The following is a 114474-nucleotide window of genomic DNA, read 5'->3' as shown; positions in this document are numbered from 1 at the left end:
GTCGCGGCGGCTAAGGAGGAGAAGCGCCCGCCACATGACCAAGTAACCGTACGTGATGCGGCGAGGAGCGGGAAGGTAGGTCCGGATTATGGGACCGGGGTCATGACCTGCTCGGGGGCCACGGCACTCAGTCGCGGCGTCCGTTCGGCCCAGCCCACCACGGGTACGATCGCCAGCCCGACCAGCGCGAAGATCGCTGCCGCCGGTATCCAGCCCCACCCGCCGGTCGTCACCCCGAGCGCGGTCAACCCCGCCGGCGCGATCAGGTACTGCACCTGCGTGCCGAGCCGGAACGCCCCCACGTACGCGCCGCGCTGTGCGGCCGGCGGCAGGGTGGCGGTGAGCCCCCAGGTGCCCGCCGACTCGATCAGCTCGGCCAGGATCAGTAGCGTCGCGGCCGACACCAATACGACCAGGGTGAGCGCGCCCCGGGTCACCCCGGAGATCGGCAGGACCAGACAGAACAGGGCTATCAGTAGGGCACCCCGGCGGGAGGCCCGGGCCGCGCCCGGCGCAGTGTCGGCGTCCCGGCTGGCGCGTACCTGGAGCAGCACGATCAGGACCGTGTTGAGCAGGACCAGCCCGGCGATCACCGTCTTCGGGGCGTCGGTGTGGGTGAGGATCCAGAGCGGCAGCACCGTCAGGTAGAGCGTCTGGTGCGCGGTGAGCAGCCCGGAGAGCAGGGACACCGCCATGAACGGGCGGTCCCGGAGCACGGCGAGCCGGCCCATCGGCTCCACCGGCCGAGTCGTCTGGGGCAGCCGGGGCAGTCGCCGTACGAAGAGAGCTGTCACCAGGAACACCGCCGCGATGAACCAGACCATCCCCCGGTACGTCGCCATCGTGTCCACCGCCAGCACCAGGCCGCTGATCACCGCACCCAGCCCGAATCCGACGTTCAGCGACGAGCGCTGGTACGCCATCGCGGTGACCCGTTCGGCCGGGGGGAGTGCGTTGATCGAGTAAACCTGCCGGGCCACCCCGGTCGCGGCGTCCACGGCGGCCAGCGCCATCACCACGGCGAGAAAACCGGCGAAGCCGCCCACGAACGGGTAGGTCGCGAAGAGCGCCGCGTCCAGCACCAGCCCGAAAATCCAGACCCGCTGCGGTCCGTACCTGTCGGTGAGTCCGCCCAGCGGCACCGTACCCAGCAGCGACACCCCCGCCGCGATGGACAGCCCCAGCCCGACCTGGGCGGCGCTGAGCCCGAGCGCCCGGGTGAAGAAGACGGCGCTGCCGGCCTGGAACAGGCCGCCGCCGACGGCGCCGACCATGGCCTGCACCGCCAGGGCGCGGGTCAGCCCAGCCGGCGGTACGACGTTTCGGACGGCGGTGCGGATGGTGTCTCTGGCCCCCATGACCGGTGAGTGAAGCGTGCCCCCACGGGCCCGGTCGAGTCTTTTAGGCTGGACCGAATCCTGAGCCCGGGGGTGCGTGTGTCCGAGTTGCGGTTCAGCCTGGCCGACGTCGCGGGAGTGCGGCTCGCCGTGTCGCCGGCCAACGAGACGGTCATGAGCATGTGGGCACTGGCCAGCCCGGTCCGCTACGCGGTGCACCTGCCCTGGATCGACCGGGCCCGGGTGACGTTGCGTCGTCCAGAGGTGGCCCGCCGGGTCCGACCGCTGGTGGAGCTGACCCGGCCGCGTTGCTGGCTGCCCGACTTCCTCACCCCGGCGGCCCGGCCGAACATGGAGATGGCCGAGCAACTCGACCAGATCGCGGCGACGCCGCCGGACGTGGTGGTCCGGGATCTGCTGGCGACCACCCCGAGCCGACCGTTGAGCCCGTTCGGGCGGGCGCTGCTCGCCGATCCTCGTGGGCTGCTGCCGCAGCTCATCGGCGCGGTGCGGGTCTGGTACGACGAGGCGATCGCCCCGGACTGGCTGCGGATGCGCGCGCTGCTCGACGCCGACGTGGCGTACCGCGCCGCTCAGCTCGCCGAAGGCGGTGCCGGTCGGCTGTTCGAGCAGCTCCACCCGAGCCTGCGCTGGCTCGGCGACCGGGTGGTCACCGACGACCCGTTCAAGCGGGACTTCGACCTCCGCGATCGCGGGCTGGCGCTGAATCCGGGCGTGTTCACCGACCGGAGGGTGCTGTGGAACCTGCTGGAGGACTCGGTGCCGGCCGGGGCGTACCCGGTCCGGGCGGTCGGGACGCTCTGGGAGGCGACCGCGACGCCGCCCGGTGACCCGCTGGCACGCGTGGTCGGCCCCGGCCGGGCCGCGCTGCTGCACCTGCTCGACATGGCGACGACCACCACCGACCTGGCCCGACTCACCGGGATGTCCGCCGGAAACGTCTCCCAGCACCTGGCCGCCCTGCACGCCGCCGGCCTGGTCTCCCGGTCCCGACAGGGTCGGCACGTCCTCTATCGCCACACTGATGCCGCGAAGGTCCTGCTCCGGGCCAGCCGCGGCGGGTGACCCGATCAGGCGAGTAACAGGTCGACGACCGGGCGGCGGTGACGCAGGCCGGTCTCCCGCGCGCGCAGGTCGGCCGGGAGAGCGAACGGGTCCCCGAGCCGGCCGACAGCGGCGACCACCAGCGGGCGGACGCCGCCGGGCAGGTCGAGTTCGGTGGCGAGGCCGGTCTTGTCGAAGCGGGTGAGCTGGCGCACGTGCAGGCCGAGGGCGGTTGCCTGCAAAGTCAGGTGGGCCATCGCCTGACCGAGGTCGTATGCCGCCCGCTCGGCGTCGCCGCCGATGTGCGCGCCGACCACCAGGGTCGCGGCGTGCCGGACCCAGCCCTGGTCGCTGTCCGGGAGGTTGATCAGGATCCGTTTCCAGTTGTCGTCGTCCCGGTGGCCGAGGGCGAACCGCCAGGGCTGCCCGTTGTCCGCCGACGGCGCCCAGCGCGCCGCCTCCAGCAGCGAGGCCGCCTCGTCCGGAGTCAGGTCGGCACTCGGGTCGAAGGCCCGAGGGCTCCAGCGGAAAGCGAGCAGCGGGGTCAGGTCAGCCATGTCAAAAATCGTCCTTTACGGGTGATTCGCCACTCAGGGCGGCCTCTCGAAATGTGGTTAAACGCACCCGTAACGGAACGAAGATCAGAGCGTTCCCGCGCCCGGGCTGTCGGACGGGTCGGGCGTTGGCGGAGCCGCGGTGCCGAGCGGCTCCTCGTCCGCCACCGGACCGGCGAGCTGCACGGTGGCCGGAGCCGGACCGGGCGGAGCGGCGAGCTTCAGCGTCCCGGTCGCCGTCCGGACGCCGGTCGGCGTGCCGTCCCGGTCGTAGCAGTAGATGCCGACGTCCAACGGGGCGTTGAGCGAGGCGGAGGTGGAGTCCACCGAGTAGCAGGTGCCGGTGAGGCCCTCGGGCGTGTCGGCCGGGGCGACCGCGAGCGGCGCGCGCCGGTCGGTGAGCACGTCCAGCCAGTCGGTGAGCGGGTGCTGGACCTGCGGGTCCAGCCGACGCGGAAGCGCGTCGTCACGCTCGCCGAGGCGTACGCAGCGCGCCGGCTCCGGCCACCCCGTTGACGGCAGGGCGCACTGGAACAGCCCGTCGGCGGTGGCCGCCAGCGAGACGTCGGCGGTGCCCCCCAGCGCGCCACCCGGCACGTCCACCCGCCAACTGCCGTCATTCGCGCTGGTGAACACGATGGTGCGGTCCGGTTGACCGGCCCGGCTGAATGCGTACCGCGCCACCAGGTGGCGGTCCTGGGCGGCAGCTGCGAGCGCGGCCAATTCGTCCCGGGCCGCGTCCACCTCCACCGGCCCGGGATCGATGGGCGGCGGGGGCGAGGGCTGCTCGCTGGTGCAGGCGACCAGGAGCGCCGGCAGGGCGAACAGGAGCGGCCCGAGCACGCGGCCGGCCGAGCGGGTGAGGACGGGCACCGGCCCATTCTGGTGGGTCCCGGCGGCCGGTGGGGGCCGTCGCGTACGCGGCTCGCCCCGGCGTGTCGGGCCGGACCGCGCCCGCGTACCGCCCGAGCCCGCGGACCGGGCCGCCCGCGCCGCCCCCGGCCCGGTCGGGCCGGATGGTGGGATCACCCGACCCGGCGTGGCGGCCCGCCCGATACCCTCAAGGGGTCTGACACGCGCCGCCGGCCCCGGTTCCGGCGGCGTCGGCACGCTCAGGGTCACTGGGAGGGAGTGCACCGTCGTGGCACTCGTGGTGCAGAAGTACGGCGGGTCCTCCGTCGGCAACGCCGAGCGGATCAAGCGGGTGGCCGAGCGCATCGTCGCCGCCCGCAAGGCCGGCGACGACGTGGTGGTGGTGGTCTCCGCGATGGGTGACACCACCGACGAGCTCCTCGATCTGGCCAACCAGGTCAGCCCGCTGCCACCGGGCCGCGAGCTGGACATGCTGCTCACCGCCGGGGAACGGATCTCCATGGCGCTGCTGGCCATGGCCATCCACAACCTGGGGTACGAGGCACGCTCGTTCACCGGCTCGCAGGCTGGCGTGATCACCACTTCGGTGCACGGCCGCGCGCGGATCATCGACGTCACCCCCGGGCGGCTCAAGGGCGCGCTCGACGAGGGCGCGGTGGTCATCGTGGCCGGCTTCCAGGGCGTCTCGCAGGACACCAAGGACGTCACGACGCTGGGCCGAGGCGGTTCCGACACCACGGCCGTCGCGCTCGCCGCCGCGCTGCGCGCCGATGTCTGCGAGATCTACACCGACGTCGACGGCATCTTCACCGCCGACCCGCGGATCGTGCCCAACGCCCGGCACATCCGCCACATCACGTACGAGGAAATGCTGGAACTGGCCGCGTGCGGCGCGAAGGTTCTGCACCTGCGTAGCGTGGAGTACGCCCGGCGGGCGGGGTTGCCGATCCACGTCCGTTCGTCATACTCGACCAACACCGGCACGATGGTCACCGGATCGATGGAGGACCTTTCCGTGGAGCAGGCACTGATCACAGGGGTCGCGCACGACCGCAGCGAGGCCAAGATCACAATCGTCGGGGTGCCCGACGAGCCGGGTGCCGCCGCGCGGATCTTCGACACCGTCGCCGGCGCCGAGATCAACATCGACATGATCGTGCAGAACGTCTCCACCGAGGGCACCGGCCGGACGGACATCTCGTTCACCCTGCCCAAGACCGACGGTCCGACCGCGATGGCCGCGCTCAGCAAGATCCAGGAGCCGGTCAAGTTCAAGGGCCTGCTCTACGACGACCACGTCGGCAAGGTCTCGCTGATCGGCGCCGGCATGCGCTCGCACCCCGGTGTGGCCGCCGGCTTCTTCGCGGCCCTCGGCGCGGCCGGGGTCAACATCGAGATGATCTCCACTTCCGAGATCCGGGTCTCCGTGGTCTGCCGGGACACCGACCTCGACGCCGCCGTCCGCGCCATTCACGACGCGTTCGAGCTGGGCGGCGACACCGAAGCCGTGGTCTACGCGGGGACGGGTAGGTAGCGCCGATGACGGCGCTGCCCACCCTCGCCGTGGTCGGAGCGACCGGTGCCGTCGGCACCGTGATGTGTGAGCTGCTCACCGGGCGTCGCAACGTCTGGGGCGAGATCCGGCTGCTCGCCTCGGAGCGTTCGGTCGGGCGGCGGGTGCGCTGCCGGGGCGAGGAGCTCGTCGTCCAGGCGCTGACCCCGGAGGCGTTCGACGGCGTCGACGTGGCGATGTTCGACGTACCCGACGAGGTCTCCACCGAATGGGCGCCGGTCGCCGTCGCCCGTGGCGCGGTCGTGGTCGACAACTCCGGTGCCTTCCGGATGGACCGGGACGTTCCGCTGGTGGTTCCGGAGATCAACCCGGAGCAGGTCCGCAACCGGCCCCGGGGCATCATCGCGAACGCCAACTGCACCACCCTCGCGATGATCGTCGCGGTCGCCCCGCTGCACCGCGAGTACGGCCTGCGGGAGTTGGTGCTCGCCTCCTACCAGGCGGTGTCCGGGTCCGGTCAGGCCGGCGTGGACATCCTCCACGACCAGCTCGTCAAGGTCGCCGGGGATCGCTCGCTCGGATCCCGCACCGGCGACGTACGGCAGGCGGTCGGCGACGACGTGGGTCCGTTCCCGGCGCCACTGGCGCTCAACGTGGTGCCCTGGGCCGGCTCACCGGCCGACGGCGGCTGGTCGTCCGAGGAGATGAAGATGCGCAACGAGTCGCGCAAGATCCTCGGGCTGCCCGACCTGAAGGTCTCCGCCACCTGCGTCCGGGTGCCGGTGGTGACCGGCCACTCGGTGGCCGTGCACGCGGTCTTCGCCACCGAGGTGGACGCCGAAGGTGCCCGCGAGGCGCTGCGCAACGCCCCCGGGGTGATCCTGGTCGACGACCCCGCCGCCGGTGAGTTCCCGATGCCGATCGACGCCGTCGGCACCGACCCGTCCTGGGTCGGCCGGATCCGCCGCGCCCTCGACGACCCGCGCGCCCTCGACCTCTTCATCACCGGCGACAACCTGCGCAAGGGTTCGGCCCTGAACACCGCCCAGATCGCCGAACTCCTGGCCAAGGAACTGACCGCCTGAGCCGGCCCGTCCGGCCCTCCCGCCCGGACGAGCCGGGAGCCGGGTCAGGCGGCGGCCAGGTGGACGCCGTCTCTTCCCTGGCGCTTGACGGCGTAGAGGGCCTGGTCGGCGCGGCGGAGGGTGAGATCGGGCGACTCGCCGGGGCGGGGTAGTGCCACGCCCACGCTGATCGTGCGGCCGGTCCGCCGAGCCGCCTCGGTCAGCCGCTCGGCGATCCGGACTGCCTCCTCCGGGCGGCTCACCTCGATCACCGCGACGAACTCGTCACCGCCGATCCGGTACAGCTCGTCGCCGTGCCGCAGCGCCCCCTCCAGCGCCCGGGCCAGGCCGACCAGCACCCGGTCGCCGGCCTGGTGGCCGTACGTGTCGTTGACCGTCTTGAAACCGTCCACGTCGATCGCGAGCAGGGCCGTACGGCCAGGGGTGGCGGCCGCGATCCGCTGCCCGAACGGGCCGGTGTGCCGCAGCCCGGTCAGCGGGTCGGAGCTGGCCTGTTCCAGTAGCCGGGCCAGCGTGCGCAGCCGGTCCAGGCTGGTCCAGGCCTGCCGGGCGAGCAGCTCCATCAGACTGACCGTGGTCGGGTCGGGGCGCAGCAACCGCTCGTCGGCGACCAGCAGTAGCCCGCCCGCGTCCGTCGGCCCGACGGGAACGGCGACCAGCGTGCGCACCCCGGCCCGGGTCAACGGCCGGTAGTCCTCGGTCGGTGGCTGACCCGCCTCGCCCAGCGTGTACCCGGCGCCGTACCGGTGCGCCCGGTCGACCATCCGACCGAGCGCGGCCGGACCCGCCTCGGTCAGCTCGGCCCGGATCCGGGTCTCCAACTCGCCCGGGACCAGCGGCGACGGCCGCAGGAGGGCACCCTCCGGCCCGGCGATCAGCAGCACCGCGGTGGAGAGGGTGGAGACCTCCCGGGCGGCGCAGCTCGCCGCGCCCATCAGCTCCCGTTCGGTCGGCGCGGACGAGAGCGCGGCGGCGTGCCGGAGCAGCTTCTCGCTGCGGCTCTCCGCTGGCGGGCCGCCGAGCGCGACGATGCGCGCACCGAGCCGGGCGGCCAGCCGCTGCGCGGTCTCCCGCCACGGCTCCAGGTCGACCGGCCCGCTCCACTGCAGGTCGAGCACGCCGATCGCCCGGCCGGACGGATCAAGCAACGGCACGCACAGCTCCGCGGTCACGTCCGGGCGTACCGGCAGGTAGTCCGGGTCGGCGGTGACGTCCGGGACGACGGCCGCGACGCCGGTCGCGTACACCCGGCCGACGATCCCGGTCCCCGGCGGCACGGTGGCGAAGACCTGCCAGGCGCCGGTCGCCGCGACGCAGCGCAGCCGGTCGTGGACCTGGAGCAGCACGGAGATGGTCGCCGGGGTGTAGCGGGACAGCGCGGTGACCGTCCACCGGCAGGCCTCTTGCGCGCTCGACGCCATCGGCAGGCGGACGGTGACGTCACGGATGACTCGCTGATGATCCACTCGCACGTCGTTCCAGGTCGGGGAGGGGCCGGCCGGCGCCAAGCCACACGATCAAGCGTACCCACGGTCGCCCGGAGCCGGCCGAGCTTCGTACACATGTGCCATCCACAGGCTGTGGACGCAGCCTGTGGGCGGCGCGGGCCCCCGGACGGCGCCGGGCGGCGATAGCGTGGAGCCTCCGGCACCCAGGAGGCGGGCCATGCTCATCGCCCAGCTCAGTGACCCCCATCTGACCACCGGCGTGCTCGCCGCCGAGCGGGCCGCCGGGCTGCACAGCGCGCTCGGGCGGGTGCTCGCGCTGCGGCCTCGACCGGACTGCGTGGTGATCACCGGCGACCTGGTCGACCACGGCCGACCCGACGAGTACGCGGTGCTCCGCGAGCTGATCGGCCGGTTCCCGCTGCCGGTGCACCTGGTCGCCGGCAATCACGACGATCGGGAGTCCCTGCTCGACGCCTTCGGCGGCACGCCCTGGCTCGGCGGCGGATTCTCCGCCTACTACCACGTCGACCATGCGGCGGCGACCGTCGTGGTGCTCGACTCGCTCATCCCCGGCAGCGACGGCGGCCAGCTCGGCGAGGAGCAGCTCGGCTGGCTCGACGGCGTGCTGGCCGGCCGGCCCGAGGTGCCCGCGGTGGTCTGCCTGCACCACCCGCCGGTCGCGGTCGGCATTCCGGCGGCCGACGCCGTCCGGCTCGCCGACGGGGACGCGTTGGCCGAGGTGATCGGCCGGCACCGGCACGTCGTGCGGGTCGCCGCCGGGCACCTGCACCGCCCGGTCACCACGGGGTACGCCGGCACCGTGCTCACCGTGGCGCCCAGCACCTGGCGGCAGAGCACGCTCACCATGAGCGCCGACGAGCTGATCGGCTGGGTCGCGAGCCGACCGCCTTCCTGCTGCACGCGGTAGAGCCGGGCGGCTGCGTGACGCACACTGTGCAGGTGAGCCACTCCGCCGGCCAGACGTGCGGCTTCTGAGCGCGCCCGTCGTGGTCGACGCCGAAGAGCGGCTGGTCTGGTACGTCGCCTACGGCTCGAACATGCGCGCCGCCCGGCTGGCGTGGTACATCGACGGTGGCTGCCCACCCGGTGGGCGCCGGACCTACCCGGGCTGCCGGGACCGCCGTCCACCGAGCCGGTCGGTGCCGGTGTCGCTGCCCGGCGGGATCTACTTCGCCGGGGAGTCCGGCGCCTGGACCGGCGGGATGGCGTTCTACGACCCGCAGCTGCCGGGCGTGGCCGCCGCCCGCGCCTACCTGGTCACCCTCAATCAGTTCACCGACATCGCGGCGCAGGAGATGTACCGGCCAGCAGGTGACACCGCCGACCTGACCCCGGCGACCGGTGCGGCGATCGACGCGGCCGTCGCCGACGGGCGAGCCACGCTCGGCCCGGGGCGCTACGAGACGCTGGTCTGCCCGGGCCACCGCGCTGGGGCCCCGATGCTCACCTTCACCGCGCCGGAGCCGGCGTCCGCCGTGCGCTGCCGTCCACCGGCGCCGGTCTACCTCGGCATGATCGCCCGTGGGCTGCACGAGTCGCACGGCTGGCCGGCCGAGCGGATCGTCGGCTACCTGGCACGGCGCCCCGGGGTCGCGGACGGCTGGCCGCCCGACGCCGTGGCGGCGCTGGTAACCGAGGCACTCGCCGTCGGGTGACCGCCGCGCGTCGTGGACCGCGTCCTTTCTGGATTGCGGCGTCGTCAACGGACGCTCAGGTCGATCCCGTCGGCCGCCCCTCCGGGCCGTCCGGTGTATTCGCAGCTCCGATGTGCTCGCCGGGTCGACCGGTGGGCTTCTGGATGAGAGGCTGTCCGGGCGGGCGGCGATCCCCACCGCCGGCATCCGCGATCGACCCTTCCGACGGCGTCGGTCGGCGGCCCGGTCGACCCACAGTCCGGGCACCGTACGCGCCGATTCTCACGAGGAGTTCCATGTCCATCCCCGGGATGCGTCGGGCCGCCGTCGGCCTGACCGCGCTCGCGCTGGCCGCGTTCGGCGCGGTCGCCACAACCCCCGAGCAGGCGGACGCGAGGCCGAAGCCGGTCGACGTCACCCTGCTGGCCCTCAACGACTTCCACGGCAACCTCGAACCGCCGAGCGGCTCCAGCGGCACCATCGCCGGGCAGGCCGCGGGCGGCGTCGAGTTCCTGGCCACCCACCTGGCCGAGCTGCGCGCCGCCGCCGAGAAGAAGAACACCATCACGGTCGCCGCCGGTGACCTGATCGGCGCGTCCCCGCTGCTCTCCGCGGCGTTCCACGACGAGCCGACCATCGAGGCGCTGAGCATGGCCGGCCTGGACTACGCCAGCGTCGGCAACCACGAGTTCGACGAGGGCGCGGCCGAGCTGCTGCGGATCCAGAACGGCGGCTGCCACCCGGTGGACGGCTGCGCCGACGGCACCCCGTACCGGGGCGCCAGCTTCAAGTACCTGTCCGCGAACGCCTTCAAGACCGCGACCGGCAAGCCGCTGATGGCGCCGTACGCGATCCACAAGGTGCAGGGCGTCAAGGTCGGCTTCATCGGGATGACCCTGGAGGGCACCCCGGAGATCGTCAGCCAGCAGGGCGTCGCCGGCCTCACGTTCGCCGACGAGGCGGTCACCGCCAACCGGTACGCCCGCGAGCTGCGCCGCAAGGGCGTGGAGACGATCGTCGTCCTGCTGCACGAGGGTGGCACCCAGGCCGCGACCGGCGGTATCAACGACTGCGTCGGCATGACCGGCCCCATCGTGGACATCGCCAACCGGATGGACCCGTCGATCGACGTGGTGGTCAGCGGGCACACCCACCAGGCGTACAACTGCGACATCAACGGCAAGCTGGTCACCAGTGCCAGCTCGTTCGGCCGCCTGGTCACCGACATCGACCTCAAGATCGACCGTCGAAGCGGGGACGTGATCTCCGCCGCGGCGAACAACGTCGTGGTCAGCCGGGACGTCGCCAAGGACCCGAAGCAGACCGCTCTGATCGACCGGTACAAGACGGTGCTCGGCCCGGTCGCCGACCGTCAGGTCGGCGAGACCACCCAGGCGATCACCCGCGCCCAGGAGACCCTCTTCGGTACGACCATGGGCGAGTCCGCGCTGGGCAACGTGATCGCCGACGCGCAGCTCGCCGCCACCGACGACGAGCAGAGCGCGGTCGCCGCGTTCATGAACCCGGGCGGGGTGCGAGCCGACCTCGACGCCGGACCGGTCACCTATGAGGAGGCGTTCACGGTGCAGCCGTTCGCCAACAACCTGGTGACGCTCGACCTGACCGGCGCACAGCTCTACTGCGTACTCGAGCAGCAGTTCGTCACCGGCCGCACGCTGTACCCGTCCGCGACGGTCGGCTACGTGGTCGACCCGAACGGCACCACCGGCACCGCCGCCGACCCGTGCGTCGGCACCCGCGTCGTCCGGGGCAGCCTCACCTTCGGTGGCACCGCGGTCGACGCCGCCGCCACCTACCGGGTGACGGTGAACAACTTCCTGGCCGGCGGTGGCGACGGGTTCAGCGCCCTCACCGGCGGCACGAATCTGGTCACCGGGCAGATCGACCTGGACGCGTTCGTGGCGTACCTGACCGCGCGGTCGCCGGTCTCCGCTCCGACGCTGGACCGGATCCGCACCACCGCCGAGGTTCCCGCCGCCTGACGGGCGACCCCGCGACGATCGGGCCCCGGAGCATCCGCTCCGGGGCCCGACCCGTTCCGGAGTACGACGCCACGGTCGCGGGCGTGGTCAGGCGGTGGCGGGTGTCGGCTCGGGGGAGGTTGCGCCGGTCGTGACGCGGCCGTCCTGCTCGGGGGTGAGCAGCCGGCGCAGCGAGAGCGCCACCAGGGAGGCCACCAGGCAGCCGCCGACCACCACCGCCACCCAGACCATGCCGTTCGCGGCACCGATGAGCGGGCCGGCGGTCACTGGACCGATCACGCCGCTGACTCCGAAGATCATCGAGCTCATGGCGTTGTACCGGCCGCGCAGCTCATCGGTGGCCAGCGCGTTGGTCAGCGCCGGCATCACCGGCGACAGCATCGTCTCGCCGAAGCCGAAGATCGCCGAGCAGGCCACCACGCACAGGGCGGCCACCAGGGCGTTTCCGGTGCTGACCAGGCCGGCCGCGCCGAGAACCAACCAGGCGGTGGCGAACACCGCGCCGACCACCGCGAGCGCGGCGGTGCGGCTGCGCCCCTCGATCCGGCGGATCACCAGCAGCTGGGCGAGCACGATCATCACGGTGTTGGCCGCGAGCGCCCAGGCCACCACCCGGGGGCTGACCTCGGCGACCCGCACGGCGTACGCGGCGAAGCCCACCTCGATCTGGGCGTACCCGCATGTGGTGAGGACCAGTCCGAAGATCACCAGCCGGCGGAACGGGCGGTCGCGGAGCACGGTCAGGTAGCCGCCGGCCGACGGCTCGCCGCCCGTCCGACGTTTGCCGAGGCGGTGGCCGACGCCCGGCAGGGTGAGCAGGATCAGCGCCGGCATCAGGTAGCTCACCGCGTCCAGCAGGTAGATCACCTGGAAGGTGCCCGGCCGGGCGGTGTCGATGATCGCGCCGGAGGTCATGCCGCCGATACCGATGCCGAGGTTGAGCAGGGCGAAGTTCAGACCGAAGACCCGCTGCCGCTCGCCGTCGTCGGTCAGCGAGGCGAGGATCGTGTTCTGCCCGGACCAGATCGCCGAGCTGCCGATCGCGATCACCGTCATCACCAGCAGGGCCGAGCCGGTCGAGTGGACCAGCGCCAGTGAGCCGGTGCCCACCGCCTCGACCAGCAGGCACGGCACCACCACCCGGCGGGCGCCGAACCGGTCGATCAGTGTCCCGCCCAGCGGCGACAGGGCCAGGGTGACCGCGCCGTACCAGCCGATCACCAGGCCGGCGCGGGTGTCGGTGAGCCCGCGCACGTCGGTCAGGTAGATGAACAGGAACGGCAGGGTCAGCCCGCGCCCGATCGCCGACAGCAGGGTGCCGAGGAGGATCCGGCGAGCTTCCGAACGGCGGGGCAGGGAGCGACGCAGCATGTCCGGCATTCTGTTCGCCGGGTGTGACGGTTGGCGAACCGATTACGGCGCTTCCCGCGCACGAGGCGGTGGGTCCGTGACGGAGCCCACGCCCCGGTCCGTCCAGCCCGGCGGCACGCACGGTCGGTGCGGATGCCAGCCGTCGGTGTGCTCTGCCATGCTGGCGCCGTGAGTGTGACCTGGCGACATCTGCCCGCACCGGCCCGTGAGATCGCCGTCGCCGCCGGCGAGGCCGTCGCCGCCGCACAACAGCGCGACCCCACGGCGTACGAGGCGGCCGTGCAGCGGCTCACCGGTGCCGACCGGTCCGGCCTGGTGCTCGGCGCGGCGGTCCGGCTGCTGTTGGAGGAGACACATCCGGACGGGCTGGACGGCGACGACGTCCGCCAGGTGCTGGAGGCCTGCGTTCGCTCGGCCGCCGGCTGGCTACCGGAGGTCGACCCGCACGTGGTGCTGGTGCTGCTCGCCGGGGCGCTCGGCGTGTACGACCCGGGCGACGACGACAACCCGCCGGGCCCGATGGCGGTCGCCCGGCACGCCCCGCTGCTCGTCGCCGACCTGCTGTCGACCGCCGGCCGGCCGCTCGACGGCTACCTGGCCACCGCGTTCGCCGAGATCGAGCGCACCGAGCGGCAGGACTGACGCCACGCCCGATCCGGCTACCCCCGGGTCATGCCGGCTCGGGTGCCCGCTGCGCCACCACCTCCAGGTACTCCGCCGGGATCCGTACCGTGCCGTCGCTGGCGCGGTTGTGCGTCCGGGCAAGTTCCACCAGGTCGGCGTGCAGTTGCGGGCGCCGCTCCTCGGGCAGCGCCTCGAACGCCTTCAGCGTCGGCCCGTAGTTGGCCCGGAAGAAGTCCGCGAACTCCTCCGGGGTGCCGAAGCGGAAGACGAACTCATGGCGTACCGCCCGCAGTTCGCCCACGGACCCGCCCAGCAGCTCGCGGACCCGGCCCTCGTCGCCCCACTGGACCGGCGGGCGTAGCCCGGCCGGCGGCGGCACGTGCCGCCCGACCGTGCGGAACAGTTCGCCGATGAATCCCTGGGGCGTCCACGACGCCAACGCCACCGTGCCGCCGGGTCGGCAGACCCGGAGCAGCTCCGCCGCTGCCCGCTCCTGGTCCGGCGCGAACATCACGCCGACGACGGAGAGCACCGCGTCGAAGGAACCGTCGGGGTACGCCAGCCGCTCCGCGTCGCCGGTCACGAAGGTGACCGGCAGCCGCTCCGCCGCCGCCCGGGCGTGGCCACGCTCCAGCAGTTCGGGTACGTAGTCGACGCCGGTCACCACGCAGCCGCAGCGGGCGGCGGCGATGGCGGCGTTGCCGGTGCCGGTCGCCACGTCCAGCACCCGGGCGCCGGCCGGCAGGTCGGCTGCCGCCACCAGCCACTCGGCGATCGGGTGGATGAGCGCGGCGACCGCGCCGTAGTCGCCGCTGGCCCAGGTCACCTGCTGGCGTGCCTTCACAGCGCTGAGATCGAGTGCGGTGGTCATGTGGTCCCCCCTCGGACGGATCGTTGTGCCACCGACGCTAGGTGGGGCGCTGCCCTGGGGGATCGGCAGAAACACCTATTTTGGCGGCACCAGGCCCTGCCGGCGGGCCGCCGCGGCCGCCTGACCGCGGCTGAGCACGGCGAGCTTGTCCAACACCGCCGACACGTGGTGACCGACGGTCCGGGTGGAGAGCGACAGCCGGGCCGCGATCTCGGCGTTGCTCAGCCCCTCGGCGAGCAGCGCGAGCACCTCCCGCTGCCGGGCGGTCAGGCCCGTCGGGTGTGCGGCCGTCGCCGGGCGCGGCCCCCGTGGCACCCGAGCCATCCCGCGTCCGCGCAGCTCGGCCCGGAACCGCCGGGCCACGGCGACCGCACCAAGCCCGTCCAGGATCCGCAGCGCCTCGCCGGCCGCCAGGTCGTCGCCACAGGCCAGCGCCTCGGCCCTGGAGTACGGGCAGCCGAGCTGGTGCCACTCCTCGGCCGCACCGGCCCAGTCGCCCTCGATCAGCCGCCGGTACGGGGACGCCAGCGCCCCGGTGTCCCCGACCGGCTCCCCGGCCCGCCACAGCCAGTACGCCAGCTCCCCGGCGAACCACGGTTGCCCGGCCTCGACCGCCAGCCCGTGGACCCGGAGCAGCTCGGCGGCTGCCCGTGTCGGCTCGCCGGCCAGCCAGTGCCGTTCCGCCAGCGCCGCGGCCACCGGCACGACGAACTGGAGTTCGCGGCTCTGCGCGGCCCAGCGGGTCGCGCCGTCCAAGTGGTGTGGCCCGGCCCGGCCGCCGCACCGGGCGTCCAGCCGGCTCAGCGTGACCAGTGCCGGGGCCAGACTCGCGCCGGGCTGCTCGGTGCCGCTCAACGCCTGCTCGGCGTCGGCGCGGGCGCCGGACCAGTCTCCGGTGGCCAGCCGCAGCCGGGCGCGGTAGCCGAGCAGATGGCGGGAATACCCGTCGAGGTCCCGGGTGGTGGTGAAGCGCAGCGCGCGATCGAGCGCCTCGGCAGCCGGCGTCAGCCGGTGCCAGTCCACCGACACGGTCGCGAGATTGACCAGCGCGCGGGCCGCGTGGTCGTCGAGGTGGTGGGCGGCGGCCAGCGTGTGCCCGCGTTCCAGCTCGATGACCCCGGCGACGTCGCCGCGTTGAAGGCGCGCCGAGCCGACGTTGACCAGCGCGTGGGCCTCGGTCTCCACGTCGCCGAGCCGCCGGGCCAGCTCCCGGGCCCGGCCACCCCAGTCGATGGCCCGGTCGATGTCGTCACCGAGCATGAGCAGCTGCGACATGTTGCTGTACGCCATGGCCAACTGCACGCCGGGGGGCGTGGACTCCAGCACCTGGACGGCGCGGGTGCCCGCCGCCCGGGCTGCCGTGCTGTCCCCGGTCCACCAGGAGAGCCGGGACACCCAGCGCAGGTTCTCACCGATCCGCAGCGGCTCGCCCTCGGCCTCCCGCAGGGCCAGCGCGTCCCGCCGTGCGGCGAGCGCCTGCGCGCCCAGCCCGGCCAGATATGCCGCGGTCCCGTACGCCTCCAGCAACGCGGCACGACGTGGCGGCGGCAGACCCGCGGCGTGCGGGAGCGCGACGGTGTAGTGGTCCGCCGCCTGCCGGTGCGCCCCCGCCCGGCTCGCCCGCTGCGCCGCCACGGGCGCCCAGCGCAGAACCGCCGTGGGATCGTCAGCGTGGTGCGCGTGGTGCACCAGCCGGGCGGCGTCGACGTCGGCCCGTGGCGTGAGCCGGGCCAGCACGGCCGCGTGCAGCGCGGCCCGGCGCACCGGGGACAGTGACTCGCGCACCGCCCGGCCCAGCAGCTCGTGCCGGAACGCCACCCCGTTGCCCGCCGGCACCAGCACGCCCCGGTCCAGGCTCTCCTGCACGGCAGCCGGCGGATGATCGACCAGCAGGTACGGCTCGGCCCGGGACGGGACCACCGAGACCAGGGCGGCGACCTCCCGCGCTGGCGGCGACAGCGCGGCCAGCCGGGCCAGCACCAGATCGCGTACGGTCGGCGGCACACCCGGACCGGTCGCGGCCAGCACCTCGGTGACCAGCAGCGGGTTGCCCCCGGTGGCCTGGTACAACCCGGCCGGGGCGCGGCCGGCGCGGCGGGCCAACGCCGCGACGGCGTCCGTGGACAGGGCGGGCAGCGGCAGCCGGTGGACCAGCGGCCGGGGCAGGCCGGCGAGCACGCCGTGCAGCGGATGCTCCGCTCCGACCTCGTCGTCGCGCAGGGTGAGTACGAGTAGCGCCGGGTGGCGTGCCAACCGTCGCCCCAGGTACGCGATCAGGTCCAGAGTGGCCCCGTCCGCCCAGTGCGCGTCCTCCACCACCATCACCGCCCGGCGCCCGGGCCGGGGACCGGTCAGCTCGTCGAGGAGCGCGTCGAACACCGTGCCGCGGCGTTCGGCCTCCGCCGCCGCGTGCAGCGCGGTCAGTCGCTCCGCGAGTACGCCGCCGACCTGACGGGCGATGTCGTGCAGTGGGCCGAGTGCCCGGGGCGTCAGCAGCGGGTCGCAGCTGCCCCAGAGCACCCGGGCACGTGGCTCGGCCGTCGCCGCGAACGCGTTGACCAGGGCGGACTTGCCGGCACCCGCCTCGCCGGCGACGAGCGCGATCGCGCCGCCGGGGGAGGCCAGCAGCCTGTCCAGGGTGGCGAGCGCGTTCGCGCGCTCCAGCAGCTCCATCAGGGTCGATGCTAGTCAGCAGGGCGCCCGGCCGGTGTGCGGCGGAGACGCTCGACGTGCTCAACCGACACCTCGGCGCAGGCCTGCTCGACGACGGTTGGCTCCGGACGGGGGCTGAACCCCTCGTCCGGCAGCGGCTCACTGCTGCCGCGCGCCTGCGGGGGAGCCGAGCGCCTGGGGCGCGTTCGAAGATGTAGTAGACGGGGACGGCGGCGATGATGACCAGCGCCACCAGCGGACTGATGATCCGCGACCTGATGCACCCGGACGGGCCGTGGGCGTTCAACACGGGTCACAACGGCTGTCCCCGCTCAGTCGGCCAACCGCATGTCGCCGTGACGTCGTCAGCCGAGCACGTCCGTGTAACCCCGTTCCAGGTACACGGTCGACCATGACATACCGCCCGCTGCGGAGTTGGCACCGTAGCCCCTGGCCAGCAACTCCCCGGTCTGCGGGTCGAAAAGCAGATATTCCCTGCCCCAATCGCCGGGGCTCGGCTGGGGGCCTCGGCCGAGGTCGGCTGACACCACGATCCCGGTCCGTCCTGCCGGGTCAGTCTGCTCATCGCGACAGGTCACCCCCTCCGTTCCGGCAAGGAACCGCAGCAGCGCAACCCGATGGGCAAAGTCCACGACCCGCTCGTTGTTCAGCTCCGCGACGCTGACAAGCACGTGCGATGGCCCGTTCTCCCGCGCCTGGTACAGCGCCTGACCCATTGCCGCGGGTTCCGCCGCCGGCAGTGGCAGGACGCTGAAGTCTCCCGGGCGCAGGTCGTCCGTTTCGGAACCCTCCTTCGGGATCATTTCTGGGTGCTCAGCGTAGAAGTTCCGCGATGCGTCGTCCGGATAGGTCGGTGCTCCTCGCACGGTGCGCAGGCGTCCCGAGCCGTCGGCCGCGAGCCACCGCGACGTCTCCTCGCTGAACAGCACACTCACCGACTGAGTGCGGCTACCCGGTCGCAGTCCCGAGCTGCCGCTCTGCCCCCTCCGGTGCAGGTATTCATACCGTCCGGCCTTTCCGTCGTACGACGTGGCCCGCATCCGGTCCGCGATCGTGCTCAGGCAGTGGGCCGGGACGCCAGCGGCACCCGGAACAGTCGAAGGCTGGGATGATCCGAAGGGTCCGGCGGTGGGGCGGAGGACCGTGACCGTCATTGCCGCAACGGCGACCACGGCGAAGGCCGCCCCGACGGCAACGAGTCGCCGCGCCCGCCGAGCAGGTACCACCTGGTCGTAGGACGTGACGTCATTGCTGGCGAGCCGCAACACTTCCTCGACGTCACCGGCCCCCACCTCGATTCCACGTGCCGGGTCAGCGGCCTCCAGCAGCTCCCGCACTCGCTTGTTCATCGCGCTCCTCCCAGCTGGCCGTCGAGTAAGGGGGTCTGTTCGGGCTGCTCCCGGAGCATCTCGGTCAGTCGCCGTCGAGCCCGGTGCAGCCGCACTTTGGCCGTGGCCGCACCGCAGCCCAGGACCAGCGCCGCCTCGCTCAACGACGACTGCTCCCAGCCGACCAGCCGCAGGATCTCCTGGTCGTCGTCCGACAGCCGGCTGAGCGCCGCGCGCACATCGACCAGCCGCAGGACGCCGTCATGACGGTCCAACGCGGCAGCTTCGGTCAGCTCCACGGGCGGCGGTACGGCCCGGTGGGCACGCCAATGGTTGGCCAACAGCCGACGAGCGACCCCATACAGCCAGGGCAACGTCCGCGACGGCAGTTCCGACCGGCGCCGCCAGGCCACCAGGAACACCTCCTGGGCAAGTTCCTCCGCCGCCGTCAGACCGCCGAGTCGCCGCAGTCCGTAGCGCACGACGTCCGGATAGTGCCGTGCGTAGATCCCGCGGAACCAGTCGGCTCCCCGGGCGTCGACTTCCCTCATACCCCTACTTGTGTCGGTCGGCGGCCGGGGGTTACAGGACCGGACCGTATCCGCTTGCCCGCGTCGCTTGCTGCCTTCTGGCTGCTTCCGGCAGGACAGTGAGCGCCGGAAACGAATCAAGGCCCCTCGGTGGAGGGGCCTTGACCTTTACCTCTGGTCGGGGTGGCCGGATTCGAACCGACGACCTCTTCGTCCCGAACGAAGCGCGCTACCAAGCTGCGCCACACCCCGAGGCGTGCCGACAAATAGTAGCCCACCCGCCCCGATGGTCAAACTCGGTACCCCCGGGGGTCGGACCCCGCCCGGAGCACCCAAGATCCGCGCAACTTCAGGGATGTTGCGGCCTCGCGGCGCAATGAGGCAGCAGTTTCCCTGAAGTTGCGCGGATCTTGACGCCGGGACGCCGGGACGGCGCGGGCGCGCGGGTCAGCGGGGGATCAGGGTGAGGATGGTCGCCTCTGGGGGGCAGGCGAAGCGGACCGGAGCGGTCGGGTGGGTGCCCAGGCCCGCGGAGACGTGCAGCCAGGAGTCCGAGCCCGGCCACCGGTGCAGCCCGCGCGCCATCGAGCGGGGCAGCCCGCAGTTGGTCACCAACGCCCCGACGCCCGGTACGCAGACCTGCCCGCCGTGGGTGTGCCCGGCCAGCAGCAGCCCGAAGCCGTCCGCGGCCATCCGGTCCAGCACCCGTGGTTCGGGGGAGTGCGCCAGCGCGATGGACAGGTCCGCCGAGGATGAGACCCGGCCGTCCACGGCGCCGTAGTCGTCCCGCTCGATGTGCGGGTCGTCCACGCCCACCAGGTCGATCTGCCGGCCGCCGGCCTTGAGCATGGTGCGGGCGTTGTTCAGGTCCAACCAGCCGGCGCCGGTGAACACCTGGCGCAGCTCCTCGTAGGGCAGGTCGACGCCGTCGGTGTACTCCCGGTCGGGCAGGAAGTAGGTGAACGGGTTCTTCCACACCGGCCCGGTGTAGTCGTTGGAGCCGAACACGAAGGCGCCCGGGTAGTCCAGCAGCGGTTGCAGCGCCCGCAGCACCCCGGGCACCGCGCCCGGGTGCGCCATGTTGTCGCCGGTCACCACGACCAGGTCCGGGTCGAGGGCGGCCAGCGACGCCACCCAGCGCTGCTTGCGCGCCTGGTCGGGCATCATGTGCAGGTCCGACAGGTGCAGCACGCGCAGCGGCTCCGCGTCGGCCGGCAGCATCGGTACGTCGTACCGCCGCAGGGTGAACATGTTGCGCTCGACGAGTGACGCGTACGCGAGGGTGGCCGCTCCAACCGCGGCGGTTCCGGCGGCGAGCCGGAATAGTGTGCGCTTTCGCATGCCGTTCAGGGTAGTTTGACCGTCCATGAGCACGCTGAAGGACCGCCTCACCGCCGACATGCGTTCCGCGCTCAAGGCGCGCGACGAGCTGACCACCTCCACGCTACGGATGGCCCTGGCCGCCGTCGGCACCGCCGAGGTCGCCGGCAAGGCCAAGCGCGAGCTCACCGACGACGAGGTGCTCGTGGTGCTGACCAAGGAGGCGAAGAAGCGCCGGGAGGCGGCCACCGCCTTCGCCGACGCGGGCCGCGCCGAGCAGGCGGCGAAGGAGACCGCCGAGGGTGAGGTGCTGGACCGTTACCTGCCCAAGCAGCTCTCGGACGCCGAGTTGACCGAGCTGGTGTCTGGGGCGCTCGCCGCGGGCGGCATCACCGGGAAGGCCCAGATGGGCCCGGCGATGAAGGCGGCCCAGGCCGCGGTGGCCGGCCAGGCCGAGGGTGGTCGGGTGGCCGCTGAGGTACGCCGCCAGCTCGGCCTCTGACCGGCGGCACCCAGACCAACGGGGTTCCGACACCGCGCGGTCCGGACACCGCGCGGTCCGGACACCGCGCGGTCCGGACAGGCGGTCCGGACACTGCACGGCCCTGAAACCCGCCGACGCAGTCCGGGCAGACGAAACGGGCGGGCACTCGAAGGTGCCCGCCCGTTTCGTGCGTCCTGCTCGTCGGCTCAGCCGCCCGGGCGGCCCGTGCCGGGTCGACCCGGGGTGCCGGGCTGGTTCGGCTTGTTCGGCGTGGTGTTGCCCGGCGGGGGAGCGCCGCCGCCGCTGCTGACCTGGATGGTGACCACGCCGCCCTTGATGGTGCGCCCGTCCGGGCTGGTGCCGGCGGCGGTGCCAGCCGGGCACGTCGAAGTCACCTTCGTGTCGGAGACGACCGGGTCGAAGTCGGCGTCCTTGAGCCGGGACTTCGCGCTGTCCAACGACGCGCACTTCACATTGGGGATGCTGCGCTGGTCACCCTGGGAGATCTTCTGGCCCGGCGGCTCGAACGGGATATCCGGTTTGCCCTTCATCGCGTCCCGCAGCGTCTCCCACACCGGCGGGTTGATGCCGTCCTTCTCGCCGTGCTTCATCTTGACGTTGGTCTGCGGCCAGTCCGGGTCGGCCATGATGCCGGCCACCGCGTACTGCTTGGTCATCGCGACCAGGGCTGCGGTCTTCTCCGAGTCGGTGGTGCCGGACTTGCCGGCCACCGGCGCACCGACGTCCCTCCGCACGTTGCCGGCGGTGGCTCCCGTGCACCTGGAGGTCGTCGACCGGTCACCGACCGGGCAACGGGCCGCGTCCACAGCGGCGCGGGCCACCTCGGTGCTGAACCGCTTCTCGCAGCGCGGGTTGGCGATGTCCAGCTTTTTGCCCTCCGGGTCCCGAATCTCCTGCACCGGGATCGGCTCGCAGAATTTGCCGTCCGCGGCCAGGGTGGCGTAGGCATTGGCAAGGTCCAGCGGGGTGGTCTGCGAGACGCCCAGGGTGAACGCGCCCCACTGGTGCGCCCCCCGTTCCAGGTCCAGGTCCTCCTGGGCTCGGAAGTTGATGCCCAGCCTCTTCGCGGCCTTGACCACGTTCTCCGCGCCGACCTGCTGCTGGAGTGGCACGAAGTAGGTGTTCACCGACCGGCCGAACGCGCCCCACATGGTGTGCACGCCGGCCATGCTGTCGGTCGAGTTGGTGGGGCAGTAGAAGTGGGTCCCGGCGCAGGCTGCTGGGCCTGGTCGGATGATGTACTCCGACTTGAACTGCTTCGGCGCGTTGATGGTGTAGCTGAGGGGGATGCCCTTCTCCAGCGCCGCCACGACGGTGAACATCTTGAACGTCGAGCCGGCCTGGTAGCCGGTGATGCCGTCGCCGCCGGTGAGCAGCGGGTTGACCGTCGCCGGGTAGTTGCCCCGGATGCCCTTCCTCTTCTTCGCGGGATCGCTGGAGATCCTGTTCTTCGGGTTCTTCGGGTCGTCCAGCTTGAACTGGCGGTTGACCGCGAGCGCCCGAACCCGCCCGCTGCCCGGTTCCACCACGGCGACCATGGCGGCCTCCTTGGAGGTCTCCTTCTTGGCCCTGCGAACCGCGGCGTCGGCGCCCTTCTGGGCCTGCACGTCGAGCGAGGTGATGATGGTGTAGCCGCCGCTCTTCAGCCGCCGCTCACGGTCGTACGACGTCGAGCCGAACGTCTCCTGCTGCATCCACCAGCGGTAGAAGTAGTCGCAGAAGAAGCCCCAGCTGTTGACGTTGGCGGCGACGCAGCCGTTGGGGGTGCGCTTGTCCTTCACCACCAGCTTGGTCGCCTTGGCGGCGTCGGCCTCCTGCTGGGTGATGGCCTTGATGTCGACCATGTTCTGGATGACGTAGTTGCGTCGGTCCAGTGCGAGCGGGAAGCCGGCCTTGGTGGTCGGGTCGTTGGTGGTCGGCGCCTTCACCATGCCGGCCAGCAGCGCCGCTTCCTCGATCTTGAGCTTGCTCGGCGGCTTGCCGAAGTAGACCTGGCTGGCGGCGTACACGCCGTACGCGCCGTTGCCGAACGAGGCGAGGTTGAGGTAGCGGGTGAGGATCTCGTCCTTGGAGAACTCCTTGTCGACCTGCAGGGCCAGCCGCATCTCGCGGAGCTTGCGGGCGCTGGTGTCCTCGGTCGCCGCGACCACGTCGGCCGGGTGGGTGGCCGAGTACGCGATGGCCAGCCGGACGTACTGCATGGTCAGCGTCGAGGCGCCCTGCCGGCCGGCGCTCTCGTTCTGGTTGTTGACGAACGCGCGGGCGACACCGTTGATGTCGACGCCGTTGTGCTTGTAGAAGTCGTGGTCTTCGGCCGCGATGATGGCCTTCTGCATGTCCGGCGAGATGTCGGCGAGCTTCACGTCCCGCCGGTTCTCGTCGTACATGATCGCCAGCGGTGTCTTGCCGTCCGAGGCGTACAGGTAGCCGAGCTGTGGCGCGCGGGCCACCGTCAGCTCCGTGGGCAGGGCGCCGAATGTCTCGGCGCCGGCCTTTGCGGCCAAGCCGGACATCGCCACTGCGGGGAAGGCCGCCGCGGCGACCACCACGCCGGCCAGCAGGCCACATACGAGCAGCGATGCGGCGTTGGTCAGCACATTGTGGTCACGTTTCCGCATCCAGGTCACCTCAGCAGGGTACGCGAGTAGGGAACGAGGGGGCGCTGGGGCGTTCTTCCCCATTTCCTGCGCGCGCTGCCCTCGTTGTGCTAAACGCACGACCCCCGGTGCGTGGTTGCGTCTGACCTGGCGTGAGTCTCCTCCGATCGAAGGAAGCGGCGCAGCGTTTTCGCCGACCTCGACGGGGTAACCGGCGGTCGAGCGCCCGGGAAGCCGGGAGTGTCCGGAATGATGGATTTCGCCGACAACGTTGCGTAATCAGTCGACTACAGAGCATGATGGGGGGCGGCGACAGCGCCACATGTCGTTCGCGCCGCCTTGGGGAAGGCGAGCCGGGCGATCGGGGGGAATTGCCGGCTGACGTGCAACGAGGTCGGTAGGTACTGCAAGGGGGGACGTGTACACATGGGCATGATCACTGACTGGCCGTCGCTGGCGGCGTGTCAGAACGGGGACCCGGACGCGTTGTTCGTACAGGGCGCCGAACAGAACGTGGCGAAGCGGATCTGCCGGAGCTGCCCAGTTCGGTACGAGTGCCTGGCCGACGCGCTGGACAACCGGATCGAGTTCGGTGTGTGGGGTGGCATGACCGAACGCGAACGCCGAGCGCTGCTGCGTCGTCACCCGCAGGTGACGAGCTGGCGCAAGATGTTCGAGGCCGCGATGAAGAAGAACAGCAAGGACAAGGCCGGCAAGGACAAGATTCTCGTCAGCGCGGCCACCTGACGCCGGTCACGGCCGGCTGATCGCCGCGCCGATCGTCCGCAGCCCGTCGACGTCGTGCACGTCGGCGGGTTGCGCCGTCACCGACACCGCGGGCACCGCCGGGAACGCCTCGGTGAACCGCGCGGCCACCTGCTGCTCGCGTACCGCTTGGCGGGCCAGCGCGGCGTGCGCCCGCAGCACGTCGGCGGTGGCCTCGTGCCCACCCAGCTCGGCCAGCCGCTCCGCGGCGGCCCGGCTCCGCTCGGCGTCCAGCTCCGGAACCGCAGGCCGGTGCACCCGGTTGAGCACCAGACCGGCCAGCGGCATGTTCTCCTCCCGCAGTCGGCCGGCGAAGTAGGCGGCCTCCCGGACAGCGTCCGGCTCCGGCGCCGCGACCAGCACGAAGGCCGTCTCCCGTGCCTGGAGGATGCGGTACGTCTGCTCGGCCCGCTGCCGGAAACCGCCGAACATCGAATCCAGCCCGGCCACGAAGCCGGACAGGTCGGTGAGCAGCTGCGCGCCGAGCACCTTCTGCACCACCTTCGAGAACATCCCGAACGAGGCGGTGACCAGGCTGAACATGCTCCGCCCACCGCTGCGGGCCGGTGCCAGCAGCAGTCGCAGCATGCGGCCGTCGAGGAAGCGGGAGAGCCGGGCCGGCGCGTCCAGGAAGTCGAGCGCCGAGCGGGACGGCGGGGTGTCCACGACGATCAGGTCCCACTCGCCCCGGGCGTGCAACTGGCCGAGCTTCTCCATCGCCATGTATTCCTGCGTGCCGGCGAAGGTCGAGCTCATCGCCTGGTAGAAGGGGTTGGCGAAGATCTCCGCCGCCTTCGCCGGATCGGTGTGCTGCAGCACCACGTCGTCGAAGGTGCGTTTCATGTCCAGCATCATGGCGTGCAGCTCGCCGCCGCTGGCCTCGACGTCGATCCCCTTGACCTGCCGGGGCGTGTTGTCCAGCTCGGTCAGGCCCAGCGACTGGGCCAACCGGCGGGCCGGGTCGATGGTGAGCACCACCGTGCGGCGGCCGTGGTGCTCGGCGGCCCGCAGCGCCAGCGCGGCGGCCGTGGTCGTCTTTCCCACCCCGCCGGCACCGCAACACACGACGATCCGCACGCCCGGGTCGGCGAGGATCTTGTCGACGTCCAGCTGCGGCGCCGCGTCTTCGGAAGGCACCAATCGAGCGTATCGGGCCGGGTGGGTCCGTGCGCCCGTGCCGACCTCAGGTGTGAGTCAATCCGCCCGGAGGAGGGCCTGAGCCAGCGTCGCGAGCCCCGCCCGGTCCACCCCGTCGGCCAGCAACGGCAGCTCGGTCATCGGCAGCCCCAGCTCCACCAGCTCGGCCCGCAGTGAATCCTCCAACTCGCGCCGGATGAGCTGGTCACGCGCCTCGTCGTGCAGGCCGGCGACGGTTTCCCGGTCGGCCGGCAGCCCGGCGGCGACCAGCCCACGCTTCAGCTCGGCCGCGGTGACCGCCCGACCGGAGGGCACCGGTGGCCGCGTGCCGTTGACGATCACCCGCCCGATCCCGAAGCCGAGCGAGGTCAGGTCGGCGATGGCGTCCACCGTCTCCTGCACCGGCATCTCCTCCAGCAGCGTGACCACGTGCACCGCGGTTATCGGGGACCGCAGCAGTGCCGCGACCCCCTCGCTCTGAGTCTTGATCGGGCCCACCTTGGCCAGCCGGGCCGTCTCGGCCGTGACGTTGAGGAACCGGCCGATCCGCCCGGTCGGCGGGCCGTCCAGCACCACCGCGTCGTACACGCGCCGCTGCCCGGACGTGCGGGTGGTGGCCTCCTTCGCCTTACCGGTGAGCAGCACGTCACGCAGGCCCGGGGCGATGGTGGTGGCGAAGTCGATGGCGCCGAGCTTGCGCAGCGCCCGGCCGGCGGCACCCAACTTGTAGAACATGTCGAGGTATTCGAGCAACGCCTCCTCGGCGTCCACGGCCAGCGCGCGCACCTCACCGCCGCCCGGGGCGTCAGCGAGGTGCCGCTCCTCGTACGGCAGCGGGTCGATGCCGAAGAGCTGGGCGATGCCCTGCCGCCCCTCGACCTCCACCAGCAGGGTGCGCCGGCCGCCGGCGGCCAGCGCCAGGGCCAGCGCCGCCGCCACGCTGGTCTTGCCGGTGCCGCCCTTGCCGGTCACCACGTGGAGACGGGCCGACCATCCGGTACCGGCCGGGTCGGTCGGCCGCTCAGCTGCACGCACCCGTCGAGCCTATCCAGGCCTGCCGGTCACGCGACCTCGCAGACCCACCAACCCGACTTCTGCACCACCGTGAAGCGCAGGTCCTGGTCGGCCACCTTCTCGTCGGAGGTGGTCATGGTGACCCGGGTGGAGACGGTCGCCCGTGCCCCGGTCTGGTTGTCCACCTTCGGGCTGGTCCACCGGAAGCGGGGGTTCTTGTACTCGGCGGCGTACTTTTGCACCTCTGCGACCTTCGCGGCGATCTTCTCGTCGTCCCGGGCGGCCGCGCAGACGCGGCTGGCCGCCTTGGTCGCGTCGCGGTCCTTGTAGACCGCGGTGAGAAACTCGTCGACGGCGACCGCGGGTTCCTTGGCGCCCTCGCCGGTCTCGGCGTTGCGCAGGGTCAGGAACGCCACCACGCCGCCGCCCACGCAGAGCACCATGATCACGACGAGCGCGATCGCCGCGATCAGCAGGCCGCGCTTCTTCTTGGGTTCGGCGGCGCCCTGGTACGGGGGGTAGCCGGGCGGGGGTGACGGGATCGCCGACGGGTCCTGGGCACCCGATGCCGGTGCCGAGCCGCCGGGACCCTCGGGCGGGGCGGGCAGGGCGAGCGGCCCGGGCTGCGCCGCGGGGGCCGGCTGGTCGGGAACAGCCGGACCGGCGCGATCCCGGTGGGCCGGCGGGAGTGCGGGCGGCCCGGCCTGGTCGCCGCTGGGCGGTTGGGTCATGTCTTTCCCCCGGGGGGTGCGGGCGCCCGCCGCCACCCCTGGCGCCGAGCGTGATCGAGCGGGTGGCCGGCGCTGCGCGACCGTCCGACCGGAAGGGTAGCGGTCAATCATCGAACCGGTGTCGCCCCTGCCGGGCCGGGCGGGCGACGGATCCGGCCGACGGGATCTCCGACGCGGTGCCCCCTCCGGCCTCCCACCTGCGATGTGTCGCATATGTGACTAGGGGTTACCGGCCGTGCGCGTCCTGTTGGCGGGACTGCGACCACGGACCTACCTTCGATCCCGGGTGCGGGGGCCGGGACGGATGGATGGTCCGACCGGAGGCGTGATCCGACAGGTACGACCGGAGGCAGTGCATGCGCGACGTGGACAACATCCCTCGCACCCAGTTCCCGACCAACGACCGGCTGCGCCGGTCCGGGTCCCGGGGCGAGGCTGACGGGCCGATCGGCAGCCTGCCGGTCAACGAGCGGTCGTACCGCCGGGTGCCGGAGCCGACGGAGGTGGTCCTCGCGTCGGGTCGCCCCGCCGAGCGGGGCCGGGGCGACGAGGAGCCGGGCTTCGTCATCCACCTGCCGATCCGGGTGCCCGACCTGGCGGCGGCGACCGCGCTGGCCTGTCGGGTCGCGGTGTCCCTGGGTTTCCTGCCGGAGCTGGACGCCGGTGAGACCACCGTTTCCAACGCCGACGACCGGAACAACCGGCATCGGGTCTTCTGCGACCTGCTGCTGCCCGACCGCTCCCGCTGCCCCCAGGGGTACGAGCACGAGGGGCCCTGCGGTGAGCTGCCGGCCGCGCCGGAGCAGCGTCCCGCACCTCGCCCCGCCAGCGGACCGTAGGCTGTGCCTCGAATACGTCCGCACCGAGAGGGAGCCCTCCAGCGATGCAGAAGTGGGAATACTCCACGGTCCCGCTGCTGGTCCATGCGACCAAGCAGATCCTCGACAACTGGGGCGAGGACGGGTGGGAACTCGTCGCCGTGGTCCCCGGGCCGAACCCGGACCAGCTGGTCGCGTACCTGAAGCGGCCCAAGGCATGAGCAACGGTCCACACGCGAAGCTCGCCGAGCTGGGTCTCGAACTGCCCGAGGTGGTGCCGCCGGTGGCCAGCTACGTACCGGCCGTGCAGTCCGGCCAGCACGTGTACGTCTCCGGGCAGCTGCCGATGGCCGAGGGCAAGCTGCTGGCCACCGGCAAGGTCGGCGCCGGTATCTCCGGCGAGCAGGCGAAGGATCTGGCCCAGCGGTGCGCGCTCAACGCGCTGGCGGCGGTCGACTCGCTGGTCGGTCTGGAGAACGTGGTCAAGGTGGTCAAGCTGACCGGGTTCGTGGCCTCCGCGCCCGGCTTCACCGGCCAGCCCGCGGTGATCAACGGCGCCTCCGATCTGCTGGGCACCGTCTTCGGTGAGGCCGGCCGCCACGCCCGCAGCGCCGTCGGGGTGGCCGAGCTTCCCCTGGACGCGCCGGTGGAGGTCGAGCTGATCCTCGAGGTCGCCTGACGCGTCGCCGGCCCCGCGGTCGTGCGCTTCCTGGCCGATGAAAGCCCCGAACGGGGACGAATCAGGGACCGCAAGTGCAAGATCGCGGGGTGTGGCGCGCGGGGCCGTACGATCGCAGCCATGAGCGGGCACGTGACGGCGCCGGCGGCGGCGCTCGCCGACGAGCTGCCGAGCTGGGTGACGCTGCTGCGTGCGCCGAACCCGGGTCCGATGACCCTCGACGGCACCAACACCTGGGTGCTGCGCGCCCCGACGGCGGAGTACGGCGTCGTGGTCGACCCGGGGCCGGCGGACGAGGGGCACCTGGCCCGGATCGCCGAACACGGCCCGATCGGGCTGATCCTGATCACCCACGGCCATCCCGACCACACCGAGGGTTCCGCCCGCCTGAGTGAGCTCCTCGGCGGCGTGCACGTCCTCGCCGTCGACGCGGCGCACACCATCGGCGGTGAGCCGTTGACCGATTCGGGCGAGCACTTGGGCGGCTTCGGCCTGGAGATTCGCCTGCTGGGCACCCCGGGGCACACCGGCGACTCGGTCTGCTTCCTGGTCGAGTGCGGCGACGAGCGGGTGGTGCTCACCGGTGACACCATCCTCGGCCGGGGCACCACCGTGGTGGCGCACCCCGACGGGCACCTCGGCGACTACCTGACCAGCCTGGAGTTGCTCTCCGCGTACCGCGGGGTCCCGGCGCTGCCCGGGCACGGCCCGGCGCTGGCTGACTGCGCCGCCGCCGCTGAGTTCTACCTCGCCCACCGCCGGGCCCGTCTCGACCAGGTCCGGGCGGCCGTCGCCGCGGGCGCCCACACCCCCGGTGAGGTGGTCGCCGCGGTCTACGCGGACGTGGACCGCTCCCTCTGGTGGGCCGCCGAGTGGTCGGTCCGCGCCCAGCTTGAGTACCTGGGGGTCGGCACCGGGGAATCCGAGCCCCGGGTCAGTGGGTTGGAGCAGACGTGACCTGCCCCGTGTGCGGAACCGTCGCCGTCCCCGGCGCGCGGTTCTGCCACAACTGCGGGGCGGCGCTGCCGGCCGCCGCGACGTTGCCGGCGGCCGAGCGCCGGGTGGTCACCGTGCTCTTCGGCGACCTCTCCGAATTCACCTCCTGGTCGGAGGACCTCGACCCGGAACGCGTCGGGGCGGTCACCGACCGGGTGCTCGCCGCCCTCGCCGGCGCGGTGAAGACCTTCGGCGGGCACGTCGACAAGCTGACCGGTGACGGGATCATGGCAGTCTTCGGTGCTCCGGTGGCGCACGAGGACGACGCGGAACGTGCCGTCCGGGCCGCCCTTTCGATGCAGCGGGCTGTCCGCCGGGTGCTCGACGACGAGCGGGGCGGCGGCGCGCCGCTCGGGCTGCGGGTCGGGCTGAACACCGGCGACGTCATCGCGGGCATCCAGGCCGCCATCGAGTACACGGTCATCGGGGACACGGTGAACACCGCCGCCCGGCTGGCTGACGCCGCGGCGGTCGGCGCGGTCTACGCCGGTGGAAGGACCTCCGCCGCCACCCGGCACGTGGCCTCATGGCGTGCCCTGCGCCCGCTGCGGCTCAAGGGCAAGCGCGAACCGGTCGAGGCGTACGAGCTGCTGGGTCTGCTGGACGCGCCGGGCACCCGGTCGGGGCTCGGCGACGAGGCGCCCTACGTGGGCCGGGAGACCGAGATCGGCCGGCTCGCCGGCCGGCTCGCCGAGGTGATCGACCAGGGTGACCCGCGGGTGCTGCTGATGACCGCCGAGGCGGGCATCGGCAAGTCCCGCTTCGCCGCCGAGGTGGAACGGCTCGCCGCCGGATACGACGTCGGCGCCGGCCGGTACGCTGCGCACACCGGCGCCCGGGTGCTCTCGGTGCGCTGCGCCGCCTTCGGTGAGCGGCGCCGGCTCGCGCCGCTGGCCGATCTGGTCCGCGCCGCGGTCGGTTTGCCCAGTGACGCGGCCACCGCGCTGACCCGGCCGGCGGTCGAGGAACGGTTTCGCCGGCTCAGCCAGCGGCTCGCCCGCGCCGGTGGAGAGACCGCACCGATCGCCACCGACCAGCTGCTCGCGTTGCTTGGCTACGCCGAACTTCCCGCGCACGGCGGCACCGACAACGGCGAGTGGGGCGCGGGCGCGCCAGCGGCCGACGCCGAGGCGGTGCCGAACGCGGTCGCCGACCTGCTCAGCGGGCTCGCCGCCGAGGCGCCGCTGGTGATCGTGGTGGACGACCTGCACGACGCCACCGCCGAGACGATCCGCGCCCTCGGGCTGACCCTGTCCCGGCTCACCGGCCCGGTGCTGGTGCTGCTGCTCGGCCGCCCCGAGCTGGTCCGTACCGCCGGCGCGCTGACCCGGGTCGCGGATGCCGAGGTGCACTCCCTGCCGCCGCTGCGCGGTGCCGACGCGGCCCGGCTGCTCACCAGCTACCTCGGTGGTGGCAAGCTGCCGCCGGCCGACACGGACCGGCTGCTCGCCACCGCCCAGGGCAACCCGTTCTACCTGGCCGAGCTGGTCACCCTGCTGATCGAGCGCGGGGCGCTGACCACGGTGGAGCCGGCCCGCGGTGTCCGCGCCGGGTCCGGCGAGCGGGACCAGGGCTCGACGGCCGGCTGGCGGCTGGTGCCCGGCTCGCTGGGCAGCCGGCTGCTCTCCCGGGACCTCGCCGCGGTGCTCGCCGCCCGGATCGACGCGCTGCCACCGGACGCCCGCTCGGTGCTGCGCGACGCCGCGGTCATCGGTGACGCGGTGCCCACCGGTGCGTTGGAGGCGCTGCGTGAGCAGCACGGCGGCCGCGATGGCCGGCCCTCGGCCGTGGCCGCGGTGGAACTCGACCGGGCCGTCGATGAGCTGCTGCAACGCCGGATGCTGCACCGCACCCGCCTCGGCTACGCGTTCGCCACTCCGCTGATGCGGGAAGCCGCGTACGCCGGGGTGAGCAAGGCGGAGCTGGCCGAGCGGCACGCCGCGCTGGCCCGCTGGGCGGCGCCGCGGGACGAGGTCGCCGTCGGCACGCCGGGCGGGTTCACCGACGAGGCCCGGGACGACTTCGTGGCCACCCATGTGGAGCGGGCCGCCAGGCTCGCGGACGCGGTGAAGCTGCGCCCGGACGCGCCGGCCCGCGCCGTGGCCCCGCTCGGGGTCGCCGCGCTGGGCCGGGCCGCCCGCCGGTCGTTGTCGGCCGGCGAGCCGGCGCTGGCCGTGGAGTACGCCGAGCGCGCCACCGAACTGGCCCGCGACGGGGTGCCGGCGGCGGACCGGGTGGTGCACGCTCGGGCGCTGCTTCAGATCGGCCGGGTCGTCGACGCGCTCGCCTACGCCGAGAAGATCGCCGCGAACGCGGGGGACGAAGCCGTTCGGGCCAGCGCCCTGCTGCTCGCCGGGCAGGCCCAGCAGACCCTCGGCGACCAGGGCCGGGCGGTGGCCGCCTGGCAGGAGGCGTTGCAGGTGGCCACGGACGGCGGCCTGCCCACCCTGCGCGCCTCGGCGATGCGGCGGCTCGGCATGGCCGACTTCGTGACCGGGCGGCTGAGCCAGGCGAGCAGCCGGTTGGCCGCCGCGTACCAGGTGAGCCTCGGCGCACAGGACCGGCGCGGGCAGGCCTGGTCGTTGCAGAACCTGGCCTGGGTGACCACCACCCGGGGCGACTTCGCCGGCACCGACGCGGTGCTCGGCCGGGCCGCACGGCTCTTCGCCGAGTTGAAGGATCCGTACGGGCGGGCCTGGCTGCGGGGCACGGCGGCGTTCGCCCGGCTGCTGGCGGGCCGGCTGCGCGAGGCGGGCCGGCTGGCGCGGGTCTTCCTGCCCTTCGGCGAGCGGGTCGGCGAGGCGTGGGCGGTGGGCACCCTGCGGGCGGTGGCGGCGTTCGCCACCGCCGAGCTGGGCGACCTGGCCGAGGCGGACCGGGAGGCCCGGCGCGCCTACCGGGAGTTCGTCGCTGCCTCCGACGACTGGGGGCGCGGGTTCGCGCTGGTGGTCCGGGCCGTGGTGGCGCGCGGGCTGGGGGAGCCGGAACACGCGGCCGACCTGCTCACCGACGCCCTGGCGTACGCCGACCGGACCTCGCACCCGCTGCTCACCGGGATGGCCGGCACGCTGCGGGGCTTCGTGGCGCTGGACATGGGTGACTGCGAGACCGCCGAGCAGGCCGCCCGCGCGGTGCTGACCGCTGTGGAGCCGCACAACCCGCAGGCCCCGGCGCAGGTCGCGCCCCGGGTGCTGCTGGCGACCGCCCGGCTGGCGGCTGGCGACTCGGCGACCGCGGTCGGGCTGCTCGCCCCGGTGGCCACCGCCGCCGCGAACGCGCCATCGCTGCTCTTCTCCCGCCGCCAGACGATGGCCCGGTACGCGTCGGCGCTGCTCGCCCACGGTCAGCGGGACCAGGCGCTGGACTGGGCACGGCGGGCGGTCACCGCACCGGCCGAGGACGTACGCAGCCAGGTGATCGCGGCCAGCGTGCTGGCCGAGGCGCTGGCCGCCTGCGGTCGCCCGGCGGAGGCCCTGTCCTGTGCGGACGAGGCGGTGCGCCTGGCGTACGCCACCGAGCAGCGCAGCGAACGCGCCGAGGCGGATGCCCTGCGCGCCCGCCTCACCGCCACCCCCTGACCCGGCGCTCTCCCCGCGGCCCGCGCCGATCGGGGGGCTGGCGTGGTGGGGGTGGGTTATTGACGGTTTCGGGGATGTGGTGGTCGGGGTGAGCGGCTAGCGTGTCAACACCGTGCGGGGTCCACAGTGGTGACCGTCGCCGTGCCTGGGGAGGCTCTCCATGAAGCTGCCGCGTTCCGTCGCGGGCTGGACCATCGCGGTCTTCGGTGTGCTGGCGCTGCTGATGGGTGCGCTCGGGCTGCTCTGGCCGGAGGAGCTGCTGCGCATGCTCGGGTTCGACGTGCCGGCCAGCCGTGCCGTCGGTGACCACACCGGCACCTTCCTGCTGGCGTCCTCGATGGCGTCGTTCAACATGGGCGTCTACTACCTGCTCGCCACGGTGACCGAGTGGCGGGCGTTCTACCGGTTCACAGTGGTCTTCCGGCTGGTCACGTTCACCGTGTTCAGCATCGCGGTGCTGGCCGAGATCGCTCCGGACCGGTTCTTCGGGGTGGCTGCCTGGGAGGGCCTTGGCGCGCTGGCCACCGCCGTCGGCCTGCGCCTGGACGCCCGTAGGAGTGCGCCGGCCGGCGCTGGCGCGACGGAGGAACACACCGCTGCGACGGCTGATGGCACAGACGTGGCCGGCGATGTCGGAGAGGGGCCCGGCGCGGCCGGTGCCGCTCCGGCGGACGCGGTGCGCTGAGCCACCGGCAGGGTTGGGTATTTTCGAGCAGTGACCGACACCCCGACCGGCGGCTTGCCGGTGCCGAATGTGCCCGGTCTGACCGACTTGCGGGTCTTTGCCCGGGGTGGTTACGCGACCGTCTACCAGGCCACCCAGATCTCGGTGGGCCGCGAGGTCGCCGTCAAGGTGGAGAACCGCACGCTGGACAGCGAGCGTGACCAGGCCCGCTTCCTGCGCGAGGCGCGGGCGGCGGGGCGGATGTCGTCACACCCGCACGTGGTCGACCTCTTCGACGTCGGGGTCACCGTCGATCAGCACCCCTACCTGATCATGGAACTCTGCGACGGCTCCTACGCCGAACGGATGCGCACCTCGCCGCTCGGCCCGGTCGAGGCCCGCGACCTCGGCCTGAAGATCGCTGACGCGCTGGCCCACTCGCACGCGGCCGGGGTGCTGCACCGCGACGTCAAGCCGGCCAACATCCTCTACTCGGGCTTCAACTCGGCGGTGCTCGCCGACTTCGGGCTGGCCGTGCTCGCGGAGCACCGCGACGCCTCGGTCACCCTGGAGGTGCTCACCCCGGCGTACGCGCCGCCGGAGATGTTCAACCACAGCCCACCGTCGCCGGCCGTCGACGTGTACGCGCTCTGCGCCACCCTCTACGCGGTGATGCACGGTCGGCCGCCACGCTGGCAGTCCGAGCGAAACCCCAGCCTCGTCACCGTGCTGGAGATGTTCAACCAACCGCTTCCCCGCCTGCCCGGCGTGCCGGACGAGCTGATCGACGTACTCCGCGCCGGCATGGCCAACGACCCCGCCGATCGGCCCTCCGCTCTCGAACTGCACGAGCTGCTCGCCAGCCTGCCGCTCGGCCCGCCGTCGACGCCGGTCAGCGGTGCCCCGGTCAGCGGCGGAACGGGCTACGCCGCCGGCCAGCCGGCGCCGCGCCCCCCGGTTGAGGACGTCCACCCGACGGTCCCCGCCGGTCGGCGCTGGCGGCGCTGGTTCCTCGGCGGTGCCGGGGCGCTCGCGCTCGCCGCCTCGGCCAGCGCCGGCGCCTGGATGGCCGGCAGCGGCCCACCGCCCGAGCCGTCCCCCTCGGTCAGCCGGGTCGCCGCGCCAGCGACCGGGCCGCTGCCCGGCTGCACGACCGGCACCGGCGCGCCGACCGCTCTGCCCGAGGGCGCCCACTGCCTGCCCGAGCTGGAGTGCTTCGGCCCGGTGCGGATCCGCGGCACCCGCGCCGAGGCGGCCCGCGTCCCCTGCACCGGACGGCACACCTGGGAGACGTACGCCGAGGGCGTCCTGCCGGTGTCCCTGGTCGGCGCCGAATACGACGACGTGGTCGCGGCCGAGCCGGTGCGCCAGGTGTGCAGCACGACCACCTTCCGACTGACCACGGCGATCAGCGACCCGGTCGGCTGGCACCTGGAGGTGCTGCCGCCGGTGGACGGCAGCGTCGACCGGACCTACCGGTGCCTGGCCGGGCGGGGCGTCGACGCGCTCACCGCGCCCACACTCACCGGTCGCTGAGCCCGCCCAACCCGCGCCGCCGGTCACGCACCGCACGCAACGCGTCCCGGCTGTCCAGAGCTTCGAGCGTGTCAGCGTCGATCCCGTACGGCCTCAACTCCGGCGGCCCGGCGGCGAACGGACGGTCCACCGGCTCCGGGTCGTCGCCCTGCCGGGCGGCGGACACGGACACCCCGGCCACCATGGTCAGCAGGACGCAGAGCAACGCGAGGGCCACGCCGAGAAGATCCTGGCGGCGCCAGACGACCAGCGTGACCAGCAGCGCAAGGGCTCCCAGCGCCGCGACCACCGCTACCGTCCGCGCGTCGGACCTGGACAATCGACTCACCCCTCCAGCATGTCGTCACAGGGCCTGCTGTCAACCACAGAGCCGTCCGACGTGCCGGTCGACGCCACCAGCCGGCCCCACCGACCGGACCGATCGGCGCGCACACGGAGTGGACCGAAATCGCTACTCTCGGTGTCCCGCAGGCCGGTTCCGTCAGCGAGGTCGCCCATGAACACACGCACTGCCCAGTCCCGGCTCCGCTCGGTCGCGACGACACTGGCGGTCGCCCTGACCCTCACCCTGGCCGCCGCCGCCGGCTGCGACAGCCGGCAGCAGCCGGACCTGCCGTCCGTGCAGGAGAAGCTGTCGTATATACAGTCGATCGGTATATGCTGTGATCATGGCGAGTGCTTCCATGCAAGAGTCGACCTATCTGATCCTTACCGCGCTCGTCGAGGCCCCACGGCACGGGTACGCAGTCCTCGATGAGGTCCGCCGGATCTCCGACGGGCGCGTTGACCTGCGCGCCGGCACCCTCTATGCGGCCCTGGATCGGCTGCGAACCGAGGGCCTCATCGACATTGATCGCGAGGAGCAGGTGCAGTCCAGGTTGCGCCGGTACTACCGACTCACCGCGCCCGGCGCGCGACGCTTGGCCGAGGAGTCGGCGCGCCTGCGGAGCAACGCCGAGGCGGCGAACGTGCGACTTCGCCGTGCCGGCCTCATCTTCGAAGGCGGCGCGGCGTGAGATTGGACCAGGTCTACCGGTGGCTGTTGGCCTGCTATCCCCGTGAGTACCGCCAACAGTACGAGGACGAGATGCTCGGGGTGCTGCTGGACGACGCGGCGCCCGACCAGCGAAGGCCCGCGGCGCGCGACGTGCTCGCCCTGGTCGGCGGGGCGTTCCGTGCGCACGTCCGCCAACTGGATGCCCGACTCTCGGTCGATGCCTGGCGGGAAGCCGCAGCGGTACTGGGTCTGATCGCCTCGCTGGTGCTGTTCGCGCGCGCCGCGCGCCTTCCGGTGTTGCACCTCGCCCTGCTCGCGGACGGCCATCCGTTTGGGCTCGGTCAGGAGGTCGTCTCCTGGCCGTCGTGGCTCGGCTCCGGGGTGTGGCTCGTCGTGGCGATGTTGGCAGCATTGCGGTGGAGCCGGACAGCAGCCGCGACCGCCGTATGCGCTGCGGCGTTCGAGGTGGTGCGGGTCGCCGGGGAGTATGGGCAATATTCCACGGTGTTCAATCTCTGGCCGGCGGTGCTGGCCGGGATGGTCCCCGTGGCGCTTGTCGTCCGCGCTCCCGGCTCCGGCACAGCTGGCATCGCACGCTGGCGGCTTGGCCTGCTGGCTGCGGCGACGCTGGTCAGCGTCGGTGCCCCGAGCATCGCCACCGTTGCATTTGCCGACCGCTGGACGGAACCCGTTCGAACCTCCTGGATATTCACCGTCGGCGTCGGCCAGATCGAAGCGATTCTGCTGAGTGTGGGATACCTGCTCTTCGCCCTCGTCATCCTGTCCACGCCGGCGGTGCTGCGACGGCGCCTCCTCGCGCTGGTTGTCCCGGTGGGCGTCACGCTGCTGCTCACCCGACTGGGGCTTGGGACCACGGGGACGTTCCTCGAGCGTGGAACCCACGATGGCGTCCTCGATGCGCTCACCCCTGCGCAGGGGCTGACATTGGTGCTGGTGCCCGCGCTGCTCTTCGCAGTGGCCGTGGCCGTACTCCACTACCGGGAACGGCCGGGCTCCCAAGGCGCGTAACCGCGAAGTGGGCCGGTCAGTACGACTTCTCCTGACCGAGGACGTGCTGGGCCACGAAGTTGAGGATCATTTCCCGGCTGACCGGGGCGATCCGGCCGGCCCGGACCGCTCCGAGCAGGGTGGCCACCCCGTACTCGGTGGTCATGCCGGCGCCGCCGAGCACCTGGACGGCGGTGTCCACGGCGAGCGCGGCGGCCTCCCCGGCTGCGTACTTGGCCATGTTGCCGGCCACCCCGGCCTCCAGGTCGCGGCCGGCGTCGTACAGGGTGGCCGCCTTCTGGATCATCAAGCGGGCCAGCTCGACCTGCACCGCCGCGTGCGCGAGCGGGTGCGACACTCCCTGGTGTGAGCCGATGCTGCGGCCGCCCCAGACCTTGCGGGTGGCGGTGTAGTCACTGGCCCGCTCGATGGCGTACCGGCCGGTGCCGGCGCCCATCGCGGCGACGGTGATCCGCTCCGGGTTGAGCCCGGCGAAGAGGGCCGGCAGCCCGGCGTCCAGCGACTCGCCGACCAGCGCGTCGGCGGGCACCCGCACGTCGTCCAGGTAGAGCAGGAACTGGTTCTCCGGGGACAGGATCTCCATGTCCAGCTTGGACCGGGTCAGACCGGCCGCGTCGGTCGGCACGAGGAACAGCGCCGGCTTGAGCTTTCCGGTGGACGAATCCTCGGTGCGGGCCACGACCAGCACATGGCCGGCCTCGTCGACCCCGGAGATGTAGCACTTGCGGCCGGAGATCAGCCAGCCGTCACCGTCGCGGCGGGCCACCGTGCCCAGCCGGTGGAAGTTGGAGCCGGCCTCCGGCTCGGTGATCGCGAAAACGATCTTCTGGGAGCCGTCGGCGAGGCCCGGCAGGTGCCGCTTGCGCTGCTCCTCGGTGCCGTGCCGGTTGATGACGGTGGCCGCGATGGCGGGGGAGACGACCAGCAGCAGCAGCGGGCAGCCGGCCGCCGCCAGCTCCTCGCAGACGATGGCCAGCTCGGTGATGCCGCCGCCCCCGCCGCCGTACTCGGTGGGGATGTTGACCCCCAGGTAGCCGAGCTGGCCGGCCTCGGCCCACAGCTCGGTGGTGTGTTCCCCCGATTTCGCTTTCGCTACGAAATAGGAATGACCATAGCGGCGGCCAAGTGCCCGCACGGCGTCGCGCAGCTGGTCCTGCTCGGGGGTGAGGTCGAAGGTCATCGGGGGTCCTCCTCAGGATTGACCACGGCCAGCACGGCGCCGGTGCGGACCTGACCGCCGGCCGGCACCGGCAGCTCGGCGACGACGCCGTCGGTCGGGGCGAGCACGGGATGTTCCAGCTTCATCGCTTCCAGCGTGAGCAGCGGATCGCCGGCCGTGACCCGCTGGCCGACCTGCACGTGCACCCGGGTCACCGCGCCGGGCAGCGGCGCGAGCAGCGACCCGGCGGCCAGCTCCGCGGTGGGCAGCGGGAAACGCGGCAGTTCGGCAAGGCTCGCCGGCCCGTCCGGGCCGTCCACGAAGACCGCCGACCCCACCCGGTGTACGCGGTACGCGCACCGCACCCCGTCGACGTCGAGCACCACCCGGCCCGGGGTGGCCTCGACCAGCGCCACAGCGGGGTCGGCGGCGCTGGGCTCGGCGGACCATTCCGCCAGCCCGCCCGTACGGTCCAGCCGGTAGCGGACCTCGATCTCGCCGTCGGGGCCGGTGAACCGGGTGACCTGCGGGACGGCCGGCACGTTGCGCCAGCCCGACGGCAGCCCGGCCAGCACCCGAGCATCGGCGCGACGACCGGCGGCGGAGGCGAGAGCCGCCGCGAGCGTGGCCAGCGGGAGCCGGTCGGCGGGGAGCAGCGGGGTGAAGACCTCGGAATGCCGGTCCAGGAACCCGGTGTCGATCTCCACGGCGGCGAATGCGGGGCTGCGCAGCACCCGGACCAGCAGGTCCCGGTTGGTGGTCACCCCGTGCAGCTCAGCGCGGGACAGCGCGGTGGCCAGCAGCCGGGTCGCCTCGGCCCGGGTCCGGCCCCAGGCGACCAGCTTCGCCAGCATCGAGTCGTAGTGCACGCCGACGGTCGAATTGGCCACCACGCCCGAGTCGAGCCGCAGCCCGGGGGCGGCCAGCGCGCCGAACTCGGAGGCCACCCCGGGGACCGTGAACCGGTGCAGGGTGCCGGTGGCCGGCCGCCAGTTCGCGGCCGCGTCCTCGGCGCAGAGGCGTACCTCGATCGCGTGCCCGGTGCTGCCCGGCAGCGTCGCCGGCAGCGGCTCCCCCTCCGCGACGAGCAGTTGCAGCCCGACCAGGTCCAGCCCGGTGCACAGCTCGGTGACCGGATGCTCCACCTGGAGTCGGGTGTTCATCTCCAGGAAGAAGAACTCCCCGTTCGGGGCGAGCAGGAACTCCACCGTGCCGGCGCCCAGGTAGTCGACCGCGCGACCGGCGGCGACCGCCGCCTCGTGCAACGCCGTCCGCACCCGCTCCGGGACGACCGCCGGCGCCTCCTCGACGATCTTCTGGTGCCGGCGCTGGATCGAGCAGTCCCGGTCGCCGATGGACACCACCCGACCGCGGGCGTCACCGAGGATCTGCACCTCGACGTGCCGGCCGCGCTCGACGTACCGCTCGATGAAGACCGTGCCGTCGCCGAACGCCGCGGCCGCCTCGCGCCGCGCCGAGGCGACGGCCTCGGCAAGCTCCCCGGCGTCCCGGACGATCCGCATCCCGCGCCCGCCGCCGCCGGCGGCCGCCTTGACCAGCACCGGGAAGTCGCTGATCTCGTCGGTGTCGGTCCAGCTGGGCAGCATCGGCACGCCCGCCTCGGCGAGCAGCGCCTTCGCCGCCAGCTTGTCGCCCATCGCGGCGATCACCTTGGCCGGCGGCCCCACCCAGGTCAGCCCGGCGTCGGTCACCGCCGCCGCGAACTCGGCGTTCTCGGCCAGGAAGCCGTAGCCCGGATGGACGGCGTCCGCGCCGCTGCGGCGGGCCGCATCCAGGATCTTCTCGACCCGCAGGTACGTCTCGGCCGGCGTGTTTCCCGGCAGCCTCACCGCTTGGTCGGCCTCGGCGACGAACGGCGCGGCGGCGTCCGCGTCCGAGTGCACGGCGACCGTCTCCACGCCGAGCGCCCGGCAGGTCGCGAAGACACGGCGGGCGATCTCACCCCGGTTGGCCACGAGCAGTCTGCGAATCATGAGCGAGCCCCTCACATCCGGAAGACACCGAAGCCGTCGGCGCCCTTCACCGGTCCGTTGTGGATCGCCGAGAGGCAGAGCCCGAGGACGGTCCGGGTGTCCCGGGGATCGATCACCCCGTCGTCGTAGAGCCGGCCGGAGAGGAACAGCGCCCCGGACTGCGACTCGATCTGCTGCTCGACCATCATCCGCATCGCCGCGTCGGACTCCTCGTCGTAGTCGCGCCCGCCTGCGGCGGCGGCCTGCCGGGCCACGATGGACAGCACGCCGGCGAGCTGCGCCGGGCCCATCACCGCAGACTTCGCGTTCGGCCAGGTGAACAGGAACCTCGGCTCGTACGCCCGGCCGCACATGCCGTAGTTGCCGGCCCCGTAGGAGGCGCCCAGGTTCACCGTCAGGTGCGGCACCGTGGAGTTGGACACCGCGTTGATCATCAGGGCGCCGTGCTTGATGATTCCGCGCTGCTCGTACTCGGTGCCGACCATGTAGCCGGTGGTGTTCTGAAGGAAGACCAGCGGGGTGTCTGCGGCGTTGGCGAGCTGGATGAACTGCGCCGCCTTCTGCGCCTCCTCGCTGAACAACACCCCCCGGGCGTTGGCCAGGACGCCCACCGGATACCCGTGCAGCTCGCCCCAGCCGGTGACCAGCGCGTCACCGTACGCCGGCTTCAACTCGTCGAAGTCGCTGCCGTCCAGGATCCGGGCCAGCACCTCGCGCGGGTCGAACGGCACCTTGAGGTCTGCGCTGGCGATGCCGAGCAGCTCCTCCGGGTCGTACTTCGGCGGCTGCGGGACAGCCGTGCGCGGTGGCGGGCCCTGCTTGCGCCAGTTCAGCCGGCGGACGCACTGCCGGGCCAGTCGGACGCCGTCCCGCTCGTCCTCGGCCAGGTAGTCGGCGAGCCCGGACGTGCCCGCGTGCATCGCCGCGCCGCCCAGTGACTCGTCGTCGGTGACCTCGCCGGTCGCCATCTTCACCAGCGGTGGCCCGGCCAGGTAGACCTGCGACCGGTCCCGGATCATGATCACGTGGTCGGACATCCCCGGCACGTACGCCCCACCGGCCGTGGCGTTGCCGAAGACCACGCTGACCGTGGGGATGCCCGCCGCGGAGAGCCGGGTGAGGTCGCGGAACACCCGGCCGCCCGGAATGAAGATCTCCGCCTGGGTGGGCAGGTCCGCCCCGGCTGACTCGACCAGATTGACCATCGGCAGCCGGTTGGCCAGCGCGATCTCCCCGGCCCGCCGGGTCTTGGCGAGGGACCACGGGTTGACCGCGCCGCCGCGGACCGTCGGGTCGTTGGCGATGATCAGGCACTCGACGCCCTCGACCACGCCGATGCCGGTGACCACGCTGGCCCCGACCGGGAAGTCCGTGCCGTAGGCGGCGACCGGCGACAGCTCCAGGAACGGGCTGTCGGCGTCCACCAGCAGCTCGATCCGCTCCCGGGGGAGCAGCTTGCCGCGGGCGTGGTGCCGGGTCACGTACTTCTCGCCGCCGCCGGCCCGGGCCTGGTCCAGCGCGGCGTCCAGCTCGGCCAGCCGGTCCAGCAACGCCGCCCGGTTCGCCGCGTACCCGGGTGCTGACGGGTCGATCGCGCTGTCCAGGGTGCTCAATGCATCTCCTTCGCTCGCGACTGCGGGGCTCGCAAACCCGGCTCACTCCTCGCGCTCACAGGCCCATGCCCTTCGCGATGATCTCGTTCATGATCTCGGTGGTGCCGCCGCCGATGCCGAGGATCCGGGCGTCCCGGTAGTGCCGTTCCACCTCGGCGTCGCGCAGGTAGCCGAAGCCGCCGTGCAGCTGCAACGCCTGGTCGACGACGTGGTCGCAGGCCGCCACGGCGACGTTCTTCGCCATCGCCACCTCGGTCACCACCGGCTCGCCGGCCGCCACCCGGCCGGCCACCTCGTGCACGTACGACCGGGCCGCCTCGGCCCGGGTGTGCATCTCGGCCAGCCGGTGCCGGACCAGCTGCCGGCTGGCCAGCGGACGGCCGAAGGTCTCCCGATCCCGGCACCAGCGCACCGCCAGCTCGACGCAGCGCTGCGCCGTGGCGTACGCCTGGGTGGCCAGCGAGAGCCGCTCCGCGGCGAAGTGCTGCATGATCGCCAGGAAGCCGGTGTTCTCCGCGCCGATCCTGTTGGCCACCGGCACCCGTACGTCGACGAAGGAGAGCTCGGCCGTGTCCGAGCAGTGCCAGCCCAGCTTCTCGAGCCGGCGCCCCACGGTGAACCCGGGGCTGCCCTTGTCGATGACCAGCAGGCTGAGCTCGCCGCTGCCCGGGAAGTCGGTGCAGACCGCGGTGGTCACGAAGTCCGCCCGGTGCCCGCTGGTGATGTAGGTCTTCGACCCGTTGACCACGTAGTGGTCGCCGTCCCGACGGGCGGTGGTACGGATGCCGGCCACGTCCGAACCGCCGTCCGGCTCGGTGATCGCCAGCGCTCCGATCATCGTGCCGGCCAGGGTGGGCCGGACGTACCGCTCGATCAGGTCGTCGTCCCCCGGCTTCGACACGCCGCCGAGCCGGCCGCCCAGCGACCCGCCGGTACGCGCACCGGACGCCGCAACCATGTGCGGCAGCGCGATGCCGTGCGTGAACAGGGCCGCGACCAGGCCGGACGAGCCGCCGGAGCGGATCAGCTCCTCGGTCACGAGGATCGAGTCGAGCAGGTCGCCGCCGCTGCCGCCCACGGACTCGGGGAAGCCGATGCCGAGCAGGCCGAGCTTCGCGGCGGTGGCGTGCAGCGCCCGGGGGACCTCGCCGGCCCGCTCCCACTCGTCCAGGTGCGGCAGCACCTCCCGCGTCACGAAGGCCCGGGTCAGCTCGCGCAGCTGTCGCCGCTCCGGGGTGTCCACGATGCTCACGCTGCCTCCCCGCCCGATGCCGTGGGCCCGATCGGCACGTCGACCGGCAGGTCGACGGTCCGCGAGCGCAGCAGCTCGCCGAGCGCCTTGGCCTGCGGGTCGAACCGGGTGGACGCGGCCACCCCGGCCCCGAGCAGGCCCTCGATCACGAAGTTGACCGCACGCAGGTTCGGCAGCTCGTACCGCTGCACCGCCAGCGGCGCCGTCTCCGGCAGCAGCTCGGCCAGCCGTTCGACGGTCAACCAGTGGCGCAACCAGGCGTACCCGGCGTCGGAGCGCGCCCAGACACCGAGGTTGGCGTCGCCGCCCTTGTCGCCGGAGCGCGCACCGACCAGCTCGCCGAGCGCCCCGCGTCGGGTCCGCGATAAGGAAGGGCCCCTTCTTATCGGATTTTGTTGTACAGGGGGCCCCTGCAAACACGTGTTCGGCGGTGGCGCGATCGGCACCCGCTCGCCGGAGGGCAGCACCGCGACGTGCGCAACCGCGTCCTGCGGCACCGTGTCGGCGGTGAAGACGCCGTACGGGGTGGCGTCGCCCGGCAGGGTGGTCAGCGTGCAACCCGGGTACGAGGCGAGCGCCAACTCCACCGCGGCGGCCGAGAACGCCCGGCCCGCTCGCATCCGGTCGCTGTCGCGCAGGTGGACGTGGAGCAGCGCGCTGGCCGCCTCGGTGTCGACGGCGTCCGGATGGTCGGTCCGGGCCAGCACGAACTCCAGCCCGTCCTTGCCCACCGCCTCCTCGACCTGCCCCCGGACCAGTGCCGCCTTCGCCTCGATGTCCAGCCCGCAGAGCACGAACGTCATCGAGTTACGGAAGCCACCGAGGTTGTTGACGCCCACCTTGAGGGTGGCCGGCGGCGGCGTGCCCCGGACGCCGGCGACCCGGACCCGGTCCGGCCCGTCCGGGCGCAGGTTCACGCTGTCCAACCGGGTCACCACGTCCGGCCCCAGGTACGCCGGCCCACCGACCTCGTAGAGCAACTGGGCGGTGACCGTCTCCACCGTCACCGCACCGCCGGTGCCCGGATGCTTGGTGACCACCGTGGAGCCGTCCGGGTGCACCTCGGCGATCGGGAAGCCAGGCCGGTGCCCGCTGTCGGGCAGCTCGGTGAAGAAGCTGAAGTTGCCGCCGGTGACCTGCGCGCCGCACTCGACGAGGTGCCCCGCCACGGTCGCCCCGGCGAGCTCGTCCAGGTCGTCTCGACCCCACCCGTAGTGGGCGATGGCCGGGCCGACCACCAGCGACGCGTCGGTCACCCGCCCGGTGACCACCACGTCCGCCCCGCCGTCGAGGCAGGCGGCGATCCCGAACGCGCCCAGGTAGGCGTTCGCCGTCAGCGCGTCGGGCCGTTGGATGGCGTCGCCCTCGACGTACCCGACCCGCACCGGCAGGTCCAGCCGACCGGCGAGCCGATCGATGGCGGCGGCCAGGCCGGCCGGGTTCAACCCACCGGCGTTCGTCACGATCCGCGTCCCCCGGTCGAGGGCGGTGCCGAGGCAGGTTTCCAGCTGGCGCAGGAACGTCTTCGCGTAGCCCAGATCGGGGTCGCGCAGCCGGTCCCGGCCGAGGATCAGCATGGTCAGCTCGGCCAGGTAGTCGCCGGTCAGCACGTCCAGCTCGCCGCCGTCGAGCATCTCCCGCCAGGCGGTGAACCGGTCACCGTAGAAGCCGGAGGCGTTGCCGATGCGGATCACGCGCGTACTCCGTGCCCACCGGCCGGCGTCGCGGACGGCTCCCGGCCGGCGCCCGGCGAGCCGGCGAAGGCCTGCGCCACGTCGAGCCATTCGTCGGCGACCGGCCCGGTGGCCAGCAGGGCGAGGTCCGCGCGGTGCCGGCGCTGGGTGACCAGCAGGCAGAAGTCCCGGGCCGGGCCGGTCAGCCGGTCGGCGGCGTCCGCCGGACCCCAACTCCAGGTGTCGCCGCCGGGCCCGGTCAACTCGACCCGGACCGGCGCCGTCGGTGCCGGTCGGCCGTGCGCGGCGAAGCCGTGCCCGAGGGTACGCACGCCGAGGTGCGCCACGTGTCGGAGCCGGTCGCTGGCGGGGCGGGCGACGCCGAGCGCGTCGGCCACGTCCTCGCCGTGCGCCCAGGTTTCCATGATCCGGGCGGTCGCCATGGAGGTGGCCGACATCCGGGTGCCGTACCAGGGCAGTTTCTCGCCGGCCGGGACGGCGGCCAGCGCGGCGGCGAGCGCCGTCCGGCCGGCGCGCCAGCGGGTCAGCAGCTCCGCCGGCGGGGCGCGGAACTGCTCGGCGCCGTGGTCGACCATGCGGGCCGGGTCGGGTGCGGCGCTCACCGTCGCGAAGAAGGCCGCCGCATCGGTGGCGGCCAGCAGCGCCACGTGGTCGGTCCAGGCGAGGTGGGCGACCTGGTGCCCGATGCTCCAGCCCGGCGCGAGGGTCGGCCGAGCCCAGTCGGCCGCCGGCAGCGGAGCCACCAGGGCGTCCAGCTGGGCGGACTCGTCGGCCAGGTCCGTGAGCAGGTCGCTGAGGTCGACCATGGTGCCTCCGGTTGGTGCGGGCCGGTGCGGCCGGCGGTCAGGGCGTGAGCAGAGTGGCGAGCTGGCGCTTCCAGGTGGTCAACAGGGCGGTGCGCCGAGCCGAGTCGTCGTTGAGCAGGTTCGCCACGCCCAGCCCACGAAGCAGGTCGAGGGTGGCCTGCACCGCTTCCCGGACGCCGGGGCGGCGCTCGTCGACGCCGAGCAGGGCGACGGTGAGTCGGTGCATCTCCCGGCCGACCGTCGCCTCCAGGGGGACGAGGGCGTCCCGAAGCTCCCGGTCGGTGCGGGCGGCGACCCAGAGTTCGAGCGCGGCCACGAAGAGCGGCCCGGTGAAGGCCACGCCGAGCAGGTCGATGACCCGGTCCAGCCGCTGCGGCCCGGCCGGCAACGCCTCCGCCTCGGTGCGCAGCTCGTCGGCTCGACGCTCGGCCAGGTGGGCGACGGCGGCCGTGACCAGCGCGGCCTTGGTGGGGTAGTGGTGCAGCTGAGCGCCTCGCGAGACACCGGCCCGGGCTGCGACGACGGTCGTGGTGGTGCCGGACCAGCCGTGCTCGACCAGACAGTCGACGGTCGCCTCCAGCAGCCGGGCCTGGGTGGCCCGACTGCGCTCCTGCTGAGGGACACGCGTCGATGCGGTGGACACGGGCATAGCCTGCGGCCTCCGAAACAAACAGTCAAGACTGACTTTTTCTAGGCTTCCGCGACGACGGATGCTGCCTCTGGAGGAGGCCGGTCGGTGACGGCGCTCCGTGAGCCTGTAGAGCTGCCCCAGGAATGGGACGCCCTCCAGGTCACCCGCGGCAGGTCGGGGCGCCTGCCAGGTCGGTGTGCCGGGCTGGCCGGGGGACACGCGCGGCCGTCCCAGATCTGGGGCAGCTCTACAGGCGCAGAGGAAACCTCCAAGCCCGAGCCGGCTGCGGGTTCGCCCCGGGCGCGGTAGGCGGGACCGGTGTCAGCGACCGTCGCGGGGAGCGAAGACCGCCAGCGCCTCCGCATCGCTGTACTGGGAGCGCAGGTACTCGTCGACCCAGGCGACGGCATCGGGGAAAGTGGATTCAGCGGCCACCCGAGCGCAGGCCGCGTCCACGTCGAACGCGGTGCGGCGCAGTTGCGCCCCCGGCCCGAGCAGTGCCCACCACGCGCCCGCTCCGCCGTACGGCATGCCGACGCTGCCCGCGTTGACCACCAGGCGGCGGTCGACCAGGCGGGTGAAAGGCATGTGGGTGTGGCCGCAGACCACCGTTCCGATCTCCGGCGGGAGGCCGGCGAACACCTCCGACCAGCGTGCCATCCGGGAGTCGACGAGCACGACCTCCTCGTCGTCGCGGGGCGTCGCGTGACAGAACAGCGTCGGGCCGAGGCCGTCGATCTCCAGGGTCACCGTCGTCGGCAACGCGGCGAGCCGAGCGACCTGGTCCTCACGCAACTCCCCGGCGGCCCAGTTCGACACCTCGATCGAGGCGGGCCGGCCGGCGCGGGCCTCGACCAGCTCGCGGTCGGCGTTGCCCCCGACCCAGCAGATCCGGTCGCCGAGGCCGGCGAGCAGGTCGAGCACCTCGACCGGTTGCGGGCCGGCGGCGATGTCGCCGGTGAGCACGATCAGGTCGGCGGCGGCGACGTCCGGCTCGGCCAGCACCGCCTCCAGTGCGGGCAGCACCCCGTGGATGTCGGACAGGACAGCGACTCGGCTCAGCATCGCTCCACCCTCCGGCCGGACCGGCGTCCCGTCCAGCGATTCTGCGCCGGGCAGACGAGGAAGCGGTGAGCATCAGGCGCAACGAAAGTCCCCGCCTGCCGTCATCGACGGCGGGCGGGGACGGACGTGCTGCTCAGACGCGGGCGCGGCGGGCCAGACGCTCCGGGTCCAGGATGATGATGCTCTTGCCGTCCAGCCGCAGCCAGCCGCGGGAGGCGAAGTCGGCCAGCGCCTTGTTGACCGTCTCCCGGGAGGCGCCGACGAGCTGGGCGATCTCCTCCTGGGTGAGGTCGTGGGTCACCCGCAGCACGCCACCGTCGCGGGTGCCGAACCGGCCGGCCATCTGGAGCAGGTTCTTGGCGACCCGACCCGGCACGTCCGTGAAGATCAGGTCGGCGAGTGAGTCGTTGGTCCGGCGCAGCCGCCGGGCGAGCACCCGGAGCAGCTGCTCGGCGATCTCCGGACGGTTGTTCAGCCACGGTCGCAGCGCCTGCTTGCGCAGCCGCACCAGCCGGGTGTCGGTCACCGCGGTGGCGGTCGCCGTACGCGGACCGGGGTCGAAGAGCGACAGCTCACCGACCATGTCCGACGGGCCCATCACCGCGATCAGGTTCTGCCGGCCGTCCGCCGCGCGGCGGCCAACCTTGATCTTCCCAGACAGCAGGATATAGAGGCTGTCACCGGGCTCGCCCTCATTGAAGACGACCTCGCCCTTGCGGACCTCGATCGTCTCCATCTCCTTGGCGAGCGCCTCGGCAGCCTCCGGGTCTACACCCTGGAAGATCCCGCTGCGGGCCAGTACCTCGTCCATCGCCCACCTCCGGTTGCGCGTGCCGTCCGTCGGCCGGGTCCGCCGTCCGCTGATCCCCTCGCGCGCCGCCAAGTCTAGGCGCACGTGAGCACGAATCAGAGGTCGCCCCTGGAATCTTGATCGGTGGGCGTAACCTGCCCGACGTGCTGAGCGAGCCGACTCTGACCAGCCGCACCGAGGACGGGCGGGACATCCCGCTGCTCGTCTGGCGCGCTGACGGGCCCCTGCGTGCCGTCAGCAGCGGCCCGCTGGGCGGTGGGATCGGCGTCCGGCGCTGGGTGCTCAACGCCACCGTGCCCATGTCGTACGACCGGGACGACCCGGGCGCGCATCTGGCCTCGCTCGCCACCGACATGGCCCTCGACGGGCCCGGGGTGGGCCTGCTGACCGGCGTCGATGTGGGCGAGGTGGTGACCCGGACCGACACCGGCGTTCGGGCCTGGGCGACGGTCGGGCTCGGCATTCCGGTGCCGGCCGCCGCGCCGGCCCCGGCCGCGCTCACCCAACGGGTCGGCACGGTCAACATCGTGGTGTACGTGCCGGCGCGGCTCGCCGATTCAGCTCTGGTCAACGCGGTGGCCACCGCGACCGAGGCCAAGACCCAGGCGATCAGGGAGCTGGGGTTGCCGGGAACCGGCACGCCGACCGACTCGGTCACCGTGCTCTGCCCGGTGGACGGGCCGGAGGCCGCGTACGGCGGGCCGCGCTCCGCCTGGGGCGCCCCGCTGGCCCGAGCGGTGCACGCCGCGGTGTTCGCCGGCGGTGACCGGCCGGTCGTGCCCTGGTCAGAACGCCTGACTGGCTGAACTTCCGGCCGATCGGCCCTCGTCGGCGCGTTTGACGACCGGTAGGGTCGCCAGCGATGTATGCTCCCGCGCCCCTCACCCCCCGCCCGCGCCGCCGCGTCGCCCTCGGGCTCGCCGCGCTGCTGGCCGCCCTGCTCGTCGCCGGCTGTGCGGACTCCGCGGAGGCGCCCGTCTGGCAGCCGGGTGCCGGCGGCGGTGGCACCGGCGCGCCGGTGGCGACGGCCGGGCCGAAGGGCAGCGACGGCCCGACGACGTCCGGCCGCGCCATCTCGCTCTCCGCCACCGGCGACATCATCATGGGCAACGCGCCGAACCGGCTGCCCGCCGCCGGCGGAAAGGGCTTCTTCAACTCGGTCACCGAGGCGCTCAAGGCCGACCTGGTGATGGGCAACCTGGAGGAGCCGTTGACGGTGGACACCGGCACCGGCAAGTGCGGGGCCAACTCCACCCGCTGCTTCCAGTTCCGGGCCCCACCGGAGTACGCCGCGCACCTGCGGGACGCCGGCTTCGACGTGCTCAACCAGGCCAACAACCACGGCTACGACTACGGGCCGAAGGGCTACCGGAACACCCAGCAGGCGCTGGAGAAGCACGACCTGGAGCACACCGGGGCCCCCGACCAGATCACCGTGGTCGACGTCAAGGGCGTCAAGGTCGCCGTGGCGGGCTTCTCGTCGTACGTCTGGTCCAACAGCCTCGTCGACATCACCAAGGCGAAGGCGGTGGTCGCCAAGGCCGCCACGATGGCGGACCTGGTCGTGGTGCAGGTGCACATGGGTGGCGAGGGCGTGGAGAAGACCCGGGTGAAGCCGGGCACCGAGATGTTCCTGGGCGAGAACCGGGGCGACCCGGTCAAGTTCTCGCACGCCATGATCGACGCCGGCGCGGATATGATCGTCGGACACGGACCGCACGTGCTGCGCGGCATGGAGTTCTATCGGGGTCGGCTGATCGCGTACAGCCTGGGCAACTTCGCCGGTGGGGGCAACTCGCTGAGCAACGACGGCCGGCTCGGCTGGGGCGGTGTGCTGAAGGTGTCGCTGAAGCCGGACGGCACGTGGGCCGGTGGCTCGTTCACCTCGACGTACATGAACTCCGCCGGCAAGCCGACGATGGACCCGGACGACCGGGGCCTGGGCCTGGTCACCGAGTTGAGCCGCAGCGACTTCCCGAAGGGTGGCGCCCGGTTGGACGGGCAGGGCAAGATCTCCGCACCGACGGGCGGTTGACCCGGCGGGAACGTCCGGGGCGCGACGTAGGCTGACCGTCGTGACCAGTAGCCCTCCCGGTGCCAGCGAGACCGACCTCGGGCGCAAACGCCGTGCCCGCAAGATCGGCCGGGTGCTGGCCGAGACACACCCTGACGCGCACTGTGAGCTGGATCATTCGACTCCGCTGGAGCTGGCCGTCGCCACCATCCTCTCCGCGCAGTGCACGGACAAGAAGGTCAACGAGGTCACCCCGAAGCTCTTCGCCCGCTACCCGACCGCCGCGGCGTACGCCGGCGCCGACCGGGGCGAGATGGAGGAGCTGATCCGGCCCACCGGCTTCTACCGCAACAAGACCGACTCGCTGCTCAAGCTCGGACAGGCCCTCCTCGACCGGTACGACGGCCAGGTCCCCGGCCGGCTCGTCGACCTGGTGACGCTGCCCGGGATCGGCCGCAAGACCGCCAACGTCATCCTGGGTAACGCCTTCGACGTCCCCGGCATCACCGTCGACACGCACTTCCAGCGGCTGGTCCACCGGTGGCGGCTGACCACCGAGACCGACCCGGTCAAGATCGAGCACGCGGTCGGCGCGCTGTACGACAAGCGCGACTGGACGATGCTGTCGCACCGGATCATCTTCCACGGGCGACGGGTCTGCCACGCCCGCAAGCCGGCCTGCGGCGCCTGCACGCTGGCCAAGCTCTGCCCCTCGTACGGCACCGGCCCGACTGAGCCGGCCGCCGCCGCCAAGCTGCTCAAGGGGCCCCGGGCGCGCGACCTCGCGGCGGCCGCTGGCGTCGACCCGGAGTTGGTGCCCGCCCAGGCGGTTGCCGCGGAGGTGCCGTGAACCGGCGCCTCGCCCTGCTGGTCCTGCCGCTGCTGCTGCTCGTCGTCACCGGCTGCACCGCCGGCGCGGACGACGCCCCCGCGCCCCGGGCGACCGCCGCCCAGCGCCCGTCGCCGTTCCGGGACTGCGCCGCGCTGAGCACGGCACCGACGGCCGGCGCGGGCACGGCGGCACCGACGGCCGGCGCGGGCACGGCGGCACCCACCACCGGCGGGGAGGAACTGCCGGAGCTGACCCTGGCCTGCTTCACCGGCGGAGCCCCGGTCACGTTGCGGGATGTGGCGGGGCCGGCGGTGATCAACGTGTGGGCGTCCTGGTGCCCGCCGTGCCGCAAGGAACTGCCCGCCTTCCAGCGGCTCAGCGAGCGGGCCGCCGGCCGGCTCCAGGTGGTCGGGGTGAACAGTCGGGACAGCCGCAACGGCGCCCAGTCCATCGGCGACGATTTCGGCGTCCGGTTCCCGATCCTGGTGGACCAGGGCGAGGCGCTGCAACGGGCGCTGAACCGCAACGCCATCCCGCTGACCCTCTTCGTCGACGGCCAGGGTCGGATCCGGCACATCGACGCCACCGGCGCGCTCGACGACGCCCAGCTCGACAAGCTGGTCCGCCAGCACCTCGGCCTGGCGGTGCCGGCGTGACCCGTCGACCACCCGAGTGGATCGAGCCGTTGCTGAGCCGGCTGGGCACCGCCCGCGCGGAGGACTTCACCCGACTGATCACCCCGGCCCAGGGCGGCAGGGAGAGCGCCGTGCTGGTGCTGCTCGGCGAGCAGCCCGGCGCCGGCCCCGACGTGCTCGTGCTGCAGCGCGCCGCCAACCTGCGCAACCACGCTGGTCAGCCGGCCTTTCCCGGCGGCGCGGCCGACCCCGAGGACATCGACGTCCGCGCCACCGCGCTGCGCGAGGCGAACGAGGAGGTCGGCCTCGACCCGGCGAGCGTGACCGTGCTGGCCGAGCTGCCGAAGCTGTGGATCCCGGTCAGCGACTTCGTGGTCACCCCGGTGCTGGCCTGGTGGCACGACCCGCACCCGGTGCACCCCCGGGAGCCCGCCGAGGTGGCGCACGTGGCCCGGCTGCCGGTCAGCGAGCTGGTCGACCCGGCCAACCGGCTGCGGGTCCGCCACCCCAGCGGCTGGATCGGGCCGGCGTTCTCGGCGCGCGGCATGCTGGTCTGGGGGTTCACCGCCGGGGTGCTGGCCACCCTGCTGGAGATGGGCGGCTGGGCCCGCCCGTGGCCGCATGGCCGGGTGGTTGAGCTGCCGCCCACCGGGGCGACGCCGGCACCCTCGGCCGGCACCGACGACGCCGACGAGACCGCCCTGCGCTGACCCCGCGGTCACCTTCCGCAAGCGATGGTCATCTGCCGGGCGCCCTGCCCGTACGCTGGACCCGTGTCCGTCGTGGATCTCGTCCTGCTGCTGCTCATGCTCGTGTTCGCGATCAGCGGATACCGCCAGGGCTTCGTCATCGGAATCCTGTCGCTCTCCGGCTTCTTCCTCGGGCTGCTGCTGGGCCTCCAGCTCGGGCCGCTGTTCGCCCGGCAGTTCGTGGACCCCGGCATCCGGGTGCTGATCTCGCTCGTGGCGGTCTTCGGGCTGGCCGTGGTCGGGCAGGCGCTCGCCGGCTGGCTCGGCTCGCACCTGCGCAAGACGATCACCAGTGAGGTCGGCAAGCAGGTCGACGACGTCGGCGGGGCGTTCGTCTCGCTCTTCGCGGTGCTTCTGCTCGCCTGGCTGGTCGCCGTGCCGCTCGGCTCGTCCTCGGTGCCCTGGCTCGCCGCCTCGGTGCGCAACAGCGCGCTGATCACTGTGGTGAACCAAGTCCTGCCGGAGCAGGCCCACGAGCTCTCCACCGCGCTGCGGGACACCGTCGACACCGACGGTTTCCCGGACGTCTTCGGTGACCTCGCACCAACCCGTGCCCGACAGGTCGAACCTCCCGACCCGGCGTTGGCCGGCTCCCAGGTGGTGGTCAACGGCCAGCGGTCGGTGGTCAAGGTGCTCGGCTCCGCGCCCGGCTGCTCGCGCCGGATCGAGGGTTCCGGCTTCGTGTACGCCGACGACCGGGTCATGACCAACGCGCATGTGGTTGCCGGCACCCGCTCGGTGTCCGTGGAGCTGGGTGGCGACCGGTACGACGGCGAGGTGGTGGTCTACGACCCGGACCGGGACCTGGCCGTGCTGCTCGTACCCGGGCTGCCCGGCCCGTCGCTGCGGTTCGCGGCCGGCAACGCGGGCAGCGGTACGGACGCCATCGTGCTCGGCTTCCCGCTCGACGGCCCGTACAACGCGCAGTCGGCACGTGTGCGCGACGTCGACCGGATCACGGGGCCGGACATCTACGCCTCCGGGGACGTCACCCGGGAGATCTACACGATCCGAGCGTTGGTCCGCAGCGGAAATTCCGGCGGCCCACTGGTCTCCGCCAACGGCCTGGTGCTCGGCGTCATCTTCGCGGCGGCGGCCGACGACCCGAACACCGGCTTCGCGGTGACCGCCGCCGAGGCGCGTCCGGTGGCGCTGGCCGGCGCGGAACGCAACCGGCGCGTCGGCACCGGCGAGTGCACCTGAGCGGCACCCTGGTCAACTCCGGGCTGGCGCGGCGGGCCTGCGGCCGCTGGGCAGCTTCGCCCGTCCCCACCGCACCCCTCGATCGAGCACGCTGCGCGCCATGATCGCCACGCAGGTGCCGCCGTTGAGGAAGGAAGCCACCACGTCGCTCGGGTGGTGCATCCCCCGGTACATCCGGGTCAGCGCCACGCTCAACGGCACCACCAGCAGCAGCGTCCACCAGGCCACCTTCGCCCCCGTGCTACGGGTTCGCAGCGCCAGCAGGACCGCGATGCCGACGTAGAGCGCCATCGCCGCCGAGGTGTGCCCGGACGGGAAGCTGGAGGTGGGCGGCGAGACGTCCATGTGCTCCACCGCCGGCCGCCGCCGGTCGATTGCGAGCGTGGTCAGCAGGAACACCAGCGCCTGGGCGGTCACCGCCGCGCACAGGAACACCGGCTCCCGCCAGCGGTTCAGCCAGAGCCGCAGCGTCAGCGCCACCAGCACGGTGACCACCACGATCATCTGGGTGCTGGCCAGCGTGCTGAACACCAGCGACACGTCGTTCCAGCCGGCGGTGCGATCAGCGGCGAGCTCGCGGTTCACCGCGTCCTCAACGGTGAACGGCCAGGTCCGGGCGAACACCCGGGTGATCAGCACCCCGAGCAGCACCATGACGCCGAGCAGCAGGGACACCGGCAGCAGCACCCGCCGGACGATCTGGACCGCGGTGTCGGACATGGGCCGGCCAGTACCCTGTCGTGGTCGTCGGCACGCCTCAGGCGGCTCCGGGGTCCCGCTTCACCTCCGGCGCGAGGCCGTCCCGGGTCGCCCGGACGGGCCGCAGGCCGGTGTGCGCCCGCCAACTGGTGAACGCGGCCGTGGTCGCCGCGACCACCGCCGCACCCAGCAGCCACCCGCCCAGCACGTCGCTGGCCCAGTGCACGCCGAGTGCCACCCGGCTCAGGCCGGTCAGCACGGCGACCAGCACCGCGGCGACCCAGAGCGTGACCCGCCACGCCCCTCGCCCCGCGTACGGCAGGAGCACCAGCAGCAGCACACCGGCCGCCAGGGTGGCGTTCAGCGCGTGCCCGGAGGGGAACGCGTAGCCGACGGCTCGGGCGACCGGGTCGAGCAGGTCCGGCCGGTCCCGGCCGACGAGCAGCTTGAGCAGCGGGCCGATCAACCCGCCCACCACCATGGTGGTGGTCACCCACAGGGCCAGCCGGCGGGCACCCCGGCGTAGCAGCCAGATCACTAGGAGCAGTGCGCCGGCCCGCAGCGGCATCGGCGCGAACACCTCGGTCCAGACCCGCATCAGCGCGACCCAGGCCGGATGGTCGAGCGCGTAGCCGTGCAGCGCGTCGGTGACCGTCGCGTCCAGCCGGTGCAGCGGCGCCCAGCCCCCGAGCACCAGCAGGGCGAGCAGCGTGAACGGCACCAGCACCAGGAACGTCGCCGTCGCGGCCAGCGTCAGCCGCAGGCCCAGCGAATGATCCGGGTCGAGGCGGCGGCGCCACCAGGACGGGTGGGAGGCGTGGGCCAGGGTGCGCGGGCCGGGCGTGCTCATGGGCACGGTTCTACCCCACCGGCGGTGCGCTCAGCCCTGCGGCGGCGGAAGCGATCGGCGGGCCCGCTGGCGGAACCGCCGCACCATCAACGCCGCGCCGGTGATCAGGGCGACGAGGAGCACGGCCGCGGTCCACAGCTGCTCCGGCGCCGAATCGGACGGCCCGCCCGCCGCCCGGGCCGTCCACCGGGTCTGCTGCCGGGGGGCGGTGAGACCGAGCGGGTCGCTGCCGGCGCCGGTCACCGGGTCGTTGTCGGCGGAACCGGGGGCCGGGCCGAAGCCGACCACGCCCGGCGACGTCTGATCGTCCAACGGGTTGGCGGTCACCGGGGGGACCTGTGCGGTCAGCGCGGCCACCGGGTCCACCGCCCCGTACCCGAATCGGTCGTCCCGCCCGGTCGGGCCGAGGTCGCGCGCGGTGGCCAGCAGCCGGTTGACCACCTCGCCAGCGGGCATCCCAGGGTAACGGGACCGCACCAGCGCGGCCGTGGCGGTCACCAGCGGCGCGGCGAAGCTGGTGCCCTGCACCCGCCAGTACCCGTCCGGGGATTTGGCGCCGACCAGCCCGGTGGCGGGTGCGCTCAGCACCGTCGCCCGGCCGGTGATCGAACCGGACCAGAGATTGTCGCTGCTGCGTTCCAGGCCGGCGACCGCGATCACGCCCGGCTCACGTGCCGGATACCAGACCTTGGAGTTGCTGGAGGTGGCCAGGTTGCCGGTGCAGGCGACCACGACCACGTCCCGGGCGAAGGCGTAGTCCAACGCCGCGGCCAGTGCGGGGCTGTCGCCGCTGCCGCCCAGCGACAGGTTGATCACGCTGGCGCCATGGTCGACCGCCCAACGCACACCCTGGGCGACGATCAGCGCGTCGTCGTAGCGGTTCTCGTCGTCGAGCACGCGCACCGGCAGGATCCGGGCATCCGGCGCCAGGCCGACAACGCCCCGCTTGTCGTCCTTCCGACCGGCGATCAGGCCCGCGACGGTGGTGCCGTGCCCCACCGGATCCGGTCCGGCGCCGCCGTCCGGGCCGACCAGATCGACACCGGACAGCACCTGGCCGACCAGGTCGGGATGGCTGGCGTCCACCCCGGAGTCGATCACCGCGACGGTCACCCCCCGCCCGGTCGAGCTGCGCCAGGCCGTCTCGGCGCGCAGCTCGTCGAGCTGCCACTGCTCGTCGCGGACCTGGTCGGTGTGGCTCACGCTGTCACCGGGGGCGAACACCACCGGTGCGCCGGCGAGCTGTCCGCCGGTGGCGGGCGCGGCGATGGGCGCGGCGGCCGCGGCCGGGGCCACGACGGCGAGCACCGCCACCACACCGAGCAGCACCCGGCCGGTTGCCCGTCGGGCCGCTGCCGGACAGCTGTGCCGAACCCCAGTCACATCCTCTGCCATTCATCCCGACGGAACCATGACGATCGGAGATTACCGGTTTCCCCACCTGTCACGGGAGGAACCGCGGAGACACGTCACGGCGGTGGCAGCTGAGCGAGCTGGACGAGGCGTACGCCCTCCCGCCGGGTGACCAACCGACCACGGCCCGGTGGCAGCGGCCCGGGCCGGACCGGCCCGGGCCGGACCGGCCCGACCAGTGCGCCCTCCTCCGGGCTGCCCGCCATCACCAGGCCGGCCGTGGACAGCTCCCGCAGTCGCTGCACGATCGACTCGTACTGTGCCCGGCTCGCGCCGCCGGAGCGGCGGGCCAGCACCAGGTGCAGGCCGACATCGCGGGCGTGCGGCAGGTGCTCCTCCAGCGCCCGCAACGGGTTCGCCGGCCCGGCCGCCACCAGGTCGTAGTCGTCGACCAGCACGAAGAGTTCCGGCCCGGACCACCACGACCGGTCGCGCAACTGCTGCGGGGTGACCTCCGGCCCCGGGGCCCGCCGCTCCAGGTAGCCGGCCGCCGACTCGACCAGGTCGGCGGTGTGCGCCGCCGCAGTGCCGTAGCCGATCAGGTGCGGCGTCTCGATGGCACCGAGCAGGCTGCGCCGGTAGTCGACCAGGATCACCCGGGCCTGCTCCGGGGTGAACCGGGTGATGATCGAGGTGGCCAGCGCGCGCAGGAACGACGACTTGCCGCACTCCGCGTCGCCGAAGACCACGAAGTGCGGCTCGGTGGCGAAGTCGAGCACCACCGGGCGCAGGTCCGCCTCGGCGATGCCGATCGGCAGCCGCAACCCGGTCGTCGCGGCGAGATCCAGCTCGGCGTACGGCAGCACCGGCGGCAGCAGCCGCACCCGGGGCGCCGGAGGGCCCGCCCAACTGCCGGCGACCCGCTTGACGAGGTCGGCGGTGTCCCCGCCCGCGGTGGCGAGCTGCGGTAGCGCGGTGAGGAAGTGCAGGCTCTCCGCGGTGACTCCCCGTCCGGGCCGCTCCGGCACGTTCGCGGCCGCCCGCCGGGCCACCAGCGAGTCGGCCGGGTCGCCGAGGCGCAGCTCCAGCCGGGAGCCGAACAGGTCCCGGATCGCCGGCCGGAAGTCCAGCCAGCGCAGCGCCGTGGCCACCACGTGCAGCCCGTACGACAGACCCCGGGTGGCCAGCTCGGTGACCAGTGGCTCCAGGTCGTCGTACTCGCCGCGCACCGTGCTCCAGCCGTCGACCACCAGGAACACGTCGCCGAACGGGTCGGCGCCCGGCTGGCTGGCCGTTCCCGCCGCGGCCCGGCGCTGGCGGTACGTGGCCATCGACTCCACACCCAGCTCGGCGAAGCGGCGTTTCCGCTCGGCCAGCAGGGTGGTCATCTCGCCGACGGTGCGCCGCACCGCCGTCGGGTCGGCGCGGCCGGTCACCCCGCCCACGTGCGGCAGGTCGCGCAGCGCGGCCAGCCCTCCGCCGCCGAAGTCGAGGCAGTAGACCTGCACCTCGGCCGGGGTGTGGGTGAGTGCCAGCGCGCAGATCAGCGTGCGCAGCGCGGTGGACTTGCCGCTCTGCGGCGCGCCGACCACCGCGACGTGCCCGGCCGCGCCGTCCAGCGCCAGCCAAAGCAGGTCCCGGCGCTGCTCCAGCGGCCTGTCCACCACGGCCACCGGCACCCCGAGCGCGCCGTGCAGCTCCGGGTTGCCCACGGTGAGCCCGCGCGCCGGGTCCACCTCGACCGGGCCGAGCAGGTCGTCCAGGGCCGGTGGCTGGCCGAGCGGCGGGAGCCAGACCTGGTGCGCGGGCGGCCCTTGCCCGACGAGTCGGTCGACCAGCAGGTCGAGCAGGGTCTCCCGCCCGCTCTCCTCCTCGGCCACGACGGGCTCGGCCGGGCTGACCGGCTCGGGCACGGGCACGGCGTGGGTGGTGAACGTGAGCAGGCGGGCGCCGCCTCCGCCGGTGGCCCCGGCCGGCGCAGCCCGGCGGCGGACCGGGCCGGAGACGTACGCGGCCCTGAACCGGGCGAGCGGGTCCGTGCCGGCACGGAGGTAGCCGTGGCCCGGTGAGCGGGGCAACTCGTGCGCGTCCGGCACCCCCAGCACGGTCCGGGATTCCAAAGCGGAGAAGGTCCGCAGCCCGATCCGGTACGACAGGTGGGTGTCGAGCCCCCGTAGGCGGCCCTCCTCCAGGCGCTGGCTGGCGAGCAGCAGGTGCACGCCGAGTGACCGGCCCAGCCGGCCGATCTGCACGAACAGGTCGATGAAGTCGGGTTTCGCGGAGAGCAGCTCGGAGAACTCGTCGCAGATCAGCAGCAGGGATGGCAGCGGCGCCAGCGGGCTGCCGGCAGCGCGGGCCCGCTCGTAGTCGCGCACGCCGGCGAAGTTCCCGGCCCGCCGCAGCAGATCCTGGCGGCGGATCAGCTCCCCGTTGATCGCGTCCACCATCCGGTCGACCAGGGGCAGCGCGTCGGCCAGGTTGGTGATCACGGCGGCGGTGTGCGGCAGCCGGTCGAACGAGGCGAAGGTGGCGCCGCCCTTGAAGTCGACCAGCACGAAGTTGAGCTGTTCGGAGCTGTGCGTGACGGCCAACCCCAGCACCAGCGTGCGCAGCAGCTCGGACTTGCCGGAGCCGGTGGCTCCGATGAGCAGGCCGTGCGGGCCCATCCCGTCCTGGGCGGACTCCTTGAGGTCCAGCTCGATGGCGCCGCCGTCGACGCCGACCCCGATCGGCACCCGCAACCGGTCCCGGGACGAGCGCGGCGCCCAGCCCTGCTCGGCGGTGAAGCTCTCCGGGTCGCCGAGGCCGAGCAGCTCGGGCAGGCCCGGCTCGGCCTGGAGCGGGGCGTCCGGGCCACGTGCCTTCCCGGCCAGGCGCAGTGGCGCGAGCCGTCGGGCGACCGCCTCGGCGTCGGCGGGGTCGAGCTGGTCGGCGGTGCCCACCTCGGCGTTCCCCTCTATCGACCAGGAGTGCAGCCGTCGGCCGCGCAGCTCCAGCAGCAGCGCGTACCGGTCGAGCAGGCGCGGCGGCGGAGTGTCCAGGTCCAGGACGGTGACCGCGTCGATGCCGCCGTCGCCGGTCAGGTCGGTGGCACCGGTCAGGTCGCCGCCGTCGAGGACCACCACCACGTGCGGGCCGTCGGTGGCCGGGCCGGCCGGGCTGAACCGGGACCGGCTGGTCAGCACGTCTCCGAGCAGCCGTTCCAGCTCGGCGGCGGAGCTGGTGACCAGCCGGACCGGACCGAGCGCGTCGGTGCGGCCGGGATGGTGGACGTGCGGCAGCCACTTCACCCACTCCCAGACGGCCCGGCGTTCCGGCCCGGCGCAGATCGCGACCAGCAGCTCGTCGGGCGCGTGGAAGACGGCCAGCTGCGTCAGCACGGCCCGGACCAGCGCCTGTGCTGCCGGGTCGCCGGTGGGCGGCCCGCCGGTGGCCGGTCCGCCGCCGGAGCGACCGCCGGTCCGCACGTACACCCGGGCGAAGCTGCGCAGCGACAGCGCCACCGGCAGGTCCGGCACCACGGAGTACGCGTCCAGGAAGCGGCGCAGCGCGCCGGCGGTCATCGGCTCCAGCTCCTCCAGTGGTCGGGTGACCGGTGGGACGAGCGGTGTGGCCAGCGTCTGCGGCCCGACGGCGACCCGGACCACCGCGAAGTCCGGGTCGGCGGGACGCCGCTCCCAGACCCGGTGGCTGTCCACCGTCGACCACAGCCGGCCCGGGTCCGGGTGTCGGTAGTAGAGCCCGGCCCGCTGCTGCCCGACGGTCTGCCGGACCCGGCGGCGCAGCGTGGCCAGGTGGCGCAGGCACTCGCGGCGGGCAGCCATCATCTCGGACTTCTTGGGGGTGCCCGAGGCGCTGCCCCAGGAGGTCACCAGCATCGCCAACGAGGAGAGCCCGAACATCCCGCCCACCACGTACGAGTAGGCGCCACCGCCCCGGCCGAACATCATCGCCATCGCCACCGTGCCGCCGAGCATGGGCAGCAGCATGAGCATCTGCTGCCACCGTCCACCGGTCACCGCGGGGATCTCCGGCGGCGCCTCGACCGGTAGCTCACCGGCCGGGATCTCCGGCGCCGGCCGGCGGGGCGGACGCTTGATGACAACGGTGGACACTCGGCCTCCTGACTGCGCTGGGTAACCCGAGCCTGGCTCATGGTAGGTAAAGTCCTGTCGTCCGCGCAGCCTCCGATCCCCCTCGATATGGAGACCAGTCGATGACAACCGGGCTGGCCCGCGTCACCATCAGCGCGCCGCAACGGCGGGTGGACGTCGCCCTGCCGGAGCAGGTGCCCCTGGCCGAGCTGCTGCCCGACGTGCTCCGGCACGCCGGTGAGGGGCTGGCCGACGACGGCGAACGGCACGGCGGCTGGGTGCTGCGCCGCACCGACGGCGCCCTGTTGGCGACCGCTCAGGCGCTGCTGCCACAGGGGGTCCGCGACGGTGAGGTGCTGCACCTGGTGCCGGCCCGCGCCCACTGGCCCGAGCTGGAGTACGACGACGTGGTGGAGGCGATCGCCGACGGCGCCCGTCGCCGCGGCGGCGCCTGGTCGCCCACCGCCACCCGCGCGGCCGGCCTGGCGGGCGCCGCGGTGCCGCTCGCCGTCGGGCTGCTCGCCCTGCTCGCCGGTGGCCCGGCGTACCGCGGCGGCTGGCTCGCGGCGGCGGTGGTGGCGGTTCTGCTCACGGTGGCCGGCACGGTCGCCAGCCGTGCCAACGGCGACGGCGCCGCAGGGGCGACCCTCGGTGGCTACGCCCTGCCGTACGCGTTCGTGGCCGGCGCCCTCGCGGTCGGCTCGGGCGACCCGGTCGGCCTCTTCGGGCCGCTGCGCTGGGTCGGCGCGCCCGAACTGCTGGCCGGTTCGGTGGCGCTCCTGCTGGTCGCGCTGCTCGGGCTGCTCGGGGTGGCCAGCCGGCTGCGGGTCTTCGTGGCCGGTGTAACGGTGGGCCTGGTCGGCGCCGGGGCGGCGCTCGGCGGGCTGCTGCTGACCCCGGCCGGCACGGCGGCGGTGCTGCTCAGCGCGTTGGTCTTCGCCGTCGGGGCGATCCCGCTGCTGGCCATCCGGCTGGGCAAGCTGCCGTTGCCGCCGATCGCCCTGCCGGCCGCCACTCCCGCCGTGGAGCCGGTGCGGGCCCGGGACCTGCCGGACCGGGGCCGGGTGCACGCGGCGGTGTCCCGCACCGAGGAGATGCTCACCGGGATGCTGCTCGGGCACGCCCTGCTGGCGGTGGCCGCGGTGGCGGTGCTGGGGGTGGCCGGCGGCACCGCCGGCCGGGTGCTGGTGGCGGTGACCTCGGCCGTGCTGCTGCTGCGGTCGCGGCTCTTCGTCGCGCTGCGGCACCGGGTGCCGGCGGTGCTCGCCGGTCTGGCCGGCTACGCGGTGCTGGGCACGGTGCTCGTCGGCCGGGCCGACGACGCCGGGCGGCTGGCGCTGGTCATCGGCGGGGCGGCGCTGGCTCTGGTGGCCGTCGCGGCCGGCACCGGGTACGCCCGCCGGCCGGTCTCGCCGTACCTCGGCAGGATCGCGGACCTGACCGATACGGCGCTGGTGGTCGCCGTGGTGCCGGTCGCCTGTGCGGTGCTCGACCTGTACGACCGGGCCCGGGGGCTGCTCGGTTGAGCGGCCCCCGGGCCCGGCACGTCAGCGTTCGTCAGTGGGTGGATTCGCCGCGCGCCTCGGCGTCCCGGGCCCGCTGGTAGGAGGCGTGGATCTCGGCCTCGGCCTCGGTGCGGCCGACCCAGGTCGCGCCCTCCACCGACTTGCCGGGCTCCAGGTCCTTGTACACCTCGAAGAAGTGCTGGATCTCCAGCCGGTCGAACTCACCCAGGTGGTGGATGTCGCGCAGGTGCTCCTGGCGGGGGTCCTCGTAGGGCACGCAGAGGACCTTGTCGTCGCCGCCCTTCTCGTCCGTCATCCGGAACATGCCGATGGTGCGGCAGCGGATCAGGCAGCCCGGGAAGGTCGGCTCGGGGACCAGCACCAGGGCGTCCAGCGGGTCGCCGTCCTCGCCCAGGGTGCCCTCAATGAACCCGTAGTCCGCCGGGTACTGGGTGGACGTGAAGAGGGTGCGGTCCAGCCGGATCCGGCCGGTCGCGTGGTCCACCTCATACTTGTTCCGGTGACCCTTGGGGATCTCAACCGTCACGTCGAAATCCATCTGCACGCTCCCTCGTCTGCCCACGCTGGCTAACGGAAACCACTTACGGCACCCCCGGACAGGTGAATGCCCACCCGCCGACTCCGGCCGCCGCATAGTCTTCGGACCGAAGTAGTGTCACCCAAGCCGATTTTCGCTGGGGGAGGAGGGGGTCGTGGGGAGGGAAGATTCACACTACCGCCCGGACGGGGGCGCCGCGCGCGGTACCGGACGATCCGGCTCCGGTGGTGCCACTGGCAGGGTCCCGGTGCCCGACGCCCACCTCCCTCGGGCGGCAGAGCCGTCGCCTCCGACGCCGGAGGCGGTTCCCGAGCGTCCCCCGCCGTTGCCCTGGCGCCCGCCCGCCGGGTCGGCCCCCGTAGGCCCGAACGCCGGTCGCTTCCCGACCCTCGACGGCAACCGGCCGACGAGCGCCCCGCCGAGCGGGAGGGCTGCGATCCCGACCAGCCCGACCCCGGGCCGCCCGCCGTCCGGCGACGAGTCGACCATCCCGATCCCGACCGGCCTCCCACCGCTCGGCCCGCCGATCTCCGCGCTGCCCGCGTCCGCCGGCGCCGTGTCGCCTCCCGCGTCCACCGGCGCCGCACCGCTCCCCACGCCCGCCGCGCCGCGCCGGCGACTGCCGGTGGTGCTGGGCCTGGTGCTGCTGCTGGTGCTCGCCGGCGTCGGGGTCGGCCTGACCCGGCCGGGCCCGGTCGCCGGCTGGCTGGGCGACGACGCCGAGCCCGCCCGGAACTCCGCCGGGGCGACCCCGGAGCCCGGCCCGTCGGACGTGCTCGCCGGACCGGACCCGAACGCCCCCCTGCCCAGCCCCGACGGGGTACGGGCCGCGCTGGACCCGCTGGTCGGGGTGGCCGACCTGGGTGACCGGGTGAACGTCTCGGTGGCCGACGTGACCTCCGGCCGCACGCTGTTCGCCAAGGGGGAGGACGACGGGACGGTGCCCGCCTCGGTGACCAAGCTGGCGACGGCGGTGACCGTGCTGGCCGCCCGTGACCCCGCGTACCGGATCCCCACCCGGGCGGTGGCCGGCGCCCAGCCCGGCGAGGTGGTGATCGTCGGTGGGGGCGACCCCACCCTCGCGGTCGACAAGAAGGGCTACTACCCGGGCGCGGCACGCCTCGACGACCTGGCCGCCCAGGTGCGCACCGCGCTCGGCGGCGTCGCCCCGACCAGGGTCATCGTCGACGGCTCGATCTACTCCGGCCCGGTCTACGGCCCGGGTTGGGACGACGACATCCCCACCGGCGGGTCCGGCGGGGCGGTGACCGCGTTGATGGCCGACGGGGCACGCAGGGACCCGGGCGTCGGGCAGGGTGCCGCCGAGCGGGTCGCCGAGCCGGACCTGGCCGCCGGCCGGTCGTTCGCGCGGCTGCTCGGCGTACCGGCCGACGCCGTCAAGCGCGGCACGGCCCCGGCCGCGGCCGCCGGTGGCGCTGCCCCGGCACCCGGCGTCGAGTTGGGCGTGGTGCAGTCGCCGCCGCTGATCCGCCTGGTCGACGTCATGATCGCCGAGAGTGACAATCTGCTGGCCGAGGCACTGGCACGGCAGGTCGCGCTGGCCCGCAAGCAGCCGGCTTCGTTCGACGGGGCCGCCGCCGCGATGGACGCCCAGGTGGCCGAGCTGGGCCTGCCCGCCGACGAGATCACCCTCTCCGACGGCAGCGGACTGTCCCGCCGCAACCGGATCAGCCCGTCCCTGCTGACCGATCTGGTCCGGCTGGCCGCCAGCCCCGACCATCCGGAGCTGGCGGGGATCTTCGGTGGACTGCCGGTGGGCGGCTGGTCCGGCACCCTGGGCGACCGCTACCGCAACGCCCCCGGCACCGACGCCGGGGCGGGCACCGTGCGGGCGAAGACCGGCACGCTGACCGGTGTGCACGCCATCGCGGGCCTGGTCACCACGGCCGACGGCCGGCTGCTCACCTTCGCGGTGCTCACCGACAAGGTGCCCGGCGGGAGGGAGACCGCCCAGCCGGCGCTGGACCGGATCGCCGCCGCGCTCGCCAACTGCGGCTGCCGCTGACCGCCGCCGGCCCGGCTCCGCGGTCGGCCGTGTGCCGGGACCGCCGTCGCGAGCCCGGGCCGGGGTGTTGCGCGCGGGTACGGTGGGTCCATGGCGCAGTTCGTGGACTGGGATCTGGCCGCCGCCACCGCGGGGGCGTTGAGCAAGTCGGGCCCCCGGGTGTCGTACACCGAGGCCACCGACGTGGTCGGCGACCTGCGGCGGCTGACCGACGAGGCAGCCGGGCACGTGGCCGACTACACGGGGCTGCGGGCGCAGGTGGCGCACCCGCCGGTGCGGGTGGTCGACCGCCGGGACTGGGCCGCCGCCAACATCGCCGGGCTACGCGAGGTGATCACTCCGTTGGTCAGCAGGCTCTCCGGCGACAAGCAGCCCGGCGCGCTGACCGAGGCGATCGGGTCCCGGCTGACCGGGGTGCAGGCCGGCACCGTGCTGGCCTACCTGTCCGGCCGGGTGCTCGGCCAGTACGAGGTCTTCTCCGCCGACCCGGGCCAGCTGCTGCTGGTCGCGCCGAACATCGTCGAGGTGGAGCGCAAGCTCAACGCCGACCCGCGGGACTTCCGGCTCTGGGTGTGCCTGCACGAGGTCACCCACCGCACCCAGTTCACCGCGGTGCCGTGGATGCGGGCCTACTTCCTGAGCGAGGTGCAGGCGTTCGTGGACGCCTCGTCCAGCGGCGGCGAGCATCTGATCGAGCGGCTGCGGCGCGGGGTGGCCACCCTGTCCGAGGCGGTCCGCGACCCGGAGAGCCGGACCAGCGTGCTGGACATCGTGCAGACCCCGGCGCAGCGGGCTGTGCTGGACCGGCTCACCGCGCTGATGACCCTCCTGGAGGGGCACGCCGAGTTCGTCATGGACGGCGTCGGCCCGCAGGTGATCCCGAGCGTCGAGCGGATCCGGGCGTCGTTCAACCGGCGCCGCGAGGCGGGCAACCCGCTGGAGAAGGCGATCCGCCGGCTGCTCGGGGTGGACGTCAAGATGCGCCAGTACGCCGAGGGGCGCAAGTTCGTGCACGGCGTGGTCGAGCGGGTCGGCATGGACGGGTTCAACTCGATCTTCAACTCGCCGCTAACTCTGCCCCGCCTCGCCGAGCTGGGCGATCCGGACGCCTGGGTGGCCCGGGTGCACGGCCCGGCCGGCACCTTCCCGGCCGCCGGCTGATCGTCCGCCGGTGGCCGCACTCGCCCCGCCGGTGGCCGCGATCCGGGTGGCGGTCCGCCGCGCGCTGACCGGGCTGCCGTCCGCTGGTCCGGTGCTGGTCGCCTGCTCCGGTGGCGCCGACTCGCTCGCCCTGGCCGCGGCCACCGCGTTCGTGGCGCCCCGGCTGGGTCGGGCCGCCGGCCTGGTGACCGTCGACCACGGCCTGCAGGCCGCCTCGGCGCAGCGCGCCGAGGCGGTGGCCAGCTGGGCCAGGGAGGCCGGGTTCACGCCGGCGACGGTGGTCCGGGTGGAGGTGGCCGGGCGGCCGGGTGGACCCGAGGCGGCTGCCCGGGAGGCCCGCTACCAGGCGTTGACCGAGGTCGCCGGCCAGCACGGCGCGGTCGCGGTGCTCGCCGGGCACACCCGCGACGACCAGGCGGAGACCGTGCTGCTCGCGCTCGCCCGGGGTGCCGGCCCGCGCGGGCTGGCCGGGATGCCCGTCCGCCGGGACCTGGCCGGGGTGCCGCTGCTGCGCCCGCTGCTGGAGATCAGTCGGGAGCAGACCCGCGCCGCGTGTGAGGTGCTCGGGTTGAGCCCGTGGCAGGACCCGCACAACATCGACCCGTCGTACGCCCGGTCCCGGGTGCGGGCCGACGCGCTGCCGGCGCTGGTGCGGGCGCTCGGGCCGGGCGTGCTGGACAATCTGGCGCGTACCGCCCGGCTGGTGGCGGCCGACAACGCCGCCCTCGACGAGTTGGCGGAGACGGCGCTGGCGGCGGCCCGGTGTTCCGACGGAGGGCTCTCCGTGCGGGCGCTGGCCGGCCTGGTCCCCGCCGTGCGCGGCCGGGTGCTGCACACCTGGGCGCGGGAGCTGGGTGCCCTGCCGGGTGCGCTGTCGTATCGGCATGTCAACGCGCTGGACGCCCTGATCACCGAGTGGCACGGTCAGGGCCCGGCCGACCTGCCCGGCGGCATCCGGGTGCTCCGCCGCGCCGACCGACTGGCACCCGTCGCTGTCAGCTGAACGCCCTTTGCGGAGCTGGTGTCGGGCCGATCTCAGCCGGTGTGCGCGCGGTCGCGGAAGGTGGTCCGGTAGCCGTGCGGGGTGGCGCCCACCCGGCGACTGAAGTGGTGGCGCAGCGCCGCCGCGTCGCTGAAGCCGGCCTGGTCGGCGACGGCCTCCACGCTCAACGGGGTCTCCTCCAACAAGCGCCGGGCGAGCAGCACCCGCTGGTTGGTGAGCCAGTCGTGCGGGGTGGTGCCGGTCTCGGCGCGGAACCGGCGGGCGAACGTACGCGGTGCCATGCCGGCCCGGGCGGCCAACTCCTCCACCGTGATCGTCCGGTCCAGGTGCCCCATCAGCCACTCCAGCACCGGCTCCAGGGTCGGTGCATCGGGCGCCTTCGGGATGGGCGCCTCGATGTACTGCGACTGGCCGCCGTCGCGGTGCGGCGGGACCACCATCCGTCGGGCCAGTCGGGTCGCGGTGGCCGAGCCGTGCTCCTGGCGGATCAGGTGCAGGCAGGCGTCGATGCCGGCCGCGGTGCCGGCGCTGGTGAGCAGCCGGCCGTCCTGGACGTAGAGCGAGTTGCAGCGCACCTGGGCGCGCGGATGTTGGCGTTGCAGCTCGTCGACGTACCGCCAGTGGGTGGTGCACTCCCGGTCGTCGAGCAGCCCGGCCGCGCCGAGCACGAAGGCGCCGGAGCAGACGCTGAACAGGTACGCGCCGCGGGCGTCGGCCCGGCGCAGCGCGTCGAGCACCGGGCCGGGAACGGTGGTGCCCTGGGTGTGCGCGGGCACGGCCACCAGGTCGGCGTCCTCCACCGGGCCGAGATCGGCGTGCGGGGTGAGGTGGAAGCCGGACGAGGTGCGTACCGGCGCGCCGTCGGGGCTGCACACATGGAAGCGGTAACCGGGGAAACCGTCCGGTGTCCGGTCGGTGCCGAACACCTCGGCGAGCACGCCGAGCTCGAAGGGGGCGACCTGGTCGAGGGCGAGGACGGCCACGGAGCGAAGCATGTGACGAGGGTAACCCCAGAGGTGGCAGTAAATCGATGCCCAGCGGCATTCCTGCCACTGTTCGGTCGGCGCGATCCGTCGCAGACTGGTCTCAGTCCGGTGCGCACCGGCGGCGAAACCGACAGCAACCATGCGAAAGCGAGCGCCGCCATGGAGTTCGTGCTCTTCCTCCTGTTCCTTGTCCTGCTCGCCGCCGCCTCGGCGGCCGGCTTCACCGTCGACAGTCACGATTCGGCCGACTGGAAGCCCAGCGACGACGGCCGTCGCTGGCAGTCCCGTACCAGCTGATGTGTTTGATGGTTTTTGCGACGAAAATCCCGCGCGGGGCCGCGCCAAAAGGTGCGGCCCCGCCGACGGGGGCCATCCGACGTACGGCAGGCTAGGAGTCATGGCTGATGGCTCCTGGTACGACGCCGACATCGACCACGTGATCATCTCCGAGGCGCAGATCCGCGAGAAGACGGCGGAACTGGCCAAGCAGGTCTCCGCCGACTACGCCCACGTGGGCGACGGGCTGCTGCTGGTCTGCGTGCTCAAGGGCGCGGTGATGTTCATGGCGGACTTCGCCCGGGCGCTGGGCCGCAACGGCCCCCCGGCCGAGCTCGACTTCATGGCCATCTCCTCCTACGGCCAGGGCACCACCTCCTCCGGAGTGGTCCGCATCCTCAAGGACCTGGACCGGGACATCGCCGGCCGGCACGTGGTGGTCGTCGAGGACATCGTCGACTCCGGGCTCACGCTCTCCTGGCTGCTGCGCTACCTGGAGTCCCGCTCGGCGGCGAGCGTCGAGGTGGTCGCGCTGTTCCGCAAGCCGGACGCCGTCAAGGTGCCGGTCCCGGTGAAGTACGTCGGCTTCGACATCCCGACCGAGTTCGTCGTCGGGTACGGCCTCGACTTCGACGAGCGCTACCGGGAGCTGCCGTACGTCGGAGTGCTCAAGCCGGAGGTCTACGCCCGGAAGTGACGCCGGCCTGGCTCACACCCCGCTCGGACGCCGGTGTGAGGCCGACTTGCATCAGCACCCATCAAGCCGACGTTCAGCGCACTCTCAGCTCTTCCGGTTACCGTGGAGCCCGGTGGCGCGGAGGTTACTCCGCGCCCGACCCCCTCGATCGCGTGACCGGGCGTTCGGGTGGTCGGGCCGGACTCTCCGCCACGCCGGCTTCTGCCCGGACCCGCCGTACGTGTCGGTGAGGGCTGGCGAGCCTGCCCACGGTGCGCGCCGTCGATGGCGAAGGTGTGCCGAGTGCGGGGCTCGCAAGCTCACTCCTCGCGTACACGGTGTACCGTCGAATGACCGCGGCGCGGCAGTTTTTGCGCTTCGGGGTCGAGGCCGGCCCGCACGGCGGCTCCGGCCGCCGCTCAACCGCGGCGACACCATCAGACGGTCAGGACGTCGATCAGGAGGATGCGGGCGCTCCGGCGCTCGACAACAGTATGGAACGTACGCGTTTCTTCCGCCGACCGGTGGTCTGGATCATCCTGGTCATCCTCGGCGCCGTTGTGCTCAGTCAGCTGTTCACCGCTGGTCCCAGCTACCACCGCGTGGACACTTCCGTTGCGCTCGACCAGCTCCACACCGCCAAGATCAATAAGGTCGTCTTCCAGGACAAGGAGCAGACGCTCCAGCTGGACCTGGCCCAGAAGACGAAGTTCGGCGACACCACCACCAACAAGATCGAGGCCCAGTTCCCGTACCAGGTTGGTGACGAGGTCTGGAATGAGGTGCTGGACGCCAAGTCCGCCAACCGGGTCACCGGCCCGGCCGACGCCAAGGTCTCGTCGGACAGCATCTGGGTGAGCCTGCTGGTCAACCTGCTGCCGATCGCGCTGCTCGTGCTCCTGCTGCTGTTCTTCATGTCGCAGATGCAGGGCGGCGGCTCCCGGGTGCTCAACTTCGGTAAGTCCAAGGCGAAGATGATCACCAAGGACACTCCGAAGACGACCTTCGCGGACGTCGCGGGTGCCGAGGAGGCCGTCGAGGAGCTGTACGAGATCAAGGACTTCCTGCAGAACCCTGCGAAGTACCAGGCCCTGGGCGCCAAGATCCCGAAGGGCGTGCTGCTGTTCGGCCCGCCCGGCACCGGTAAGACGCTGCTGGCCCGCGCGGTCGCCGGCGAGGCCGGGGTGCCGTTCTACTCGATCTCCGGCTCCGACTTCGTGGAGATGTTCGTCGGTGTCGGCGCCAGCCGGGTCCGTGACCTCTTCGAGCAGGCCAAGACGAACGCACCGGCGATCGTCTTCGTCGACGAGATCGACGCCGTCGGCCGGCACCGTGGCGCCGGCATGGGCGGCGGCCACGACGAGCGGGAGCAGACGCTCAACCAGCTGCTCGTCGAGATGGACGGCTTCGACACCAAGGGCGGGGTCATCCTGATCGCGGCCACCAACCGACCGGACATCCTCGACCCGGCGCTGCTGCGCCCGGGCCGGTTCGACCGGCAGATCCCGGTGGACGCCCCCGACATGGAGGGCCGCAAGGCCGTCCTGCGGGTGCACGCCAAGGGCAAGCCGTTCACTCCGGACGTCGACCTCGACGCGGTGGCACGGCGTACCCCGGGCTTCAGCGGTGCCGACCTGGCCAACGTGATCAACGAGTCGGCCCTGCTCACCGCTCGCAAGGACCAGCGGGCAATCACCAACGACTCGCTGGAAGAGTCGATCGACCGGGTGATCGCCGGTCCGCAGCGACGGACCCGGGTCATGAGCGACCAGGAAAAGAAGATCACCGCGTACCACGAGGGTGGGCACGCGCTGGTCGCCTGGGCGCTGCCGCACGCCGCGCCGGTGCACAAGGTGACGATCCTGTCCCGCGGCCGCTCGCTGGGCCACACCCTGGTGCTGCCCACCGAGGACAAGTACACCCAGACCCGCGCCGAGATGATCGACACCCTGGCGTACGCGCTGGGCGGTCGGGCCGCCGAGGAGCTGGTCTTCCACGAGCCGACCACCGGCGCCGGGAACGACATCGAGAAGGCCACCCAACTGGCCCGCGCGATGATCACCCAGTACGGCATGAGCTCCAAGCTCGGTGCGATCAAGTACGGCACCAGCGGGGACGAGCCGTTCCTTGGCCGCAACATGGGCCACGAGCGGGACTACTCGGACTCGGTGGCCGCCGAGATCGACGGCGAGATGCGGGCGCTGGTCGAGCTGGCGCACGATGAGGCCTGGGAGATCCTGGTCGAATACCGGGACGTCCTGGACAGCATCGTGCTCGAGCTGATGGAGAAGGAGACCCTCTCCACCGCCGACATGGCCCGGATCTGCGCGCGGGTGGTCAAGCGCCCGCCGCTGGCGCCGTACAACGGCTTCGGCAAGCGCCAGCCCTCCACCGAGCCGCCCGTGCTCACCCCTGCGGAGAAGGACGCGCTCAAGGCACAGGCGCAGGCCGACGGCGCGCAGGCGTCGGTCGGCGGCGGCACCTCGTCCAACAACTCGGACGGCACGCACTGAGCAGCGACCCGACGGCCAGCTCCCCCCACCGGGAGCTGGCCGTCTCCGCGACCGAGCCCGACGGCGACGACGCGCTGGACTACGTGGCCGCACGGCTGATCAGCGGAAAGCTGACCGGCCGCCCGGTCGAGGACGCGGTCGACCTGCGTCGCATCGAGAAGGCGGTCCGGGAGATCCTGATCGCGGTCGGGGAGGACCCGGACCGCGACGGGCTCCAGCAGACCCCGGCCCGGGTCGCCCGGGCGTACGCCGAGCTCTTCGCCGGCCTGCGGGTCGACCCGGCCCAGGTGCTCAGCACCACCTTTGAGGCCAACCACGAAGAGCTGGTGATCGTCCGGGACATCGACGTCATGAGTCTCTGCGAGCACCACCTGCTGCCGTTCCGCGGCAGTGCGCACATCGGCTACATCCCCGGCCCGGACGGACGGATCACCGGCCTGTCCAAGCTGGCCCGTCTGGTCGAGGTCTTCGCCCGCCGCCCGCAGGTGCAGGAACGGCTCACCTCGCAGGTCGCCGACCTGCTGATGACCAAACTCGCCCCACGCGGCGTCGTCGTCGTGCTGGAGTGCGAGCACATGTGCATGGCGATGCGCGGCATCCAGAAGTCCGGTGCGAAGACCATCACGTCGGCCGTGCGCGGCATATTGCAGACGGACTCCAAGTCGCGGGCCGAGGCGATGGCGCTGATCATCCCCCGCTGACACCCGGACGCGTCACCGGCCGGCCGCCCCACCCCGGGACGGCCGGTCGTTGCGTCAGCCGGCCAGCAGGGCCAGCAACAGGCCGGCCGTGACCAGCACCGCCGGCACCAGGCAGACCAGCGCACCGAAGCGAACCGTGCGGTCCAGCCGCTCGCCGGGGGCGGCGCGGAACACCCGCCCGATGCCCACCCAGCCGGCGACGAAGGCGACCGCCGGCATCGGCAGCCCGCAGATCAACGCCGCCACACTCGCCGGGCCCGCCCCGGTCGCCACGAACACCACGACCTGGATCAGCGGCACCAGCAGCGCCAACGGCCCGTACACCAGGAGGTTGCGCCCCCGGGTCGGCCAGGACCCCGGGCGGAACCGGCTGCGCGCGGCCAGCGCCGCGTCCGCCGCCTCGGCCCGACCCCGCGCGGCCCGCAGCGCCGCCAGCACGGCCGCCGGGCCGCCCACCATCGACCGCGCCGCCTCGGTCACCTCCGGCGGGGACGGCACCAACGAGATCGCCGGTACGCCCAGCTCACGAAGCCGTTCCTGCTGGCTCGCGAGCCCGGTGCGGACCACCGTCAGCTCCTCCCGGGCGGCCTCCGCCGAGCGGGCCTGCTCACCGGCGGCGGCTGCCGCGCTGCGGCGTACCCCGTCCAGCTGGCGGGCCGCGGCGAGATACTCCGACCAGGCCGTGGTGGGCTCTGCGCTCGTTTCCGCGACGTCCCCGTCCGGCTCGGCGGTCCGCTGCCGTCCCGGCCCGGTCACCGTCGCGTTCGGACCCATCCCGACACCCCCCGCGCGCACCGCCGGATCACCTGGCCTCGTCGGCGAACGGCACCAGGACCGTGCCCCGCTCGTCCGGCCCGTCCCAGAGCACCGCCCGGTCGGGACGGGCCCGCCACTCCACCGGCCGGCCGAAGACCGCGGCGAGCTGGGCCGCCGGCACATCCAGCACGGCCACGGCCGCGAGCTTGTCCACCTCGCCCTCCGGCTCCAGCAACGCGGCGAACGGTGGCACCGCCCGCCACCAGCCCAGCAGGTGCCGACCCGACGGCGGCCCGTCCCGCAGCAGCGCGCGCAGCCGGTCCACCGGCAGCTCGCGGGGCCCCGGCCGGTCCAGACCGAAGAGGACCAGGTAGGTCGGCAGCTCCCCGTCCGCGTCCGCGAGCAGCGTCGGCAGGTCCACCATGGCCGCCGAGTGGCGGACGGCCAGCTCCGCCGTCAACGCCTCCGCCAGCGGCCGGGAACCCGGGTCGGGAGCCGCCACCAGGAACCGGGCGGTGCCCGGCGAATGGTGGTCCGCCGTGCTCCGCGCCGCCGTCGCCAGCAGCCCACCCGCCGCCGGGCCGGATCCCAGCACCGCCAGGTTGCGCCCCGCCGCCGGTCCCAGCGGTACGGCGACCGTCGAGCGGGCCACGTCCACCGCCCGGCCGAGCAGAGCCGCCGGCCCGTGCGCCTGGCCGGCCAACGCCGCACGGTGTCGCGGATCGTTGCCCAGCGACGGACGGGCGTACCCGGCGAACACCACCGGCGGCACCGACCCGGCCGGCCGTGCCGTCCACAGCTCGTGCCGCAGCCGATCCACCACCCCCGGGTGGTCCTGCGGATCGGGGTGGCGGATCAACCGTTCATGACCGCGGATCGCGCCCCGGGGGCCGCCGAGCCCGCCCGCGGTGTTCACCACCGCGCTGCCCACCGGCAGGCCGGCGGCCGAGTCGTTGGTCGGTTCCAGCACCGGGCTGCCCCCCGGCAGCGCCACCCGCACCGGGAACTGGCCGAGCACCGAATCCCGGTGCCCGGTGTCCGCCCGGCCGCTGAGCCCCAGCTCACCCGCGCCGGCCAGCACCAGGTGTACGCCGTACGCCCGGCCGGCGCGGGCCAGCCCATCCAGCTGGGCGGCAACCTCGGCGGCCAGCCGGTCCCGCTCGGCGAAGATCAGCGGCAGATTGTCCAGCACGCACACGATCCGGGGCAGCGGCCGGTGCTGGCGCAACTCCGCGAAGCGCTGCCCACCGGCGCGCCCGCCGGCCTCGGCCCGGCGCTGCACCTCGACCGTCAACTGATCCAGCAGGTCCCGGACGTACTCCCGATCCGCGGCCATCGCCGCCGCCCGCACCTGCGGGATCCAGGACCGGTCCCGCTCGGTCTGGAGGAACTCCACGAAGGACTCGCCGTCGCCCAGATCCACCAGGTAGAGCGCCAGGTCGTCCGGGCCGTACCGGGCGGCGAGCCCGAGCAGCGCCGTAGTCAGGAACGCCGCGCGACCCGCACCGGACCGGCCACTGACCAGCCAGTGCGGGGTCAGCTCGGTGAAGCCCAGCGGCACCGGGCGGCCCCCGGCGTCACCAACCGTGGTGGTCAACCCGTCCACCGAATCCAACTGCCACAGCCCCTCACCCGTCGCCGGCAGCAGATCCGCCAGCGCCAACCGGGAACCCGCCTCCACCTGCGCGGCGAGCCGCCGACAGACCGCGTCGACCAGGTCGGCCGGCGGGTCCGCCTCGACGAAGACCGGCGAGTTCATCCCGCCCGGCGAATCGGCGCCCGGGCCGGCGAAGGACGCCCCCGGCGGGTCACCGAGCAGCGCGTACGCGTTGCGCAGCACCAGCGGTGTGGCGCGCGGCAGCGGCCCCCGAGCCGCGTACGGGCCGGCGGGCGGCCAACCGGCCACCACCAGGTGCAGCCCGGCCGCTGGCCCCTGCTCAGCCAACGCCTCGACCCGTGCCAGGTCGGTCGGGCCGGTCAGCTCCGGCAGCGCGGCCACCACCAGCAGCAGCGTCCGGTCATGCCGGCGTCGCCCACTCGCCCCCGGCGCGACCCACTGCTCCGCCTCGGTCAACACCGCGCGCAGACCCGCCACATCCACCGCCGGCGGCGGCAACAGGCCGGCATCCGCCAGCGCCCCGAACGGGGTGAGCACACCCCCCGTGGCGTCCACCGCGCGCACCAGCAGGGCACCCGCCGGTGCCGCCGCCAACGACCGCAGCAGCACAGCCCGAAGCAACCCCGCCACCCGCGGTTCCCGGGCGTCGGTGTCCACGCTCAGATGCCCGGTGCCGACCAGCGGCACCAGCGCGGGAAAACGGGCGTCGTCCAGCGGTGCCGCGGTGCCCACCCGCACAAAGGACGGCGGGCCGTCGCCGGCCGGCGAATCCACGGTCAGCGAGTCCAGGGCGGCCCCCGACCATCCCGGAGCCAGCCGCGCGGCCACCGCCCGCAGCCGGTCGGCCACCTCGTACTGGCGGCGCTGATCGGCGGGGGCCGGTCGGGTCTCGTCCAGGATGCCGGCCGCGGCGGTCGCGACAGCCGCAGCACGCCGGTGCAGAGCTGCGGCGCGGTTCGTGCCTGCCTTCGGACCGGCCACCGCGTCCACCCCCTCTGCCCGAGGTTGGCAACCCCTCCCTGAGCAGAGACGGTATCCCAGCCGGGGCCCCTCCTCCGGGAGGTGTCGCGGCGGTGCGCCGGTGTTGTCGTGGATGTCACCGGTGGGGAGGGGTCCGTCACGATCCGCTGGATCTGAGGCATTGGCTCCGGGGCGTCCAGCCGTTAGCTTCAGGGGGTGGAATCAGTGCAGCCCCCCGCCGGTTCCCAGGTCTCCCGCGTACCGGCCCAGCGGACGCCGTCCGAGCAGCTGCCGCCCGCCCCGGCCCCGCCAGCGCCGCAGCCGCCACGCCGCCGGGTACGCACCGTGCTCACCGTGGTCGCCGGGGTGCTCGCCCTGCTCTTCCTGGGCGCTGCGGTCACCGCGTATGTGCTGTACGACCGCGCCTCCACCCCGGACCGCAGCGCGCCCGACGTTGTGGTGGTCAACTATCTTCAAGCGGCACTCGTGTCCCGCGATCCCAACCGAGCGAAGCTTTTCACCTGCGACGGAGCGGTTCCCTCCCTGGAAGAGTTCGGCGCGCAGATGGTCCGGCGAGAGCAGGAGTTGAACGTCTCGTTCTCGATCAACATCGAGAACGTTGCTGTCTCGAAGGTCGGTCCTACTGATGCGTCGGTTACTGCTGTTATCCGTCGTAGCGCATCGATCGATGGTGTTCAGCAAAGCCTGGCGGATACGTGGCGCTTTGACGTGCAGGACAGAGAGGGATGGCGCGTGTGCGCCGGTGCCAGAGTCAGCTAGGTTGTCATTCGATCCACAGCAGATGGACGGGAACCTCCAGAGTTGTGGGGGACTGGCCTCGCCAGGCCCAGCGGTACCACTCCACCTCGGGCGTGATCCGGACGCAGATGTCTCCCTCGGCACCCGAGTAGGTTTCGGTCACCGCCCGCAGGTCCCGGTGCTCCAGGCCGCCTTCGATGTGCACCACGCGGCGCCCGGTGACGGCATCCGCCTCGAAGACCGGCGTGGGGGGCCGATGGGCCGGGCCGTCCAGTGAGACCAGGCGGATCCCGCTGGCCCGGGTGTCGGCCGGCTCGGGCCGGTCGCCGACCGTCTCCACCCAGACCCGATCGACCGGCACCAGCGGCGCGAACACCTCGACCTGGTCGGCTTCGGCCCGGTACCACTCGTGCTCGGGGATCACTGGCACATAGGTCCGGGCGCCCTGTACCACCCGGTCGTCCGCCCGCAGGTCGCCCCGCCAGCCCAGCCCCGGCAGCCCGACCAGCACCCGTCGCCCGCGCAGCTCCACGCGCTCGGTGGCCGGCACGATCGCCAGTGGTCGGGGTGGCCGGGGCGCCCAGTCGGGCTGGTCGGCGAACGGGTCCGGCAGGGGTCCGGTCATGCCCGTGGTGGCCTCACTCCGCGCTACGCAGCGGGGCGCCCCGCTCGCGCATGAACGGTATCGGATCGATGGCGCCGCGGCTGGTGCGGTCGTTGCGCAGGTGCACCTCGAAGTGCAGGTGCGGGCCGGACGAGTTGCCGCTGCTGCCGACCTGCCCGATCACCTCACCGGCCGGCACGATCTGATCGGGCGACACCCGGGGGCGGACCACCATGTGGCAGTAACGGGTGATGTATCCCCCGGCGTGCAGCAGGTCGACGAACCAGCCGCAGCCGCCCTTGCCAGGGTGCCCGTCCACGTCGCAGTCCTTTCGGCCACGGTCGTCCGGGTCGCATCGGGCGACCAGGACCCGGCCGGCGGCGGCGGCGCGGATCTCGGTGCCCTTGGCCGCCCCGATGTCGACCCCGTTGTGGCTGGGTCGGCTGCTGGTGCGGAAGCCGGAGCCGACCTCGCCCGGGATCGGAGCGGTCCAGCCGGAGGCGGCGATCTGGCCGCGCTCGGCCGCGTTGCACACCGCCTTGCCGTTGATCTCGATCGTGCGCGCCGCGCCGCCGGCCAGCGCGTCGACGATCCGGCTGGCCGGCTCCTCGTGCTTGGCGTAGGCGTCCGGGTAGGCGCTGATCTGGACCTGCTGCGCCACCACCGTCAGCGGCCGGCGCTGCCAGCTCCGCACCTCGACCAGCTTCTCGTAGAACTTGCGGGCCGTGTACGCGGGGGTCATCCGCTCGGTGACGCTGCCCCACCCCGGCCGCTGCTGGAACAGTCCCAGCGAGTCATGGTCGGCGCCGACGCCCTCATGCGGTAGTGCCAGTGACGCGGGAACGCCACTGTTCGCCAGGTTGCGCAGTGCGGATTCCTGCATCGCGGTAGCCAGGGCGATCACCCAGCCCCGTGACGGCACCCCCAGGTCCTGGCCGACCTTGATGATTATGGCGGCGTTGCGGATCTGCGCATCGCCGTACTCGGTGAACCGCGGCAGCTCGCCGGCGATGTCCACCGGACGAATTGGGCCGCAGCCCCAGCCGGCGAGGGCGTCCCCGTTCTCCGCGTCGCCGCCGAGCCCACTGAGGAAGAACGCCGCGGTCCCCCCGGTGCAGCAGAGCAGGAGCAGCACGCCGGTGAGCATTGTGGCGATCACACCGACCCGCACCGGTCGACGGAGGGCGCGGCTGCCGGCGTTCATTGCCGCTCCCAATCCACCACGTCGACCAGCCAGCCGCCATCTGCGGCGAGCAACTCCAGCCGGAGCCGGCCGGTGTCGAGGGGCAGCACCACCTCGACGAACGTCTCTGTGCGCGACCGCACCGCCGGTGGGCCGGTCACCACCTCGGCCGGGACCCCGCCGGGATCGACGCCGACCAGCTTCTCGGTCAGCGCCGCTGTGGACAGCGGGCGCAGGCCGGCCTGCCACTGTTCGGCAGTCATGCCGGGGCGGCCGAGCCAGGCCGTGGTGAACCGGTCGGCGGTCTGTTCGGGCGTGCGGTCGCCCGGTCGGGTCACCGGTGACGGTGGAGCTTCGGTGGAGATCGCGCCATCGTCGCCGGCTGTCGGGTCCACGGTGGTGATCGGCCGGTCCGGCCGGCTGCTCAACCCGTCCGCCGGGTCGGCCGGATCGGAGACCAGCCGGGCCGCCCCGAGCACCCCGAAGACGAGCACCGCGATCATCAGCGCCACCCCCAGCCGGGACCGCAGAGCCCGCGTGAACAGGAACTCCATTGCGCGTCGCATCGCCATCACCGCGCCTCTGAGCGCACCCGTGGTCCGGTGCGGTCCGGCGCACGCTCTGCGGAGCCCGGTCGGTAGACCACGAACGACGGATTCTCCGCTGGCACGTCCGGCTCGGTCCAGGTCGCCGGCTGCCGGCGACGGGGTTGGGGCGCCACCGGTCGGCCCCGGCCGCCGGTCGCCTCCTTCGGCACGTCGTCCGCGCGTTCCTGACCATCCGGGCGCTCGGCGCCGGGACGCCGGCCGTCGACCTGGGCGGTCGGCGCCAGGACCGGGTCTTCCCGCCGCGCTTCCGGGCGCAGCGTGGTCTGCTCCGCCACGGGTGAGCGACGGCGGCCGCCCACCGGCTCCGCCGTGCCGCCCGGCTCTGCCACGTCCAGCCGCGCCGCGGTCCGCATGTCCCGGAAGAACCGGCGGTGCCAGGACCCGGCCGAACTGACCGCCTCGCTGCTGTCCTTGCCGCCGAGCTGGGTGATCCGCCGGTAGGGCCGCAGCAGCAGCCAACCGACCACCCCGCAGAGCCAGACCAGTACCACCTGGAGCCAGCCGGGCAGGGTTGGTGTGCTCATGATCAGGTCAACCGCGAACAGGTAGATCGCTGCCCCGGTACCGAAGATGGCGATATTGAAGACCGCGGCCACCACGGCGTTCGCGAGCCGCCGCAGCCCAGCGCTGGCTGGTCGGAGCAGACCGACGGTGCCCAGGATCGGCGCCGCGATCACTGCCCACCGGAAGATGAGGAAGCCCAGCAGGACCAGCAGCGACGCGGTCAGATCGAACATGGCGAACAGCACCGACGCCAGCACCGCGATGAAGCCGGCACCCACCCGGTCCATGTCGCGGACACCCTGGAGGTACTCGTACGCCTCCGGGTCCTCGTCCTGTATTTGTTGGGCCACTCGCGCCCACTGCTGCTGCTTGGCCTTGATCGTCGCCTTCCGAGTGTCCGGATTAGCGCGCATGGACCGAGCCTCGCCCCAGGTTAGGGACCGTGCGTCATAAAGGGCGGGGCCGTACTTACGTGCGGTCTCACTATCCGCAGAACCCAACACACCACGGAGCCAGTTTCGGTACAGCATCGTCTCGGTAGCGGTGTCGCTGGCCCGTACGGCAGGCGTGCGAAGGTCCTTGCAGCGAGTGGGGTCGATGCATCGTCCGGGCGCCGGCTCCTTCGCTTGCGGGCCCACAGCGTCGTGTACCACCCCGAGGCCGGTGACAAGTGCGCCGTCGGCGACGTTCGCCGACTTAACCGGCCAGGCGGCAAGCGCGGTGACCGCGACCATCACCAGCAGCGCCCAGCCCGCCGTGGTCATGGCGTTGCTCATGTCCGCTTGGCGGGACCGCCAGAGCAAATAAAGCCCCACCACGCAGAGCGTGACGATGCCGAAGACGCTGAACACCTTCTCGTAGACGGCCTTAGTCGCCTTATCTACGAGCGGATCAGCCCAGCCCCACATCGATCCTGGATTCCAGGCGCGCTCCCTGAGCGCGTTTGATGCGCCGATGATTGCCGTTGCGGCCATGAATTCACCATTGGCAATCGTGGTGGTGAACTTGTAGTCGGGATGCAGCACGCTCGACGCACAGCCACCGCCGATGTCGTAGGTGGTGTAGCTGTATCCCGCGTAGCCGTAGAGGCTGTAGCGGCCGGCGACTCCGTTCGCCGCCTCTGCCGGTGGCGCTGCGGCGAACCAGCCGGCGAGGCCGGAGTCGGGGGTGCCGGGGGTCGGTGCGTTTCGGCAGGTGACCTCGTCCTCGCTGACCTCCTTGAGTTTCGCCACGCAGGCCCGGAAGTCGGCCTGCCACTCCGGTGTCGTGCAGAGGTCGGCGCGTGCCTGGGAGGCGGGCGGGGCGGCGGTGGCTGCCTCCGCGCCGATCAGCGGCCAGGTGAGGGAGGCCCCGGCCAGTACACCGAGGGCGAGCAGGAACGCAGCGATCCGTGCCCGGGTCCTGGGGCCCCGGTCAAGGTCCCTGGTCGGCCTGCGGCGGGGCCAAGCGACGACCGGCTGCGTTGGAGGTCCGTCCGGATGCAACGCCGGTGTCCGGCCGAACCTCCGCCTTGCCGGACGTCGTCTGGGCTCCGCCTCGGCTCGACCGAGGACCTCGACGCGGCCCCTAGCCATGTCACGCCTCCAGATCCGGCAGGGGGATGCTCGGGAGTACTCCGGCCGCTGCGGCGATCGCGGCGGGCGTCGTGTCGAGGTGGTCCAGCAGCCCTTCGACGTACGAGACGTCGACGCGAACCTTCTGCACCCGCCCGTCGACGTCGCGCATCACGAACTCGCGGAAGCCGAGGCGGTTGGCCGAGCTGGTGTCGGCGGCGGAGAGCGACGCCAGGGTGGCCTCGTACCCGTCGTTGACAGGCACCCGGAGCAGTCGCAGCGCTTCGGAGGCGATCTCGGCGTCTTCGGCGATCCGGCCGACGAAGACGGTGGAGACGAGGTTCTGCACGTCGAGGCCGAGGATGTCGCGCGGGTTCTGAGAGGCGACGAGTGCGGCAAGGTTCCACTTGCGGGAGTCCCGGGCGAGCCGGACGAGGAACGACCGCCCGGACCGCCAGCCCTCCATGAAGTGCGCCTCGTCCAGGCCGACGAGCTTGCGCGACGACATGGATCCGCCGTAGCAGCGGCGGACGGCGAGCCGGTGCGCGGTGTGCAGCATCGGCAGGGCGAGTGCCTCCTCGGCGGACCAGTACTCCCGTTCGATCTTGAGGTCGGGCAGCCGCAGCCCGGCCATGGTGATCACCGTGAGAGCCGCGTCGGCGCCGAGCAGCCCCTCCGGCGGTCGGCCGAAGAAGAGCATGGCCAGTGGCATCTCGGCGGTGTCGAGCAGGAGGTTGGCCAGTTCCTTCCCGGCATCGTCGTCGAGTTGCCCGAGGCAGCTCACCACGTCGTCCAGGGTGGAGGTCTCCTCGGCGGGAACCTGACGGACCGCGTGCCGGAACAGGGTGGCGGTGGACGCCTCGCGGGCCACCTGCGGCGGCACCAGCATCATGCAGATGTCCTGGACCAGCATCCGGCGCTCGGCCCGGGCGTTGGAGACCGCGATCTCGAACTCACGGTCGCCGGAGGCGCCAACGCCGAACTCACTGCGCAGCGGCGTCGGGATCAGCGAGTAGGGCGCCAGGGTGCCTTGCTCGGAGCCGGTCAGGTTCAGCACCCGGGAGTACGGCCGCAGCTCCGGCATGGCGCAGAGCCGGGCCAGCGGCCCGGACGGGTCGAGCAGGGTCACCTGGACCCCTCGCCGTGCGGCCAGGTAGCCCAGCGCGCCGAGCAGGGTCGACTTGCCACCGCCCGGCTCCGCCACGAAGACCGCGAGCCCGGAGCGTTCCCGGACCTCCATGGGGAAGTGCAGGTCGAGGAAGACCGGGCGGCGGCACGTGCCGGCGGTCCGGCCGATCAGGTCGCCCCGCCGGTCGCCCACGTTGGAGGCGGCCTGGGGGAGCGCGGCGGCGAGCAGCGGGACCGGCATCCGACGGACGTAGCCGGTGTTGGCGATCGGCTCGCCGGGGATGAACTCGCGGGCCAGCCAGTCCTGGTTCTTCGGGTGCTGGAGCGAGATGCGCAGCTCCCGGGAGTAGAGCTGGATGAGCCGGCGGGCCCGTTCCAGGCACTCCTCCCGGGTCCGGCCGCCGACCGCGATCCGGTGCCAGCCGTGAGCGCGGGCCGAGTCGACCGGCAGCCCGGTGGTCATCTCGTCGCCGATCACCAGCGCGCGCTTGGCCAGCCGCTCCAACTCGGGCGGCGCGTCGATGCCGTGTTCGGCGTAGTCGAGCTGCTGCGAGCGGATCATCCGCAGCCGGTGTTCGAGATTGCGGAACGAGTCGCCGGAGCCGAGGATGTCGACCCGGGTGGAGATCTCCATCGGCCAGGGCAGGCGCTCGTGGAAGTGCAGCCACGGCTCGTGCCGTTCCGGGATCTCCAGCGGCTCCATCCGGCCGACGGCGAGCACGGCGACGTGCCGTTCCTCGCCGGTCATGCGGTTGACCAGCTTCACGGTCGAGCCGTACGGGGTGCGGTAGCGCTCGACCTGCTCGGTCAGGGCGAGCAGGTCACCCCGCTCCCAGCGACCGTTGGTCACCGGGGAGAGCGTGTCCGGAGGCGCCATGCACAGCGCCACCGAGCGGTAGAGCAACCATTCCAGCTCCTGGGCGGTGACCCGCCGACCGCGCATGCCGAACGCGCCGAGCACCTCGTCGAACTGCTCCACGGTGCGGCCCAGCTTGCGGCGTTCCCCCTCGGCGGTGCCCCGCCCGAAGGTGCGCAGCAACCGCTCGGTGAGCGAGTCACCGAGCGACCGGCGGGCGAAGGTGACCCCCAGGTAGGTCTGCCCCTCGGCGTGGTTGACCGCCATCAGGTGCCGCTGGGCGGCGACCAGGTGGTCGGCCCAGCCGGTGGTGCCGGGCACGTCGGGCAGCGGCGCCGGGGTGTGCGCGTCGATGGTGCGGGCCCACTCGTCGGCGGGGAACGGCCGGGTGGTGCGGCGCAGGTGCAGCCGGAAGCCGGCCAGGCCGGCGTACTGCTCGGAGATCGCCGAGAGCAACGCCTCGCGTTCGGCGTCGGGCCGGAAGGCCCAGCGCACCTCGGGCAGCCAGTACCAGGCGGTGACCGTGTTCGGGGTGAAGGTCAGGTGGCCGGCGATCTCGGTGATGGCCAGTTCGACTGACGGGTCCCGGTCCCCAAATTTGATCTTCGGGGCGCGGACGCGGACCGGCCGGGTCGGCCGGTCCAGTCGGCTCACGGCCTTTTGCCGGGGCGCGGCTATTTCCCGCCCGGTCGGCTCCGCGCCGCCCGGTCCCGGTCGCGCCGCGCCGCGGCGTGGCGCGCGTTCCAGGGCCGGCCGGTCCGTCGGGGCGGCGCTGGACGGCCCGGCCGGCGGTGCCGTCGGGCGGCCGACCGGCGCGGCGCTGTGCGGTCGGGTCGTCGCGTCGGTGGTCGACGACGTGGGCGCACCCCCGGCGGTCGCGTCGGCCTCGTCCGATGGCCGGAGCATCGGAAGCCGGTCGCCGGCCTGGTGTGGCACCCGGGACTCGCCCGCGGGACTGCCGCCGCGGCGGCGCGGCTCGACCGGCCGCCCGCTGCTGGTGGGCGCGTCGTCGGGGGCCCAGGGCGGTTCCAGGTCGGGTGCCCGGTCCGGCACCCGGTGGGCCGGTCGGGACGGCTCGGCGGCGGGCGGCTGCTGCTGCGGGATCGCCGGCTGTTCCCGGGGCGCCGGGGCGGCATGCGTCGCGCCCGGCCGGGACGCGCCGAAGAGATCCAGGAACGGGGAGTCGATGTCGGCGTTCTCGCCGGCCGACACCGCGCTCGGCTCGGCGGGCGGCGTCCGGCGGGGCACTGGACGGGGGGCCTGGAAGACCCCGACCGCACCGTGGCCGGGCGACGTCACCAGCGCGGGATCGAGCGCCACCTCGTCCTCGGATTCGGTGTAGTCGAATGACTGCGCACCGTGACCTGCCGGCGCGGCCGGACGGCCGGCCGGGGAACCCGGCGTGGAAGAGCGACTCATGCGACCGCCTTAGAGACTTTCGGGAGACCCCGCAGCGGCTGCGGCGTGCCCAGCCGACGACCGGCGGCGTTGGGGATTGGTCCGGATACAACACCGGTATCCGGACCAATCCCCGCCTTGCCGGATCGCCGCCTGGACTCCGCCTCGCTCGCCCCGAGGTCTACCGACAGCCTCTTACCCGCGTCGTGCGACGGACCGATCGGCGTACGCCCGGTCATGCCAGCTCCTCCCGGATCCTGATCCGGCTGCCGACCAGGCGCGGGTCGCGCTGCTCGATCGCCGGCTCCCGGGTGCGTCGCCAGTCGGTCAGCGCGGTGCGGATGACCACCCGCGCCGGCCGGTCCGGGTCGACGTGCCGGAAGATGAACGACGTGGTCACGATGGCGAGCGCGATCTCCCAGGCCGGGAAGAGCTCGACCGTCAGCGTGAACAGCCAGTGGATGAACATGTAGAGGGGGACGAGCAGCATGAAGAGCCCGTACTGGGCGTACGGCAGGTGGACCGGAAGGGTGTAGCCGGGCGGCCCGAGGTAGACCAGGCGGGCCCGGTAGATGTCGTCGTCGGTGCGCAGCCGCATCTGGGAACGCGCCTATTCGAAGATCAGGTCGATCAGGTAATCGCCGACGAAGAAGAGTGTGGCCGCGCCGGCGATGAACGCCAGCCCGACGATCGCGATCGCGGAGCTGGTCAGCACCTTGGAGATCTCGCCCCGGCTGGCCCGCCCGATGAAGATGACGCCCAGCACGGCGAGCAGGATCGGCGCGATCTTGCTGGCGAAGAAGGTGACCACACTGTTGGTGTCGATCCCCTTCGGTGCCGGCTCGGCGAGCGGAGCGGACGCCAGGGTGGAGAGCGCGTGGGCGACGCCGGACGACGCCGTCTCCATGAGCTCGAAGGCGATCACTGGAACCTCCCCATATCGCGGCCGGCGGTGCCGCGGCGGTGCAGTAGGCAAGCCTGGCGGGAAATGTGCTCACAGGGCGCAGCGTTCTCGACCCTGCGTTCGTTACTCACCACAGAGAGTGGCGAGCTTTGGGCGGTTTTTCCCCGCTTCGGGCCTCCCTCCAGGCTTCGCCATCTCGATGCTGGCCAATTCCAAAGCGTACGGGCCGCCCCGGATTGCGACAAGCCGCGAAGGGACTGCCCGTTACTGCCCGGACGACCGATCGTACACCTGTTCCAATGCGCACGTCAGGGATGGTGACTCGGGGGTGGACCCGGGTCGGCCGGGCCGACCTCCACGACCGGTACCGTCTAGTCGTGACCGATCTGGTGCGGGCCCCGGGCCCGGTGGTGATGGGCGTCCTCAACGTCACGCCGGACTCCTTCTCCGACGGCGGACGGTACGCCGACCTGGGCGCGGCCGTCGGACACGGCGTCCGTCTGCGTGCTGCGGGGGCGCACCTGGTCGACGTCGGCGGTGAGTCGACCCGCCCGGGTGCCGAAAGGATCGACGCGGTGACCGAGGCCGAGCGGGTGCTGCCGGTCATCCGCGAGCTGACCGCCGCCGGGGTGCCGGTCAGCATCGACACCAGCCGCGCCCGGGTGGCCGAGGCGGCCCTGGGCGCTGGCGCGGTCGTCGTCAACGACGTCTCCGGCGGGCTGGCCGACCCGGACATGGCCCGGGTGGTCCGCGACGCCGGCTGTCCCTGGGTGCTGATGCACTGGCGTGGCCACTCACGGGAGATGCGTGAGCTGGCCAGCTACACCGACGTGGTGGCGGACGTCCGGGCCGAGCTGGCCCAGCGGATCGACGCGGCGCTGGCAGCCGGAGTGGCCGCCGACCGCATCGTCGTCGACCCCGGCCTCGGCTTCGCCAAGACGGCGGCGCACAACTGGGAGCTCAGCGCCCGCCTGCCGGAGCTGCTCGACCTCGGATACCCGCTGCTCTTCGGCGCCAGCCGCAAGTCCTACCTCGGCCGGTTGCTCGCCGCCCCGGACGGGACGCCGCGACCCACCGCGCAGCGGGAGGCGGCCACCGTCGCCACCAGCGTGCTCGCGGTCGCGACGGGTGCCTGGGGGGTACGCGTGCACGACGTCCAGGCCACCGCCGACGCGCTCGCCGTCTGGGTCGCCACCGGCAGGCCGCGTGTGGCCCCCGCCCATGCCGGTCACGAGCGAGAGGGAAAGCGATGACCGACCGGATCGAGCTGACCGGCCTGCGGGCCCGGGGCCGGCACGGGGTGTACGACTTCGAACGGGTCCAGGGACAGGATTTCGTCGTCGACGCCGTACTGGAGATGGACCTCGCCCCGGCCGCCGCCACCGACGATGTCAACTTCACCGTCCACTACGGCGAGCTGGCCGAACGCCTGGTCGCGGTGGTGACCGGCGAGCCGGTCAACCTGATCGAGACCCTCGCCGACCGGCTGCTCGCGGTCTGCCTGGCCGACGAGCGGGTCGCCAGCGCCACCGTCACCGTGCACAAGCCGGAGGCGCCGGTGCCGCACACCTTCACCGACGTGGCCGTCACCATGAGCCGGGCGCGTGCCCGGTGACCCGGGCCGTGCTCTCGCTCGGCAGCAACCTGGGCGACCGGCTGGGCCACCTGCGTACGGCCGTCGCCACGCTCGGGGACAGCGTGCTGGTGCTCTCCGGCGTGTACGAGACTCCACCGTGGGGTGACGCCGATCAGCCCGCGTACCTCAACGCGGCGCTGCTGGCCCAGGACGACGCCGCGACCCCACGCGACTGGCTGGAGCGGGCGCGGGCCGCGGAGCGCGCGGCCGGCCGGGTCCGTGACCCGCAGCGGCGGTTCGGGCCGCGCACCCTCGACGTGGACGTGATCGCGGTCTGGGGCGACGACGACGAGCCGGTGCTCAGTGACGACCCCGAGCTGACCCTGCCGCACCCCCGGGCGCACCTGCGCGCCTTCGTGCTGCGACCGTGGATCGACATCCAGCCGTACGGGCAGCTGCCCGGTCACGGCTGGCTGACCGACCTGCTCACCGCTGGTCCGGTCGCCGACGACGCGCTGGATCTGCGCCCCCGACCGGAACTGGCGTTAGAGTCGACGGCATGACCGAGCGGAGCCGGCCGGCATGACGCAGGCGAAGTCCCCACCACCGGGCGGGCCGGGCCCGGACCGGTCGCGGATGGGCCCCACCCGGATCTCCAGCCTGGTCGTGGCCGCCCTGGCCGCGGCGGCGGTGGCCTGGCTGCTGATCAGCACCCTCTACTACAGCGGCATTCCCCGGCTGCCCTGGCTGCCGGTGGTGACGCTGGCCGCGCTCGCGGTGCTCGAGGCGTACGCCGCCGTCAACACCCGGGGCCGCATCGAACGTAAGCCCGGCCGTGATCCGGTCAACCCGCTGATGGTCGCCCGGTTCGTGGTGCTGGCCAAGGCGTCGGCGCTGGCCGCGGCCATTTTCGCCGGCTTCTACGCCGGGCTGACCGGCTGGCTCTTCGTCGAGACCACGCGGGCCGCCACGGAGGATCGGCCGGCCGCCGGGGGTGGTCTGCTCGCCTCGCTGGCGCTGGTGGGCGCCGCGCTCTGGCTTGAGCGTTCCTGCCGGGTGCCGGAGCGCCCGGACGACGAGCGTGAGCCCGACCAGCGGGAGAGCCGCCCCGGCCAGCGCTGACCAGGGGGTTACGCCCGGCTCCGGGCGCGGGTACGGTGCCTGCGATCGGAGAGCAACGGCCGCCCCGGTCCGTCCGCGTGTACCGGACCGGGGACGGCCGGCCACTGGGGAGGCGGCGTCATGGGGTACGAAGAAGCGGGCCGGGAAGGGTCGGTAGAGCCCTCGTCCGGGGTGCCCGCCGCCGTTCTGGAGAACGTCTTCGACGACCCCAGCCAAGGTGAGCCCGGTCGGGACCGGGTCGGCGTGCACCTGGGGTGGGAGGTCCTGCTGCTGGCCGGTGTCGCCACTCTGGGCTGGCTGCTCTGGCGGGCCGACTCGGACGTGCTGCGTGGCGACAGCCTGCGCACCCTGCTGGTCGGCCTGGTCGGGCTCGGGCTGCTCACCCTCGCGGCCGGGCTGAGCCTGCGTACCGCCGCTCCGAACCTGGCCGTCGGGCCGGTCGCGGTCGCCGCCGCGCTGCACTACGCGGAGCAGGGTGACCAGGGTCTGGTGGCGTCGGTCGGTCCGGCGGTCGGGGTCGCCGCGCTGGCCGGGCTGGCTCTGGCGCTGGCGGTGGTGGTGCTGCACGTGCCGGGCTGGGCGGCCAGTCTCGCCGGCGCCGCCGGGGTGGTGGTGTACATCGAACGCCGGTCGGCGCCCGTGCTGGTGCAGGGCGACTACGACCCCGGGCGGAGCGCCGGCTACCTCTTCGCCGGTTTCGCCGCGGTGGCGGTTCTCGGCGGGCTGTTCGGCGCCATCCGGGCGATTCGCCGGCTGGTCGGCCGGTACCGGCCGGTCACCGATCCGGCCCGTCGCCGGGGAGTGATGGCTGCCGTGGTCACCGCGTTCGCGCTGGTCGGCTCCACCGTGCTTGCCGCCCTCGCCGGCGTGCTGCTCGCCGCCAACGGCCCCGGGCCGGTCACACCCGATCCCGGGCTGGACTGGACCGTGCTGGCGATCGGGGTGGCCCTGCTCGGCGGCACCAGCGCGTACGGCCGTCGGGGTGGCCTGTTCGGCACTCTGCTGGCGGTGGGCCTGGTCACGGTCTTTCAGGCGTACGCGCTGGCGCGCGGCTGGACGTTCGACCACTGGACGGTCGGCGGCGTCGCGCTCGGCGTCGGACTGCTGGTCACCCGCCTGGTCGAGACGTTCGGGCGGCCCCGGACGGGCAGCACCGACACGCCCGAGCCGGTCGGCGACGGCACGATCAGCACGGGCTGGACGATGCCGCGGTCGCAGCCGGTCGACACCTGGCCTCCCACCCTGCCGACGCCGGCCGCGCCGCAACCGGTCGACCCGTGGCGGGATCCGCGCTGGGAGGACAGCCCGCGCCGGTGGGACGACGGCGAGCGGTGAGCCGTGTCGCGTCCGCTGAGCCGGAGCTGATCTCGACCGTTAGGCTCGGCGGCATGACCGACACACCTGCCGCCACCCCCGGCGGATCCTCGTTCGAGGAGCTCGACGCGCTGTCTACCGAGGAGCTGCGGGAGCGGGCGTTCGCCCGGGCCCGGGAGCACCGTGACGTGGGTTTCTACTGGTCGGTGCTGCGGCACCTGCCGAACGCAGACGAGGCGACGGTGCTGGACGGCGCGCCGAATTCGATCGGCCCGACCATCGACGAGGCGAATGCTCTGTGGCGGGAGCTGACCGGCCACGGTTACGAGGAGTCGGCACCGCTGCTGCGGGCCGCCTTCATCGACTACCTGTTGAAGCACTGAGCCGGCCGGGGCGGCCCAGGTCCACCCGGTCGGTCGGCTCGGGGTCTGGGCGGATCATCGCGCGGTTCACCCGCACCGGCCCGGCCAGCCGGTACGGGACGGCCGCCGGTACCGGCGCGCTCGCCGTGCTGCTGCTGGTCGGGATCTGCGGCAGCCCGGCGTACACCGGATGGGTCGGCACGCAGACCGACCCGGCGTCGGCCGGCGCTTACTACCTGCGTCTGCTCGCCTGGCCCGCCTGGCGGCTGGACGCGGACGGGCAGCCCGGCGGGTTGTTCGCCGCCGACCTGCGGGCCGTCCTGCTGGTGGTCCTCGCGGTGGCTCTGCTCTACCTGCTGCCCGCCGCCCAGGTGGCCCGGGTGCCGGGCCCGGTGAGCCAGTTCTTCTCCGGCTGGGCCGCGTACGTGCTGGCCGGTGGGCTCGCCGCCGTGCTGGCGGCGCCGTTCGGCCCGGACCCGTCGCTGCTCGGCGCGTTGCAGGGCGCCAGCAGCGGCGCCGGCTACGGCTTCCTCTGCGGTTGGATCATCGGCGCCGCCAGCCTCGGCGGCCGGGCCTGACCCGACCGGTCGAGCCGGGCGGGTCAGCCCGTCACGCGACCGAGGTCGAGCAGGCGCTGCCGGCTGAGCGCGCCCACGGGTCGGCCGCCGTCGGTCACCACGAGCCGGTCCCGTCCGGACGTGAGCAGCACCGCCAGCGCGTCGTACGCGGAGCCGTCCAGCGGCACGGTGGGCAGGTCCGCCTCGGCGTCGCCGGGCACCGGCTCCAGCGCGTCCCGGTCGAGCTGGGTGACCGCGAGCCGGCGGATGCCCCGGTCGGCCCCGACGAACTCGCGCACGAACGGGGTGGCGGGCGCGCCGAGCAGGGCGGCCGGCGTGTCGTACTGCTCCAGGTGCCCGCCCTGGGAGAGCACCGCGATCCGGTCGCCGAGCCGGACCGCCTCGTCGAGGTCGTGGGTGACCAGCAGGATCGTCTTGCGGACCTCGGCCTGGAGTCGAAGGAACTCCTCCTGGAGACGGGCCCGGACGATCGGGTCGACGGCCGAGAACGGCTCGTCCATCAGGAGCACCACGGGGTCGGCGGCGAGCGCACGGGCCACCCCGACCCGCTGCCGCTGCCCACCCGACAGTTCGTGCGGGTAGCGGCGGCCGAACTGGGCCGGGTCCAAGCCGACCAGGTCGAGCAGCTCGTCGACCCGGACCCGGGTCTGGTCACGGGACCAGCCGAGCAGCCCGGGCACGGTGGCCACGTTCGCCCGGACCGTCTGGTGTGGAAACAGCCCGACGTTCTGGATCACGTAGCCGATCCGGCGGCGCAGCCGCACCGGGTCGACGTCGGTGACGTCCTCGTCACCGAGCAGGATCCGCCCGGCGGTGGGCTCGATCAGCCGATTGACCATGCGGAGCACCGTCGACTTGCCGCAGCCGGACGGGCCGATCAGCACCACCAGCTCGCCGGCCCTGACCTCCAGGGTGAGGTCCCGGACGGCCTCGGTGCCGTTCGGGTAGCGCTTCTGGATGCCCTGAAGGGAGATCGACGCCGCGCGAGGGGAGTCGGTCCCGCCGGCAGCCTCCGGGGTAACGTCCACGTATGTCCTTCCGCCTGAGCTACCTGGCTGACCCGGGTAACCCCTGGTTCTCCTGGCAGTACGTGCGGGACAACTCTGACACGATCGTCGCGGCGGTGGGTGAACACGCCTCCCTCACCGGGCGCGCGGTGCTGATCGCGGTGCTGATCGCCCTGCCGTTGTCCGTGCTCGCGTACTGGTTCCGCCCGCTGGCCGGGCCCATCCTCGGCGTCACGGGCGTGATCTACACCATTCCGTCGCTGGCTCTGTTCGCGTTCATCGCGCCCTACCTGGGCACCGGCGCCACCACCGTGCTGGTCGGCCTGGTCCTGTACGCATTGCTGCTGATCGTCCGCAACGTGGTGGCGGGGCTCAACCAGGTGCCGCCCGAGGTCCGCGAGGCCGCCGAGGGCATGGGCTACGGCCGGTGGGGCCGGCTGTTCCGGATCGACCTGCCGCTGGCGATCCCGGGCATCATGACCGGGCTGCGGCTGGCCACCGTGTCGACGGTCGCGCTGGTCACCGTGGGGGTGCTGGTCGGGCACGGCGGGCTCGGGCAGCTGATCTTCGCGGGTTTTCAGAACAACCTCTACAAGGCCGAGATCATGACCGGCACGGTGCTCAGCGTGGCGCTCGCGGTGCTCCTGGACCTGCTGCTGGTCCTCATCGGCCGGCTGGTCACCCCCTGGTCCGCCCGGGGCGTGCGGTGAGTGTCGCGGCGAGCCCGGTGCGCCAGGCGGTGATGTGGCTCAACGACCCGCTGAACTGGACCAATCCCGGCGGCATCCTGGACCGGCTCGGTGAGCATCTGGAGATCTCCGCCGCGGCGGTGGCGCTCGGCTGCCTGGTCGCCTGGCCGCTCGGACTCTGGCTGGGGCACACCGGGCGGGGTGGTGGCCTGGTGGTGCTGGTGTCCAACGCCACGCTGGCCATCCCGACCCTCGCGCTGCTGACCATCCTGCCGTTGACGTTCCTCGGCTTCGGCCGTACGCCGGTGGTGGTGGCGCTGGCCGTCTTCGCCGTTCCGCCGCTGCTGGCCAACGCGTACACCGGCGTACGCCAGGCAGACGTGGAGGCACTCGACGCGGCCCGCGGGATGGGCCTGTCCGGCGGGCAGGTGCTGCGCCGGGTGGAGCTGCCGCTCGCGGTCCCCTACCTGGCCGCCGGGTTCCGGACGGCCGCAGTGCAGGTGATCGCCACCGCCGCGCTGGCCTCGTTCGTCAACGGCGGCGGCCTTGGGGAGATCATCCGTACCGGTTTCGGCCTGAGTATCGCGGCCGGCGGGGGTCAGATCCTGGCCGGCGGTGTGCTCGTGGCCGGGCTCGCGTTGCTGGCCGAGCTGGTCCTGGGCGGTGTCGAACGGCTGGTCACCCCCCGTCCGCTACGGCGCGACCGGCAACGCGCGGGACGACCCCGCCCCGCCGACGCCACCGGCCGCGCCTGACCTGACCTGACCCCGTTTTGTCCGTGGGACGACCCGTTCGGGTGATCGGTCGACGAGCCGGCGACCGGCAGCGAGTTGTCGGTGACGATGCGGTGACGAACTCCACCTCAGGTTGTCGGTCGGTCCCGGAGGATGTTGGGTGGACATTCGCGGGCGGCCGACAGTCAGGATCGCCCGTCGGACACGCGGCCGGCCCGGGACGGGTCGCGCCGGGACACGGAAGGCGGGCACATGCGCGCACGTACACGTCTGGCGATCGGCGCGGTCGGCGCCGTCGCCGCGGCAGGGCTTCTGACCGGGTGCGGTGACGCCGGTTCGTCCGGCACTGACGCGCCCAAGCAGGGCGCCTCCGGGGCCGGGTGCGCCCCGGTCGCCGGGCAGCAGCTCATCGCACTGCAGGACGACAAGAAACTCCAGAACTCCGACAACGTCATTCCGGCGGTCAACAGCAAGGCGGCCAACCCGCAGTTGATCGCCGCGCTGGACAAGGTCTCCGCCGTGCTCGACACGCCGAAGCTGATCCAGCTCAACAAGGCCGTCAACGACGACCGTAAGACCCCAAAGGTGGCGGCCGAGGAGTTCGCTTCCGCCAACAACGTCACCGCGGGTGTAGCCAAGGGTCCGGGTGGCGAGATCGTGGTGGGAGCCGGCAACTTCGCCGAGAGCCAGACCCTGGGCGAGCTGTACCGGATCGCGCTCACCGCCGCCGGCTACCAGGTCAAGGTTCAGCAGATCGGCAACCGGGAGCTCTACGAGCCGGCGCTGGAGAAGGGCGAGGTGCAGGTCGTCCCGGAGTACGCGGCGACCATGGCGGAGTTCCTCAACACCAAGGCCAACGGCCAGAACGCCCAGCCGGTCTCCTCGCCCGACATCAACAACACGGTGACCGCGCTGAAGGCCGAAGGCGACAAGGTGGGCATCACCTTCGGCGCCCCGGCCGCCGCACAGGACCAGAACGCCTTCGCGGTCACGCAGGCCTTCGCCGACAAGTACGGCGTGCGGACCCTGTCCGAGCTGGCCGCGAAGTGCTCGGGCAACGCGACCGTGCTGGGTGGTCCGCCGGAGTGCCAGCAGCGTCCGTTCTGCAAGCCGGGCCTGGAGAACACGTACGGGCTGTCGGTGGGCTCGTTCTCCTCGCTGGACCAGGGCGGGCCGCTGACCAAGAACGGGCTGCGCACCGGCACCATCAGCGTGGGCCTGATCTTCTCGTCGGACGGCGCGTTCGCCACCAGCTGAGCCGCCTCCTGAGGCGTTGACGACGCCCCCGACCTCACCGGGTCGGGGGCGTCGTCAGGTCAGTACGCCCGCGCCCAGCCGGTGCACGCCTCACCAGAGCACACCCGGTACTGCAGCGCGTACGACGAACCGGAGGTGTTCTTCTGGCCGCACCCCGTGGCGGAGCCGTTGGGGTCCCGGACGTTGTCGGTGTAACCGGTGTTGAGCCGGACTTCGGTCACCGCGCCGATACCGTTGGCCCGGTCGTCGCAGGCGTACAGCGTGTAGCCGCTGTTGATGACACCCCCGTGGGCGAATTTGATGTCGCCCATCTTGAGGGTCTGCTCCACCGCCCAGGCCGGCTGGCCGGCCACCAGGACCCCCACCACGGCGGCTGCCGCCACCACGGACACGCGCTTCACCGTTCTCGACGCTCTCATATCCACCTCCATGATTGCCCTGCGCCGATTGAACCACGTGCATGCATCGTCACGGAGTGGGTTATGTAGATGCGGCGATGGATGGCCAGGTCAAGTTCCCCGAGGGGTGTTCAGGTCCGTTCCCCTGAGCGGGGATCATCGGTAGGCTGCACAGCCATGCCAGCCCCGGTCGCCCCCGATGCCCGGCGTCAACCGCCGCTGCTCACCCTGCTCTTCTGGGCCGGGGTGGGCCTCGCTCCGGTGGCGGCGCTGATCCTGCTGGTCGCCGACGGCAACGGCCCGCTGCGCTTCGCGGCGGTGCTCGCCATCCTGGCGGTGGTGCTGATCGGCCTGTCCATCGCGCTGCGGCCCGACGGTGAGGACGCCTCGGCGCGGGCCGATGAGCTGCTGGATGAGATCGAGGAACTCCGTCGGGAGTTGCGCGCCGAGATCGTCGCCGCCGCGCAGCGCGGTAACCAGGCGATCGACCAGGCACAGCGGGCCCAGGAGGGTGTCGTCGCCGTCCGCCGCCGCCTCGACGCCAGCGGCGCTGCGCTCGCCGGCGGCGCCCCCGCCGCCGCCGAACCGGCGGGCGCCGGCCGGGCGCGGGTGCCGGTTGGCGAGCCGGTCGACGATGTCCCGGTCGCCCGCAGCCGCGTGTCGGTGCCCGGCGGCGTCCCGGCGGGCCGGGGTCGGGTGTCGCCCCCGGAGGACGCCGGTGCCCGGTGGGGTCGCCCCGAGCGCGCGGACGATGATGAGGCGGCGTACCACCGGGAGGCCCCCGACGCCGGTGCCGAGCCGCCGGCCGCCGGGCTGTACGGCGCGGAACGACCGGCCGCCGGGTACGGCCCGGAACGGCCGGCCGCCGCCGGGTACGGCTCCGTGCCCCGCCCTCGTGAGCACGACCGCCCCGAGTCGGCGCACCGCCCGGTCGGGGTGGTGCGGCACACCGAGACCGTGCACGTCACCACCCGGCACACCGTGGTGGACGGCGGCCCGGCCGAGCCGGGTGCGCGGTACGGCGGCGGGTACGCCGGGCAGTGGACCCCGCCGGCGCAGGAGTGGCCCCGGGGCGGCGGCGCGGAGGAGCGCTCCCGGGGGGCGCAGCCCGCGACCCGGGGTGAGCCCGGCTGGACGGCCCGCCGCGACGAGCCGGAGTGGACCGATCCGCGCGACGCGTACTCCCAGCCCGACGAGCCCGGCTGGGGGGCCCGGCCGCAGCCCGTCGCGGACCGGTCGCAGCCGGATTCGTGGGCGGGCCCCGACGACCGCGGCTGGTCGGAGCAGCGGGAACCCGACCGGGCGACGGCCGCGGCGCAGCCCGGACCGGCTCTGCGGGCCGACGACACCGGTGAGTACTGGTCGCAGCTGCGGGCCGGTGACCGGTGGGCCGCCGTTCGGGACGACGAGAACGGCCGTGAGTTGCGGGTCGGGGAGCGCCGGGCCGAGGTGCACGCCGACGCAACGGGCGCCGAGTACCGGGTGGCCGACCGCTGGGCCTCCGTCCGGCACGAGGAGCCCCGCCGCCACGAGGAGCCCCGCCGGCACGAGGAGTCCCGCCGGCACGAGGAGTCCCGCCGGCACGAGGACGCGCGCCACTACGACGAGCCGCGCCGGTACGACGAGCGCGAGCCGTACCAGCGGGACGAGCCGGCGCGCCGGCACGACCGCGACGGCGGTTGGCGGGACGAGCCGACGGACCGGCCGGCGCTGCCGGTGGGCGGCGTGCCGGTGCCGGACGAGTGGCGCCCGCCGCGCCAGCGGGGCCACCAGGCGGAGCCCGCGCCGGAGCGGGCCGGCCGACGCCGGGTCGACGAGCGGTACGGCTACCCGCCGCAGGACGACGTGCCGCGCGCCGGGGGCGCCCCGGCCACCGACCGCTGGCGCTGACCGGTCACTTGTCGATGTCGCCGACCACGAAGAACATCGAGCCGAGGATGGCGATCAGGTCCGGCACCAGGCAACCGGGCAGCAGGGTGGACAGTGCCTGCACGTTGGCGTACGACGCGGTGCGCAGCTTCAACCGCCAGGGCGTCTTCTCACCGCGGGACACCAGGTAGTAGCCGTTGATGCCGAGCGGGTTCTCGGTCCAGGCGTAGGTGTGCCCCTCCGGCGCCTTGAGCACCTTCGGCAGGCGGGTGTTGATCGGCCCGGTCAGCCGGTCCACCCGGTCCAGGCACTGCTCGGCGAGGTCCAGCGAGGCGTACACCTGGTCGAGCAGCACCTCGAAACGGGCGTGGCAGTCACCGGCGGTGCGGGTGACCACCGGCACGTCCAGCTGGTCGTAGGCCAGGTAGGGATCGTCACGGCGTAGGTCCAGGTCGAGCCCGGATGCCCGGGCCACCGGCCCGGACGCGCCGAACGCGGCGGCGTCCGCGGCGGAGAGCACGCCCACGCCCACCGTCCGGGCCAGGAAGATCTCGTTGCGCCGGATCAGGTGGTCCAGGTCGGGGAGCCGCCGGCGTACCTCGCCGATCGCCGCGCGGGCCCGGCCGGTCCAGCCGTACGGCACCTCCTCCTTGAGGCCGCCCACCCGGTTGAACATGTAGTGGATCCGCCCGCCGGAGACCTCCTCCATCACCGCCTGGATGGTCTCCCGCTCCCGAAAGGCGTAGAAGACCGGCGTGATCGCGCCGATCTCCAGCGGGTAGGAGCCGAGGAACATCAGGTGGTTGAGCACCCGGTTCAGCTCGGCCAGTGCCATCCGCAGCCAGGTGGCCCGCTCGGGCACCTCCATGCCCATCAGCCGCTCCACCGCGAGCACGACACCCAGCTCGTTGGAGAACGCCGAGAGCCAGTCGTGCCGGTTGGCCAGCACGATGATCTGCCGGTAGTCGCGTACCTCGAAGAGCTTTTCCGCCCCCCGGTGCATGTAGCCGATGATCGGTTCGCAGGCGATCACCCGCTCGCCGTCGAGCACCAGCTTCAGCCGCAGCACGCCGTGGGTGGAGGGGTGCTGCGGGCCGATGTTCAGCACCATGTCGGTGCCGAGCTGTTGATCGCCGGTGCCGGCGACCAGGCCGGCCCCGGTGCCGACGGTCAGTTCACGGAGGTCCCCGGCGTCGGTGGTCATGCCCGTCATCGTGCCACGGCCGGACCGAGCGGGATGCCGACCGGTTGGCGCAGCCACCAGTGCCCGCCGAGGCCGGCCGGGTCGGTCAGCTCGGCCACCGCCGACGCGGCGGCCAGCGCCCGCACGTACCCCGCCGGGTCGGTGCCGGCCAGGCTCAGCGGCGGTCGGCCGCCGTCGGCCCCGAGCGCCCGCAGCGCCTCCCGCTGCGAGACCAGGGAGTACGCACACCGAGCGACCGCTGCACCGGCGGAGGCGACCGAGTCCATGGCCACGTGCGCGGTCACATCACTCGAACCGTCCGGCACCGGAGGCACCTGCCGCCCGGCCCGGTACCCGGTCAACGTCCCGTCGACCGGCCGGCTCTCCCGCAGATGTCCGTAGTCGACCGCGACCGCCAGCCCGCGTTCGATCTTTCGCACCGCATCCGCCCAGGCTTCGTCCCGGGTCCTTCCGATTTCTGAGCGGTGGTCGCTGTGGGGGGTTTCCGGGCAGCCCGGCCGGCTCCGGGCGGTCAGGCTTGATCCCTGCGCCGGCCGGGCTGCCCGGAAACCCGACTCGCTCGCGCTGGTCGCGTCCGTCCTGGTCAAAGCCAGATCTGGGTCGCTGTCCGCACCTGGGGAGGCCGAGGGCCACCAAGTCGTGAGCCAATCAAGATCATCGGGGCTGACCAGTTCGCCAACAGTTTCCGAACCGCTCTCGGGATCGACCAACACATATCGCCAGCCATCTGTCGTGTGCACCGCCACGTCCAGTGGGACGTTGTCCAACCACTCCGTCGCCAGCAGCACCCCGTTGATCGCCGCAGGAATCTCGGACACCCACTCGATTTCCCCGGGTAGGTGTTCGGGACGCGGAGCCAGCTCAACCGCCGTGAACCGCACGCGTTCCGCGAGCGACGGACGAATGGTGACCGCCGACGGCTCGTCCCCAGAGGGACGGACGGCGGCCGTGGGAGTCAGGGTTTCCGGGGAGCCCGCCCGCGGAGGGATCAAGCCTGACCGCCCAGAGCGGGTGGGCTCCCCGGAAACCCCCACCGCGAGCCCGACGGCGCCCTCGAACGCGACAAGCCCATGTAGGGCATGCAACAGCTCGCCCCGCCCAGCGCCCACGTCGACCACGTCCAGCCGCGACGGGTGGCCAAGGGCTGTGTCCACCTCTGCGATCAGGCGTAGCAGTGCGCTGGCGAACGCCGGGGAGGCGTGCACGCTGGTTCGGAAGTGATCGGCCGGCCCGGTGCCGGCGACGAAGAAGCCGTCCGGCCCGTAGAGGGCCTGGCTCATCGCGTCCCGCCACAGCATCGACATCAGCTCAGTCCGGGTTCGGGGTGCGTCACCGTGCCGACCCTACGGTCACCTGGCGGATCGACCCGCGCACCCGGCCGAGTGCCGGACAGGAACTGCCGGTGTCCCGGCAGGAGTCAGGGCCGCCGTTCGCGGCTCATGCCTGGAAGTAGTGCCCTGCGTCCAGGTCGGCGATCAGGCCGGGGTGGGAGGGGGTCCAGTCCAGCTGTTCGCGCGTGATCGCGGACGACGTCGGATTGTCCAGTTGCACGAACGAGCCGAGGAAGCCGAAGTGGTCGTTCGCCTCATCGGCGCTGATGCTTCGGACCGGGATGTCGAGGTTGCGGCCGATGGCAGCGGCGATCTGCTGGAACGGGACTCCCTCGTCGGCGGCTCCGTGCAGGCGCGCACCGGCCGGGGCCCTTTCGAGGGCGAGCCGGTAGAGCTCGGCCGCGTCGAGCGTGTGCACGGCTGGCCACCGGTTGGCGCCCTCGCCGACATATGCGGCGTACCCGTTCTGCCGGGCGGCCGCGATGATGGCGGTGATGAAGCCGTAGTGGTCGAGTGAGCTGTGCACCGTGGGCGCGAGCCGGACGATGGAGGAGCGCACACCGCGGGAGGCAAGGTTGGCTACGAAGTTCTCCGCGTCGATCCGGTAGCCGCCGCTCGGGAAGGTGTCGCGTTCGGTGCCGGGGCGGCCGACGATGCCGCCCATCGCGAGCATAGCCGTTCCGGTCGTGCCGACCAGGGGTTTGCCGGAGCCGTCCAAGCCGTCGGCGAGTGCCTTGAGGGCGTCCAGATCGGCCGCGGCGGCACCGGCCAGGTCACCGTTGATCATGAGGTCGTGGCGGAACGCCAGGTGGATCACCCCGTCGGAGGCGGCCGCCTCTTCCCGAAGCACGTCGAGGTCGGACAGGTCGCCGCGGCGTGCCTGGGCGCCGAGCTTCTCGATCGTGGCGGCGGACGCGTCGGAGCGCGCCAGGCCGACGACGTCGTGTCCGGCGGAGAGCAGTTCCGGCACGACCGCAGAGCCGAGATGGCCGGAGGCACCTGTGACGAATACGCGCATGGTGGTTCCTTCGTGTGAGTACCGATGTCACTTGGCGACATCACCGTAGCTCGCGATGTCACCGCGCGACATCCCTCGGACGAAATAATGTCGCGGTGTGACATCGGATACCATCGCCACATGGCCCGCTGGCAACCGGACGCGCGCGGCCGCCTGGAGGCGGCCGCCTTCGAGCTGTTCCGTGAACGCGGGTTCGAACAGACGACGGTCGCCGACATCGCCGCCCGCGCCGGCCTCGACAAACGCACCTTCTACCGGCTCTTCGGCGACAAGCGCGAGGCGCTCTTCAGCGGCGGCGGGCACCTGGAGGAGGTCCTGGTCAAGGCGGTGGCCGAGACGGACGCCGCCCCTTTCGAGGCGGTCGTCGCCGCCTTCCGTCGAGTGGCGGAGGAAATCTTCGCCGACCGCCTCGAGCTGGTCCGGGTGCGTCAGTCCATCATTGCGAGCAGCCCCGAGCTGCAGGAGCGTGAGCTGCGTAAAGGGACCTCAATGGTGGCCGCGGTCATCGCCGCCCTGCGGGCCAAGGGCCTCGGCGAGACCACGGCCACCCTGGCCACCGAGTCGGGTGTCACCGTCTTCCGGGTTGCGTACGCCCGTTGGGTCGCGCCCGACAGCGACGCCCCGCTCACCGACCTGATCGCCGAGGTGGCCACCGAGCTGCGCGCGATCACTTCGGCCCCGGGGCCATGCCCCGACCGTGGTCGGCCGTGACCTCCACCCCGCTGCCCGGGTGATGCACCCCGCCGCTGGTCCCGCACTGGTTGGGAAGGGCCCTTGAGGCGTTAACAAGGGGCCCTTTCTTCGGTGGTGAACGTTTTCACACATCCTGTTTCGGCTCTGTGACGCGGGCGCATACTTGCGATCGACCGGTACCCCTTCTCGAGGACTGGATCGTCGTCATGAGCGCACCGCTGCGCCCGCGTCCGGCCGCCCCTCACGGGCCCGCCGTTCTCGGTGCTCCCCCCGCCACCTCCCGTCTGCTCACCGTCGGTGTCGTTGGCGCCGGCCGGGTCGGTGCCGTGCTGGGCGCCGCACTCGCCGCCGCCGGCCACCGGGTGGTCGCCGTCACCGGCGGCTCCGGAGCCAGCAGTGCCCGGCTCGCCCTGCTGCTGCCGGAGGTGCCCCGCCGCCCGGTTTCCGCTGTCGCCCACGCCGCCACCGACCTGCTGCTGCTCGCGGTGCCGGACGACGCGCTGGCCGGTGTGGTGGCCGACCTCGCCGACCAGGGCGCGCTGCGCCCGGGCCAGATCGTCGCGCACACCTCCGGCGCCCACGGGCTGACCGTGCTGGCGCCGGCCGTCGCGGTGGGCGCCCGGCCGCTCGCCCTGCACCCGGCGATGACCTTCACCGGTACGCCGGACGACCTGACCCGGCTGGCCGGCATCTCGTACGGGGTGACCGCTCCGGCGGAGTTGCGCCCCCTGGCCGCCCGACTGGTCGCCGACCTCGGCGGGGTGCCCGAGTGGGTGGGCGAGGCCGACCGCCCGCTGTACCACGCCGCGCTGGCCCACGGCGCGAACCACCTGGTGACCCTGGTGAACGAGGCCACCGACCGGCTGCGCGACGCCGGGGTGGCCCGGCCGGAGAAGGTGCTCGCCCCGTTGCTGCGGGCGGCCCTGGAGAACGCGCTGCGGCTCGGCGACGACGCGCTCACCGGCCCGGTCTCGCGTGGCGACGCGGGCACGGTCCAGCGGCACCTGGCCCGGTTGGCCGCGACCGCCCCGGAGTCCGTTCCCGCGTACCTGGCGCTGGCCCGGCGTACCGCCGACCGGGCGATCGCCGCCGGCCGGCTGCGGCCGGTGGACGCGCAGTCGCTGCTCGGCGTGCTCGCCGACACCACCCGGCAGGTGAACGCGTGAGCGCGAGGAGTGAGCCGATCTTGCGAGCCTCGCAGTGCTGGACGGAGGTGACGCGATGACGCAGCTTGTGCACACCCGCGCCGACCTGGCCGAGGCTCGTGCCGGGCTGAAGGGCACGGTCGGTGTGGTGATGACCATGGGTGCCCTGCACTCCGGGCATGAGACGCTGCTGCGCGCGGCGCGGGACCGGGCCGACCACGTGCTGGTGACGATCTTCGTGAACCCGTTGCAGTTCGGGCCGAACGAGGACTTCGACCGCTATCCGCGGACCCTGGACGCGGACCTCGAGGTGTGCCGTCGGGCCGGCGCCGACGTGGTCTTCGTCCCGTCGGTGGCCGAGATGTACCCGGACGGCCAGCCCCGGGTGCGGCTCGACCCGGGCCCGCTCGGCGAGGAGTTGGAGGGAGCGAGCCGGCCCGGCTTCTTCCACGGGGTGCTCACCGTGGTGCTGAAGCTGTTCCAGCTCACCCAGCCGGACCTGGCGTTCTTCGGAGAGAAGGACTACCAGCAGCTCACCCTGGTCCGGCGGATGGCCCGGGATCTGGACGTGCCGGTCGAGGTGGTCGGTGTGCCGACCGTCCGGGAGCCGGACGGGTTGGCGCTGTCCAGCCGTAACCGCTACCTGAGCGGGCCCGAGCGCGCCGCCGCGCTGAGCCTGTCCGCCGCGCTGCGGGCCGGTGCCCAGGCCGCCGATGCCGGTCTGGACGCGGGGGCGGTGCTGACCGCCGCGCACGCCGCGTTCGGCGCCGGTACGCCGGGTGCCCGGCTCGACTACCTGGTGCTCACCGATCCGGAGCTGGAGCCGGGGCCGGTGTCCGGGCCGGCGCGGCTGGTGATCGCCGCGTGGGTGGGCGCCACGCGGTTGATCGACAACGCGGCCATCCACCTCGCTCCCCGCCCCTGACCCGGCCGCACCCTCCACCACTTTCGCGAAAGGCCATCCCGATGCTGCGGACCATGCTCAAGTCGAAGATCCACCGCGCCACGGTGACCCAGGCCGACCTGCACTACGTCGGTTCGGTGACGGTGGACGAGGATCTGCTCGACGCCGCCGACCTGCTCCCCGGCGAGCAGGTGGCGATCGTGGACATCACCAACGGTGCCCGGCTGGAGACGTACGTCATCCCGGGCGAGCGGGGCAGTGGCGTGATCGGCATCAACGGCGCGGCCGCGCACCTGGTGCACCCTGGTGACCTGGTCATCCTGATCTCGTACGGGCAGATGGACGACGCCGAGGCCCGGTCGTACCGGCCGCGGGTGGTGCACGTGGACGCCGACAACCGGGTGGTCGAGCTGGGCGCCGATCCGGCTGCGGCGGCTCCGGGCACGGCCGGCGACCCGGTGCCGAGCCCGCTGGCCGTGGCCAGCGTCTGATCCGCGCGGCGATTCCGGTCTGTCACCGGAAGGTCATTTCCGGTTACCCTTGTCACGCCGTCGGAAGCTGGTCGGTGGCTGGGGGAGGCCGCGATGCGCCGTGCGATGACGACCCTGCTCGCCGCCGCCGCCACGGCAGTTCTGCTGGTCGGCTGCGCCGGAGACGGCGGCCTGGACGATGATCTGACCGATGACTGGGCGGCCCTGCCGCCAGCGGCGGCGCTCACCCCGGTCGCCGGGGTGTGTCAGGCCGCCGACTTCACCGACGTGGTCACCCTGGCCAGCTACCAGCCGATGGACTGCGCCGGCCCGCACCGGTTGGAGACCGTGCACGTCGGCGCTTTTCCGGTCGAGCGGGCCACCGCCCCGGCCGGTGGCTCGGCGGAGCTGCGTGGCGCGTTCGCCGACTGCGACACCCGGGCCACCGGGTATGTGGGCGACGACTGGCGGGCGGGCCGGCTGCGGCTGTCGGTGGCGCTGCCCTCGGCGCCGGGCTGGGCGGCCGGATCCCGCTGGTACCGGTGCGACCTCAGCGAGCTGACCACGGTGGAGGCGGCGGCCACGGTGGTGGTCCGGTCGGGCAGCCTGCGGGACGCGTTGAAGGGGCCCTCCGGGCTGCGGCTGGGCTGTCAGCAGACCCGCGGCGGGGCCGGCCGGGGCGTGCAGACGCTGATCCCGGTGGAGTGCGGCGCTCGGCACGACGCCGAGTTCGTCGGGGTCTGGCGAGCGCCGGACCGGCCGTACCCGACCCGGGATGCCGACTGGGCTCCGCTCTACACGGGTTGTCGCAGCGTCCTCGGCCGGTATGTGGGGGTGCCGGACGACGCCGAGCTGCGGTTCCGCAGCGGAGTGGTCGTTCGCCCGCCGGGTGCGGGGCGCTGGCGGGTCGGTGACCGGGGGGTCCGCTGCTACCTGTGGCTCAGCGACCGTACGGTGACCGCCTCGCTGCGGAGCGCGGGCCCGGCGGGGCTGCCGGTCCGGACGAAGTGACCATGGCCCACCGGTCTGCGCGGCGCGGTGGGTGCGGGACGGGGTAGCCCATACCACTCGTCCCGCCCCCGGCGCCCCGGACGAGGACGGTTCGGGTTGACTGGGGGGATGGACCTTCCGACCGTCGACCTGCCGGCCCTGCCCCCGTTGCTGGCCGCGCCCGCGCCAGGCTGGGTGGAGACCACCGACGTGATCGTGGTGGGTTCCGGGGTCGCCGGGTTGACCGCGGCGCTGCACCTGCGCGAGGCGGGCCTGCACGTCACGGTGGTCACCAAGGTCAATATCGATGACGGCTCGACCCGGTGGGCGCAGGGCGGCATCGCGGCGGTCCTCGATCCGCGGGACACTCCGGCGGCGCACGCCTCGGACACCGAGGTCGCCGGCGTCGGGCTCTGCGACCCGGCGGCTGTCCAGGTGCTGGTCGAGGAGGGCCCGGTCCGACTGCGGGAGCTGATCCGGATCGGCGCCGAGTTCGACCGCCACCCGGACGGCTCGTTGATGCTGACCCGTGAGGGCGGGCACCGGGCGGACCGGATCGTGCACGCCGGCGGGGACGCCACCGGGGCCGAGGTGCAGCGGGCGCTGCACGCGGCGGTTCAGCGGGACCCGTGGATCCGGTTGGTCGAGCACGCCCTGGTGCTGGACCTGCTGCGCGCTCCCGGCGACGGCCCGGACGGGCTCGGCCGGGCCTGCGGGATCACCCTGCATGTGCTCGGCGAGGGCAGCGAGGACGGCGTCGGAGCGCTGCTGGCCCGGGCGGTGGTGCTGGCCACCGGCGGGATGGGCCAGATCTTCGCGGCCACCACCAACCCGGCGGTCTCCACCGGGGACGGGGTGGCGCTGGCGATGCGGGCGGGCGCGGCGGTGACCGACGTGGAGTTCGTCCAGTTCCATCCGACCGCCCTCATGACGCCGCCCGGTGCCGGTGTGCCCGGCGCCGGGCACGCGCAGCAGCCGCTGGTTTCCGAGGCGCTGCGCGGCGAGGGCGCGTACCTGGTGGACGGGGACGGCAAGCGGTTCATGGTGGGCCAGCACGAGCTGGCCGAGCTGGCTCCCCGGGACGTCGTGGCCAAGGGCATCCACCGGGTGCTGCTCGCCACCGGCGCGGACCACGTCTTCCTCGACGCCCGGCACCTGGGCGGGGAGTTCCTGGCCGGGCGGTTCCCGACCATCGTGGCGTCCTGCCTGGCGATCGGTGTCGACCCGGCCACGGACCTGATCCCGGTCGCCCCGGCCGCGCACTACGCCTCCGGCGGTGTCCGCACCGATCTGTTCGGCCGCACCTCGATTCCCGGCCTGTACGCGTGCGGCGAGGTCGCCTGCACGGGCGTGCACGGCGCGAACCGCCTGGCCAGCAATTCGCTGTTGGAGGGTCTGGTCTTCTCCCGGCGGATCGCCGACGACATCGCGGCGGGCCTGCCCGAGCAGGTCCGACCGGCGGACACCGGCGCGTGGCGCGGTGGTGCGGGCTGGGTGCTGCCGGCCGAGGCGACGCCGGCCCTGCAACGGGCGATGACCCGGGGCGCCGGGGTGCTCCGTTCGGCTGCCACGCTGGCCGAGACGGCCGGGACGCTGACCGAGATGGGCACCGCCCGAGGTCGGCCGCGGACGGCCGACTGGGAGGCGACGAACCTGCTCACCGTGGCGTCGACGTTGGTGGCCGCAGCGTACGCGCGCGGTGAGACCCGGGGTTGCCACTGGCGGGAGGACTTCCCGACGGCCGACGAGCGGTGGTTGGGCCACCTGGTCGGGTCGGTCGGGGCGCAGGGTCGGTTGACGCAGCAGTGGGAGGGACGGCAACAGTGAGCGCGAGGAGTGAGCCGGTGTTGCGAGCCCCGCAGTCGCGAACGGAGATGGCCCAGTGAGCGCGAGGAGTGAGCCGGTGTTGCGAGCCCCGCAGTCGCGAACGGAGATGGCATTGACGGAGTCGACGCAGCGGGCGTTGCGGGCGGGCGGCCTGGACCCGGCGCAGGTGCGGACGGTGATCGAGACCGCGCTGGTCGAGGATCTGGGGCCGGACTTCCTCGACGTCACCAGCGTGGCCACCATCCCGGCGGAGCAGACCGACACCGCCGATCTGGTGGCCCGCGCGGACGGCGTGGTGGCCGGGCTGAGCGTGGCCGCCGCCGTGTTCGAGCTGGTCGGCGAGGTGACCGGCTTCGGCCGTACCGTCGAGGTGTCGCAGGTGGCCTGCGACGGCGAGCGGGTGGCCCGCGGCGATGTGCTGGCGACGGTGACCGGGCCGACCCGGCTGCTGCTCACCGCCGAGCGGACGGCGCTCAACCTGCTCTGCCGGATGTCCGGGGTGGCCACCCACACCCGTGCCTGGGCGGACGCGCTGGCCGGCACGAAGGCGATGGTGCTGGACACCCGCAAGACCACGCCGGGCCTGCGGGCGCTGGAGAAGTACGCGGTGCGGGCGGGCGGCGGCACCAACAAGCGGATGGGCCTCTATGACGTGGCCATGATCAAGGACAACCACAAGCTCGCGGCCGGGGGCATCACCGCGGCGTACCGGCGGGTCCGGGAGGCGTTCCCGGAGGTGCCGGTGCAGGTCGAGGTGACCACGGTCGACGAGGCGCTGGAGGCGGTGGACGCCGGCGCGGACTTCCTGCTCTGCGACAACATGACCCCGGAGACGCTGGCCGAGGCGGTGGCCGCGGTGGGTGACCGGGCGGAGCTGGAGGCGACCGGCGGGCTCACCCTGGAGGTGGCCGGCCGGTACGCGGCCACCGGCGTGGACTTCCTCTCGGTGGGCGCGCTGACCCACTCGTCGCCCATCCTGGACATCGCGATGGACCTGCGGATCGAATGACGGGTACGCGGCCGGCGGCGGGCCGGGCCTCAGACGGTGGTCAGTGAGGTGGCGGCCAGATTGAAGATCACCCGGTTCTCGGTGTCCTGCCGGCCGTCGAGCCCGTACTTGGCCCGGAAGAGCTCCAGCACCCGGTTGTAGATCGCGGGCGCCAGCTCGTCCGCCTCGCCGATGGCGAAGACCTCGCCCGCCACCTCGGGCCGGTCCAGCACCACACTCAGCCCGGCCAGCCCGTGTCGGGCGACGTTGCGCACCAGGTCGGTGCCGGCGATGTACCAGTCGCCGTCGGAGCGTACGTAGAGCGCCTCGCAGGTCTCCACGTCCCGTCCGGCCTGGCGTAGGCAGAGCCGCAGGCTGAGGCAGGCCTCCAGGTCCTCCAGGGGCGCGGTCTCCCACAGCTCGGCGAACCGGTCGTCGACGAACTCGCCCAGCGGGGTGGAGACGAACGCCTCGATCTGCTGGGTGTCGAAGGTGCTGCCCTGCACCGGGAAGAACGAGATGAACGCCTTGCCGTCCCAGCGGTACATCTGCACGGAAGGGGCGGCGCTGTAGACCCGGACCTGGAGCCGGGCCCGGGCCGCCTCCGGCAGCTCCTCGCGGAGCCGGGCCAGGTGCCACAGGTTGTTGAGGATGGCCACCGAGGCGTCCCGCCGGCGCAGCTCCTCGCCGCGCAGCCGGACCGCCGGCGCAGCTCCTCGCCGCGCAGCCGGACCGCCGGTGAGTCCGGGTCCAGCAGCAGCACCTTGACGGTGGCGCCGTTGGCGAGCGCGGAGCGCAGCGCGGCCACGAACCGGGTCGCGTACGGGCCCTCGAGCATGCTGGTCCAGGTCTCCAGGATGGCCACGGTCTCCCGGCACTGGGCGACCCGTTCGATCAGCGCATCCCGGTCCAGCCGGGGATGCTCGATGATGCTGACCGTCTGGAGTTCGCGGAAGAGCGGGTTGAGCACCACGTAGGTCAGCAGCGTCATGATCAGCGCGGCGCCGATGTTGAGGTAGAGGTCCCCGGCGAAGCTGCCGGTCTCCCGTCGGGACGCCTGCCACGCCTGCACGATCATCCAGATCGCGCCGCCGGCCAGCGCGACCAGCACCAGCACGTGCCGCCGGCGCCGGCGCAGGGTGTTGCGCCCGCGCACCCACCACGTCCCCGACATGTCCGCTCCCCGTCCGGCCGCGCCGTGGATCGACCTATGTTCATGTCGTGATGGGACCAGGATACGGTCCGCCGGCCGGTCCGCGCCCGTCCGTACGGTCGTTGTCTAGGCTTCGTGCGTGCTGCTCTGCATCGACATCGGAAACACCAACACCGTGCTGGCGACCTTCGACGGCGACAAGCTGGTGCATTCCTGGCGGATCAAGACCGATGCCCGCTCGACGGCGGACGAGCTGGGCCTGATGTTCCGGGGCCTGCTCGCCGGGGACAACGTCGAGATCACCGGCGTGGCCGCCTGCTCCACGGTGCCGGCCGCGCTGCGCTCGCTGCGCACCATGCTCGGCCGCTACTACGCCGACCTGCCCAGCGTGATCGTCGAGCCCGGTGTGCGGACCGGGGTTCAGCTGGCGATCGACAACCCGAAGGAGGTGGGTGCCGACCGGGTGGTGAACACGCTGGCCGCGTACACGCTCTACGGCGGGCCGTCGATCGTGGTGGACTTTGGCACCACCACCAACTTCGACGTGATCAGCGGTCGTGGCGAGTTCCTCGGCGGGGCGTTCGCCCCGGGCATCGAGATCTCCTTCGACGCGCTGGCCGCCAGGGCCGCCCAGCTGCGCAAGGTCGAGGCCACCAAGCCCCGCTCGGTGATCGGCAAGAACACCGTGGAGTGCCTCCAGTCCGGCCTGTACTTCGGCTTCGCCGGGCAGGTGGACCGGATCGTCGAGCGGATGACCGAGGAGCTGGGCGAGGTGAAGGCGGTGATCGCCACCGGCGGCCTCGCCGCGCTGGTGATCAACGAATGCCACAGCATCACCCACCACGAGCCGATGATCACGTTGATCGGGCTGCGGATGGTCTACGACCGGAACCTGTGACTCCGGTGGGGGTTCAGCGCCGTCGGGCGCGGAAGACCACGGTCCGGTACGGCAGCTCGACGCTCTCCCGTCCGGCCAGGTCCGGATGGCCGGCGAGTAGCTGCCGCAGCTCCCGGTCGACGGTCGCCCGCTGCTGGCGATCCGCCGTCAGGTAGTGGGAGCGGGTGTGACTCATCCCGACCACTTCGTCGGGGGTGAGGGTGGTGTGGTGCTCGAACACGCCCAGCTCCACCGCGTCGAAGGCCGGGCCGAGGTCGGTCACCGACTCGGTCAGGTCGGTGGTGTGGTCGCCCATGTGGGCGATCCGGCCCAGCTCGGCCACCCAGTCGACGCGATCGTCCCGGGTGTTCCAGATCGGGGCGAACGTCCCGCCCGGCCGCAGCACGCGGGCGACCTCGGCGTGCGCGCGCTCCTTGTCGAACCAGTGGTAGGCCTGGCCGACCACCACCGCGTCGGCGCTGCCGTCCGGTAGCGGCATCGACTCGGCGCTGCCGGCCAGGGCCGTGACGTCGGGGGTGGCGGAGTCCAGTTGGGCCCGCATGCCGGGGTCGGGCTCCACCGGCAGCACCCGGTGGCCGAGTGCCCGTACGACCCTGGTCAGGATGCCGGTGCCGGCCCCGAGGTCGACGACCTGCGCGGCGTCGCTCAGCCCGTCGAGCGCCCAGCGCACCGCCTCTACGGGATAGCTGGGACGAAACCGGTCATAGTCGCTGGCCGCGGCACCGAAGGACAGGGCGTGAGTGTGATCGACCATGAGGCGCAGGTTATCCGGTAACGACCCCCAGGAGGCTTGAGTACGCTCGGGCCTGACCCCCCGTATCTCCGTGACGAGGAAGCGTGCCGTGAGCGAGCAGAACGCCGTGCCAGTGGACCCCGCCGACGACCTTCCCGAGCAGATGAAGGTCCGCCGGGAGAAGCGGGACCGGATGATCGCCGACGGCATCGAGGCCTACCCCGTCGGATTCCCGCGTACCGCCACCCTGTCGGAGGTCCGTGGGCGCTACGCCGACCTGCCCACCGACACCGCCACCGGCGACCAGGTCTCGGTAACCGGACGGGTGATCTTCGTACGCAACACGGGCAAGCTCTGCTTCGCGACGCTGCGCGACGGCGACGGCACCGAGTTGCAGGCGATGCTCTCGCTTGACCGGGTCGGGCCGGAGCGGCTGGAGGCCTGGAAGCGGCTGGTCGACCTCGGCGACCACGTCGGTGTCGCCGGCGAGGTGATCACCAGTCGCCGCGGTGAGCTGTCGGTGCTGGCCGACCGTTGGGACATGACCGCCAAGGCGCTGCGGCCGTTGCCAGTGGCGCACAAGCCCCTCTCCGAGGAGGCACGGGTCCGGCAGCGCTACGTCGACCTGATCGTCCGGCCGCAGGCCCGGCAGATGGTCCGTACCCGGGCCGCGGCGGTGCGCAGCATCCGCGATTCGTTGCATGGGCAGGGTTTCATCGAGGTGGAAACTCCGATGTTGCAACTGCTGCACGGCGGCGCGGCGGCCCGACCGTTCGTGACCCACAGCAATGCGTTGAACACCGACCTGTATCTGCGAATCGCTCCGGAACTGTTTCTCAAGCGCGCGGTGGTCGGCGGTGTCGACCGTGTCTTCGAGATCAACCGCAACTTCCGTAATGAGGGTGTCGACTCTTCGCACTCACCGGAGTTCGCGATGCTGGAGACGTACGAGGCGTACGGCGACTACGACACGATGGCCGAGTTGACCCGCAATCTCGTGCAACAGGCGGCGGTCGCGGTCAGCGGCTCGACCGTGGTGACCCACGCCGACGGTCGGGAGTTCGACCTGGGCGGTGAGTGGCGGTCGGTGACCCTGTTCGGCGTGCTTTCCGAGGCGCTTGGCGAGGAGGTCACGGTCCGCACCGAACGGTCCCGCCTCGTGGAGTACGCGGAGAAGGTGGGATTGGCCGTGGACCCGAAGTGGGGCCCGGGCAAGCTGGCCGAGGAACTGTTCGAGGAGCTGGTCGTCCCCGGCCTGGAGGCGCCCACCTTCATCCGGGACTACCCGGAGGAGACCAGCCCGCTCACCCGTGCGCACCGCAGCGAGCCGGGGCTGGCCGAGAAGTGGGACCTCTACGTGCTCGGGTTCGAGCTGGGCACCGCGTACTCGGAGCTGGTCGACCCGGTGGTGCAGCGGGAGCGGCTGGTGGCCCAGGCGCAGCTCGCCGCCCGTGGCGACGACGAGGCGATGCGTCTCGACGAGGACTTTCTCCGGGCGATGGAGTACGGAATGCCGCCGGCCGGCGGTATGGGAATGGGAATCGACCGGCTGTTGATGGCCCTGACCGGGCTCGGAATTCGGGAAACCATCCTCTTCCCGTTGGTCCGCCCGGAGTAGTCCGGCTCGCCTCGCGCCGCGTCGATACCGCATCCTATTGACGGGGCGCGCGGCGCGGGGGTTATTGTGCTCTCGTTAGCAGGAGCACCCTGCTCGAAAGGAATGTGGGACGTGGCCAAGCAGATCATTCACAAGCTGGTCGATGACCTGGACGGCGGGGACGCGGACGAGACTGTCAAGTTCGCCCTCGACGGCGTTCAGTACGAGATCGACCTGTCGAGTTCCAACGCCGCGAAATTGCGCGACGTATTCGCTCCCTACGTGGGCGCCGGCACCAAGGTGGGCCGGGGCGGCGTGGTGATCGGTGGACGGGCCGCCCGCGGCCGGGGCGGCGCGACCGCCGACCGGGAGCAGAACAAGGCGATCCGGGAGTGGGCCAAGAAGGCCGGCAAGGACATCTCGGACCGGGGGCGCATCCCGCAGGAGATCGTCGACGAGTACCACGCGAAGCGCTGATCCTCAGCAGTCTGGTGGCCAGCGGCCGCCGCAGGGCGACACCGACGCCGGGCCGGAGCATTCTCCGGGCCGGCGTCGCCGTATTCCCGTCAGGCGCGGGGCCGGAGGCCGGAGGCCGAGCCAGGGTCGGGAAGCATTCCCACGCGACCGACGTTGTCCACAACCGGTGGAGCAGTTGTCCACAGCCTGTGGAAAACCCTCCCCAGGGTCGGGCGCAGCGTTCGTCGCCAGCGCCGGCCCCCTCCCCGGAGCTCTCCGGAGCCGGGAGAGGGCTTCCGTCGCGCCGGTCGGATTTCGCTCTGCGCGTAGCGACAGGGGTACCGGAACACCTCCTGAGCGCGGACGGTTGTGCAAAACGACGTGGAACCGACCCGTACCCGAGACACACGACCTCAGCTGAGTCGGTCAGCGACGATAGAGTAAGGAGGCACGGACGCCCGTCCCGGACGTTCGTGCACCGGCCCCGCCAAGATCTTGACCATCAAGGCGCACGGCACGTGAGGAGCACGAGGGCATGTTCGAGCGGTTCACCGACCGAGCGCGACGGGTTGTCGTCCTGGCCCAAGAAGAGGCCCGGATGCTCAACCACAACTACATCGGTACGGAACACATCCTGCTGGGCCTGATCCACGAAGGTGAAGGCGTCGCGGCAAAGGCCCTGGAGAGCCTCGGCATCTCCCTGGAGGGCGTCCGCCAGCAGGTCGAGGAGATCATCGGCCAGGGTCAGCAGGCGCCGAGCGGGCACATCCCGTTCACGCCGCGGGCCAAGAAGGTGCTGGAGCTGTCGCTGCGCGAGGCGCTGCAGCTCGGCCACAACTACATCGGCACGGAGCACATCCTGCTCGGTCTGATCCGCGAGGGTGAGGGCGTCGCCGCCCAGGTGCTGGTCAAGCTCGGCGCCGACCTCAACCGGGTCCGCCAGCAGGTGATCCAGCTGCTCTCCGGCTACCAGGGCAAGGAGCCGGCCGCGGCGGGCGCCGCGCCGGGTGAGGCCGCGCCGTCGACCAGCCTGGTGCTGGACCAGTTCGGCCGCAACCTGACCCAGGCCGCCCGTGAGGGCAAGCTCGACCCGGTCATCGGGCGCGAGAAGGAAATCGAGCGGGTCATGCAGGTGCTCTCCCGCCGTACCAAGAACAACCCGGTCCTGATCGGTGAGCCCGGCGTCGGTAAGACCGCCGTGGTGGAGGGCCTGTCCCAGAAGATCATCAAGGGCGAGGTGCCCGAGACGCTCAAGGACAAGCAGCTCTACACGCTCGACCTCGGTGCGCTGGTCGCCGGTTCCCGTTACCGCGGTGACTTCGAGGAGCGCCTCAAGAAGGTGCTCAAGGAGATCCGCACCCGCGGCGACATCATCCTGTTCATCGACGAGATCCACACCCTGGTGGGTGCGGGTGCCGCCGAGGGCGCGATCGACGCGGCGAGCATCCTCAAGCCGATGCTGGCCCGCGGTGAGCTGCAGACGATCGGTGCCACCACGCTCGACGAGTACCGCAAGCACCTGGAGAAGGACGCCGCGCTCGAGCGCCGGTTCCAGCCGATCCAGGTGGGTGAGCCGTCGCTGGCGCACACCATCGAGATCCTCAAGGGCCTGCGCGACCGCTACGAGGCGCACCACCGGGTCTCGATCACGGACGCGGCCCTCGTCGCGGCCGCGACTCTGGCCGATCGATACATCTCCGACCGCTTCCTGCCGGACAAGGCGATCGACCTGATCGACGAGGCCGGTGCCCGGATGCGGATCCGCCGGATGACCGCGCCGCCAGACCTGCGCGACTTCGACGAGCGCATCGCCCAGGTGCGTCGCGACAAGGAGTCCGCGATCGACGCGCAGGACTTCGAGCGCGCCGCCCAGCTGCGCGACAAGGAGAAGCAGCTCCTCGGCCAGAAGGCGCAGCGGGAGAAGGAGTGGAAGGCCGGTGACCTGGACGTCGTCAGCGAGGTTGACGACGAGCAGATCGCCGAGGTGCTGGGCAACTGGACCGGCATCCCGGTCTACAAGCTGACCGAGGAGGAGACCTCGCGCCTGCTGCGCATGGAGGACGAGCTGCACAAGCGCGTCATCGGCCAGGAGGACGCGGTCAAGGCGGTCTCGAAGGCGATCCGGCGTACCCGGGCCGGCCTGAAGGACCCGAAGCGCCCGTCGGGCTCGTTCATCTTCGCCGGCCCGTCCGGTGTCGGTAAGACCGAGCTGTCCAAGGCGCTCGCCGAGTTCCTCTTCGGCAGCGAGGACGCCCTCATCCAGCTGGACATGTCCGAGTTCCACGACCGCTACACGGTCTCCCGGCTGGTAGGTGCCCCTCCCGGCTACGTCGGCTACGACGAGGGCGGGCAGCTGACCGAGAAGGTGCGGCGTCGGCCGTTCTCGGTGGTTCTCTTCGACGAGATCGAGAAGGCCCACCCGGACGTGTTCAACACGCTGCTCCAGATCCTGGAGGACGGTCGGCTCACCGACGGTCAGGGTCGGATCGTGGACTTCAAGAACACGGTCATCATCCTGACCACCAACCTGGGCACCAGGGACGTCGCCAAGGCGGTGTCGCTCGGCTTCCAGGCGTCGGAGGACTCCGAGTCCAACTACGACCGGATGAAGCAGAAGGTCAACGACGAGCTCAAGCAGCACTTCCGGCCTGAGTTCCTCAACCGGATCGACGACACCATCGTCTTCCACCAGCTGCGCCAGAACGAGATCCTCTCGATCGTGGACATCATGATCCAGCGGATCGAGACGCAGCTGCGCAACAAGGACATGGGTCTGGAGCTGACCGACAACGCCAAGAAGTACCTGGCGTTGAAGGGCTTCGACCCGGTGCTCGGTGCCCGTCCTCTGCGTCGCACAATCCAGCGCGACATCGAGGACAACCTGTCCGAGCGGATCCTGTTCAACGAGCTGACCCCGGGTCAGATCGTTGTGGTGGACTGCGAGGGCGACCCGAACGACATCGACAAGTCCAAGCTCGTGTTCCGGGGCGCGGAGAAGCCGGTGGAGGTTCCGGACGCCGTGCCGGCCGACCTCGGTGGCACCGCCGCCGCGGGCGCGGACGAGTAACACAAGCAGCATCAGGGGCGGGGGGGCGCGGGGGGGGGGGCCCCGGGCGCCCCCGGTTTTTTTTTTTCCGGGTCTGGTGGGGGGTGGGGGGGTTGACCCCCCCGCGG

Annotated in this window: 101 protein-coding genes and 1 tRNA gene; 55 read left to right on the top strand and 47 right to left on the bottom strand. The window is 72.9% G+C overall.

Annotated elements, in window-relative coordinates; genetic code table 11:
• Positions 1-86 precede the first annotated feature (86 nt).
• On the bottom strand, positions 87-1358 hold the full coding sequence (locus tag ACWD5O_RS16995) for an MFS transporter (protein ID WP_354963365.1): 1272 nt from the start codon (positions 1356-1358) through the stop codon (positions 87-89).
• A 78-nt stretch (positions 1359-1436) separates the two neighbouring features.
• Between ACWD5O_RS16995 and ACWD5O_RS16990 the strand changes: the two genes are divergently transcribed.
• Positions 1437-2423, top strand: coding sequence for an ArsR/SmtB family transcription factor (locus ACWD5O_RS16990; protein ID WP_354963366.1), 987 nt, complete (start codon positions 1437-1439; stop codon positions 2421-2423).
• A 5-nt stretch (positions 2424-2428) separates the two neighbouring features.
• Here ACWD5O_RS16990 and ACWD5O_RS16985 read toward each other — a convergent pair whose 3' ends face one another.
• Positions 2429-2959 (bottom strand): nitroreductase family protein, encoded by a 531-nt coding sequence (locus tag ACWD5O_RS16985; RefSeq protein WP_354963367.1) that lies wholly within the window; start codon positions 2957-2959, stop codon positions 2429-2431.
• An 84-nt stretch (positions 2960-3043) separates the two neighbouring features.
• Positions 3044-3829 (bottom strand): hypothetical protein, encoded by a 786-nt coding sequence (locus tag ACWD5O_RS16980; RefSeq protein WP_354963368.1) that lies wholly within the window; start codon positions 3827-3829, stop codon positions 3044-3046.
• Between the two features lie 268 nt (positions 3830-4097).
• Here ACWD5O_RS16980 and ACWD5O_RS16975 point away from each other — a divergent pair, with 268 nt between their 5' ends.
• Complete coding sequence (locus ACWD5O_RS16975) at positions 4098-5363, top strand: aspartate kinase (RefSeq protein ID WP_354963369.1); 1266 nt, start codon at positions 4098-4100, stop codon at positions 5361-5363.
• A 5-nt stretch (positions 5364-5368) separates the two neighbouring features.
• On the top strand, positions 5369-6427 hold the full coding sequence (locus tag ACWD5O_RS16970; RefSeq protein ID WP_354963370.1) for an aspartate-semialdehyde dehydrogenase: 1059 nt from the start codon (positions 5369-5371) through the stop codon (positions 6425-6427).
• 44 nt (positions 6428-6471) lie between these two features.
• Here the strand turns inward: ACWD5O_RS16970 and ACWD5O_RS16965 are convergent, their stop codons facing one another.
• Positions 6472-7848, bottom strand: a complete 1377-nt coding sequence (locus ACWD5O_RS16965) for a diguanylate cyclase (protein WP_450085893.1) — start codon at positions 7846-7848, stop codon at positions 6472-6474.
• A 244-nt stretch (positions 7849-8092) separates the two neighbouring features.
• On the opposite strand from ACWD5O_RS16965, the gene ACWD5O_RS16960 reads away from it, so the two are divergent.
• The 3 genes from ACWD5O_RS16960 to ACWD5O_RS16950 all read left to right on the top strand — a co-directional run bounded on the left by ACWD5O_RS16960 (position 8093) and on the right by ACWD5O_RS16950 (position 11533).
• The gene (locus ACWD5O_RS16960; RefSeq protein ID WP_450085874.1) at positions 8093-8803 is read left to right on the top strand and encodes a phosphodiesterase; all 711 of its coding nucleotides are present in this window, start codon (positions 8093-8095) and stop codon (positions 8801-8803) included.
• A gap of 55 nt (positions 8804-8858) precedes the next feature.
• A complete protein-coding gene (locus tag ACWD5O_RS16955) occupies positions 8859-9551 on the top strand; it encodes a histone deacetylase (protein ID WP_450085873.1) in 693 nt (230 codons plus the stop codon).
• A 275-nt stretch (positions 9552-9826) separates the two neighbouring features.
• A complete protein-coding gene (locus ACWD5O_RS16950) occupies positions 9827-11533 on the top strand; it encodes a bifunctional metallophosphatase/5'-nucleotidase (protein WP_354963374.1) in 1707 nt (568 codons plus the stop codon).
• 87 nt (positions 11534-11620) lie between these two features.
• Here ACWD5O_RS16950 and ACWD5O_RS16945 read toward each other — a convergent pair whose 3' ends face one another.
• A complete protein-coding gene (locus ACWD5O_RS16945; RefSeq protein ID WP_354963375.1) occupies positions 11621-12904 on the bottom strand; it encodes an MFS transporter in 1284 nt (427 codons plus the stop codon).
• 168 nt (positions 12905-13072) lie between these two features.
• On the opposite strand from ACWD5O_RS16945, the gene ACWD5O_RS16940 reads away from it, so the two are divergent.
• On the top strand, positions 13073-13546 hold the full coding sequence (locus tag ACWD5O_RS16940) for a hypothetical protein (RefSeq protein WP_354963376.1): 474 nt from the start codon (positions 13073-13075) through the stop codon (positions 13544-13546).
• Positions 13547-13574: 28 nt separating this feature from the next.
• Here the strand turns inward: ACWD5O_RS16940 and ACWD5O_RS16935 are convergent, their stop codons facing one another.
• The 6 genes from ACWD5O_RS16935 to ACWD5O_RS16910 all read right to left on the bottom strand — a co-directional run bounded on the left by ACWD5O_RS16935 (position 13575) and on the right by ACWD5O_RS16910 (position 20271).
• Positions 13575-14399, bottom strand: coding sequence for a class I SAM-dependent methyltransferase (locus ACWD5O_RS16935; protein ID WP_354963377.1), 825 nt, complete (start codon positions 14397-14399; stop codon positions 13575-13577).
• Positions 14400-14474: 75 nt separating this feature from the next.
• Complete coding sequence (locus ACWD5O_RS16930; protein WP_450085872.1) at positions 14475-17072, bottom strand: ATP-binding protein; 2598 nt, start codon at positions 17070-17072, stop codon at positions 14475-14477.
• 344 nt (positions 17073-17416) lie between these two features.
• Complete coding sequence (locus ACWD5O_RS16925) at positions 17417-18409, bottom strand: CU044_5270 family protein (protein WP_354963379.1); 993 nt, start codon at positions 18407-18409, stop codon at positions 17417-17419.
• 8 nt (positions 18410-18417) lie between these two features.
• Entirely contained in the window at positions 18418-18951 is a 534-nt protein-coding gene (locus ACWD5O_RS16920; protein WP_354963380.1) for an RNA polymerase sigma factor, read from the bottom strand.
• Between the two features lie 154 nt (positions 18952-19105).
• Positions 19106-19182: transfer RNA gene (locus ACWD5O_RS16915), tRNA-Pro, on the bottom strand.
• 195 nt (positions 19183-19377) lie between these two features.
• On the bottom strand, positions 19378-20271 hold the full coding sequence (locus tag ACWD5O_RS16910; protein ID WP_354963381.1) for a metallophosphoesterase: 894 nt from the start codon (positions 20269-20271) through the stop codon (positions 19378-19380).
• Between the two features lie 25 nt (positions 20272-20296).
• Between ACWD5O_RS16910 and ACWD5O_RS16905 the strand changes: the two genes are divergently transcribed.
• Entirely contained in the window at positions 20297-20752 is a 456-nt protein-coding gene (locus tag ACWD5O_RS16905; RefSeq protein WP_354963382.1) for a GatB/YqeY domain-containing protein, read from the top strand.
• Between the two features lie 188 nt (positions 20753-20940).
• Here the strand turns inward: ACWD5O_RS16905 and ACWD5O_RS16900 are convergent, their stop codons facing one another.
• A complete protein-coding gene (locus ACWD5O_RS16900; protein WP_354963383.1) occupies positions 20941-23373 on the bottom strand; it encodes a transglycosylase domain-containing protein in 2433 nt (810 codons plus the stop codon).
• Positions 23374-23778: 405 nt separating this feature from the next.
• Between ACWD5O_RS16900 and ACWD5O_RS16895 the strand changes: the two genes are divergently transcribed.
• Positions 23779-24099, top strand: coding sequence for a WhiB family transcriptional regulator (locus ACWD5O_RS16895; RefSeq protein WP_007466209.1), 321 nt, complete (start codon positions 23779-23781; stop codon positions 24097-24099).
• A 6-nt stretch (positions 24100-24105) separates the two neighbouring features.
• Here the strand turns inward: ACWD5O_RS16895 and ACWD5O_RS16890 are convergent, their stop codons facing one another.
• The 3 genes from ACWD5O_RS16890 to ACWD5O_RS16880 are packed head-to-tail and all read right to left on the bottom strand — an operon-like array spanning position 24106 to position 26999.
• Positions 24106-25257 (bottom strand): ArsA family ATPase, encoded by a 1152-nt coding sequence (locus ACWD5O_RS16890; RefSeq protein WP_354963384.1) that lies wholly within the window; start codon positions 25255-25257, stop codon positions 24106-24108.
• 54 nt (positions 25258-25311) lie between these two features.
• Complete coding sequence (locus ACWD5O_RS16885; RefSeq protein ID WP_387324113.1) at positions 25312-26289, bottom strand: ArsA-related P-loop ATPase; 978 nt, start codon at positions 26287-26289, stop codon at positions 25312-25314.
• Between the two features lie 26 nt (positions 26290-26315).
• On the bottom strand, positions 26316-26999 hold the full coding sequence (locus tag ACWD5O_RS16880; protein WP_450085871.1) for an Rv0361 family membrane protein: 684 nt from the start codon (positions 26997-26999) through the stop codon (positions 26316-26318).
• Between the two features lie 356 nt (positions 27000-27355).
• Here ACWD5O_RS16880 and ACWD5O_RS16875 point away from each other — a divergent pair, with 356 nt between their 5' ends.
• The 7 genes from ACWD5O_RS16875 (at position 27356) to ACWD5O_RS16845 (ending at position 35270) form a co-directional block, all read left to right on the top strand.
• Complete coding sequence (locus tag ACWD5O_RS16875) at positions 27356-27838, top strand: hypothetical protein (RefSeq protein ID WP_450085870.1); 483 nt, start codon at positions 27356-27358, stop codon at positions 27836-27838.
• A 44-nt stretch (positions 27839-27882) separates the two neighbouring features.
• A complete protein-coding gene (locus ACWD5O_RS16870; RefSeq protein ID WP_007466198.1) occupies positions 27883-28038 on the top strand; it encodes a DUF4177 domain-containing protein in 156 nt (51 codons plus the stop codon).
• Positions 28035-28496, top strand: coding sequence for a RidA family protein (locus ACWD5O_RS16865; protein ID WP_354963388.1), 462 nt, complete (start codon positions 28035-28037; stop codon positions 28494-28496). Before ACWD5O_RS16870 ends, ACWD5O_RS16865 begins: the two co-directional genes overlap by 4 nt.
• Before the next feature lie 120 nt (positions 28497-28616).
• Positions 28617-29453, top strand: a complete 837-nt coding sequence (locus tag ACWD5O_RS16860; RefSeq protein WP_450085869.1) for an MBL fold metallo-hydrolase — start codon at positions 28617-28619, stop codon at positions 29451-29453.
• Positions 29450-33070 (top strand): adenylate/guanylate cyclase domain-containing protein, encoded by a 3621-nt coding sequence (locus tag ACWD5O_RS16855; RefSeq protein WP_450085868.1) that lies wholly within the window; start codon positions 29450-29452, stop codon positions 33068-33070. Before ACWD5O_RS16860 ends, ACWD5O_RS16855 begins: the two co-directional genes overlap by 4 nt.
• Positions 33071-33230: 160 nt before the next feature.
• Positions 33231-33755 carry a hypothetical protein gene (locus ACWD5O_RS16850; protein WP_450085867.1) on the top strand — a complete coding sequence of 175 codons (525 nt, stop codon included), beginning with the start codon at positions 33231-33233 and terminating at the stop codon, positions 33753-33755.
• A gap of 30 nt (positions 33756-33785) precedes the next feature.
• Positions 33786-35270: a serine/threonine-protein kinase gene (locus tag ACWD5O_RS16845; protein ID WP_387324127.1), complete on the top strand. Its 1485-nt coding sequence runs from the start codon at positions 33786-33788 to the stop codon at positions 35268-35270.
• Here the strand turns inward: ACWD5O_RS16845 and ACWD5O_RS16840 are convergent.
• Complete coding sequence (locus ACWD5O_RS16840; protein WP_450085866.1) at positions 35257-35598, bottom strand: hypothetical protein; 342 nt, start codon at positions 35596-35598, stop codon at positions 35257-35259. The two genes, ACWD5O_RS16845 and ACWD5O_RS16840, sit on opposite strands and share 14 nt — an antisense overlap.
• A gap of 340 nt (positions 35599-35938) precedes the next feature.
• On the opposite strand from ACWD5O_RS16840, the gene ACWD5O_RS16835 reads away from it, so the two are divergent.
• A complete protein-coding gene (locus tag ACWD5O_RS16835; protein WP_354963397.1) occupies positions 35939-36286 on the top strand; it encodes a PadR family transcriptional regulator in 348 nt (115 codons plus the stop codon).
• A complete protein-coding gene (locus ACWD5O_RS16830; RefSeq protein ID WP_450085865.1) occupies positions 36283-37296 on the top strand; it encodes a hypothetical protein in 1014 nt (337 codons plus the stop codon). The genes ACWD5O_RS16835 and ACWD5O_RS16830 overlap by 4 nt, the downstream gene beginning before the upstream one ends.
• Positions 37297-37312: 16 nt before the next feature.
• Here the strand turns inward: ACWD5O_RS16830 and ACWD5O_RS16825 are convergent, their stop codons facing one another.
• The 9 genes from ACWD5O_RS16825 to ACWD5O_RS16785 all read right to left on the bottom strand — a co-directional run bounded on the left by ACWD5O_RS16825 (position 37313) and on the right by ACWD5O_RS16785 (position 48321).
• The gene (locus ACWD5O_RS16825; protein ID WP_450085864.1) at positions 37313-38476 is read right to left on the bottom strand and encodes an acyl-CoA dehydrogenase family protein; all 1164 of its coding nucleotides are present in this window, start codon (positions 38474-38476) and stop codon (positions 37313-37315) included.
• A complete protein-coding gene (locus tag ACWD5O_RS16820; RefSeq protein ID WP_450085863.1) occupies positions 38473-40449 on the bottom strand; it encodes an ATP-binding protein in 1977 nt (658 codons plus the stop codon). Before ACWD5O_RS16820 ends, ACWD5O_RS16825 begins: the two co-directional genes overlap by 4 nt.
• A gap of 11 nt (positions 40450-40460) precedes the next feature.
• Positions 40461-42062 (bottom strand): acyl-CoA carboxylase subunit beta, encoded by a 1602-nt coding sequence (locus ACWD5O_RS16815; RefSeq protein WP_450085862.1) that lies wholly within the window; start codon positions 42060-42062, stop codon positions 40461-40463.
• 55 nt (positions 42063-42117) lie between these two features.
• Positions 42118-43314, bottom strand: a complete 1197-nt coding sequence (locus ACWD5O_RS16810; protein WP_354963402.1) for an acyl-CoA dehydrogenase family protein — start codon at positions 43312-43314, stop codon at positions 42118-42120.
• Positions 43311-44948 carry an acyclic terpene utilization AtuA family protein gene (locus ACWD5O_RS16805; RefSeq protein ID WP_450085892.1) on the bottom strand — a complete coding sequence of 546 codons (1638 nt, stop codon included), beginning with the start codon at positions 44946-44948 and terminating at the stop codon, positions 43311-43313. Before ACWD5O_RS16805 ends, ACWD5O_RS16810 begins: the two co-directional genes overlap by 4 nt.
• A gap of 56 nt (positions 44949-45004) precedes the next feature.
• Positions 45005-45814: a TIGR03084 family metal-binding protein gene (locus ACWD5O_RS16800; RefSeq protein ID WP_450085861.1), complete on the bottom strand. Its 810-nt coding sequence runs from the start codon at positions 45812-45814 to the stop codon at positions 45005-45007.
• Between the two features lie 37 nt (positions 45815-45851).
• The gene (locus ACWD5O_RS16795) at positions 45852-46457 is read right to left on the bottom strand and encodes a TetR/AcrR family transcriptional regulator (RefSeq protein WP_074318993.1); all 606 of its coding nucleotides are present in this window, start codon (positions 46455-46457) and stop codon (positions 45852-45854) included.
• 309 nt (positions 46458-46766) lie between these two features.
• A complete protein-coding gene (locus ACWD5O_RS16790; RefSeq protein WP_354963405.1) occupies positions 46767-47510 on the bottom strand; it encodes a metallophosphoesterase family protein in 744 nt (247 codons plus the stop codon).
• 133 nt (positions 47511-47643) lie between these two features.
• Positions 47644-48321, bottom strand: a complete 678-nt coding sequence (locus ACWD5O_RS16785) for a Crp/Fnr family transcriptional regulator (RefSeq protein ID WP_007073398.1) — start codon at positions 48319-48321, stop codon at positions 47644-47646.
• Between the two features lie 143 nt (positions 48322-48464).
• Between ACWD5O_RS16785 and ACWD5O_RS16780 the strand changes: the two genes are divergently transcribed.
• The 6 genes from ACWD5O_RS16780 (at position 48465) to ACWD5O_RS16755 (ending at position 53754) form a co-directional block, all read left to right on the top strand.
• Positions 48465-49127 carry an adenosylcobinamide amidohydrolase gene (locus ACWD5O_RS16780; protein WP_450085860.1) on the top strand — a complete coding sequence of 221 codons (663 nt, stop codon included), beginning with the start codon at positions 48465-48467 and terminating at the stop codon, positions 49125-49127.
• Positions 49128-49183: 56 nt separating this feature from the next.
• Entirely contained in the window at positions 49184-50356 is a 1173-nt protein-coding gene (locus ACWD5O_RS16775) for a CapA family protein (RefSeq protein WP_450085859.1), read from the top strand.
• Between the two features lie 40 nt (positions 50357-50396).
• Positions 50397-51185, top strand: coding sequence for an endonuclease III (nth, locus tag ACWD5O_RS16770; RefSeq protein ID WP_354963408.1), 789 nt, complete (start codon positions 50397-50399; stop codon positions 51183-51185).
• Positions 51182-51823, top strand: a complete 642-nt coding sequence (locus ACWD5O_RS16765) for a TlpA family protein disulfide reductase (protein WP_450085858.1) — start codon at positions 51182-51184, stop codon at positions 51821-51823. The genes nth and ACWD5O_RS16765 overlap by 4 nt, the downstream gene beginning before the upstream one ends.
• The gene (locus ACWD5O_RS16760) at positions 51820-52512 is read left to right on the top strand and encodes an NUDIX hydrolase (protein ID WP_354963410.1); all 693 of its coding nucleotides are present in this window, start codon (positions 51820-51822) and stop codon (positions 52510-52512) included. Before ACWD5O_RS16765 ends, ACWD5O_RS16760 begins: the two co-directional genes overlap by 4 nt.
• Before the next feature lie 63 nt (positions 52513-52575).
• Positions 52576-53754: a MarP family serine protease gene (locus tag ACWD5O_RS16755; RefSeq protein WP_354963411.1), complete on the top strand. Its 1179-nt coding sequence runs from the start codon at positions 52576-52578 to the stop codon at positions 53752-53754.
• A gap of 12 nt (positions 53755-53766) precedes the next feature.
• Here the strand turns inward: ACWD5O_RS16755 and ACWD5O_RS16750 are convergent, their stop codons facing one another.
• The 4 genes from ACWD5O_RS16750 to eccCa all read right to left on the bottom strand — a co-directional run bounded on the left by ACWD5O_RS16750 (position 53767) and on the right by eccCa (position 60771).
• Complete coding sequence (locus ACWD5O_RS16750; RefSeq protein ID WP_387324172.1) at positions 53767-54474, bottom strand: phosphatase PAP2 family protein; 708 nt, start codon at positions 54472-54474, stop codon at positions 53767-53769.
• A 37-nt stretch (positions 54475-54511) separates the two neighbouring features.
• Complete coding sequence (locus tag ACWD5O_RS16745; RefSeq protein ID WP_387324175.1) at positions 54512-55303, bottom strand: phosphatase PAP2 family protein; 792 nt, start codon at positions 55301-55303, stop codon at positions 54512-54514.
• Between the two features lie 30 nt (positions 55304-55333).
• Entirely contained in the window at positions 55334-56698 is a 1365-nt protein-coding gene (mycP, locus tag ACWD5O_RS16740) for a type VII secretion-associated serine protease mycosin (RefSeq protein WP_450085857.1), read from the bottom strand.
• A gap of 74 nt (positions 56699-56772) precedes the next feature.
• On the bottom strand, positions 56773-60771 hold the full coding sequence (gene eccCa / locus ACWD5O_RS16735; RefSeq protein ID WP_450085856.1) for a type VII secretion protein EccCa: 3999 nt from the start codon (positions 60769-60771) through the stop codon (positions 56773-56775).
• A 101-nt stretch (positions 60772-60872) separates the two neighbouring features.
• On the opposite strand from eccCa, the gene eccD reads away from it, so the two are divergent.
• Entirely contained in the window at positions 60873-62276 is a 1404-nt protein-coding gene (gene eccD, locus ACWD5O_RS16730) for a type VII secretion integral membrane protein EccD (RefSeq protein WP_450085855.1), read from the top strand.
• Positions 62277-62307: 31 nt separating this feature from the next.
• On the opposite strand, the gene ACWD5O_RS16725 is transcribed toward eccD, so the two are convergent.
• Positions 62308-62814 (bottom strand): inorganic diphosphatase, encoded by a 507-nt coding sequence (locus ACWD5O_RS16725; RefSeq protein WP_121656698.1) that lies wholly within the window; start codon positions 62812-62814, stop codon positions 62308-62310.
• A 619-nt stretch (positions 62815-63433) separates the two neighbouring features.
• Between ACWD5O_RS16725 and dacB the strand changes: the two genes are divergently transcribed.
• The 3 genes from dacB to tilS all read left to right on the top strand — a co-directional run bounded on the left by dacB (position 63434) and on the right by tilS (position 67004).
• Positions 63434-64840: a D-alanyl-D-alanine carboxypeptidase/D-alanyl-D-alanine endopeptidase gene (gene dacB / locus ACWD5O_RS16720; RefSeq protein WP_450085891.1), complete on the top strand. Its 1407-nt coding sequence runs from the start codon at positions 63434-63436 to the stop codon at positions 64838-64840.
• Positions 64841-64930: 90 nt separating this feature from the next.
• Positions 64931-66001, top strand: a complete 1071-nt coding sequence (locus tag ACWD5O_RS16715; RefSeq protein ID WP_387324186.1) for a zinc-dependent metalloprotease — start codon at positions 64931-64933, stop codon at positions 65999-66001.
• A 10-nt stretch (positions 66002-66011) separates the two neighbouring features.
• Positions 66012-67004, top strand: coding sequence for a tRNA lysidine(34) synthetase TilS (tilS, locus tag ACWD5O_RS16710; protein ID WP_450085854.1), 993 nt, complete (start codon positions 66012-66014; stop codon positions 67002-67004).
• Between the two features lie 32 nt (positions 67005-67036).
• Here the strand turns inward: tilS and ACWD5O_RS16705 are convergent, their stop codons facing one another.
• Positions 67037-67999 (bottom strand): GlxA family transcriptional regulator, encoded by a 963-nt coding sequence (locus ACWD5O_RS16705; protein ID WP_450085853.1) that lies wholly within the window; start codon positions 67997-67999, stop codon positions 67037-67039.
• 99 nt (positions 68000-68098) lie between these two features.
• Here ACWD5O_RS16705 and ACWD5O_RS16700 point away from each other — a divergent pair, with 99 nt between their 5' ends.
• The 4 genes from ACWD5O_RS16700 to folE all read left to right on the top strand — a co-directional run bounded on the left by ACWD5O_RS16700 (position 68099) and on the right by folE (position 72156).
• On the top strand, positions 68099-68287 hold the full coding sequence (locus tag ACWD5O_RS16700) for a hypothetical protein (RefSeq protein ID WP_450085895.1): 189 nt from the start codon (positions 68099-68101) through the stop codon (positions 68285-68287).
• 100 nt (positions 68288-68387) lie between these two features.
• Positions 68388-68963 (top strand): hypoxanthine phosphoribosyltransferase, encoded by a 576-nt coding sequence (gene hpt, locus ACWD5O_RS16695; protein ID WP_354963420.1) that lies wholly within the window; start codon positions 68388-68390, stop codon positions 68961-68963.
• 473 nt (positions 68964-69436) lie between these two features.
• Positions 69437-71455: an ATP-dependent zinc metalloprotease FtsH gene (gene ftsH / locus ACWD5O_RS16690; RefSeq protein ID WP_450085852.1), complete on the top strand. Its 2019-nt coding sequence runs from the start codon at positions 69437-69439 to the stop codon at positions 71453-71455.
• 35 nt (positions 71456-71490) lie between these two features.
• Positions 71491-72156 carry a GTP cyclohydrolase I FolE gene (gene folE, locus ACWD5O_RS16685; RefSeq protein ID WP_354963659.1) on the top strand — a complete coding sequence of 222 codons (666 nt, stop codon included), beginning with the start codon at positions 71491-71493 and terminating at the stop codon, positions 72154-72156.
• Positions 72157-72210: 54 nt separating this feature from the next.
• Here folE and ACWD5O_RS16680 read toward each other — a convergent pair whose 3' ends face one another.
• Positions 72211-72930: a hypothetical protein gene (locus ACWD5O_RS16680; protein ID WP_450085851.1), complete on the bottom strand. Its 720-nt coding sequence runs from the start codon at positions 72928-72930 to the stop codon at positions 72211-72213.
• 28 nt (positions 72931-72958) lie between these two features.
• Entirely contained in the window at positions 72959-75520 is a 2562-nt protein-coding gene (locus ACWD5O_RS16675) for an FtsK/SpoIIIE domain-containing protein (RefSeq protein ID WP_450085850.1), read from the bottom strand.
• 195 nt (positions 75521-75715) lie between these two features.
• On the opposite strand from ACWD5O_RS16675, the gene ACWD5O_RS16670 reads away from it, so the two are divergent.
• On the top strand, positions 75716-76270 hold the full coding sequence (locus ACWD5O_RS16670) for a hypothetical protein (protein WP_450085890.1): 555 nt from the start codon (positions 75716-75718) through the stop codon (positions 76268-76270).
• 4 nt (positions 76271-76274) lie between these two features.
• Here the strand turns inward: ACWD5O_RS16670 and ACWD5O_RS16665 are convergent, their stop codons facing one another.
• From ACWD5O_RS16665 to ACWD5O_RS16635, 7 genes are all read right to left on the bottom strand, one after another.
• Positions 76275-76874 (bottom strand): hypothetical protein, encoded by a 600-nt coding sequence (locus ACWD5O_RS16665; RefSeq protein WP_354963424.1) that lies wholly within the window; start codon positions 76872-76874, stop codon positions 76275-76277.
• A gap of 13 nt (positions 76875-76887) precedes the next feature.
• Positions 76888-78057, bottom strand: coding sequence for a M23 family metallopeptidase (locus ACWD5O_RS16660; RefSeq protein ID WP_450085849.1), 1170 nt, complete (start codon positions 78055-78057; stop codon positions 76888-76890).
• On the bottom strand, positions 78054-78611 hold the full coding sequence (locus ACWD5O_RS16655; protein WP_450085848.1) for a hypothetical protein: 558 nt from the start codon (positions 78609-78611) through the stop codon (positions 78054-78056). The genes ACWD5O_RS16660 and ACWD5O_RS16655 overlap by 4 nt, the downstream gene beginning before the upstream one ends.
• Positions 78608-80536 (bottom strand): MFS transporter, encoded by a 1929-nt coding sequence (locus ACWD5O_RS16650; protein ID WP_450085889.1) that lies wholly within the window; start codon positions 80534-80536, stop codon positions 78608-78610. The genes ACWD5O_RS16655 and ACWD5O_RS16650 overlap by 4 nt, the downstream gene beginning before the upstream one ends.
• Positions 80537-80723: 187 nt before the next feature.
• Positions 80724-84104, bottom strand: a complete 3381-nt coding sequence (locus ACWD5O_RS16645) for an ATP-binding protein (RefSeq protein ID WP_450085847.1) — start codon at positions 84102-84104, stop codon at positions 80724-80726.
• A gap of 214 nt (positions 84105-84318) precedes the next feature.
• Positions 84319-84681: a hypothetical protein gene (locus tag ACWD5O_RS16640; RefSeq protein ID WP_007466101.1), complete on the bottom strand. Its 363-nt coding sequence runs from the start codon at positions 84679-84681 to the stop codon at positions 84319-84321.
• A gap of 12 nt (positions 84682-84693) precedes the next feature.
• On the bottom strand, positions 84694-85008 hold the full coding sequence (locus ACWD5O_RS16635; RefSeq protein ID WP_030327982.1) for a hypothetical protein: 315 nt from the start codon (positions 85006-85008) through the stop codon (positions 84694-84696).
• 356 nt (positions 85009-85364) lie between these two features.
• Here ACWD5O_RS16635 and folP point away from each other — a divergent pair, with 356 nt between their 5' ends.
• The 7 genes from folP (at position 85365) to ACWD5O_RS16600 (ending at position 89939) form a co-directional block, all read left to right on the top strand.
• Positions 85365-86240 carry a dihydropteroate synthase gene (gene folP / locus ACWD5O_RS16630; protein WP_450085846.1) on the top strand — a complete coding sequence of 292 codons (876 nt, stop codon included), beginning with the start codon at positions 85365-85367 and terminating at the stop codon, positions 86238-86240.
• Positions 86237-86602 carry a dihydroneopterin aldolase gene (gene folB, locus ACWD5O_RS16625; RefSeq protein ID WP_450085845.1) on the top strand — a complete coding sequence of 122 codons (366 nt, stop codon included), beginning with the start codon at positions 86237-86239 and terminating at the stop codon, positions 86600-86602. The genes folP and folB overlap by 4 nt, the downstream gene beginning before the upstream one ends.
• On the top strand, positions 86599-87126 hold the full coding sequence (gene folK, locus ACWD5O_RS16620; RefSeq protein ID WP_450085844.1) for a 2-amino-4-hydroxy-6-hydroxymethyldihydropteridine diphosphokinase: 528 nt from the start codon (positions 86599-86601) through the stop codon (positions 87124-87126). The genes folB and folK overlap by 4 nt, the downstream gene beginning before the upstream one ends.
• Positions 87127-87145: 19 nt before the next feature.
• Positions 87146-87685: a DUF3180 domain-containing protein gene (locus ACWD5O_RS16615; RefSeq protein ID WP_387324218.1), complete on the top strand. Its 540-nt coding sequence runs from the start codon at positions 87146-87148 to the stop codon at positions 87683-87685.
• Between the two features lie 120 nt (positions 87686-87805).
• Positions 87806-89020 (top strand): ABC transporter permease, encoded by a 1215-nt coding sequence (locus ACWD5O_RS16610; protein ID WP_450085843.1) that lies wholly within the window; start codon positions 87806-87808, stop codon positions 89018-89020.
• 53 nt (positions 89021-89073) lie between these two features.
• A complete protein-coding gene (locus ACWD5O_RS16605; protein ID WP_089021851.1) occupies positions 89074-89382 on the top strand; it encodes a hypothetical protein in 309 nt (102 codons plus the stop codon).
• Between the two features lie 125 nt (positions 89383-89507).
• Entirely contained in the window at positions 89508-89939 is a 432-nt protein-coding gene (locus tag ACWD5O_RS16600; protein WP_450085842.1) for a hypothetical protein, read from the top strand.
• A gap of 23 nt (positions 89940-89962) precedes the next feature.
• Here ACWD5O_RS16600 and ACWD5O_RS16595 read toward each other — a convergent pair whose 3' ends face one another.
• Positions 89963-90967, bottom strand: coding sequence for an ABC transporter ATP-binding protein (locus ACWD5O_RS16595; RefSeq protein ID WP_387324226.1), 1005 nt, complete (start codon positions 90965-90967; stop codon positions 89963-89965).
• Between the two features lie 2 nt (positions 90968-90969).
• Between ACWD5O_RS16595 and ACWD5O_RS16590 the strand changes: the two genes are divergently transcribed.
• The 3 genes from ACWD5O_RS16590 (at position 90970) to ACWD5O_RS16580 (ending at position 93626) form a co-directional block, all read left to right on the top strand.
• The gene (locus tag ACWD5O_RS16590) at positions 90970-91656 is read left to right on the top strand and encodes an ABC transporter permease (RefSeq protein ID WP_354963435.1); all 687 of its coding nucleotides are present in this window, start codon (positions 90970-90972) and stop codon (positions 91654-91656) included.
• 32 nt (positions 91657-91688) lie between these two features.
• Complete coding sequence (locus ACWD5O_RS16585) at positions 91689-92390, top strand: ABC transporter permease (RefSeq protein WP_450085888.1); 702 nt, start codon at positions 91689-91691, stop codon at positions 92388-92390.
• Positions 92391-92621: 231 nt separating this feature from the next.
• Positions 92622-93626, top strand: a complete 1005-nt coding sequence (locus tag ACWD5O_RS16580) for a glycine betaine ABC transporter substrate-binding protein (RefSeq protein WP_450085841.1) — start codon at positions 92622-92624, stop codon at positions 93624-93626.
• Positions 93627-93685: 59 nt separating this feature from the next.
• Here the strand turns inward: ACWD5O_RS16580 and ACWD5O_RS16575 are convergent, their stop codons facing one another.
• The gene (locus ACWD5O_RS16575) at positions 93686-94045 is read right to left on the bottom strand and encodes a hypothetical protein (protein ID WP_450085840.1); all 360 of its coding nucleotides are present in this window, start codon (positions 94043-94045) and stop codon (positions 93686-93688) included.
• Between the two features lie 156 nt (positions 94046-94201).
• Here ACWD5O_RS16575 and ACWD5O_RS16570 point away from each other — a divergent pair, with 156 nt between their 5' ends.
• Positions 94202-95914 carry a hypothetical protein gene (locus ACWD5O_RS16570; RefSeq protein WP_450085839.1) on the top strand — a complete coding sequence of 571 codons (1713 nt, stop codon included), beginning with the start codon at positions 94202-94204 and terminating at the stop codon, positions 95912-95914.
• Between the two features lie 4 nt (positions 95915-95918).
• Here ACWD5O_RS16570 and ACWD5O_RS16565 read toward each other — a convergent pair whose 3' ends face one another.
• The 3 genes from ACWD5O_RS16565 to ACWD5O_RS16555 all read right to left on the bottom strand — a co-directional run bounded on the left by ACWD5O_RS16565 (position 95919) and on the right by ACWD5O_RS16555 (position 99446).
• Entirely contained in the window at positions 95919-97106 is a 1188-nt protein-coding gene (locus ACWD5O_RS16565; RefSeq protein ID WP_387324237.1) for an NADH-quinone oxidoreductase subunit D, read from the bottom strand.
• Positions 97103-98401: an SAM-dependent methyltransferase gene (locus tag ACWD5O_RS16560; RefSeq protein WP_450085838.1), complete on the bottom strand. Its 1299-nt coding sequence runs from the start codon at positions 98399-98401 to the stop codon at positions 97103-97105. The genes ACWD5O_RS16565 and ACWD5O_RS16560 overlap by 4 nt, the downstream gene beginning before the upstream one ends.
• Before the next feature lie 133 nt (positions 98402-98534).
• The gene (locus tag ACWD5O_RS16555) at positions 98535-99446 is read right to left on the bottom strand and encodes an SDR family oxidoreductase (RefSeq protein ID WP_450085837.1); all 912 of its coding nucleotides are present in this window, start codon (positions 99444-99446) and stop codon (positions 98535-98537) included.
• Positions 99447-99566: 120 nt separating this feature from the next.
• Between ACWD5O_RS16555 and ACWD5O_RS16550 the strand changes: the two genes are divergently transcribed.
• The 7 genes from ACWD5O_RS16550 (at position 99567) to nadC (ending at position 106484) form a co-directional block, all read left to right on the top strand.
• A complete protein-coding gene (locus ACWD5O_RS16550; RefSeq protein WP_450085836.1) occupies positions 99567-100157 on the top strand; it encodes a TetR family transcriptional regulator in 591 nt (196 codons plus the stop codon).
• Between the two features lie 188 nt (positions 100158-100345).
• Positions 100346-101305, top strand: coding sequence for a Rossmann-like and DUF2520 domain-containing protein (locus ACWD5O_RS16545; protein ID WP_450085835.1), 960 nt, complete (start codon positions 100346-100348; stop codon positions 101303-101305).
• 55 nt (positions 101306-101360) lie between these two features.
• Positions 101361-102209, top strand: a complete 849-nt coding sequence (panC, locus tag ACWD5O_RS16540) for a pantoate--beta-alanine ligase (RefSeq protein WP_450085834.1) — start codon at positions 101361-101363, stop codon at positions 102207-102209.
• A 41-nt stretch (positions 102210-102250) separates the two neighbouring features.
• Positions 102251-102679 carry an aspartate 1-decarboxylase gene (gene panD / locus ACWD5O_RS16535; protein WP_450085833.1) on the top strand — a complete coding sequence of 143 codons (429 nt, stop codon included), beginning with the start codon at positions 102251-102253 and terminating at the stop codon, positions 102677-102679.
• Positions 102680-102772: 93 nt separating this feature from the next.
• Complete coding sequence (locus ACWD5O_RS16530; RefSeq protein ID WP_387324255.1) at positions 102773-103669, top strand: septum formation family protein; 897 nt, start codon at positions 102773-102775, stop codon at positions 103667-103669.
• Between the two features lie 108 nt (positions 103670-103777).
• A complete protein-coding gene (locus tag ACWD5O_RS16525) occupies positions 103778-105475 on the top strand; it encodes an L-aspartate oxidase (protein ID WP_387324257.1) in 1698 nt (565 codons plus the stop codon).
• 112 nt (positions 105476-105587) lie between these two features.
• The gene (gene nadC, locus ACWD5O_RS16520) at positions 105588-106484 is read left to right on the top strand and encodes a carboxylating nicotinate-nucleotide diphosphorylase (RefSeq protein ID WP_450004521.1); all 897 of its coding nucleotides are present in this window, start codon (positions 105588-105590) and stop codon (positions 106482-106484) included.
• A 29-nt stretch (positions 106485-106513) separates the two neighbouring features.
• On the opposite strand, the gene ACWD5O_RS16515 is transcribed toward nadC, so the two are convergent.
• Entirely contained in the window at positions 106514-107122 is a 609-nt protein-coding gene (locus ACWD5O_RS16515) for a hypothetical protein (RefSeq protein ID WP_450085832.1), read from the bottom strand.
• A gap of 633 nt (positions 107123-107755) precedes the next feature.
• Between ACWD5O_RS16515 and ACWD5O_RS16510 the strand changes: the two genes are divergently transcribed.
• Positions 107756-108514: a type III pantothenate kinase gene (locus ACWD5O_RS16510; RefSeq protein WP_354963448.1), complete on the top strand. Its 759-nt coding sequence runs from the start codon at positions 107756-107758 to the stop codon at positions 108512-108514.
• A gap of 13 nt (positions 108515-108527) precedes the next feature.
• Here ACWD5O_RS16510 and ACWD5O_RS16505 read toward each other — a convergent pair whose 3' ends face one another.
• Complete coding sequence (locus ACWD5O_RS16505) at positions 108528-109268, bottom strand: class I SAM-dependent methyltransferase (protein ID WP_387324265.1); 741 nt, start codon at positions 109266-109268, stop codon at positions 108528-108530.
• An 88-nt stretch (positions 109269-109356) separates the two neighbouring features.
• Between ACWD5O_RS16505 and lysS the strand changes: the two genes are divergently transcribed.
• The 3 genes from lysS (at position 109357) to ACWD5O_RS16490 (ending at position 114367) form a co-directional block, all read left to right on the top strand.
• The gene (gene lysS, locus ACWD5O_RS16500; protein WP_387324267.1) at positions 109357-110865 is read left to right on the top strand and encodes a lysine--tRNA ligase; all 1509 of its coding nucleotides are present in this window, start codon (positions 109357-109359) and stop codon (positions 110863-110865) included.
• Between the two features lie 111 nt (positions 110866-110976).
• Positions 110977-111321: a histone-like nucleoid-structuring protein Lsr2 gene (locus ACWD5O_RS16495; protein WP_074318984.1), complete on the top strand. Its 345-nt coding sequence runs from the start codon at positions 110977-110979 to the stop codon at positions 111319-111321.
• Between the two features lie 514 nt (positions 111322-111835).
• Positions 111836-114367: an ATP-dependent Clp protease ATP-binding subunit gene (locus tag ACWD5O_RS16490; RefSeq protein ID WP_354963451.1), complete on the top strand. Its 2532-nt coding sequence runs from the start codon at positions 111836-111838 to the stop codon at positions 114365-114367.
• The last annotated feature ends 107 nt before the right edge of the window (positions 114368-114474 follow it).

Source organism: Micromonospora sp. NPDC005161, from assembly GCF_053599855.1.
Note: the sequence above shows the minus strand (reverse complement) of the source record. Positions and strands in the feature narration are given on the sequence as shown.

Bases quoted from the DNA above. Each gene is read 5' to 3' on its own strand.
- ACWD5O_RS16995 (WP_354963365.1), bottom strand. From the start codon at position 1,358: ATGGGGGCCAGAGACACCATCCGCACCGCCGTCCGAAACGTCGTACCG.
- ACWD5O_RS16985 (WP_354963367.1), bottom strand. From the start codon at position 2,959: ATGGCTGACCTGACCCCGCTGCTCGCTTTCCGCTGGAGCCCTCGGGCC.
- ACWD5O_RS16970 (WP_354963370.1), top strand. From the start codon at position 5,369: ATGACGGCGCTGCCCACCCTCGCCGTGGTCGGAGCGACCGGTGCCGTC.
- ACWD5O_RS16965 (WP_450085893.1), bottom strand. From the start codon at position 7,848: ATGGCGTCGAGCGCGCAAGAGGCCTGCCGGTGGACGGTCACCGCGCTG.
- ACWD5O_RS16960 (WP_450085874.1), top strand. From the start codon at position 8,093: ATGCTCATCGCCCAGCTCAGTGACCCCCATCTGACCACCGGCGTGCTC.
- ACWD5O_RS16950 (WP_354963374.1), top strand. From the start codon at position 9,827: ATGTCCATCCCCGGGATGCGTCGGGCCGCCGTCGGCCTGACCGCGCTC.
- ACWD5O_RS16945 (WP_354963375.1), bottom strand. From the start codon at position 12,904: ATGCTGCGTCGCTCCCTGCCCCGCCGTTCGGAAGCTCGCCGGATCCTC.
- ACWD5O_RS16935 (WP_354963377.1), bottom strand. From the start codon at position 14,399: ATGACCACCGCACTCGATCTCAGCGCTGTGAAGGCACGCCAGCAGGTG.
- ACWD5O_RS16930 (WP_450085872.1), bottom strand. From the start codon at position 17,072: ATGGAGCTGCTGGAGCGCGCGAACGCGCTCGCCACCCTGGACAGGCTG.
- ACWD5O_RS16920 (WP_354963380.1), bottom strand. From the start codon at position 18,951: ATGAGGGAAGTCGACGCCCGGGGAGCCGACTGGTTCCGCGGGATCTAC.
- ACWD5O_RS16910 (WP_354963381.1), bottom strand. From the start codon at position 20,271: ATGCGAAAGCGCACACTATTCCGGCTCGCCGCCGGAACCGCCGCGGTT.
- ACWD5O_RS16905 (WP_354963382.1), top strand. From the start codon at position 20,297: ATGAGCACGCTGAAGGACCGCCTCACCGCCGACATGCGTTCCGCGCTC.
- ACWD5O_RS16900 (WP_354963383.1), bottom strand. From the start codon at position 23,373: ATGCGGAAACGTGACCACAATGTGCTGACCAACGCCGCATCGCTGCTC.
- ACWD5O_RS16895 (WP_007466209.1), top strand. From the start codon at position 23,779: ATGGGCATGATCACTGACTGGCCGTCGCTGGCGGCGTGTCAGAACGGG.
- ACWD5O_RS16880 (WP_450085871.1), bottom strand. From the start codon at position 26,999: ATGACCCAACCGCCCAGCGGCGACCAGGCCGGGCCGCCCGCACTCCCG.
- ACWD5O_RS16875 (WP_450085870.1), top strand. From the start codon at position 27,356: ATGCGCGACGTGGACAACATCCCTCGCACCCAGTTCCCGACCAACGAC.
- ACWD5O_RS16870 (WP_007466198.1), top strand. From the start codon at position 27,883: ATGCAGAAGTGGGAATACTCCACGGTCCCGCTGCTGGTCCATGCGACC.
- ACWD5O_RS16865 (WP_354963388.1), top strand. From the start codon at position 28,035: ATGAGCAACGGTCCACACGCGAAGCTCGCCGAGCTGGGTCTCGAACTG.
- ACWD5O_RS16860 (WP_450085869.1), top strand. From the start codon at position 28,617: ATGAGCGGGCACGTGACGGCGCCGGCGGCGGCGCTCGCCGACGAGCTG.
- ACWD5O_RS16850 (WP_450085867.1), top strand. From the start codon at position 33,231: ATGAAGCTGCCGCGTTCCGTCGCGGGCTGGACCATCGCGGTCTTCGGT.
- ACWD5O_RS16835 (WP_354963397.1), top strand. From the start codon at position 35,939: ATGGCGAGTGCTTCCATGCAAGAGTCGACCTATCTGATCCTTACCGCG.
- ACWD5O_RS16825 (WP_450085864.1), bottom strand. From the start codon at position 38,476: ATGACCTTCGACCTCACCCCCGAGCAGGACCAGCTGCGCGACGCCGTG.
- ACWD5O_RS16820 (WP_450085863.1), bottom strand. From the start codon at position 40,449: ATGATTCGCAGACTGCTCGTGGCCAACCGGGGTGAGATCGCCCGCCGT.
- ACWD5O_RS16805 (WP_450085892.1), bottom strand. From the start codon at position 44,948: ATGCTCGACGGCGGCGAGCTGGACGTGCTGACCGGCGACTACCTGGCC.
- ACWD5O_RS16800 (WP_450085861.1), bottom strand. From the start codon at position 45,814: ATGGTCGACCTCAGCGACCTGCTCACGGACCTGGCCGACGAGTCCGCC.
- ACWD5O_RS16790 (WP_354963405.1), bottom strand. From the start codon at position 47,510: ATGCTGAGCCGAGTCGCTGTCCTGTCCGACATCCACGGGGTGCTGCCC.
- ACWD5O_RS16785 (WP_007073398.1), bottom strand. From the start codon at position 48,321: ATGGACGAGGTACTGGCCCGCAGCGGGATCTTCCAGGGTGTAGACCCG.
- ACWD5O_RS16775 (WP_450085859.1), top strand. From the start codon at position 49,184: ATGTATGCTCCCGCGCCCCTCACCCCCCGCCCGCGCCGCCGCGTCGCC.
- ACWD5O_RS16750 (WP_387324172.1), bottom strand. From the start codon at position 54,474: ATGTCCGACACCGCGGTCCAGATCGTCCGGCGGGTGCTGCTGCCGGTG.
- ACWD5O_RS16745 (WP_387324175.1), bottom strand. From the start codon at position 55,303: ATGAGCACGCCCGGCCCGCGCACCCTGGCCCACGCCTCCCACCCGTCC.
- mycP (WP_450085857.1), bottom strand. From the start codon at position 56,698: ATGGCAGAGGATGTGACTGGGGTTCGGCACAGCTGTCCGGCAGCGGCC.
- eccD (WP_450085855.1), top strand. From the start codon at position 60,873: ATGACAACCGGGCTGGCCCGCGTCACCATCAGCGCGCCGCAACGGCGG.
- ACWD5O_RS16725 (WP_121656698.1), bottom strand. From the start codon at position 62,814: ATGGATTTCGACGTGACGGTTGAGATCCCCAAGGGTCACCGGAACAAG.
- ACWD5O_RS16715 (WP_387324186.1), top strand. From the start codon at position 64,931: ATGGCGCAGTTCGTGGACTGGGATCTGGCCGCCGCCACCGCGGGGGCG.
- ACWD5O_RS16705 (WP_450085853.1), bottom strand. From the start codon at position 67,999: ATGCTTCGCTCCGTGGCCGTCCTCGCCCTCGACCAGGTCGCCCCCTTC.
- hpt (WP_354963420.1), top strand. From the start codon at position 68,388: ATGGCTGATGGCTCCTGGTACGACGCCGACATCGACCACGTGATCATC.
- ftsH (WP_450085852.1), top strand. From the start codon at position 69,437: ATGGAACGTACGCGTTTCTTCCGCCGACCGGTGGTCTGGATCATCCTG.
- ACWD5O_RS16680 (WP_450085851.1), bottom strand. From the start codon at position 72,930: ATGGGTCCGAACGCGACGGTGACCGGGCCGGGACGGCAGCGGACCGCC.
- ACWD5O_RS16665 (WP_354963424.1), bottom strand. From the start codon at position 76,874: ATGACCGGACCCCTGCCGGACCCGTTCGCCGACCAGCCCGACTGGGCG.
- ACWD5O_RS16660 (WP_450085849.1), bottom strand. From the start codon at position 78,057: ATGAACGCCGGCAGCCGCGCCCTCCGTCGACCGGTGCGGGTCGGTGTG.
- ACWD5O_RS16645 (WP_450085847.1), bottom strand. From the start codon at position 84,104: ATGAGTCGCTCTTCCACGCCGGGTTCCCCGGCCGGCCGTCCGGCCGCG.
- ACWD5O_RS16640 (WP_007466101.1), bottom strand. From the start codon at position 84,681: ATGCGGCTGCGCACCGACGACGACATCTACCGGGCCCGCCTGGTCTAC.
- folB (WP_450085845.1), top strand. From the start codon at position 86,237: ATGACCGACCGGATCGAGCTGACCGGCCTGCGGGCCCGGGGCCGGCAC.
- ACWD5O_RS16615 (WP_387324218.1), top strand. From the start codon at position 87,146: ATGACGCAGGCGAAGTCCCCACCACCGGGCGGGCCGGGCCCGGACCGG.
- ACWD5O_RS16610 (WP_450085843.1), top strand. From the start codon at position 87,806: ATGGGGTACGAAGAAGCGGGCCGGGAAGGGTCGGTAGAGCCCTCGTCC.
- ACWD5O_RS16605 (WP_089021851.1), top strand. From the start codon at position 89,074: ATGACCGACACACCTGCCGCCACCCCCGGCGGATCCTCGTTCGAGGAG.
- ACWD5O_RS16590 (WP_354963435.1), top strand. From the start codon at position 90,970: ATGTCCTTCCGCCTGAGCTACCTGGCTGACCCGGGTAACCCCTGGTTC.
- ACWD5O_RS16585 (WP_450085888.1), top strand. From the start codon at position 91,689: ATGTGGCTCAACGACCCGCTGAACTGGACCAATCCCGGCGGCATCCTG.
- ACWD5O_RS16580 (WP_450085841.1), top strand. From the start codon at position 92,622: ATGCGCGCACGTACACGTCTGGCGATCGGCGCGGTCGGCGCCGTCGCC.
- ACWD5O_RS16575 (WP_450085840.1), bottom strand. From the start codon at position 94,045: ATGAGAGCGTCGAGAACGGTGAAGCGCGTGTCCGTGGTGGCGGCAGCC.
- ACWD5O_RS16570 (WP_450085839.1), top strand. From the start codon at position 94,202: ATGCCAGCCCCGGTCGCCCCCGATGCCCGGCGTCAACCGCCGCTGCTC.
- ACWD5O_RS16565 (WP_387324237.1), bottom strand. From the start codon at position 97,106: ATGACGGGCATGACCACCGACGCCGGGGACCTCCGTGAACTGACCGTC.
- ACWD5O_RS16560 (WP_450085838.1), bottom strand. From the start codon at position 98,401: ATGTCGATGCTGTGGCGGGACGCGATGAGCCAGGCCCTCTACGGGCCG.
- ACWD5O_RS16555 (WP_450085837.1), bottom strand. From the start codon at position 99,446: ATGCGCGTATTCGTCACAGGTGCCTCCGGCCATCTCGGCTCTGCGGTC.
- ACWD5O_RS16550 (WP_450085836.1), top strand. From the start codon at position 99,567: ATGGCCCGCTGGCAACCGGACGCGCGCGGCCGCCTGGAGGCGGCCGCC.
- ACWD5O_RS16545 (WP_450085835.1), top strand. From the start codon at position 100,346: ATGAGCGCACCGCTGCGCCCGCGTCCGGCCGCCCCTCACGGGCCCGCC.
- panC (WP_450085834.1), top strand. From the start codon at position 101,361: ATGACGCAGCTTGTGCACACCCGCGCCGACCTGGCCGAGGCTCGTGCC.
- panD (WP_450085833.1), top strand. From the start codon at position 102,251: ATGCTGCGGACCATGCTCAAGTCGAAGATCCACCGCGCCACGGTGACC.
- ACWD5O_RS16530 (WP_387324255.1), top strand. From the start codon at position 102,773: ATGCGCCGTGCGATGACGACCCTGCTCGCCGCCGCCGCCACGGCAGTT.
- ACWD5O_RS16525 (WP_387324257.1), top strand. From the start codon at position 103,778: ATGGACCTTCCGACCGTCGACCTGCCGGCCCTGCCCCCGTTGCTGGCC.
- ACWD5O_RS16505 (WP_387324265.1), bottom strand. From the start codon at position 109,268: ATGGTCGATCACACTCACGCCCTGTCCTTCGGTGCCGCGGCCAGCGAC.
- ACWD5O_RS16490 (WP_354963451.1), top strand. From the start codon at position 111,836: ATGTTCGAGCGGTTCACCGACCGAGCGCGACGGGTTGTCGTCCTGGCC.